Annotated in this window: 116 protein-coding genes, 3 tRNA genes, 1 rRNA gene and 1 riboswitch; of the genes, 32 read left to right on the top strand and 88 right to left on the bottom strand. The window is 52.4% G+C overall.

All coding sequences use genetic code 11. From position 1 onward, the window contains the following. Nucleotides 1–67 precede the first annotated feature (67 nt). The 34 genes from P9H32_RS13505 to rpsL form a co-directional block, all read right to left on the bottom strand. Complete coding sequence (locus P9H32_RS13505) at nt 68–688, bottom strand: exonuclease domain-containing protein (RefSeq protein ID WP_322609433.1); 621 nt, start codon at nt 686–688, stop codon at nt 68–70. Nucleotides 689–825: 137 nt separating this feature from the next. Continuing rightward, nucleotides 826–2,022 (bottom strand): acetate/propionate family kinase, encoded by a 1,197-nt coding sequence (locus P9H32_RS13500; RefSeq protein ID WP_322609432.1) that lies wholly within the window; start codon nt 2,020–2,022, stop codon nt 826–828. 18 nt (nt 2,023–2,040) lie between these two features. Beyond that, complete coding sequence (gene pta, locus P9H32_RS13495; protein ID WP_322609431.1) at nt 2,041–3,042, bottom strand: phosphate acetyltransferase; 1,002 nt, start codon at nt 3,040–3,042, stop codon at nt 2,041–2,043. 292 nt (nt 3,043–3,334) lie between these two features. Beyond that, nucleotides 3,335–3,760, bottom strand: coding sequence for a 50S ribosomal protein L17 (rplQ, locus tag P9H32_RS13490; RefSeq protein ID WP_322609430.1), 426 nt, complete (start codon nt 3,758–3,760; stop codon nt 3,335–3,337). 27 nt (nt 3,761–3,787) lie between these two features. Next, nucleotides 3,788–4,792: a DNA-directed RNA polymerase subunit alpha gene (locus tag P9H32_RS13485; RefSeq protein ID WP_322609429.1), complete on the bottom strand. Its 1,005-nt coding sequence runs from the start codon at nt 4,790–4,792 to the stop codon at nt 3,788–3,790. 113 nt (nt 4,793–4,905) lie between these two features. After that, entirely contained in the window at nt 4,906–5,433 is a 528-nt protein-coding gene (gene rpsK / locus P9H32_RS13480; RefSeq protein WP_348534489.1) for a 30S ribosomal protein S11, read from the bottom strand. A gap of 25 nt (nt 5,434–5,458) precedes the next feature. After that, nucleotides 5,459–5,860 (bottom strand): 30S ribosomal protein S13, encoded by a 402-nt coding sequence (gene rpsM, locus P9H32_RS13475; protein WP_322609428.1) that lies wholly within the window; start codon nt 5,858–5,860, stop codon nt 5,459–5,461. Nucleotides 5,861–5,879: 19 nt separating this feature from the next. Continuing rightward, the gene (gene rpmJ, locus P9H32_RS13470) at nt 5,880–5,993 is read right to left on the bottom strand and encodes a 50S ribosomal protein L36 (RefSeq protein ID WP_130595687.1); all 114 of its coding nucleotides are present in this window, start codon (nt 5,991–5,993) and stop codon (nt 5,880–5,882) included. A gap of 1 nt (nt 5,994) precedes the next feature. Continuing rightward, nucleotides 5,995–6,213, bottom strand: coding sequence for a hypothetical protein (locus P9H32_RS13465; RefSeq protein ID WP_322609427.1), 219 nt, complete (start codon nt 6,211–6,213; stop codon nt 5,995–5,997). Continuing rightward, on the bottom strand, nt 6,213–6,980 hold the full coding sequence (map, locus tag P9H32_RS13460) for a type I methionyl aminopeptidase (protein ID WP_322609426.1): 768 nt from the start codon (nt 6,978–6,980) through the stop codon (nt 6,213–6,215). Before map ends, P9H32_RS13465 begins: the two co-directional genes overlap by 1 nt. Then, on the bottom strand, nt 6,977–7,630 hold the full coding sequence (locus P9H32_RS13455; protein WP_322609425.1) for an adenylate kinase: 654 nt from the start codon (nt 7,628–7,630) through the stop codon (nt 6,977–6,979). The genes map and P9H32_RS13455 overlap by 4 nt, the downstream gene beginning before the upstream one ends. Beyond that, nucleotides 7,627–8,970, bottom strand: a complete 1,344-nt coding sequence (gene secY, locus P9H32_RS13450; protein WP_322609424.1) for a preprotein translocase subunit SecY — start codon at nt 8,968–8,970, stop codon at nt 7,627–7,629. Before secY ends, P9H32_RS13455 begins: the two co-directional genes overlap by 4 nt. A 21-nt stretch (nt 8,971–8,991) precedes the next feature. Then, nucleotides 8,992–9,432, bottom strand: a complete 441-nt coding sequence (gene rplO, locus P9H32_RS13445) for a 50S ribosomal protein L15 (protein ID WP_322609423.1) — start codon at nt 9,430–9,432, stop codon at nt 8,992–8,994. Nucleotides 9,433–9,452: 20 nt separating this feature from the next. Further along, a complete protein-coding gene (gene rpsE, locus P9H32_RS13440) occupies nt 9,453–10,004 on the bottom strand; it encodes a 30S ribosomal protein S5 (RefSeq protein ID WP_322609422.1) in 552 nt (183 codons plus the stop codon). 10 nt (nt 10,005–10,014) lie between these two features. Further along, nucleotides 10,015–10,350 carry a 50S ribosomal protein L18 gene (gene rplR, locus P9H32_RS13435; RefSeq protein WP_322609421.1) on the bottom strand — a complete coding sequence of 112 codons (336 nt, stop codon included), beginning with the start codon at nt 10,348–10,350 and terminating at the stop codon, nt 10,015–10,017. Next, complete coding sequence (gene rplF, locus P9H32_RS13430) at nt 10,350–10,892, bottom strand: 50S ribosomal protein L6 (RefSeq protein WP_322609420.1); 543 nt, start codon at nt 10,890–10,892, stop codon at nt 10,350–10,352. Before rplF ends, rplR begins: the two co-directional genes overlap by 1 nt. A gap of 12 nt (nt 10,893–10,904) precedes the next feature. Beyond that, the gene (rpsH, locus tag P9H32_RS13425; RefSeq protein ID WP_322609419.1) at nt 10,905–11,303 is read right to left on the bottom strand and encodes a 30S ribosomal protein S8; all 399 of its coding nucleotides are present in this window, start codon (nt 11,301–11,303) and stop codon (nt 10,905–10,907) included. A 14-nt stretch (nt 11,304–11,317) separates the two neighbouring features. Further along, the gene (gene rplE / locus P9H32_RS13420; RefSeq protein ID WP_322609418.1) at nt 11,318–11,866 is read right to left on the bottom strand and encodes a 50S ribosomal protein L5; all 549 of its coding nucleotides are present in this window, start codon (nt 11,864–11,866) and stop codon (nt 11,318–11,320) included. Nucleotides 11,867–11,909: 43 nt separating this feature from the next. Continuing rightward, the gene (rplX, locus tag P9H32_RS13415; protein ID WP_348534488.1) at nt 11,910–12,137 is read right to left on the bottom strand and encodes a 50S ribosomal protein L24; all 228 of its coding nucleotides are present in this window, start codon (nt 12,135–12,137) and stop codon (nt 11,910–11,912) included. 19 nt (nt 12,138–12,156) lie between these two features. After that, nucleotides 12,157–12,522, bottom strand: a complete 366-nt coding sequence (gene rplN / locus P9H32_RS13410; RefSeq protein ID WP_322609417.1) for a 50S ribosomal protein L14 — start codon at nt 12,520–12,522, stop codon at nt 12,157–12,159. 14 nt (nt 12,523–12,536) lie between these two features. Continuing rightward, the gene (gene rpsQ, locus P9H32_RS13405) at nt 12,537–12,803 is read right to left on the bottom strand and encodes a 30S ribosomal protein S17 (protein ID WP_322609416.1); all 267 of its coding nucleotides are present in this window, start codon (nt 12,801–12,803) and stop codon (nt 12,537–12,539) included. A gap of 5 nt (nt 12,804–12,808) precedes the next feature. Further along, a complete protein-coding gene (gene rpmC / locus P9H32_RS13400; protein WP_130595701.1) occupies nt 12,809–13,003 on the bottom strand; it encodes a 50S ribosomal protein L29 in 195 nt (64 codons plus the stop codon). A gap of 15 nt (nt 13,004–13,018) precedes the next feature. Further along, nucleotides 13,019–13,438 (bottom strand): 50S ribosomal protein L16, encoded by a 420-nt coding sequence (gene rplP / locus P9H32_RS13395; protein ID WP_322609415.1) that lies wholly within the window; start codon nt 13,436–13,438, stop codon nt 13,019–13,021. An 11-nt stretch (nt 13,439–13,449) separates the two neighbouring features. Then, a complete protein-coding gene (gene rpsC, locus P9H32_RS13390) occupies nt 13,450–14,082 on the bottom strand; it encodes a 30S ribosomal protein S3 (RefSeq protein ID WP_322609414.1) in 633 nt (210 codons plus the stop codon). An 11-nt stretch (nt 14,083–14,093) separates the two neighbouring features. Next, the gene (gene rplV / locus P9H32_RS13385; protein WP_130595704.1) at nt 14,094–14,435 is read right to left on the bottom strand and encodes a 50S ribosomal protein L22; all 342 of its coding nucleotides are present in this window, start codon (nt 14,433–14,435) and stop codon (nt 14,094–14,096) included. Between the two features lie 98 nt (nt 14,436–14,533). Continuing rightward, nucleotides 14,534–14,803 (bottom strand): 30S ribosomal protein S19, encoded by a 270-nt coding sequence (gene rpsS / locus P9H32_RS13380; protein WP_322609413.1) that lies wholly within the window; start codon nt 14,801–14,803, stop codon nt 14,534–14,536. Then, nucleotides 14,803–15,630, bottom strand: a complete 828-nt coding sequence (rplB, locus tag P9H32_RS13375; RefSeq protein WP_322609412.1) for a 50S ribosomal protein L2 — start codon at nt 15,628–15,630, stop codon at nt 14,803–14,805. Before rplB ends, rpsS begins: the two co-directional genes overlap by 1 nt. Nucleotides 15,631–15,645: 15 nt before the next feature. Continuing rightward, a complete protein-coding gene (rplW, locus tag P9H32_RS13370; RefSeq protein ID WP_322609411.1) occupies nt 15,646–15,930 on the bottom strand; it encodes a 50S ribosomal protein L23 in 285 nt (94 codons plus the stop codon). Between the two features lie 11 nt (nt 15,931–15,941). Continuing rightward, nucleotides 15,942–16,565 carry a 50S ribosomal protein L4 gene (gene rplD / locus P9H32_RS13365; RefSeq protein WP_322609410.1) on the bottom strand — a complete coding sequence of 208 codons (624 nt, stop codon included), beginning with the start codon at nt 16,563–16,565 and terminating at the stop codon, nt 15,942–15,944. Between the two features lie 12 nt (nt 16,566–16,577). Next, on the bottom strand, nt 16,578–17,204 hold the full coding sequence (gene rplC, locus P9H32_RS13360) for a 50S ribosomal protein L3 (RefSeq protein ID WP_322609409.1): 627 nt from the start codon (nt 17,202–17,204) through the stop codon (nt 16,578–16,580). A gap of 13 nt (nt 17,205–17,217) precedes the next feature. Beyond that, nucleotides 17,218–17,526 (bottom strand): 30S ribosomal protein S10, encoded by a 309-nt coding sequence (gene rpsJ / locus P9H32_RS13355; RefSeq protein ID WP_130595710.1) that lies wholly within the window; start codon nt 17,524–17,526, stop codon nt 17,218–17,220. Between the two features lie 13 nt (nt 17,527–17,539). Beyond that, complete coding sequence (gene fusA, locus P9H32_RS13350; RefSeq protein ID WP_322609408.1) at nt 17,540–19,672, bottom strand: elongation factor G; 2,133 nt, start codon at nt 19,670–19,672, stop codon at nt 17,540–17,542. Nucleotides 19,673–19,817: 145 nt separating this feature from the next. After that, nucleotides 19,818–20,291, bottom strand: coding sequence for a 30S ribosomal protein S7 (gene rpsG / locus P9H32_RS13345; protein ID WP_322609407.1), 474 nt, complete (start codon nt 20,289–20,291; stop codon nt 19,818–19,820). A 13-nt stretch (nt 20,292–20,304) separates the two neighbouring features. Continuing rightward, nucleotides 20,305–20,679 (bottom strand): 30S ribosomal protein S12, encoded by a 375-nt coding sequence (gene rpsL, locus P9H32_RS13340; protein ID WP_322609406.1) that lies wholly within the window; start codon nt 20,677–20,679, stop codon nt 20,305–20,307. 641 nt (nt 20,680–21,320) lie between these two features. Here rpsL and P9H32_RS13335 point away from each other — a divergent pair. Then, nucleotides 21,321–21,524: a cold-shock protein gene (locus P9H32_RS13335; protein ID WP_322609405.1), complete on the top strand. Its 204-nt coding sequence runs from the start codon at nt 21,321–21,323 to the stop codon at nt 21,522–21,524. A 72-nt stretch (nt 21,525–21,596) separates the two neighbouring features. On the opposite strand, the gene P9H32_RS13330 is transcribed toward P9H32_RS13335, so the two are convergent. The 14 genes from P9H32_RS13330 to P9H32_RS13265 all read right to left on the bottom strand — a co-directional run bounded on the left by P9H32_RS13330 (nt 21,597) and on the right by P9H32_RS13265 (nt 36,800). Further along, nucleotides 21,597–23,033, bottom strand: a complete 1,437-nt coding sequence (locus P9H32_RS13330) for a nitronate monooxygenase (protein ID WP_322609404.1) — start codon at nt 23,031–23,033, stop codon at nt 21,597–21,599. Nucleotides 23,034–23,097: 64 nt separating this feature from the next. Beyond that, entirely contained in the window at nt 23,098–23,775 is a 678-nt protein-coding gene (locus P9H32_RS13325) for a methylated-DNA--[protein]-cysteine S-methyltransferase (RefSeq protein WP_322609403.1), read from the bottom strand. 315 nt (nt 23,776–24,090) lie between these two features. Beyond that, the gene (gene rpoC, locus P9H32_RS13320; RefSeq protein ID WP_322609402.1) at nt 24,091–28,266 is read right to left on the bottom strand and encodes a DNA-directed RNA polymerase subunit beta'; all 4,176 of its coding nucleotides are present in this window, start codon (nt 28,264–28,266) and stop codon (nt 24,091–24,093) included. Between the two features lie 47 nt (nt 28,267–28,313). Beyond that, complete coding sequence (rpoB, locus tag P9H32_RS13315; protein WP_322609401.1) at nt 28,314–32,081, bottom strand: DNA-directed RNA polymerase subunit beta; 3,768 nt, start codon at nt 32,079–32,081, stop codon at nt 28,314–28,316. A 120-nt stretch (nt 32,082–32,201) separates the two neighbouring features. Further along, the gene (gene rplL / locus P9H32_RS13310; RefSeq protein ID WP_322610330.1) at nt 32,202–32,573 is read right to left on the bottom strand and encodes a 50S ribosomal protein L7/L12; all 372 of its coding nucleotides are present in this window, start codon (nt 32,571–32,573) and stop codon (nt 32,202–32,204) included. A gap of 86 nt (nt 32,574–32,659) precedes the next feature. Beyond that, complete coding sequence (gene rplJ / locus P9H32_RS13305) at nt 32,660–33,190, bottom strand: 50S ribosomal protein L10 (protein ID WP_322609400.1); 531 nt, start codon at nt 33,188–33,190, stop codon at nt 32,660–32,662. A 19-nt stretch (nt 33,191–33,209) separates the two neighbouring features. After that, nucleotides 33,210–33,902, bottom strand: a complete 693-nt coding sequence (gene rplA / locus P9H32_RS13300; protein WP_322609399.1) for a 50S ribosomal protein L1 — start codon at nt 33,900–33,902, stop codon at nt 33,210–33,212. Further along, a complete protein-coding gene (rplK, locus tag P9H32_RS13295; protein WP_322609398.1) occupies nt 33,902–34,327 on the bottom strand; it encodes a 50S ribosomal protein L11 in 426 nt (141 codons plus the stop codon). Before rplK ends, rplA begins: the two co-directional genes overlap by 1 nt. 20 nt (nt 34,328–34,347) lie before the next feature. After that, on the bottom strand, nt 34,348–34,902 hold the full coding sequence (nusG, locus tag P9H32_RS13290; RefSeq protein WP_322609397.1) for a transcription termination/antitermination protein NusG: 555 nt from the start codon (nt 34,900–34,902) through the stop codon (nt 34,348–34,350). Between the two features lie 22 nt (nt 34,903–34,924). Then, the gene (gene secE / locus P9H32_RS13285) at nt 34,925–35,128 is read right to left on the bottom strand and encodes a preprotein translocase subunit SecE (protein ID WP_322609396.1); all 204 of its coding nucleotides are present in this window, start codon (nt 35,126–35,128) and stop codon (nt 34,925–34,927) included. A gap of 25 nt (nt 35,129–35,153) precedes the next feature. Next, a tRNA-Trp gene (locus tag P9H32_RS13280) sits at nt 35,154–35,229 on the bottom strand. A 17-nt stretch (nt 35,230–35,246) separates the two neighbouring features. Continuing rightward, the gene (gene rpmG / locus P9H32_RS13275; protein WP_322609395.1) at nt 35,247–35,399 is read right to left on the bottom strand and encodes a 50S ribosomal protein L33; all 153 of its coding nucleotides are present in this window, start codon (nt 35,397–35,399) and stop codon (nt 35,247–35,249) included. Between the two features lie 72 nt (nt 35,400–35,471). Next, on the bottom strand, nt 35,472–36,671 hold the full coding sequence (gene tuf / locus P9H32_RS13270) for an elongation factor Tu (protein WP_322609394.1): 1,200 nt from the start codon (nt 36,669–36,671) through the stop codon (nt 35,472–35,474). A 53-nt stretch (nt 36,672–36,724) separates the two neighbouring features. After that, nucleotides 36,725–36,800, bottom strand: a tRNA-Thr gene (locus P9H32_RS13265). Nucleotides 36,801–37,187: 387 nt separating this feature from the next. On the opposite strand from P9H32_RS13265, the gene P9H32_RS13260 reads away from it, so the two are divergent. Next, on the top strand, nt 37,188–38,915 hold the full coding sequence (locus P9H32_RS13260; protein WP_322609393.1) for a GspE/PulE family protein: 1,728 nt from the start codon (nt 37,188–37,190) through the stop codon (nt 38,913–38,915). A 9-nt stretch (nt 38,916–38,924) separates the two neighbouring features. On the opposite strand, the gene P9H32_RS13255 is transcribed toward P9H32_RS13260, so the two are convergent. Beyond that, nucleotides 38,925–39,641: a hypothetical protein gene (locus tag P9H32_RS13255; RefSeq protein WP_322609392.1), complete on the bottom strand. Its 717-nt coding sequence runs from the start codon at nt 39,639–39,641 to the stop codon at nt 38,925–38,927. A 136-nt stretch (nt 39,642–39,777) separates the two neighbouring features. Between P9H32_RS13255 and P9H32_RS13250 the strand changes: the two genes are divergently transcribed. After that, a complete protein-coding gene (locus tag P9H32_RS13250; protein ID WP_322609391.1) occupies nt 39,778–40,686 on the top strand; it encodes an SDR family NAD(P)-dependent oxidoreductase in 909 nt (302 codons plus the stop codon). Here P9H32_RS13250 and P9H32_RS13245 read toward each other — a convergent pair. After that, nucleotides 40,643–41,935 carry a hypothetical protein gene (locus tag P9H32_RS13245; protein ID WP_322609390.1) on the bottom strand — a complete coding sequence of 431 codons (1,293 nt, stop codon included), beginning with the start codon at nt 41,933–41,935 and terminating at the stop codon, nt 40,643–40,645. The two genes, P9H32_RS13250 and P9H32_RS13245, sit on opposite strands and share 44 nt — an antisense overlap. Before the next feature lie 102 nt (nt 41,936–42,037). Here P9H32_RS13245 and dinB point away from each other — a divergent pair, with 102 nt between their 5' ends. From dinB to P9H32_RS13225, 4 genes are all read left to right on the top strand, one after another. Beyond that, nucleotides 42,038–43,231 carry a DNA polymerase IV gene (dinB, locus tag P9H32_RS13240; RefSeq protein ID WP_322609389.1) on the top strand — a complete coding sequence of 398 codons (1,194 nt, stop codon included), beginning with the start codon at nt 42,038–42,040 and terminating at the stop codon, nt 43,229–43,231. Between the two features lie 304 nt (nt 43,232–43,535). After that, on the top strand, nt 43,536–47,237 hold the full coding sequence (gene metH, locus P9H32_RS13235; protein WP_322609388.1) for a methionine synthase: 3,702 nt from the start codon (nt 43,536–43,538) through the stop codon (nt 47,235–47,237). 38 nt (nt 47,238–47,275) lie between these two features. Further along, nucleotides 47,276–49,105 (top strand): bifunctional homocysteine S-methyltransferase/methylenetetrahydrofolate reductase, encoded by a 1,830-nt coding sequence (locus P9H32_RS13230; RefSeq protein ID WP_322609387.1) that lies wholly within the window; start codon nt 47,276–47,278, stop codon nt 49,103–49,105. 100 nt (nt 49,106–49,205) lie between these two features. After that, entirely contained in the window at nt 49,206–49,625 is a 420-nt protein-coding gene (locus P9H32_RS13225; RefSeq protein ID WP_322609386.1) for a group II truncated hemoglobin, read from the top strand. Here the strand turns inward: P9H32_RS13225 and P9H32_RS13220 are convergent. Together P9H32_RS13220 and gltX are read right to left on the bottom strand one after the other, a co-directional pair. Further along, nucleotides 49,622–51,070 (bottom strand): ATP-binding protein, encoded by a 1,449-nt coding sequence (locus P9H32_RS13220; RefSeq protein WP_322609385.1) that lies wholly within the window; start codon nt 51,068–51,070, stop codon nt 49,622–49,624. The two genes, P9H32_RS13225 and P9H32_RS13220, sit on opposite strands and share 4 nt — an antisense overlap. Before the next feature lie 44 nt (nt 51,071–51,114). Beyond that, nucleotides 51,115–52,422, bottom strand: a complete 1,308-nt coding sequence (gltX, locus tag P9H32_RS13215) for a glutamate--tRNA ligase (RefSeq protein WP_322609384.1) — start codon at nt 52,420–52,422, stop codon at nt 51,115–51,117. 116 nt (nt 52,423–52,538) lie between these two features. On the opposite strand from gltX, the gene hpt reads away from it, so the two are divergent. From hpt to P9H32_RS13180, 7 genes are all read left to right on the top strand, one after another. After that, complete coding sequence (hpt, locus tag P9H32_RS13210) at nt 52,539–53,078, top strand: hypoxanthine phosphoribosyltransferase (RefSeq protein WP_322609383.1); 540 nt, start codon at nt 52,539–52,541, stop codon at nt 53,076–53,078. Nucleotides 53,079–53,135: 57 nt separating this feature from the next. Then, entirely contained in the window at nt 53,136–53,915 is a 780-nt protein-coding gene (locus P9H32_RS13205) for a 3-keto-disaccharide hydrolase (RefSeq protein ID WP_322609382.1), read from the top strand. A 231-nt stretch (nt 53,916–54,146) separates the two neighbouring features. Then, nucleotides 54,147–56,483, top strand: a complete 2,337-nt coding sequence (locus P9H32_RS13200) for a DUF1549 domain-containing protein (protein ID WP_322609381.1) — start codon at nt 54,147–54,149, stop codon at nt 56,481–56,483. A 12-nt stretch (nt 56,484–56,495) separates the two neighbouring features. Next, a complete protein-coding gene (locus P9H32_RS13195) occupies nt 56,496–57,764 on the top strand; it encodes a DUF1501 domain-containing protein (RefSeq protein ID WP_322609380.1) in 1,269 nt (422 codons plus the stop codon). Between the two features lie 70 nt (nt 57,765–57,834). Then, nucleotides 57,835–58,923, top strand: coding sequence for a lactonase family protein (locus tag P9H32_RS13190; protein ID WP_322609379.1), 1,089 nt, complete (start codon nt 57,835–57,837; stop codon nt 58,921–58,923). Between the two features lie 120 nt (nt 58,924–59,043). Further along, nucleotides 59,044–62,160 carry a UvrD-helicase domain-containing protein gene (locus P9H32_RS13185; RefSeq protein WP_322609378.1) on the top strand — a complete coding sequence of 1,039 codons (3,117 nt, stop codon included), beginning with the start codon at nt 59,044–59,046 and terminating at the stop codon, nt 62,158–62,160. 48 nt (nt 62,161–62,208) lie between these two features. After that, nucleotides 62,209–62,949, top strand: coding sequence for a polyprenol monophosphomannose synthase (locus tag P9H32_RS13180; protein WP_322609377.1), 741 nt, complete (start codon nt 62,209–62,211; stop codon nt 62,947–62,949). A 343-nt stretch (nt 62,950–63,292) separates the two neighbouring features. Here P9H32_RS13180 and rsmA read toward each other — a convergent pair whose 3' ends face one another. From rsmA to P9H32_RS13110, 14 genes are all read right to left on the bottom strand, one after another. Further along, complete coding sequence (gene rsmA / locus P9H32_RS13175; protein ID WP_322609376.1) at nt 63,293–64,123, bottom strand: 16S rRNA (adenine(1518)-N(6)/adenine(1519)-N(6))-dimethyltransferase RsmA; 831 nt, start codon at nt 64,121–64,123, stop codon at nt 63,293–63,295. Nucleotide 64,124: 1 nt separating this feature from the next. Continuing rightward, nucleotides 64,125–65,075: a 4-hydroxythreonine-4-phosphate dehydrogenase PdxA gene (pdxA, locus tag P9H32_RS13170; RefSeq protein ID WP_322609375.1), complete on the bottom strand. Its 951-nt coding sequence runs from the start codon at nt 65,073–65,075 to the stop codon at nt 64,125–64,127. 97 nt (nt 65,076–65,172) lie between these two features. Continuing rightward, a complete protein-coding gene (locus tag P9H32_RS13165; protein ID WP_322609374.1) occupies nt 65,173–66,162 on the bottom strand; it encodes a DUF4340 domain-containing protein in 990 nt (329 codons plus the stop codon). 10 nt (nt 66,163–66,172) lie between these two features. Then, nucleotides 66,173–68,005 (bottom strand): Gldg family protein, encoded by a 1,833-nt coding sequence (locus tag P9H32_RS13160; protein ID WP_322609373.1) that lies wholly within the window; start codon nt 68,003–68,005, stop codon nt 66,173–66,175. Between the two features lie 17 nt (nt 68,006–68,022). After that, the gene (locus tag P9H32_RS13155) at nt 68,023–68,769 is read right to left on the bottom strand and encodes an ABC transporter permease (RefSeq protein ID WP_322609372.1); all 747 of its coding nucleotides are present in this window, start codon (nt 68,767–68,769) and stop codon (nt 68,023–68,025) included. Beyond that, complete coding sequence (locus P9H32_RS13150; RefSeq protein ID WP_322609371.1) at nt 68,769–69,707, bottom strand: ABC transporter ATP-binding protein; 939 nt, start codon at nt 69,705–69,707, stop codon at nt 68,769–68,771. The genes P9H32_RS13155 and P9H32_RS13150 overlap by 1 nt, the downstream gene beginning before the upstream one ends. Before the next feature lie 207 nt (nt 69,708–69,914). Next, nucleotides 69,915–70,397: an Hsp20/alpha crystallin family protein gene (locus tag P9H32_RS13145; protein WP_322609370.1), complete on the bottom strand. Its 483-nt coding sequence runs from the start codon at nt 70,395–70,397 to the stop codon at nt 69,915–69,917. Nucleotides 70,398–70,421: 24 nt separating this feature from the next. Further along, entirely contained in the window at nt 70,422–70,805 is a 384-nt protein-coding gene (locus P9H32_RS13140; RefSeq protein WP_322609369.1) for an Hsp20/alpha crystallin family protein, read from the bottom strand. 14 nt (nt 70,806–70,819) lie between these two features. After that, nucleotides 70,820–71,254 carry an Hsp20/alpha crystallin family protein gene (locus P9H32_RS13135; RefSeq protein ID WP_322609368.1) on the bottom strand — a complete coding sequence of 145 codons (435 nt, stop codon included), beginning with the start codon at nt 71,252–71,254 and terminating at the stop codon, nt 70,820–70,822. A gap of 251 nt (nt 71,255–71,505) precedes the next feature. Then, on the bottom strand, nt 71,506–73,542 hold the full coding sequence (locus tag P9H32_RS13130) for a glutamine synthetase III family protein (protein WP_322609367.1): 2,037 nt from the start codon (nt 73,540–73,542) through the stop codon (nt 71,506–71,508). A 289-nt stretch (nt 73,543–73,831) separates the two neighbouring features. After that, nucleotides 73,832–74,866, bottom strand: coding sequence for a UDP-3-O-(3-hydroxymyristoyl)glucosamine N-acyltransferase (gene lpxD / locus P9H32_RS13125; protein ID WP_322609366.1), 1,035 nt, complete (start codon nt 74,864–74,866; stop codon nt 73,832–73,834). A gap of 1 nt (nt 74,867) precedes the next feature. Next, on the bottom strand, nt 74,868–75,485 hold the full coding sequence (locus P9H32_RS13120) for an OmpH/Skp family outer membrane protein (protein ID WP_322609365.1): 618 nt from the start codon (nt 75,483–75,485) through the stop codon (nt 74,868–74,870). A 770-nt stretch (nt 75,486–76,255) separates the two neighbouring features. Next, entirely contained in the window at nt 76,256–77,356 is a 1,101-nt protein-coding gene (gene ychF, locus P9H32_RS13115; RefSeq protein ID WP_322609364.1) for a redox-regulated ATPase YchF, read from the bottom strand. 75 nt (nt 77,357–77,431) lie between these two features. Then, nucleotides 77,432–78,241: an enoyl-ACP reductase FabI gene (locus tag P9H32_RS13110; protein ID WP_322609363.1), complete on the bottom strand. Its 810-nt coding sequence runs from the start codon at nt 78,239–78,241 to the stop codon at nt 77,432–77,434. Between the two features lie 151 nt (nt 78,242–78,392). Between P9H32_RS13110 and P9H32_RS13105 the strand changes: the two genes are divergently transcribed. Next, nucleotides 78,393–80,000, top strand: a complete 1,608-nt coding sequence (locus P9H32_RS13105) for a malectin (protein WP_322609362.1) — start codon at nt 78,393–78,395, stop codon at nt 79,998–80,000. On the opposite strand, the gene thiC is transcribed toward P9H32_RS13105, so the two are convergent. Next, complete coding sequence (gene thiC, locus P9H32_RS13100; protein ID WP_322609361.1) at nt 79,997–81,910, bottom strand: phosphomethylpyrimidine synthase ThiC; 1,914 nt, start codon at nt 81,908–81,910, stop codon at nt 79,997–79,999. The genes P9H32_RS13105 and thiC overlap by 4 nt on opposite strands. 49 nt (nt 81,911–81,959) lie before the next feature. Continuing rightward, a riboswitch (TPP riboswitch) is annotated at nt 81,960–82,060 on the bottom strand. Between the two features lie 140 nt (nt 82,061–82,200). On the opposite strand from thiC, the gene bioB reads away from it, so the two are divergent. Further along, nucleotides 82,201–83,202: a biotin synthase BioB gene (bioB, locus tag P9H32_RS13095; protein ID WP_322609360.1), complete on the top strand. Its 1,002-nt coding sequence runs from the start codon at nt 82,201–82,203 to the stop codon at nt 83,200–83,202. A gap of 52 nt (nt 83,203–83,254) precedes the next feature. Continuing rightward, on the top strand, nt 83,255–84,235 hold the full coding sequence (locus P9H32_RS13090) for a tRNA dihydrouridine synthase (protein ID WP_322609359.1): 981 nt from the start codon (nt 83,255–83,257) through the stop codon (nt 84,233–84,235). 197 nt (nt 84,236–84,432) lie between these two features. Here P9H32_RS13090 and P9H32_RS13085 read toward each other — a convergent pair whose 3' ends face one another. After that, nucleotides 84,433–85,206 carry a hypothetical protein gene (locus tag P9H32_RS13085; RefSeq protein ID WP_322609358.1) on the bottom strand — a complete coding sequence of 258 codons (774 nt, stop codon included), beginning with the start codon at nt 85,204–85,206 and terminating at the stop codon, nt 84,433–84,435. 92 nt (nt 85,207–85,298) lie between these two features. Between P9H32_RS13085 and thiE the strand changes: the two genes are divergently transcribed. The 4 genes from thiE (at nt 85,299) to P9H32_RS13065 (ending at nt 87,611) form a co-directional block, all read left to right on the top strand. Next, nucleotides 85,299–85,925: a thiamine phosphate synthase gene (gene thiE, locus P9H32_RS13080; protein WP_322609357.1), complete on the top strand. Its 627-nt coding sequence runs from the start codon at nt 85,299–85,301 to the stop codon at nt 85,923–85,925. Between the two features lie 48 nt (nt 85,926–85,973). Then, nucleotides 85,974–86,058 (top strand) — tRNA-Leu (locus tag P9H32_RS13075). A gap of 16 nt (nt 86,059–86,074) precedes the next feature. Then, the gene (locus P9H32_RS13070) at nt 86,075–86,407 is read left to right on the top strand and encodes a hypothetical protein (RefSeq protein ID WP_322609356.1); all 333 of its coding nucleotides are present in this window, start codon (nt 86,075–86,077) and stop codon (nt 86,405–86,407) included. A gap of 55 nt (nt 86,408–86,462) precedes the next feature. After that, on the top strand, nt 86,463–87,611 hold the full coding sequence (locus P9H32_RS13065) for a 4-phosphoerythronate dehydrogenase (RefSeq protein WP_322609355.1): 1,149 nt from the start codon (nt 86,463–86,465) through the stop codon (nt 87,609–87,611). On the opposite strand, the gene P9H32_RS13060 is transcribed toward P9H32_RS13065, so the two are convergent. The 5 genes from P9H32_RS13060 to P9H32_RS13040 all read right to left on the bottom strand — a co-directional run bounded on the left by P9H32_RS13060 (nt 87,608) and on the right by P9H32_RS13040 (nt 93,497). Then, nucleotides 87,608–87,952 carry an SET domain-containing protein gene (locus tag P9H32_RS13060; RefSeq protein ID WP_322609354.1) on the bottom strand — a complete coding sequence of 115 codons (345 nt, stop codon included), beginning with the start codon at nt 87,950–87,952 and terminating at the stop codon, nt 87,608–87,610. The two genes, P9H32_RS13065 and P9H32_RS13060, sit on opposite strands and share 4 nt — an antisense overlap. Next, nucleotides 87,936–89,276, bottom strand: coding sequence for an ATP-binding cassette domain-containing protein (locus P9H32_RS13055; protein WP_322609353.1), 1,341 nt, complete (start codon nt 89,274–89,276; stop codon nt 87,936–87,938). The genes P9H32_RS13060 and P9H32_RS13055 overlap by 17 nt, the downstream gene beginning before the upstream one ends. Next, a complete protein-coding gene (gene uvrA, locus P9H32_RS13050; protein WP_322609352.1) occupies nt 89,273–92,089 on the bottom strand; it encodes an excinuclease ABC subunit UvrA in 2,817 nt (938 codons plus the stop codon). The genes P9H32_RS13055 and uvrA overlap by 4 nt, the downstream gene beginning before the upstream one ends. An 89-nt stretch (nt 92,090–92,178) precedes the next feature. Further along, the gene (locus tag P9H32_RS13045) at nt 92,179–92,439 is read right to left on the bottom strand and encodes a hypothetical protein (RefSeq protein ID WP_322609351.1); all 261 of its coding nucleotides are present in this window, start codon (nt 92,437–92,439) and stop codon (nt 92,179–92,181) included. A gap of 8 nt (nt 92,440–92,447) precedes the next feature. Then, nucleotides 92,448–93,497: a tRNA dihydrouridine synthase gene (locus P9H32_RS13040; protein ID WP_322609350.1), complete on the bottom strand. Its 1,050-nt coding sequence runs from the start codon at nt 93,495–93,497 to the stop codon at nt 92,448–92,450. Nucleotides 93,498–93,608: 111 nt separating this feature from the next. On the opposite strand from P9H32_RS13040, the gene P9H32_RS13035 reads away from it, so the two are divergent. The 4 genes from P9H32_RS13035 to P9H32_RS13020 are packed head-to-tail and all read left to right on the top strand — an operon-like array spanning nt 93,609 to nt 96,130. Then, nucleotides 93,609–94,271 carry a hypothetical protein gene (locus tag P9H32_RS13035; RefSeq protein ID WP_322609349.1) on the top strand — a complete coding sequence of 221 codons (663 nt, stop codon included), beginning with the start codon at nt 93,609–93,611 and terminating at the stop codon, nt 94,269–94,271. 3 nt (nt 94,272–94,274) lie between these two features. Further along, nucleotides 94,275–94,835 carry a LemA family protein gene (locus tag P9H32_RS13030; protein ID WP_322609348.1) on the top strand — a complete coding sequence of 187 codons (561 nt, stop codon included), beginning with the start codon at nt 94,275–94,277 and terminating at the stop codon, nt 94,833–94,835. 13 nt (nt 94,836–94,848) lie between these two features. Next, on the top strand, nt 94,849–95,574 hold the full coding sequence (locus P9H32_RS13025; protein ID WP_322609347.1) for an LOG family protein: 726 nt from the start codon (nt 94,849–94,851) through the stop codon (nt 95,572–95,574). 16 nt (nt 95,575–95,590) lie between these two features. Beyond that, a complete protein-coding gene (locus tag P9H32_RS13020) occupies nt 95,591–96,130 on the top strand; it encodes a putative quinol monooxygenase (RefSeq protein ID WP_322609346.1) in 540 nt (179 codons plus the stop codon). Nucleotides 96,131–96,323: 193 nt separating this feature from the next. Here P9H32_RS13020 and P9H32_RS13015 read toward each other — a convergent pair whose 3' ends face one another. The 3 genes from P9H32_RS13015 to P9H32_RS13005 are packed head-to-tail and all read right to left on the bottom strand — an operon-like array spanning nt 96,324 to nt 100,009. Continuing rightward, nucleotides 96,324–97,925, bottom strand: a complete 1,602-nt coding sequence (locus P9H32_RS13015) for an oligosaccharide flippase family protein (protein ID WP_322609345.1) — start codon at nt 97,923–97,925, stop codon at nt 96,324–96,326. Nucleotides 97,926–97,940: 15 nt separating this feature from the next. Next, complete coding sequence (locus tag P9H32_RS13010) at nt 97,941–99,059, bottom strand: M48 family metallopeptidase (protein WP_322609344.1); 1,119 nt, start codon at nt 99,057–99,059, stop codon at nt 97,941–97,943. A 2-nt stretch (nt 99,060–99,061) separates the two neighbouring features. Next, nucleotides 99,062–100,009, bottom strand: a complete 948-nt coding sequence (locus tag P9H32_RS13005; protein ID WP_322609343.1) for a ParB/RepB/Spo0J family partition protein — start codon at nt 100,007–100,009, stop codon at nt 99,062–99,064. A gap of 207 nt (nt 100,010–100,216) precedes the next feature. Here P9H32_RS13005 and P9H32_RS13000 point away from each other — a divergent pair, with 207 nt between their 5' ends. From P9H32_RS13000 to P9H32_RS12990, 3 genes are all read left to right on the top strand, one after another. Next, nucleotides 100,217–101,098: a Dyp-type peroxidase gene (locus tag P9H32_RS13000; RefSeq protein ID WP_322609342.1), complete on the top strand. Its 882-nt coding sequence runs from the start codon at nt 100,217–100,219 to the stop codon at nt 101,096–101,098. A 69-nt stretch (nt 101,099–101,167) separates the two neighbouring features. Continuing rightward, nucleotides 101,168–101,626 (top strand): hypothetical protein, encoded by a 459-nt coding sequence (locus P9H32_RS12995; protein ID WP_322609341.1) that lies wholly within the window; start codon nt 101,168–101,170, stop codon nt 101,624–101,626. A gap of 7 nt (nt 101,627–101,633) precedes the next feature. Next, the gene (locus P9H32_RS12990) at nt 101,634–101,921 is read left to right on the top strand and encodes a glutaredoxin domain-containing protein (RefSeq protein ID WP_322609340.1); all 288 of its coding nucleotides are present in this window, start codon (nt 101,634–101,636) and stop codon (nt 101,919–101,921) included. On the opposite strand, the gene P9H32_RS12985 is transcribed toward P9H32_RS12990, so the two are convergent. From P9H32_RS12985 to accB, 8 genes are all read right to left on the bottom strand, one after another. Continuing rightward, nucleotides 101,904–102,410: an O-acetyl-ADP-ribose deacetylase gene (locus tag P9H32_RS12985; protein ID WP_322609339.1), complete on the bottom strand. Its 507-nt coding sequence runs from the start codon at nt 102,408–102,410 to the stop codon at nt 101,904–101,906. The genes P9H32_RS12990 and P9H32_RS12985 overlap by 18 nt on opposite strands. A gap of 191 nt (nt 102,411–102,601) precedes the next feature. After that, nucleotides 102,602–102,937, bottom strand: a complete 336-nt coding sequence (locus tag P9H32_RS12980; RefSeq protein ID WP_322609338.1) for a phenylpyruvate tautomerase MIF-related protein — start codon at nt 102,935–102,937, stop codon at nt 102,602–102,604. Between the two features lie 10 nt (nt 102,938–102,947). Beyond that, nucleotides 102,948–103,700, bottom strand: a complete 753-nt coding sequence (locus P9H32_RS12975) for a hypothetical protein (RefSeq protein WP_322609337.1) — start codon at nt 103,698–103,700, stop codon at nt 102,948–102,950. An 8-nt stretch (nt 103,701–103,708) separates the two neighbouring features. Further along, complete coding sequence (locus P9H32_RS12970; protein WP_322609336.1) at nt 103,709–104,275, bottom strand: D-sedoheptulose-7-phosphate isomerase; 567 nt, start codon at nt 104,273–104,275, stop codon at nt 103,709–103,711. A gap of 11 nt (nt 104,276–104,286) precedes the next feature. Beyond that, nucleotides 104,287–104,832 carry an alkaline shock response membrane anchor protein AmaP gene (amaP, locus tag P9H32_RS12965; RefSeq protein ID WP_322609335.1) on the bottom strand — a complete coding sequence of 182 codons (546 nt, stop codon included), beginning with the start codon at nt 104,830–104,832 and terminating at the stop codon, nt 104,287–104,289. 4 nt (nt 104,833–104,836) lie between these two features. Then, nucleotides 104,837–105,265 (bottom strand): Asp23/Gls24 family envelope stress response protein, encoded by a 429-nt coding sequence (locus tag P9H32_RS12960; RefSeq protein ID WP_322609334.1) that lies wholly within the window; start codon nt 105,263–105,265, stop codon nt 104,837–104,839. 19 nt (nt 105,266–105,284) lie between these two features. After that, the gene (gene accC, locus P9H32_RS12955) at nt 105,285–106,646 is read right to left on the bottom strand and encodes an acetyl-CoA carboxylase biotin carboxylase subunit (protein WP_322609333.1); all 1,362 of its coding nucleotides are present in this window, start codon (nt 106,644–106,646) and stop codon (nt 105,285–105,287) included. 10 nt (nt 106,647–106,656) lie between these two features. Beyond that, nucleotides 106,657–107,106 carry an acetyl-CoA carboxylase biotin carboxyl carrier protein gene (gene accB / locus P9H32_RS12950; protein WP_322609332.1) on the bottom strand — a complete coding sequence of 150 codons (450 nt, stop codon included), beginning with the start codon at nt 107,104–107,106 and terminating at the stop codon, nt 106,657–106,659. 188 nt (nt 107,107–107,294) lie between these two features. Between accB and P9H32_RS12945 the strand changes: the two genes are divergently transcribed. The 4 genes from P9H32_RS12945 to P9H32_RS12930 all read left to right on the top strand — a co-directional run bounded on the left by P9H32_RS12945 (nt 107,295) and on the right by P9H32_RS12930 (nt 110,747). After that, nucleotides 107,295–108,242 carry a hydroxypyruvate isomerase family protein gene (locus tag P9H32_RS12945; RefSeq protein WP_322609331.1) on the top strand — a complete coding sequence of 316 codons (948 nt, stop codon included), beginning with the start codon at nt 107,295–107,297 and terminating at the stop codon, nt 108,240–108,242. A 14-nt stretch (nt 108,243–108,256) separates the two neighbouring features. Beyond that, nucleotides 108,257–109,588, top strand: coding sequence for a Gfo/Idh/MocA family oxidoreductase (locus tag P9H32_RS12940; RefSeq protein WP_322609330.1), 1,332 nt, complete (start codon nt 108,257–108,259; stop codon nt 109,586–109,588). Continuing rightward, nucleotides 109,581–110,303 carry a 3-keto-disaccharide hydrolase gene (locus tag P9H32_RS12935; protein WP_322609329.1) on the top strand — a complete coding sequence of 241 codons (723 nt, stop codon included), beginning with the start codon at nt 109,581–109,583 and terminating at the stop codon, nt 110,301–110,303. The genes P9H32_RS12940 and P9H32_RS12935 overlap by 8 nt, the downstream gene beginning before the upstream one ends. A gap of 84 nt (nt 110,304–110,387) precedes the next feature. After that, nucleotides 110,388–110,747: a thermonuclease family protein gene (locus P9H32_RS12930; protein WP_322609328.1), complete on the top strand. Its 360-nt coding sequence runs from the start codon at nt 110,388–110,390 to the stop codon at nt 110,745–110,747. 122 nt (nt 110,748–110,869) lie between these two features. On the opposite strand, the gene purB is transcribed toward P9H32_RS12930, so the two are convergent. The 4 genes from purB to rrf all read right to left on the bottom strand — a co-directional run bounded on the left by purB (nt 110,870) and on the right by rrf (nt 114,332). Further along, nucleotides 110,870–112,225 (bottom strand): adenylosuccinate lyase, encoded by a 1,356-nt coding sequence (gene purB / locus P9H32_RS12925; RefSeq protein WP_322609327.1) that lies wholly within the window; start codon nt 112,223–112,225, stop codon nt 110,870–110,872. A gap of 610 nt (nt 112,226–112,835) precedes the next feature. Then, entirely contained in the window at nt 112,836–113,429 is a 594-nt protein-coding gene (locus P9H32_RS12920) for an XTP/dITP diphosphatase (protein WP_322609326.1), read from the bottom strand. Between the two features lie 20 nt (nt 113,430–113,449). Beyond that, on the bottom strand, nt 113,450–114,079 hold the full coding sequence (locus tag P9H32_RS12915; RefSeq protein WP_322609325.1) for an SHD1 domain-containing protein: 630 nt from the start codon (nt 114,077–114,079) through the stop codon (nt 113,450–113,452). Between the two features lie 138 nt (nt 114,080–114,217). Next, nucleotides 114,218–114,332 (bottom strand): 5S ribosomal RNA (gene rrf, locus P9H32_RS12910). Nucleotides 114,333–114,351 lie beyond the last annotated feature (19 nt).

Raw genomic sequence — 114,351 nt, 5'->3', positions numbered from 1 at the left:
TGGACAAACAGATTCAACCGTCAACAGGGACCGTCACTGCGCACAGCACAGGATTTGGAGCAGCAGTTTAATGAGCAAACAGGTTTGCGCGGTAATACGCCAGCTCGGCAATAGAGGCCTTAATATCGAACAATGCGTCGTGCGCATTGGCCGTATTAATTCCGCCCGCCGGAAAATATTGATCCAGCAATGCCACGCTGTCCTTATCGAACGCCGCCCCGCCACGGATATCAGTCCACTGGATTTTAAGGGTCGAAACGTCCAGCAGACGATAGTGCAGACGACTTCCAAACTCTGGAAGAAACCGCCGCATCAGCACCCAGTCGTTATGCACACTGTTGCCCGCCAGCACCGGACGGCCGGAGATCGCTTCATACGGAGTTCCGGCATACTGGTCCAACATGGAAGCAAGCTGGCGGTCGGCCTCCTCAAGTGTAACCGCTTCTGCAGAACGGCACTGTTTAACCAACCCCGGAAGATTCTCCTCAACCCATTCGCTGACCGATTCCCCGTCGGGCAATTTAATGCAAAGGTTCAGATCAGCAGATTCAGGATGCAGGCGGTTCAACTCTGTATCGGTAACAATGGCCGCCACCTGCAGAAGGCGTGCGGATTCAAGATTCAGCGAGGTAAACTCGGCATCGAACCAGACATAGGCGGACGTTTTCTTCACTACATTTTCAGACATACAGATCTCCGGGAAACGGACATACACATAAGCACAGTTCTCCACGGTTTGAAAACCAACTGAAAAGAAAAAAGGATGACCTCTTCAGTCATCCCCTTTCATCAGCCCATGCTGACCGGGCAGTATTACACTTCGGCTTACGTAATCAGATTATACGTATCCAGCGCAATCACCAGCTCTTCATTCGTATGAATTTTAAGCGCAGTGACTTTCGAAGCTTCCGTCGTCAGCACCGTCTCATTTGCGTTGTTTTTAGCGGCATCGACTTCCACACCGAGAAAGGTGAAATTCTCCAGAATTTTTTCGCGCAACATGGCATTATTTTCGCCGACACCTGCAGTAAAGACAATGCAGTCCACCCCATTCATCGCCGCCGCATAGGAACCGATATATTTCTGAATACTGTAACAGAACATTTCAATCGCCAGCGCGCAATCTGCATCGCCTTCCTGAGCGCCCTGAACATTATCCCGCATATCACTTCTTCCGGAAATAGCCAGCAGCCCCCCCTGCTTATTCATCATGGTGCTGACCTGAGCCGGCTTCAGCTCCTGCGATTCCATAATATGTAACGGAACATACGGATCCAGCGTTCCCGAACGGGTACCCATAATGATGCCGTCAAGGGGTGTGAACCCCATCGAAGTATCCACCGAAACTCCATCCAGAAAAGCCGCCAGCGAACCGCCGTTGCCCAGATGACAGGTAATGATTTTCAGATCTTTCAGATCCTTGCCCAGCTGCTCAGCAGCCTTCTGCGCCACATAGCCATGAGACGTGCCGTGAAAACCATATTTACGAATTTTATATTCCTTATACTGAGCGCGCGGCAAAGCATACAAGTAAGCCTTTTTCGGCATCGACTGATGAACCGCCGTATCGAATACCGCAACCTGTGGCATATCCGGAAGCAATGAAGCCATCGCCTTGATCCCCATAAGATTCGGAGGATTGTGCAACGGGGCCAGCATGGAGTTACGTTCAATGGCCTTGATCACATCCCGATCAATGACCACTGAGCCGGTAAAATCTTCTCCGCCGTGCACGACGCGATGGCCGACACCGCCTAATTCCTCAAGGCCCGACAACACGCCGGCTTCAGCATCCGTCAGTTTTTTCAGAATGGCATCAATGGCCACTTTATGATCGGTCAGATCTATAAAGAATTTTTCCTTCGGCTCATCAGCTTTCGCATAAGCCAGCGTCGAACCGTCAATGCCAATACGATCCGCCTGACCTTCGCACAGAGCATGGAACTGACCGGCCGCATCGCCGGTATCATAGAGTTTAAACTTAATCGACGAGGAGCCTGAATTGATAACGAGAATCTTCATGCGTTCTTTTCCTGTAAATTAGCTATCTGCCTGTAGCGATGTAATGGCTGCAACACCCACAATATCCTCAACGGAACAGCCGCGAGAGAGATCGTTCACCGGTTTATTCAAGCCCTGAAGCAATGGACCGAACGCTTCCGCTCCGGCCATACGCTCAACGATTTTATACGAAATATTACCCGCATTCAGATCTGGAAAAATCAACACACGCGCCTCGCCCCCGAGCGGACTTTCCGGCGCTTTTTTCGCCGCCACCGCCGGAACAATAGCAGCATCAAGCTGCAACTCGCCATCGATCACAATCCCTTTATCAGGACATTCATCAATCACCCGCTGTTTTGCGAGTTTTGTGGCCTCCTGAACCTTTTCAACCAACGGACTTTTGGCCGAACCGTAGGTGGAATAGGAAAGCATGGCCGTCATCGGCGGAATATCAAACTGAATCGCCGAATGCGCACTCTGCACCGCAATCTGCGAAAGCTGATCCGCATCAGGATCCTCAACCAGCCCGCAATCGGAAAAGACATACGGAACCCCGTTCACACATTCAAGGAAGAAGCTTGAAACGGTCCCGCCTTTCCTCGCTGATTTTATAACCTGCAAGGCCGGACGAACGGTATCGGCCGTTGAGTGTGCCGCACCAGAAACCATCCCATCCGCATCACCGGCCTGCATAATCATCGTGCCGAAATACGTAACCTGCTTCACCGTTTCCAGCGCCTGCTCCGGCGTAATCCCCTTGGCCTTGCGCATTTCATAAAAAGCATCGGCATATTCCTGAAGCCGATCCGATGTCTCCGGGTCAATTACCGTGATCCCATCTAGATTCCAGCCTTTGGAAGCGAAACGCTCCTGTATCGCAGCAATCTCTCCAAGCAGGGTAACCGCCGCGATTCCCTCCTGATTGATGATGTGAGCCGCCTCGCAGACCCGTTCATCGCTGCCCTCCGGCAAAACAATATTTTTTTTCTTTAGTTTAGCAGCATCAATAAGTTGCTGAATAAATACGCTTCTGGCCATTGTACTCTATTCCCCGTCTGATTAAGTTTATGCATCCCCGATTTTTCAAAAAATCCAAGCAAAGCTATCAGTTGGGATTTTTCAAGCAACCCAATTTTACAGCTTTCGCACCTATTTTGCCTTATTCAACCGCCTCCACTTTCTTAAGACGGTAACTTTGTACCGTATTCCGATTTTTAAAGAGCTCGCAGAATCAAATACCAACCTTTAAAAGAGCCCTCCCTATACAAGAAAAAACCCCGCAACCTGAATTAGAGGCAACGGGGTTTTTGCAGCAAGCACCAAGACTGATTTACTCAGCAGCGGCCACTTCCTTTTCTTCGTCAGCAGGTACAGCATCAGCCGCTGGAGCTGCCGTTACCACGGCATCCACCCACTCGAGCAAAACCATTTCCGAGCTATCTGAAATCCGACGTCCCAGTTTAATGATGCGGGTATACCCACCGTTACGGCTTTCGAAGGTCGGTGCAACCGAATCGAAAAGCTCTTTAACCGCTGCTTCGTTTTTCAGAATTGCAATGGCCTGACGGCGTGCCGCCAGCGTGCCCTTCTTGCCCAGGGTTACCATTTTTTCTGCCAGGCTGCGGGCAGCTTTGGCTTTCGGCGCAGTGGTTTTAATACGCTTGTTGTCGATGAGCGCGCAGACCTGATTAGCGAGCAGCTCATTACGATGCGCGCTGGTGCGACCCAGTTTTACAGTTTTTTTACGATGTCTCATTGTTCCAACCTCTGGATAGTTTACAAATTAGTCTTCAGAGAACACACCCTTAAGCAGGTCTGCATCGAAGGTCATTCCCAGCGACAGGCCCATTTCCTGGATCTTCGCCTTGATTTCATTCAGCGATTTCTTACCGAAGTTTCGGTATTTCAGCATTTCAGCTTCGGTCTTCTGCGCAAGCTCCCCGACAGTGGTGATGTTGGCATTATTCAGACAGTTGGCTGCACGTACACTGAGTTCGATTTCGTTGACACTGATATTCAGTTTCTTACGGAGCTCTTCCTTCTCCATATCGATCTGTTTTTCGCTTTCTTCGAACTCGATCAGATCCTTATCGTAAGACACGAATACATCGAGGTGGTGGCGAAGAATCGCGGCGGACATAGTCAAAGCATCGTCCGGCGTAACCCGTCCGTCTGTCCAGATTTCGATTACGAGTTTGTCGTAGTCCGTACGACGGCCCACACGAGTGTTTTCCGTTTCGTATTTTACACGGCGAACCGGAGAGAAAAGACAATCAATCGGAATCACGCCGATTTCCTGATTCTCTTTTTTGTTCAGTTCTGCAGGACAGTAACCCCGGCCGATACGAACTTCCATTTCGGCCTCAAAGACGCCGTCCTCCTGAAGAGTGCAGATTACGAAATCAGGATTCAGTACTTCGATCATTTCCGGAGTCTGGATATCTCCGGCTTTAACTTCACCCGGACCTTCGACCTTGATTTTCACAACCTGAGTGTCGCGGGAATAGCTTTTGAAAAGAAGCTGTTTGATGTTCAGTACAATGTCAGTGACATCCTCAGTCACCCCTTCAAGACTGCAGAATTCATGCGGCGCACCCTTGATTTTAACCGAGGAAACTGCTGCACCTTCCAATGAAGACAGCAAAACACGACGCAGTGAGTTACCCATGGTACGGCCATAGCCGCCTTCAAACGGTTCTGCGTAAAATTTACCGTAGTTTTCTGTGGAAGCGGCGTCGTCTTTGACAACCTGCTTCGGCATTTCGAATCGACCGAGACGAGTAGGCATAATATTTAATCTCCCAGATCCGGGCATTAACCGAATCATATGGTGTTAGTTTATACTGTGGGTTACAAGCACAATGCTTCCGACGACCGGAAGCATTGCAAAACAGAGTCTGACTAAACGCGACGGCGCTTAGGCGGACGACAGCCATTATGCGGAATTGCCGTGGTGTCCTTAATGCAGGTTACAGAGAGACCTGCTGACGCCAGAGCGCGCACTGCTGATTCACGCCCGGCTCCCGGACCCTGAACACGCACTTCCACCTCAGACATTCCGTGGCTGATCGCGTTACGTGCGGCATCCTGAGCAACCGTGGTTGCAGCAAATGCTGTAGACTTACGTGAACCCTTAAAGTTACAACGGCCGGCACTCGACCACGAAACCACATTGCCGCGCATGTCCGTAATAGAAACGATCGTGTTATTAAAGGTCGTTTTCACAAAAGCGATCCCAACCGGGACGTTCTTTGAACCTTTTTTACGCTTGATCGGCTCAATGACTTCATCGGCCAGCAAATCTGCTGCAGTAGGCAAACGCGATTTTTTCTCTTCAACCTCAGCTTCTGCCGGTGCTGCAGGCTTTTCTTCCGAAACCGGTGCTGCTGCTACCGCTTCTTTTACTTCTTCAACTTTTTCTTCTGCCATGGGAATAATCCTTCTTTACGCCGCTTTATTTCGCAGCTTTAGCGGCGGAACGGGCTTCTTTACCACGAACAACACCAACGGTACGCTTCGCGCCCTTACGGGTACGGGCGTTGGTTTTGGTACGCTGACCACGAACCGGAAGACCGGCGCGATGACGACGACCGCGATACGAACCTACCGAAATAAGACGACGAATATTCGCCGAAATTTCGCGACGGAGGTCGCCTTCAATGCGGTAGTCGCTCTGAAGCACAGCAACAAGACGCTGGATGTCTTCATCCTTCAAATCATCAGCTTTCATGTTGCGATCCAGCTTAGCCTTCTCGCAGATTTCAACTGCGGTGGTCGGGCCGATGCCGTAAATATAACGAAGCGAGAATTCCAGCTTCTTCCTACCGGGGATGTCTATACCGAGTACACGTGGCATGTCTTAAACTCCTGATTCCTTATCCTTGGCGCTGTTTGTGGCGCGGGTTCGTGCAGATGATGCGAACGACGCCCTTGCGGCGGATCACTTTGCACTGTTCACACATTCTTTTTACTGAAGCTCGTACTTTCATTTTATTGCTCCTCGTCGATCACAAGACGCCCTTTGCTCATATCGAAGGGCGACATCTCAACCGTAACTGTTGCACCGACTTGCGGATGCCCTTTATCAAAATCGTCACGCCTCAAAAAAGCGACTAGACGATGTCCATTTCTTAGTTCTGCGTCAAAAGCGTGTTTGTCTATCACGGAGACAATACGCGCCTCAAGCAAATTTGTTTCTTTTTTATCCATTACAGATCCGCATAGTGCGTATCCGGTACGGTCAAAATCTCAGCTCTTTCCTTGCCCACCGCAATCGAGTGCTCGAAATGAGCCGAAGGTTTCCGGTCTTTTGTAACAACCGTCCAACCGTCATTAAGCGTTTTCGTTTGGTGAACCCCCAGATTAATCATCGGCTCAATAGCAAAGGTCATACCGGCCTTCAGCACCGGACCTCGCCCGGGAGGGCCATAGTTTGGAATCTGCGGATCCTCATGCATTTCACGACCTATACCGTGTCCTACAAAATCGCGCACAACCGAAAATCCTGCCTCTTCAGCTACCACCTGACAGGCATTGGAGATGTCTCCAAGCCGGTTACCTTCGACCGCCTTGGAAATACTGGCTTCCAAACATTCTTTTGTCACATCCAGCAAACGCTGAACTTCAGGATCGATTTCTCCGGCCGGAACCGTTATCGCGGTATCCCCGACAAAACCTCCATACACCAGACCGAAATCTATGCTAACAATATCACCGTCGCGTATCACACGCTTTCCGGGAATGCCGTGAACAACCTCTTCGTTTACCGATGAGCAAATGTGTCCTGAAAATCCATGATACCCGTAGAAGGCACAACGTCCTTCCTGTTTGCGGGCAAGCTCCGCAGCATAATCATCCAGTTCTTTAGTCGTGACCCCCGGAGCTACTTTGGAAGCGACTTGATGCAAAATAGTTCCGGTCTTACGTGCTACTACACGCATGGCCGCTAATTCTTGCTGATTTTTAATCTTTATCATGTCGCTACACCAACCAGGCGCTCATTTACATCATTTCTCACGGCCTCTATGCTCTGGTTCGCATCAATATGCTCAACCAGGCTTTTCGCCTCATAATAGCTGATCAGCGGAGCCGTTTGCTGTTCATAAACCTTCAAACGGTTTCTCACCGTCTCTTCGCGATCGTCCGCACGCTGCACGAGTTTACACCCTTCAACATCACACCGATCACCATGCGATGGCGGATTAAATGCTATATGATAGACCGCTCCGCATTTATCGCAGGTACGCCGTCCCGAAAGCCGCTTGATAATTACATCATCGGGACAATCCAGCAGCACGACACTTTCAAGCGTACCCTCTAACTCACTCAGCAGCTTATCCAGACTCTTTGCCTGCGGTAACGTCCGGGGAAAACCGTCAAATAGAAATTTCTGCGTCCCGTCCGCCTTTTCCAGCAGATTTCGAATCATCCCCACCACAACATCGTCAGGAACAAACCGTCCCTGTTCCATCAACTTTTCGGCTTGGATACCGAGAACAGTCCTCCGGGCAATCTGCTCCCGAAGTAACTGCCCTGTTGAAATGTGTTTGTATCCTTGGCCTACCAGTACTTCCGCGACAGTTCCTTTGCCCGCTCCAGGCGGTCCTAGCAAAATTACTGCATTCATCGTCCGCTTCGCATTTTACCTTTTTTAAGGAAGCCGTCGTAATGGCGCATCAAAAGATGCGATTCAATCTGACGCATGGTATCGAGCATGACCCCGACTATAATCAGCAAACTGGTTCCCCCGAAGAACGATGCCACAATCCACGGAACCTTAAAAGAGGACGTAAGAATGCTAGGCAGAATCGAAACTACAGTCAGGAAGACGGCTCCCGCAAGCGTCAGACGAGTCATGGTGCGATCTAGATAATCCGCGGTCGGCGTTCCGGGGCGAATCCCAGGAATATAGCCCCCGCGTTTTTTCAGATCGTCCGCAATCTGAACCGGGTTAAACTGTGTAGCTACCCAGAAGTAGGAGAAAAACAGAATCATCAGACCGAACACGATCATGTAGCTGGCCGACGTCATCGTGAAGCTGGAAGCAAACTTCTTTGCCCACTCATACGGAAGATATCCTGCGACAGACGGGAAAATCTGAAGGATTGCCGACGCAAAGATAATCGGCATCACCCCGGAGTAGTTCACTCGCAGAGGCAGATGCGATGTTCCACCGTTCATCATTTTGCGACCCACCATACGCTTCGCAAATTGAACCGGCACTTTCTGCTGCGCCTGAGTAACCGCAACAACACCGAGAATTACTGCAAAAATGAGAATAATCATCAGAGCAACATGAAAAAACCCGATTTCAGCGACCCCGTCAACCGGAGTCAGTTTATCTATCAGGGTTTTAACTGCCATTGGCATTGCACTGATGATATTGACAGTAATGATAACCGAAATACCGTTGCCGATACCCCGATCCGTCATCTGTTCACCGATCCACATTAAAAGCAGCGAACCCGTTACCAAGCTGAGCGCGGTTAGCAAGATAAAGCCGAAGCCCGGAATGCGGACCACTTCAGCCGGCAGGCCGAAATAGCCGCCGGACTCAAGGGCCACACCCATGGCAATACCCTGTACCGCACAGATTATTACTGTGAGATATCGTGTATACTGAGTAATTTTTTGACGGCCTACATCGCCTTCTCTTGCCAGTTTTTCAAGGTGCGGAATGACCGCAGTCATGAGCTGGATTATGATGGACGCACTGATATAGGGCATAATACCCAGTGTTCCTACCGAACACTGCAGGAGCGCGCCCCCGCTGAACAGGTTCATGATCCCGAACAGACCGCCTTCCGCTCCGCCCTGCGCTTCAATAAACTGGCGAATCGCCAAGGCATCGACACCCGGGAGCGGAACGGCTGCAAGCAGCCGACAAATAAAGATCAGTCCGAGCGTAAACAGAATACGCTGTCTGAGCTCTGGAATCTTGAATGTGTTTGCAAACGCGGAAAGCATGGCAATGTGGCCTTTCTTTAATTAGACAACTTCGCAGTTTCCACCGGCGGCTTCGATTTTTTCCTTAGCCGAGGCGGAGAAAGCATTAACTTTAACAGTCAGTTTCTTTTCTACGTTTCCGTTGCCCAGAATCTTTACACCATCAAAGCGACCGTTAACCAATCCACGCTCCTGAAGAAGCTCGATGGTTACTTCCGTACCGTCCTCAAATGCATTCAGAGCATCGAGATTGACCGGAAGGATCACTTTACGATTGATGTTATTGAATCCGCGAATAGGAAGCTTACGATAGTAAGGCATCTGACCGCCTTCAAACAGCGGCTTGTGGGTTGCACCCGCACGGGACATCTGCCCCTTATGACCGCGACCGGCTGTCTTGCCTTTTCCCGAAGCACGTCCGCGACCCACGCGGATCTTTCGATGTTTGGAACCTTCTGCAGGTTTCAGTGAATGTAAATCCATGACTTTATCCCCTACCTTTATCAGCCTTTGCGAAGCGCGAGTGCTTCCTGCTTAGAGCGCAGGGAGTCCAGCGCCTTCAGCGTGGCCTTGGTTACATTGAGGTGGTTGTTGGAACCGAGCGATTTTGCCAGTACGTCGCGAACTCCGGCGAGTTCAAGCACTGCACGACAAGGACCGCCCGCAATGATACCGGTACCTTCAGAGGCCGGACGAATCAGAACCTGAGCTCCGCTGTATTTACCAAGCGCATCATGAGGCAGTGTGGTACCACGCATCGTGACGGTTTGCAGGTTCCGCTTTGCAGCATCACCGGCTTTACGAATGGCTTCCGCGACCTCAGCTGCCTTCCCGAGACCATAACCAACACGGCCCTTGCGGTCTCCCACAACTACCAGCGCACCAAAGCTGAAACGACGTCCGCCCTTCACCACCTTGGAGTTACGGCTGATATGCACTACCCGTTCCTCGAATTCCGGCTTTTCGCGGACTTCTTTCCTGTCATCACGTTTTCCGCGGCGACCACGTCCGCCACTGTCACGGCGTCCTCTACGTTCTTTACGTTCTTCTGCCATTGGGAATCTCCTAGAATTTCAGGCCAGCTTCGCGAGCGCTGTCTGCCAATGTTTTAAGATTATTGCCGAAAGCGAATCCGCCACGGTCGAACACTACAGCCTCAATGCCTTTTCCTTTTGCGGCTTCTGCGGCTTTGGCACCCAGTTCTTTGGCTGCCTCGGCGTTTTTACCGTTGATGGACACTCCGGCCAGAGTCAGACGCGCATCATCATCGATGAACTGTACTTCCATACGCTTATTCGAGCGATAAAAAGCCATGCGCGGACGGTCTGCCGTACCCGCAATTTTATTGCGGACACGGAAATGACGGCGTTTTCTGAGTTCTTTTTTTGTTTTAATAGCCATTATGCAACCGCCTTACCTTCTTTACGGCGAACCTGCTCATCAGAGTAGCGTACACCCTTGCCTTTATACGGCTCAACCGGCGAGTAGTCGCGGATGCGTGCTGCAACCTGACCTACCAGCTGCTTGTCAATACCTTCAATTGAAAGACCTGTCCCCTGTCCATTGACTTCAACTTTGATGCCTTCCGGAATCGTGTAATCAATATCATGAGAATAGCCCAGCGACAGTACAATCTGATTGGCGCCCTTCATGACGGCCTTATAACCGACCCCATCAATGAGAAGCTCTTTTTTGTAACCCTGGCTTACTCCGACGATCATGTTGTTAATCAGACTCCGAACCGTGCCGTACATAGCTTTACCGAATTTAGACTCATCGGTGCGGGAAACCACAACGCTGTCTTCTTCTATGCTGACCGATACGCAGGCTGGAGCCATGTAGGATGTTTCTCCCTTTGCTCCTTTAACACTCACGGTCCTGTCGTTTACTTCGACGGTGACGCCGCCGGGAATTGATACGGGTTGTTTACCTATACGTGACATAATAAAATCTCCCTACCAGACGTAGCAGAGGACTTCGCCCCCGATTTTCTTTTCACGCGCATCGTTATCGGTCATCACACCGGACGACGTGCTGAGAATCGCTATGCCGATTCCACCCAGAACGCGCGGAACCTCTTCGGCATTTACATACTTGCGGCAGCTCGGCTTGCTGATACGGCGAAGCCCCTGAATGACCGGCTCGCGCTCGATCGTGTATTTAAGGAAAACATTGAGAACCGGTTTTCCGCTCTCATTTTCCATCGTGTAGTCCTTAATGAACCCCTCAGCTTTCAGAATGCGTGCAATTTCACTCTTCATTTTAGAGTGCGGCATTGCCACCTGCATTTTTTCAGCCATGTTCGCGTTGCGAATACGGGTCAACATATCGGCGATTGGATCTGTAAGTACCATTTGTCTAACCTCTCTTACTCGTTGCCCGTTTTGAACGGCATGCCCATCAGGCTCAGCAGTTCTTTGGCTTCGCTGTCTTCCGTGGCGGAAGTGACGAAAGTGATATCCATACCATGCGTGTGCTTGACCTTGTCCGGATCAATTTCCGGAAAAACAGTCTGCTCCTGCAGGCCCATGGAATAGTTTCCGGAGCCGTCGAACGAGTTAGCCGGAATCCCGCGGAAGTCGCGGATACGCGGCAACGTCACATTTACGAGACGGTCCATGAATTCATACATCCGATTACCACGCAGGGTTACCCGCGCTCCGATCGGCACGCCTTCACGCAACTTGAAGTTTGATACTGATTTCTTGGCCTTTGTAATTACGGCCTTCTGACCGGTAATCTTACCGAGATCATCGGCCAGATTGGTCAGCGTATCGCGGTCATAGTTCAGCGATACACAGAGGTTCAGTACAATCTTCTTGAGTGCGGGAACCTGCATTTTGCTCGAGTAGCCCTGCGTTTCCATCAACTTAGGTGCTACTGCATCTTTATATTTTGTTTTCAGTGTTGGGGTCATTTCACCCTTCCTCCAAAATTACGGTTCCAATGCTTGGAACGAGTTAAGCGGAAACCTTGACGTTGGAAATCGCGATCGGGGCTTCCCGTTCCACAATCCCGCCCTGCGGGTTTTCCTCGCTCTGCCGCATAGCTTTTTTAACCAGGTTAACTCCTTCAACGAGAACACGACCGGCTTCCGGCGCAACCTCCAGGACTTTACCTTCCTTACCTTTATCATCTCCGGCAATCACTTTTACGTTATCGCCTTTTTTGATTTTGGCCTTACTCATTATAAACTCCTCCCGGCGATTACAGTACTTCCGGAGCGAGCGATACAACTTTCATAAAGTCGTTATCACGAAGCTCGCGGGCTACCGGCCCGAAGATACGGGTACCGCGCGGGTTTTTGTTATCATCAATAATCACAGCCGCATTTCCATCAAAACGAAGACAGGAACCATCCGCACGACGAATTGTGCTTTTCGTACGCACAACAACCGCTTTACAGAGATCGCCTTTCTTCATGTTGCCATTCGGCAGCGCTTCTTTAACGCTAACGCGGATCACATCGCCCACACGGGCGACCTTACTTTTTGTGCCAAGCACACGGATGCACATTACAGAACGTGCACCTGAATTGTCGGCAACTGTTAAACGTGTATTCTCTTGAATCATCGTTCGGCCCTACCTTATTTAGCGGCTACAGAAACAACTTCCACCAGACGCCAGCGTTTCAGCTTGCTCAGCGGGCGGGTTTCCATCACACGCACAACATCACCGATTCCGGCTTTGTTTTCTTCGTCGTGTACGTGAATCTTTTTAGACACCCGTATTTCCTTTTCATAAAGGGGGTGACGGACACGCCGTTCGATCAGAACCACAACGGTTTTGTCGCCGGACTTACTGACAACGCGACCTTCGCGTTTCTTACGCAGATTTCTTTCATTGGATTCCATGGCCGTTACCCTTCAACTTTCTTCTGATTCTGAATGGTCTTGATACGGGCAACCGTACGACGCAACTCTTTCATGCGTGCCGGATTCTCCAACTGTCCGGAAACCTGTTGCAGCTTCAAATTGAACTGCTCTTTCTTGATTTCCTCCAGCTGAGCATCCAGCTCCGCAACCGTCATTTCTTTAATTTCGTTTACCTTCATGGTCTGCCCCATCCTTTAATCGTGAGCATGCCGCTGAACAAAACGCGCCCGAACCGGCAGTTTAGTGGCTGCAAGTCGCAGACACTCTTTTGCCAGGGATTCCGGAACACCGTCCAGTTCGAAAAGCATGGTACCCGGTTTGATGACAGCAACCCACTGGTCAACGCCACCTTTACCTTTACCCATGCGGACTTCCAACGGCTTCTTGGTAATTGGTTTATCGGGAAAAATGCGGATCCACAGTTTACCCTTACGTTTCATGGCACGCGTTGCGGCAACACGGCATGCTTCAATCTGCGTGGCCGAAATCCAGCCGCGTTCGAGCGACTGAAGACCATACTCGCCGTAAGCAAGCGCGTTCCCCTTCTGTGCAAGGCCCCGGCGTGATCCACGCTGGACTTTGCGATATTTTACTCTCTTTGGCATCAAAGGCATGATTCAATCTCCTAGGCTTTCTTTTCGGATTCCTTGCAGATCCAGACCTTAATGCCGATGATACCGGCAACGGTGTTGGCTTCTGCAACGCCGTAGTCGATATTGGCGCGCAGGGTATGCAGCGGAATCTTACCTTCTTTATAGCTTTCAGAACGGGCGATTTCCGCACCGTTCAGACGACCGCCTGCCAGGATTTTGATGCCGAGGGCACCATTATCCATCGCCATCTGAATCGCACGTTTCATGGCGCGACGATGAGAAACCCGGCGTTCCAGCTGCATAGCAACATTGGCGGCAACCAGCGTGGCATCGAGATCCGGCTTCTTGACTTCCGCGATTTCCACATACACCTCTTTTTTGGTGAGTTTGGAAAGCACTTCACGAAGTTTGTCAATATCTTCACCTTTACGGCCGATAACCAGACCCGGACGAGCGGTTTTGATGGTTACTCGAATACGATTAGCATAACGCTCAACATAGATATCCGAAACGGCCGCATCTTTAAGTCGTGCTGCGACGAGTTTGCGGATTTCCACATCTTCTTTGAGCATGGTACCGAAATCACGCTTGTCGGCATACCAGCGCGAACGCCAGTCTTTCGTCAGCGCGAGCCGGAGTCCGATTGGATTTACTTTCTGTCCCAAAACAAGTCTCCTTATGACTTAGCGTTGTCGCTCAGAATGATGGTTACGTGGCTCGTCTTCTTCTGAATCGGACTGGCCATGCCACGGGCACGCGGACGATAACGCTTCATCATCGGTCCGCCATCCACGATAGCGTTTTTAACATACAGGCTGTCAGCGGAGAGACCTTCATTATTTTCGGCATTAGCAATAGCCGATTTAAGAGTCTTACCGATCTGAACAGCTGCCTTACGGGCATTGAATTCAGTAATCCGCAATGCATCGGCAACGGAGAGACCTTTGATCTCGTTCGCCAGGTCGCGCGCTTTTGTAGGCGACATGCGGATATATTTAGTTGTTGCTGAAACTTCCATGTGTTTTCAACCTCAATTTTCCACGGGGGATAAAGGGCGGACAGTCTAGGGATTTCGCAATCCGAATCCAGCAGATTCGGTTGAAAAATCCCACTAGACTATTTTTCCGTCGCCATACCGTGAGTTCTGAAGGCTCGGGTAGGAGAAAACTCTCCCAGTTTGTGCCCGACCATATTCTCCGTAACAAACACCGGAACGAATACTTTACCGTTGTGGACGTTGAAGGTGTGCCCCACCATTTCAGGAACGATAACCGAAGCACGAGCCCACGTCTTGATGGGCTGTTTACGACCGGCATCTTCCATTTTGCGGACCTTCTTAATCAGCTTAAGATCAACATATGGACCTTTTTTCAGTGAACGACTCATTATTTCTTCCTCCGCTCAACAACATACTTGTTGGTCTGTTTATGCTTATCGCGGGTACGTTTACCCTTAGCCAGCAGACCCCACGGGGACTTCGGATGTCCACCACCGGAGGTACGGCCTTCACCACCACCCATCGGATGATCAACCGGGTTCATGGCAACACCACGTACGGTAGGCCGAATACCCAGCCAGCGTTTGCGGCCCGCTTTACCCATCACAATATTATCATGCTCCACATTACCCACCCGACCGACTGTCGCATAGCAGGTGGTGCGGATCATACGGATTTCACCGGAAGGCATCTTCACATTGGCCCAATCGTCCTCACGGGACATCAGCTGAGCTGAAGTTCCCGCTGAACGCACCAGCTGACCACCCTTTCCAGCGACCAGTTCAATATTATGAACTGCCATACCAACCGGGATTTTACCCAGCGGAAGTGCGTTGCCTACAGTAGGTTCGGCTTCAGGACCGGACATCACGGTTGAACCGACTTCGAGTTTCGCCGGGGCAATGATGTAACGTTTTTCACCATCGGCATAATGCAACAAGGCAATACGCGCGGAACGGTTCGGATCGTACTCGATTCCCGCAACAATTGCCGGCACGCCGAACTTGTCACGTTTAAAATCGATTACACGGTAGCGGCGCTTATGACCACCTCCACGGTGACGCACCGAAATACGTCCCGCACTGTTACGGCCGGATTTCTGCTTTTTCGCTTTAATCAATGAGCGCTCAGGGCTGCTCTTCGTGATCTCTGCGAAATCGGACAACACCATATGCCGGCGGCTCGGTGTGTACGGTTTGTGTGCTTTTAAAGGCATTGCGACAAACTCCTATTAGACCAGGTTAATGCTGTCGTCAGCATGCAATGTTACTACAGCACGTTTCGATGCTGCAGTGGTTCCATAGCGAGCTGTACGAAGGCGCTTCTTCTTGCCTTTTCGGCGCATCGTATTGACGGCCATAACACGGACATTGAAGAGCTCTTCAACAGCTCGTTTGATTTCTACTTTATTAGCGTCCATGGCGACACTGAACATATATTTGTTCTGTTCCTCCGAGAGGATCATGCCCTTTTCGCTTAACAAAACTTTTTTAATGATATCGGCTGAATTCTTCATCGATAATCTCCTTATCCGATACGCTCGAGGAGCGCTTCCATACCGGCTTTTGTTACGATCACGTTCTTGTAACGGAGAATCTGGTAGATATTGACCAGCTTAGCAGTCGTCACTTCAACATTCTGAATATTTCGGGACGCCAGCAGAAGATTTTCACCCGCCTCGTCAACAATGAAAAGTCCGCCACGGTCAAGACCGAGGTTTTTCACCACAGCCGAAAACTCTTTCGTCTTCGGTGCGGAAAGCGTCAGCTCTTCAATCACAGTGATATCGCCCTGCTGGACTTTGGCACTGAATGCCCGGGCAAATGCCAAACGAGCGGTACTTTTGTTGACTTTTTTATTGTAGCTGCGCGGCTTCGGTCCATGCGCAACATAACCGCCACGCCAGACGTTGGACTGCTTGTAACCGGCACGTGCGCGGCCAAGACCCTTCTGTTTCCACGGCTTCTTACCGGAACCGTGAACTTCGGATTTGCATTTGGTCGATGCGGTGCCGGCACGTTGCGCTGCATTGTATGCAACAACGGATTCATGCACCGCGTGATCGCCCTTATCGAGAACGAGGAGATTATCCGCAACATCGAAATCACCGACGCTGTCTCCCTTAATATTTTTTACAGGTACTTTGCTCATGATAATCCCCGCTTACTTTTTCTTGAGGGCTTCTTTGATCGTAACGATTCCGCCTTTAGCGCCCGGTACAGATCCTTTTACCAGAATCAGGTTTTCTTCAGGACGAACCTGAACAACCTTCAAATTCTGCGTGGTGACGCGCTTATCGCCCATCTGACCAGGCATCTTCTTACCCTTGAAGACGCGAGCCGGAAATTCACACATACCGATCGAACCGGTACGACGAATCCATCCGCCACCGTGCGATGCACGACCGCCGCCGAAATCGTAACGCTTTACAACGCCCTGAAAACCACGTCCCTTGCCGGTGGCAATTACATCGACGTAATTAACCCCTTCAAATGCCGCAGCGGTAACTTCGTCACCCACATTCACTTCCGCCTCTTCCACGCGGAATTCACGCAGTACGCTCTTCGGTGCAACACCCGCCTTTTTCAAGTGACCAAGAGCGGGCTTATTCATGCGCTGCTCCTTCTGATCGCCATAGCCGAGCTGTACCGCTTTATAGCCATCCTTATCTTCATCTTTCAGCTGAGTCACAACACATGGACCCGCTTCGATAACGGTAACCGGAACAGCAACACCATCTTCAGTGTAGATGGAGGTCATGCCCAGTTTCTTACCAATCAAACCTTTCATGATTGAAACCTCCTTAGATCTTAATGGTGATATCCACACCGGCCGGAAGATTGAGCTTCTTCAGCTCATCCACGGTTTTGATGGTGGGATCAATGATGTCGAGCAGACGCTTGTGCGTGCGGATCTCGAACTGTTCCATCGACTTCTTGTTCACGTGCGGACTTTTGTTCACAGTGAACCGTTCGATACGGGTCGGCAGCGGAATAGGACCCGCAACGCGGGCGCCTGTGCGGCGTGCCGTTTCGACAATTTCAGTGGCGGAAACATCGAGGACGCGATGGTCGAACGACTTCAGCCGAATTCTGATTCTCTGGTTTGTCATTATTTTCTCTCTTCTAACGGTTAAGGATAGCGTCTGTCATATGCGACGGAACCGGATCAAACGCTTGCGGCTCCATCGAATAGCTCGCTCTACCCTTTGTTAAGGAACGCAGACTTGTTGCGTATCCGAAAACTTCGGCAAGCGGAACATCCGCCTGCACGACCTGCAGATCATTGGAAGCCTTGATTTCGCGGATTCGTCCGCGACGGCTATTGAGGTCACCCATAACATCGCCCAGGTGCTCCTCAGGGGATTCTATCTCCAGCAGCATAATCGGCTCCAAAAGAACCGGACCCGCCTGAACGACCGCTTCACGAAGCGCCATTACCGCCGCTGAACGGAAAGCCATTTCAGAAGAATCCATATCGTGGGCCTGCCCGCCGATCACCGTAACTGCGGTATCGATGATAGCGTAGTTTCCGAGGACACCGGTGAGCAGCGCATCGGCGATACCCTCTTCGATACCTTTTCGGTATTCATCGGGAATAATTTTACCGGAAACATCAAATTGAATAATATTGCCTGCACCGGCGCCATTCGGCTCAACGGCCAAAGTCAGTGCAGCAAAGTGGTTTTCATCACCAATCGTTCGCTCAAAAGTGAACGAACCCTCGCCTTTAGCAGAAACAGATTCGCGGTAAGCCACCATGGGCTTTCCGGCATTAGCCTGCACTTTATATTCACGCAGAATCCGGTCCCGGATAATTTCCAAATGAAGCTCGCCCATACCTTCGATAATGGTCTGACCGGTTTCATCGTGAATCGACGTACGGAAAGTCGGATCTTCCTCCGCGAGATCTTTAAGTGCATCCACCAAAGCATCCTTATCGGCCGTGGACTTAGGCTCAATGGCCATAGAAATCACAGGCTCCGGAAACTCGATATTTTCCAGAACAATCGGATCATTTTCGGCACAGACCGTATCACCTGTAGTGAAAAGCTTTTGCCCAACCATGCCGCCGATCTCTCCGGCATACAGCACGTCGATATCCTCGCGGTGATTCGCATGCAGACGCAGGAGCCGGCCGATACGCTCGCGCTTTTTGGTGCGCGGATTGTAAATATTCTGTCCTTTTTTCAACTGGCCGGCATAAACACGGACAAAGGCCAGCTTTCCGACAAATTTATCGGTAGCCATTTTAAAGACAAGACCCGTCAACGGCTCAAAGTCGGACGCCTCGCGGGACAGCTCTTTTTCCGACTTCGGATTCACCCCTTCAACAGCCGGAATATCCAACGGAGAAGGAAGCAGGGAAACCACAGCATCAAGCAGAGGCTGCACCCCTTTATTTTTCAGCGATGAACCGACCAGCACAGGAACGATGTCATTGGCAATAGTGGCCCGTCGCAGAGCGGCAATCAATGCGCTCTCAGAAACCCCTGCATCATCCATATAGGCCTCAAGCAGCTCTTCATCGACTTCAGCCACCTTTTCGATCAGCTCAGCCCGATATGCTTCAGCATCGGCAGCCATATCAGCTGGAATATCCACATATTCCACCTTCGAACCCATATCATCTTCGGAAAAATGCATAGCCTTCATGGAGATGAGATCAATCAGACCTTTAAACGTTTCCGCTGCACCGATCGGAAGCTGAATAGCCACAGCAGGCGCTTTCAGCTTTTGCTGCATCTGATCGACAACATTATAGAAGTCAGCACCCATGCGATCCATTTTGTTAACAAAAGCGAGACGCGGAACGCTGTATTTATTAGCCTGACGCCAGACTGTTTCAGATTGAGGCTGAACCCCCCCGACAGCACACAAAACGCCCACTGCGCCATCAAGGACGCGAAGTGAGCGCTCCACTTCCACAGTAAAATCAACGTGGCCGGGGGTGTCGATAATATTGATTTGATGATCCTGCCAGAAACAGGTCGTGGCCGCGGAAGTAATCGTAATACCGCGCTCCTGCTCCTGGATCATCCAGTCCATCGTGGCAGTACCGTCATGAACTTCACCGATTTTATGAACTTTTCCCGAGTAATACAGAATTCGCTCGGAGGTCGTTGTCTTACCCGCATCAATATGGGCAATGATACCGATGTTGCGTACAGATGCGAGCGGGTGCGCACGTCCCTCGGCTTCCCGACGGGAATCCGAACCGTTTGCATCTTTTCTTTTATCTTTACTCACAACAGTCATTTTTTCTTTCAACAACCGGAAGCTTCCACCCAGTGGAAGCTTCCTTTCAATCGGCGACCCTCCCCCTGGGAAGGTTTCCTATGTCTCATCTTCGTACAGCAAAACCGTATACGCTGTATTCAGATTTCAGTAATCTTCAAGCAGATTACCAACGATAGTGGGCGAAGGCTTTGTTTGCCTGAGCCATTTTGTGCGTGTCATCACGCTTCTTGATGGCCGCACCCTGGCCCTTGTAGGCATCAATCACTTCATTCGCCAGGGCTTTCTGCATCGGAACACCTTTCCGATTGCCCGCAAAAGCGATCAACCAGCGTGTAGCCAATGCAATCTGACGCTTGGGCTTGACTTCCAGCGGAACCTGATAGGTTGCCCCACCAACACGGCGGGATTTAACTTCAAGTCGCGGAGAGACGTTTTCAATCGCAGTAGTAAATACAACTACCGGATCCTCGTCTTTCAACTGCCCCCGAATATCTTCGAGTGCTCCATATACAATTTTCGCCGCAACAGACTTTTTACCACGTTCCATAACGCAGTTGATCATGTATGCAACCAGCTGGTTATTGTACCGCGGATCCGGAATCAACTCTCGTTTTTCAGCTCTATGTCTTCTAGCCATAGTTCAAATATCCTTATGCTTTCGGGCGCTTCGCACCATATTTCGAACGGCCGCGCTTACGTCCATCAACTCCGAGACAGTCGAGCGCTCCGCGAACGATGTGATAACGAACACCCGGAAGGTCTTTCACACGACCGCCGCGAACCAATACCATGCTATGTTCCTGCAGGTTATGGCCTTCACCGCCGATATAGGCGTTGACCTCACGACCGTTAGTCAGACGTACACGGGCAACTTTACGAAGAGCCGAGTTCGGCTTCTTAGGCGTCTGGGTTTTAACCAACAAACACACCCCGCGTCGCTGCGGGCATGTTGCCAGCGCGGGCGACTTGCTTTTCTTTTTCTGCAGCGCACGCGGCTTTCTTACCAATTGATTAATAGTCGGCATACTTGCTTTCCTTATTAATTAGAATACACATTTAACAATTTGTGACTGAAACCGGGGCTCAGCACCTCCTGCTAAAACTGCGTCTTCCGTAAATCAAAATACCTTACCGTGTAGCAGAGCCCGATTGGACAGCTGCTCATTCAGTCCGGCATAACCTAAAAAAGACAGACGGAGGACAGTAGAGATCTACATCCACCACCGCAAGCGAAACTCAAAACTTTTTCGCCTGTATTTTCTCTAGGATTTCCAACCATTGAAAACCCCTGTAATCACGAACTGCCCCTCACTTATCTGCAGAACAAACCTGCTTCCACATTTCAGATCGAAACCTAATCCGGATCGGCCAACCGATTGCCGGTGCATCCGTGATCCCCTTATGCGTACTCACAAGCCACCAGCCACTTCAGAAATGAGGAAAATGCAAACGTAACTGTAGATAAAGCAGATACTGAAAACACCTTCCCGCAACCCATAAATTCACGCGAAAGGATGGGCAACATAGAGAATCAGCAGATAAAATCCAGCGTAAAATTCCTTTTTTTTGCCCCGCGTCATTTTTCCCTGCAAATAAAATTACGATTTCCTTCGCTATTCCCTCCGGAACAGGGTAGACACACAGCTCATTCAATTAAGGACATACAATGAATACAGGTACAGTTAAATGGTTCGACGCCGAAAAAGGCTTTGGTTTCATCACTCCAGACGGCGGCGGACAAGACATGTTCGTGCATCATTCGGAAATTCAGGTATCCGGATACGCCTCCCTCGATGAAGGCCAGCAAGTTTCTTTCGAAATTGGCGAAGGCCGCAAGGGTCCGTGCGCGACGAACGTTACCCCCATGTAAGACCAGGGCTTTTATAGCTTTAAAGAAGGCGTCCATACGGACGCCTTTTTCGTACCCGGAACCCGTGAATAATTACGAGACATCCAGAATAGTACGAATCACATCCGCCGCAGAAAAATCAACCGAACCGTTTTTACAGAAGCGGCCGATATTGATCAGATCGTCTCCCATAGTAATGAGAGGCTTTTCTGTTGAACCATCCGGAAGACGCTGTGGCAAGCCGATATCTGCAGCCAGCGCATTACAAAGACATTTACGCCCAACGGTATCCTCAACCTTCCCACCCTTGGCCACATAAGCCTTTACCGGCTCAGCGGGACAGCGGTAACCAATACGACCATCTGCCTTTCGATAGGGCGAACGAAGAAATCCGATATCACAAATACGGCGTCGTTTTTCATATACTTCAGGATCGGACAGACTGCCTTTCACATCCGCCACCTTGAACGGAAAACCGGTGGGAGAAGCAACCGGATCCGTGAAGACATGCGACGTGCCATCCAGAGCTCCTCGAACCAATTCCCGGCGCGTTTCGGGCATTAGACCGGACTCGACACACAACCCGAAGGCGGTACCCACCTGCACCCCGGCCGCACCCTGACTCAGCGCATCCTTCAAGCCTTCAGCCGACCCTCGGCAACCTGCCAGCCAGAACGGAACACTCAGATCACGAAACTTCGCCAACTTGGCATCATCACGCAAACCATAGACCGGCTCGCCCGAATCACTCAGCGGCCCCTTGCCGCGCGGCGGAGCATTATGCCCCCCCGCCAGATTTCCTTCGACAATAAATCCCTCTATACTTCCATTCGCTTTTTTCATCAGGATGGAAGCCAACGACTCCGTCGAAACAATGGGATAAAAATCAGGACGCTGAAGCATACCCGGCTTAACACCTCCATCCGCCAGAGAACTGGGATCAAACGAGACCGGAAGAATTTCGACCCGACCAGCCTCTCCGGCTACCGCCACAGGATACTCAACCGAACGGTGCATGGCCAGATCATCCAGAACCCCGGGAACCGTGAGCGGAATACCAGCACCCATAATCACCACAGAGACCCCCGCCAGCATAGCCCCGTAAATGGACGACAGATGCGGAAGCTGAATCTTCTCCAGATAATTAACCCCGACCGGCTTGCTGTGCCCCTCTTTCGCAAGGAAAACTTCCACAAAGTTACCGACCACACAGAGCTCTGCCGCCATTTGAGAGCCCTCCACCGTATGCATTGGAATCGCTTTATACGGAACCCCCGCCTTCAACCCCCCATCGACAAAGTAGGCATCCATAATCCTCTGAACCACCTGCTGAAAAGGGAAGTGTTCCAACGCACGGCGAACCTCTCCGCCCGGATCTCCATCCTGCAAAGAACGGGCCAGGACTGCATCCAATGCAGTTCCCGAAACGACACCCAGCTGACCGAGTTGCGACACGGCACGGGCCAAACGCCAGTCCGATATTCCAAAGCCCATTCCGCCCTGTATAATTTGCGGTAATTTCTCAAACATAGGTAAATCACTGTACAATATTGACAGATATTCAACGACACTAATCCACAATAATCACCCAGAGTCAACAGAGCCGGGAGGCCTCCTGAATAAGAATAGCCCGCTTACGCTCCACACCCCAGGCATAGCCGCCGATCCCGCCATTTTCACGTATAACCCGATGGCACGGAATAAGATACCCCACTGAATTCCGACCCACCGCCGAACCTACCGCCCGTATAGCTTTCGGCTTATCAATCCGGGCCGCCAACTTTTTGTAACTGACCAAACAGCCTGCCGGAATCTGAAGCAGCGTCCGCCAGACCTGTATCTGAAATTCAGTCCCCCGAACAAAGAGCCTTAAAGGTGGAGCAGTTCCGCAGGAAACATTCGTATTCATAAAGATACTGTCCGCCCACTTCCCGGCCCTGGAATCATCCCTGATCAATGCCGCATTGGGCCACTCCTCTTCCAAATGCTTCCAGCCGATAGAAGCATCCAACGACTGAGAGAATGAAAGATGGCAGATTCCTCGTGGGGCTTCCGCAATCAGGCATTCCCCAAAAGGAGAAGCGGCCATCCCCGCACGAATCGTCCACCCGGAACCTCCAGCCTTTATTTCACCCGGCGATGCAGCCTCCAGCTCAACACAAGGCTTAAGCGCCTGCTCCAGCTCCGGAAGCCCCGTCTCCAGAGCGGAATCAAGCACTCGATGACCCGCGCGCAACCGAGCGCGTGCCTCCTCAAGAGTCATGCACTTCATAAAATCCTCCGGAGTCAATCCTGCCCAGCGTGACAGGAGTCTGCGGAAACGGGACGGAGTTAAGTTGACCACACCCGCCAGCATTACAAGGTCCGGCGATTCAATCCGGTGCTCCTCGATATAACGGATTACCTCTGCTATACAGCTGTAGTCATTCATAGATCAAATATGGCACAGCCGCCTCTCGCCGCCCATCTGAAATTTGCGATCACAGCTCGTGATCATTGGCTTTCTCATGAGCCGCAACCTCAGCTCTAAAATAAAAAAAGCGCCCCATACGGGACGCTTTTACCAAGAATCGAACAAACCATGCGTTTAAGCATTTTCTTCAGTCGTTTCCTGCACAAAGGCTAACGGATCTCCGCCCAGCGCATCTTCGACTGAGATTTCTTCGCCAAGTTTGACCGGCTTGATATCGCGGTACATCGGGAAACCGGTACCCGCTGGAATCAAGCGACCCATGATCACATTTTCCTTGAAACCACGCAGTCCATCGACCATGCCGAGGGTTGCAGCCTTAGTCAGTACGCGGGTGGTATCCTGGAACGACGCCGCTGAAATAAAGGACTCGGTTTCGAGCGCAGCTTTGGTGATACCCAGCAACACTGGAGATGCTTCCGCCGGACGCCGTCCTTCGGCAACCGCCTTCTGGTTGACTTCCTGGAAGGTCTGCTTTTCAACCTGTTCACCCCAGAGGAACTCTGTATCGCCCGGGTCGGTAATCTTGACCTTGCGCAACATCTGGCGAACGATCACTTCGATATGCTTATCGTTGATTTCCACACCCTGCAGGCGATACACGGCCTGTACTTCGTTCACAAGGTATTCCTGCAGGTCCTGAGGCCCGCAAACCTCCAGCAGTTCCTGCGGAACAATCGGACCTTCAGTCAGCTGCTGCCCCTTGTGCACAAAGTCACCCGGGAACACAATTACGTGCTTGTTCATCGGGATCAGGTGCTCTTCTTCAGCGCCAGTCACGGCGTCACGAACAATCAGCTTACGCTTACCCTTGGCGATTCCACCCAACTCTACAATACCTTCAATCTTTGCGATTTCAGCGGCTTCTTTCGGCGTACGGGCTTCCACCAGCTCAGCCACACGCGGCAGACCACCGGTAATATCTTTGGTACGTACGGTTTTACGAGGCGTACGGGCCAGTGTGTAACCGGCAGCAATGTCGTCCCCTTCTTTAATCATCACCTGTGCACCGGCCGGAATGGAGTAGTGACCAACACTTCCGTCGTTGCTGATAATCAAAATTTCCGGATGCAGGTCTTCTTTATGCTCCATGACGGTCAACCCTTCAACGCCGGTTGCTTCATCCACAGTCTTCTGAACGGTTACCCCTTCAATGAAGTCCTGGAATTCAAGCTTACCATTGTGCTCGGAAAGAATCGGAACCGAGTACGGGTCCCATTCTACAAAGACGTCTCCGGCTTCTACCCGGGCTCCATCATCAATGGATACCTGCGCGCCGATTACCATGGCATAGCGCTCAAGCTCACGGCCCTCATCATCCACAATTAGAATGTTGCCGTTTTTATTCAGCACAATATTCTGCTCTTCGACTTTTACCGAACGAATATTTTCATAGCGAACGGTACCACCCGATTTTGCAGTGACTTTCGGCTGTTTAAATACGGACGATGCAGTACCACCGATATGGAAGGTACGCATAGTCAGCTGCGTACCCGGCTCACCAATGGACTGAGCGGCAATAATTCCTACCGGCTGTCCAAGCTGAGCCACCTTGCCGGTTGCCAGATTTTTACCGTAGCATTTGGCGCAGACCCCACGACGTGACTCACAGGTCAGCACAGAGCGGATCACAACCTGATCAACGCCGGCGCTTTCCACCTTGCGGGCCGAATATTTATCAATCAGCTCACCCGCGGCAACAATAACCTCCAGTGTGTGCGGATTACAGATATCTTCCGCAGCAGTACGTCCGATTATACGTGTGGCCAGCGACACGAGCTCATCATCGCCTTCGGTGATGGCTGCAACCTCAATACCATTTAACGTATGACAGTCTTCCTCGGTAATGATGATATCATGCGATACGTCAACCAACTTACGGGTCAGATAACCTGAGTCCGCCGTTTTAAGCGCCGTATCGGCCAGACCCTTACGAGCACCGTGCGTGGAAATGAAGTATTCGAGAACCGACAATCCCTCGCGGAAGTTTGAAAGAATCGGCCGTTCAATAATTTCACCGGAAGGCTTGGCCATCAGGCCGCGCATACCGGCCAGCTGACGAATCTGCTGACGGGAACCACGGGCCCCGGAATCCACCATCACGTAAACCGGATTGAGCTCTTCTTTTGATCTCGCATTTTTAGGATCATCATTTTCTTCCAGAACCTCGAACAGCTTGTTGGTCAGCTTATCATTCGTATCCGTCCAGATATCAATGATCATGTTGTAGCGCTCACCCTCGGTGATCAGCCCCTTACGGTGCTTCGCCTCAACCTCTTCAATCTCTTTTCGAGCGGCAGCAACCATCGGCGCTTTATCCTGCGGAATGATCATATCGGTCAAACCGATAGACATTCCCGAGCGGGTCGCCTGTTCGTAACCCAGGTTTTTCAACGCGTCAAGTACGCCAACCGTAACGTTATGACCCGAAATTTCATAACAGGCTTCAATCAACTGCCCCACAACTTTTTTGGTGGCCGTTTTATTCACAAAACCGAGCTCATCAGGCCAGACTTCGTTAAAAAATACACGCCCAACCGTAGTGGTGATCACAGAACGTTCCATGTCTCCATGACGCGTCTCACGCTGATAGTCCGGATTACGGAAACGGATACGATTGTGCAGGTGCACCACACCTTCATCATAAGCTGTGTGCACTTCCATGATATCGTTCATCATCCGCAACTGCTCATCGACCTTTTCACCGTGCTTGCGCTTCATCATGTAGGTCTGGGATTCCGAAGTCAGGAAATAGCAACCCAGCGCAATATCCTGCGTCGGCGTCGTTACCGGCTTACCGGACGACGGCGAGAAGATGTTGTTGGACGCCAGCATGAGGCTCTTGGATTCAACCTGCGCCTCCACAGAAAGCGGCACATGTACCGCCATCTGGTCACCGTCAAAGTCGGCGTTGTAAGCCGTACAGACCAACGGATGCAACTGAATGGCCTCTCCTTCAATAAGGATCGGTTCGAACGACTGAATAGAAAGCCTATGGAGGGTCGGCGCGCGGTTAAGCATTACGGTATGCCCACGGGTCACTTCATCAAGGATATCCCAAACCTCATCCACCTCGCGCTCGATCATTTTCTTCGCGCTGCGCACGGTATGCACCACACCGCGCTCTTTCAGACGGCGGATAATAAACGGCTCGAACAGCACAAGAGCCATTTTCTTCGGCAAACCGCACTGGTTCAGTTTCAGAGTCGGTCCCACAACAATTACGGAACGTCCGGAATAGTCGACACGTTTACCGAGCAGATTCTGACGGAAACGGCCCTGTTTACCTTTCAACATATCCGAGAGCGATTTCAGCGGGCGGTTACCCGGACCGGTCACGGCACGACCATGACGGCCGTTATCGAACAGCGCGTCCACCGACTGCTGCAACATCCGTTTTTCGTTACGGATGATCACTTCCGGCGTTTTAAGGGCCAGCAACGTACGCAGGCGGTTGTTCCGATTGATCACACGCCGATACAGGTCATTTAGGTCTGAAGTAGCAAAACGACCGCCTTCCAGAGGAACAAGCGGGCGCAGGTCCGGCGGAATTACCGGTAGCACTTCCATTACCATCCATTCCGGACGGGATCCGGATTTTATGAACCCTTCCATGACCTTCATCTGGTTAACCAGTTTTTTACGGGTCTGCTTGGAGCGGGTATTCATCATCGCTTCTTCAAGTTCCTGAAGCATCTTGACCGGATCGATTTTAGTCAGCAGTTCGCGCACACCTTCAGCACCGATTTTAGCAACGAAGCTGTCCATGCCGTAGTTATCCATGGCTTCTCGGTATTCCTCTTCCGAGAGAAGCTGCTTTTCCTTGAGCGGCGTTTCGCCCGGGTCAACCACGATATAGTTATCGTAGTAGAGCACGCGCTCGAGGTTACGCATGGTCATGTCCAGAATCAGACCCATACGCGACGGCGTCGCTTTGAAGAACCAGATATGCGAAGCCGGCACGGCCAGCTCGATGTGCGCCATGCGTTCACGGCGCACTCGCGACAAAGTCACTTCAACACCACAACGGTCACAGATGACCCCTTTGTGTTTGATGCGCTTGTATTTGCCGCACGAACACTCCCAGTCCTTGGTCGGACCGAAAATGCGCTCACAGAACAGGCCGCCCTTTTCAGGCTTGAAGGTCCGGTAGTTAATCGTTTCCGGATTCTTGACTTCACCGTGACTCCACGAGCGGATCGCTTCCGGAGAAGCGAGCGTGATATTCGCGTAATCACTTTGTTCCTGTTGCTTGATACCGAAGATGTCGGCAACATTGCTTGAATTTTCCACGAGGTATTCCTCCTGCAGTATAATGTGTTGGTATCTACGTTACGTGACTAGGCCGACAGGATGGGTTCGCCATCCTCGTTCTTCACCTGGAAGTTCAGCCCGAGGCCCTGCAGTTCCTTAATGAGTACGTTGAACGATTCCGGACGACCGGAGTCGAGGACGTTTTCGCCCTTCACAATCGCTTCGTACATCCGGGTACGTCCGGCAATGTCGTCGGATTTCACCGTCAGGATTTCCTGCAGTGCATGCGCCGCGCCGTAGGCCTCGAGAGCCCACACTTCCATTTCCCCGAAACGCTGCCCGCCGTACTGCGCTTTACCACCGAGAGGCTGCTGCGTTACGAGTGAGTACGGACCAACCGCACGGGCGTGGATCTTTTCGCTGACCAGATGGTGCAGTTTAAGCATATACATTACACCGACCACTACACGCTGTGCCATACGGTCACCTGTACGACCGTCGAACAGTTCAGTTTTACCGTCTTCTGAAAGGCCGGCTTCACCGAGCATTTTAAATACCTGTTCCTCGGAAATACCGTCAAAAATCGGAGTCGCAGCATGCATTCCGAGATGCTTACACGCCCAGCCAAGGTGAGTTTCCAAAACCTGACCGACGTTCATGCGCGAAGGTACCCCCAGCGGATTAAGTACAATATCCACCGGAGTTCCATCCGGAAGGAACGGCATGTCTTCTTCGGCAACAATCCGGGAAATAACCCCTTTATTACCATGGCGACCGGCCATCTTATCCCCTACGGACAGTTTCTTCTTCTCAGCAACATAAACCTTAACGGACTTCACGATACCCGCGTCAACTTCTTCGCCACTACCGGCGCGATCCATCGAGCGATCCTTGTCCTGCTTGGCTTCAACGAATTTATTACGATATTCATCGATAATACCCATAATCTTGATGCGGATCGGGGACGGATCGATTTCAACAAACTCGTAGTTCGCAGCCAGCTTACGCAGCAGCGTCTTTGTGATTTTACGGTTAGCCGGAATAATGACATCCCCCGAGCTGGAGTTCATCACATCAAGCGGAATCTTTTCACCAAGCAGAATATTGGAAAGCGCTTCGGTCAGGTCTTCGGTCAACTGCGCAACCACATCTTCGTGACGCTCAGCGATTTCCCTTTCTAGCTTTTTGACATCCGTCTGCTTGCCTTTATCAGGTGTAACACCCATGGCGTTGTTCTTGGACGAAACTTTCACGTCCATCACAATACCGTGCGTTCCTGAAGGCGCTTTAAGCGAAGTATCGCGTACATCTGCCGCTTTTTCACCGAAAATGGCACGCAACAAACGCTCTTCCGGAGCCAATTCTGTTTCACTCTTCGGTGTAATTTTACCGACTAGGATATCGCCGGGTTTCACCTCTGCACCGACCTGAATAATCCCGTCATGTGAGAGATTTTTCAGAGCTTCTTCACCTACATTCGGAATATCGCGCGTAATTTCTTCAGGGCCAAGTTTCGTATCGCGGGCTCCACATTCGAACTCTTCGATATGAATAGAGGTGTACACATCTTCACGTACCAGCTTCTGGTTGATCAGAATAGCATCCTCAAAGTTGTAACCCGACCATGGCATGAACGCGACAACCACATTCTTACCCAGGGCCAGTTCGCCCTCATCCGTACCCGATCCATCAGCCAGCACATCGCCGGCCTTGATTTTCTGACCTAACCTGACGACAGGCCGCTGGTTCAAACATGTTCCGGCGTTGGATCGCATGAATTTACGCAGTCTGTAATCCTGGAAATCATTACCGGTTTTTTTCACCGGCATTTTTCCATCCTTGGAAACGACAATACGGTCTGCCGAGGCATACGCCACTTTACCGTCTTCTTTTGCAATCACCAGAACACGGGAGTCGCGGGCCAGACGGCCTTCAATACCGGATCCGACAAACGGCCGGTCCGACTTCATCAGCGGAACAGCCTGACGTTGCATGTTCGAACCCATCAGCGCCCGGTTGGCATCGTCGTGCTCGAGGAAGGGGATCAACCCCGCAGCAATGGAGACCACCTGTTTCGGCGAAACGTCCATATACTCTACTTTTTCCGGCGGCACTTCAATAAAATCGCCACGTACACGAACCATCACGCGATCATTGACAAAACAGTTCTTTTCATCAAGCGGTGCATTGGCCTGCGCAATAACGTAACGCTCTTCTTCGTCAGCCGTCAACCAGTCGATGGTCTTGCTGACTTTGCCTTTGGCGCACTTCAGGTATGGCGTAACAATGAAGCCGTACTCATTCACCTTAGCAAAAGTCGAGAGCGACGAAATCAGACCGATGTTCGGCCCTTCAGGCGTTTCAATCGGGCAGATACGGCCGTAGTGCGAACTGTGTACGTCTCGAACCTCGAAACCGGCTCGATCACGATTCAAGCCGCCCGGGCCGAGCGCGGACAGACGACGCTTATGCGTCAATTCAGAAAGCGGATTCGTCTGATCCATAAACTGCGAAAGCTGGGAACGACCGAAAAAGTCCTTGATTACCGCGGAAAGCGCCTTCGGGTTGATCAGTTTCTGGGAAGACAGCCGGTCAACGGTGGTATCAAAAATGGTCATACGTTCTTTGACCAAACGCTGAATACGCGCCAAACCTACGCGGCACTGTCCTTCGAGCAGCTCACCGACGGTACGAATACGACGGGATCCAAGATGGTCAATATCGTCGAGCGTACCCTCTCCCATTCGAACCATGAGCAGATAGCGTAGAGCTTCTACTACATCTTCTGTTTCGAGGGTCAGCGAGGTGCTGTCGATGCCCAGCTTTTGCTGGATCTTATAACGCCCTACCCGCGACAGACTGAATCGCGCCTCATCAAAGAAAAGGCGTTTAATCATCTGACGGGCTGAGGCTGTGGTCGGCGGATCGCCTGGACGCAGCTTCTGGTAGAGGTCTTTCAGAGCTTCATCCACAGTACGAGTAGTGTCAGCCTGAACAGACTTCAGAAAGAGTCCCTGGTCCCAGGAAACATCCACAACAGAAACTTTTTTATACCCTGCCAGCTTCATACGCTGAATCATGTCAACGGTCAGCTGGTCATAACGGCGGCCGATGACCGACTCAGAGTCTGCATCTACGATGTCATCAGAAAGAACGAGGTTTTCGAGATCCTCTTCTTTATACGTTTTTTTGGAGAGAGAGAATTCTGCGAACTTGTAATAAAGTCCCAGGATTTCCTCGTCTTTTTCATAACCGAGCGCACGCAGGAAGGTAGATGCGAGAAACTTGCGGCGGCGACGCTTGCGGTCGAGATAAATATAGATCAGGTCGCTGGTGTCAAACTGAGCTTCGATCCAGGAACCGTGATCCGGAATAATTCTGAACGAATGCAGGATAGAACCATTGGCGTGCTGGGACTGTTCAAAACAGATCCCCGGCGAACGATGCAACTGGGAAACAATAACGCGCTCAGCGCCGTTAATGACGAAGCTTCCGCTGTCTGTCATGAGTGGTATTTCACCCATGAACAATGTGTCTTCACGCAGGTCTTCACCTTCACGCAGTTTAAACGTTACGTACAAAGGTGCCGAAAAGGTCTCGCCTTCTCGGATAGATTCCAAATGTTCAAGTTTCGGCTTTTTGATTTCGTAACTAACGAAATCGAGAGCGATCTGTCCATCGTAACTTTCAATAGGAAATGCCTCGCCGAGCACGGACTGCAATCCCATTTTTTTTCGACGGGAAGGAGAAACGTCCTGCTGCAGGAAGTCCCGATAGGAGTTAAGTTGGATTTCAATTAAGTCTGGCGCATCAAGCGCGTCTGTGAGTACTCCGAAGTTTTTTCTCTCAGCCATTCCGCACCTTCAAGGGTTGTTGTTGGATAACGCATGTTCCCCTTTGGTTCTCAAAGGGGAACAATACACATGCCGCACAAAGGCGGCACAATCTGTCAAAGATCAAGAAAACAAGGGGTTTTACTTGAGCTCGATAGATGCTCCAACACCCTCGAGTTTTTCTTTCATGGATTCAGCGTCCTCTTTGGAAACGCCGGCTTTGATGCTGCTCGGAGCACCGTCTACCAGTTCTTTTGCTTCTTTCAGACCCAGACCGGTAATACCGCGGAGCTCTTTGATGACCTGAATTTTTGATCCGCCTGCAGCGGTAAGAACAACTTCGAATTCAGTCTGCTCAGCGGCACCGCCGCCTTCTTCGTCACCTGCCGGTGCAGCAACTGCTACGGCGGCCGGAGCGGCAGCTGTAACCCCCAGACGATCTTCGAGCGCTTTAACGAGCTGAGAAAGTTCCAGAACAGAAATGGTTTCAACCCAGTCAACAAACTCGGCCATTTTACCTTCGAGTACTACTTCATCTTTTACTTCTTCGGACATTTGATACCTCCTATGAACTGCTATCTAATTCAAATTAAATGTTGTTATGCTTCTTGTTCTTTTTTTTCTTTTACTGCGCTCAGCACGTAAACCAGTGTAGAAACCTTCTGGTCCATCACACCGACCAACTGACTGCAAGGTGCCTGCAGAGTGCCGAGCAACTGTGCACGCAGGACATCCTTGGAAGGAAGTTTTGCAAGTGCTACAACGTCATTGGCAGTTACCGCTTTGCCTTCTACGAATCCACCGGTTACCACCGGCTTTTCATTCTTCGCAGTAAATTTCTTAATCACCTTGGCCACTTCAACCACATCGCCATCACCATGAATCATGGCGGTCTGCCCCTGGAGGAGCTCGGCAATATCTGCATCAACCGCACGGCTGAGCATGGTTTTCTTTACAACATTGAAGGAGGCACCGCGTTCACGCAGCGAGTCCTTTAATGCAGTGGTGGTGGGCATGTCCATGCCGGTATAGTCGGCAATGATCATGTAGAGTGCACCTGCAACGCGCTGATCAAGCTCAGCCGCTTCCGACACTTTTTCCGGCCGTACGCCTTTTTCTTCAGGTTTCATTTAAATCCCTTACCCTTCCCTATGCGGAGATTTCCTTCAGGGCGATCCGAAGACCCGGTCCCATTGTGGAAGAAATCGTAACACGTTTAATGTAGGTGCCTTTCGCGCTGGCCGGTCTTGCTCCGTTGATCGCATCAACGATGGCCTGGGCGTTTTCCAGCAGTGCGTTTTTTTCAAAAGAACGCTTACCGAAAGGAACAGCGATGTTCCCGTTACGATCCATACGAAACTCGACACGACCTGCCTTAAGCTGATTTACAGCCGCAGCAGTGTCATCGGTGACGGTTCCTGTTTTCGGATTCGGCATCAGACCGCGGGGACCCAGCACACGGGCCACTTTACGGACTTCTTTCATGGCGTCCGGCGTGGCAACAGCGGCATCAAAATCCGTCCAGCCGTCCTGTACTTTTTTAATCAGGTCTTCAAAACCCACTTCCAAGGCACCCGCTTCGCGGGCAGCTTCAGCAGCATCGCCGGTTGCGAAAACAATGATCCGGACATCTTTACCCGTTCCGTGCGGCAACGCAACAGTGGAACGGATCGCCTGATCCGATTTGGACGGGTCAACACCCATACGGAAAGCGAATTCCAATGTTTCATCAAACTTAGCGGTCGGGTTCTCCTGCAGGAAAGCAATAGCACCATCCATGGTGTAATCGTCCTTCAGTACCTTCTCCGAAACAGCACTGTATTTTTTTCCGTGAATAGCCATTATCCTTCCACCTCGATTCCCATGCTGCGCGCAGTACCTTCAATAATACGGACGGCGGCGTCGATGTCGCTGGCGTTGAGATCGTCTTTTTTGGTCTCAACAATTTCCTCGATCTGAGCGCGGGTTACCTTACCAACTTTGTCGCGGTTAGGAACTCCGGAACCTTTAGCCAGGCCGGCTGCTTTCTTCAGAAGAACCGCGGCCGGGGGGCTTTTGGTTTCAAACGAAAAGCTGCGATCGTTATATACGGTGATGACCACCGGAATAACCATTCCAGCTTTATCCTGCGTTGCGGCATTATAAGCCTTGCAGAATTCCATAATATTAACGCCGTGCTGACCCAGGGCGGGACCTACCGGCGGTGCAGGGTTTGCTCCCCCTGCCGGGATCTGCAATTTAATATACCCTGTGATTTCCTTAGCCATAACTATCCTCAATAAATTTTCTATTCGGCCGAACGCTCAACCTGCCAGTATTCCAACTCAACCGGCGCTTCGCGACCGAAGACAGAAACAAGCACTTTCAAGACACCGCGTTCTGGATCGACTTCATCGATAATACCGCTGGAACTGGTAAACGGTCCGTCGGTAACTTTCACGGTTTCGCCCGGTTCGAACATCACCTTCGGCGCAACGACTTCCTTTTTCTCTTCGATCTGATTGACGATGGCACTAACTTCATCATCACTCATCGCCGGCGGTCTTTCTCCGCCGAGGAACCCGATTACACCTGGGGTGTTCTGAATAAACGTCCAGGCTTCCGCATTAACCGACCTATCCTCGTTGTACAAACTGATATTAATCAGCAGGTACCCCGGGAAAAACTTACGGTTAACCGTTGTCTTTCTGCCTTGTTTAACTTCCGAGACCTTTTCAGAGGGGATCAGAACCTCTCCGATAAGATCTTCCATCTCCTCCTGCTGCACGCGGCTGGCAATGTTCTTCTGAACTTTCAGCTCGTGACCGGAAAGGGCATGTAGGATGAACCACTGTTTTGGCATGATTTCGTATCCCCGAATAAACTTAATGGATGATGAACTGTAAAAAGTTCATATTAACCAGATCACAAAGGCCGACAAATGCGCCGAGAATGATGACTGATACAATCACCACGATAGACTGACCGATCAGTTCTTTCTTAGTAGGCCATGTGCACTTAAGCAACTCGACCTTAACCTCTTCGAGAAATGTCCGCAGACTGCCTACACCTTCGTTTAGTTTACTCATTTTATGCTTTCCAGTTTCAAGATAGTGGCAGGACGGAAGGGACTCGAACCCCTAACAGCCGGTTTTGGAAACCGGTGCTCTACCAATTGAACTACCGTCCTGTCGTCAAATTGATCAACTATTTGGTTTCGCGGTGAAGTGTATGTGTACGACAGCGTGTACAGTATTTTTTTACTTCACGACGCTGTGTTTCCAGCTTCTTATTGCGTGTACCGGTGTAGTTGCGCTCTTTGCACTCGGTGCAGGCCAGAGTAATAATATCTCTTGGCATGTGATTTTATCCTGTTAGATGATAAACCGGCTACGGGCGGTTAACCCCGCCCGTCCCGGTTAATTACCGATGTTATTCAACGATTTCAATAACACGTCCGGCACCAACGGTGCGGCCGCCTTCGCGAATTGCGAAGCGCATGTGCTGTTCCATCGCGATCGGGGTGATGAGCTCAACATTCATTGTCACGTTGTCGCCAGGCATTACCATTTCAACACCTTCCGGCAACTGGATATCGCCGGTAACGTCCGTTGTACGGAAGTAGAACTGCGGGCGGTAACCTTTAAAGAACGGCGTATGACGACCGCCTTCTTCTTTGGACAGAACGTATACTTCGCCCTTGAATTTGGTGTGCGGGTTAATTGTACCCGGCTTAGCCAGAACCTGACCGCGCTGCACATCTTCTTTTTTGGTGCCGCGCAACAGAATACCCACGTTGTCGCCAGCCTGACCTTCATCGAGGATCTTGCGGAACATTTCAACGCCGGTGCAGGTCGTTTTTGCAGTATCTTTAATGCCGACAATTTCGATTTCGTCGCCGGTATGAATAGAACCACGCTCAACACGTCCGGTAACAACCGTACCACGACCTTCGATGGAGAATACGTCTTCGATCGGCATCAGGAAGTCCTGCTCGGTCAAACGTTCCGGCTCCGGAATCCATGCATCAAGTGCATCCATGAGTTCCTGAATACAATCAGCTTCCGGACCTTCCGGATTATTGATAGCACCCAGTGCAGAACCACGGATAATCGGGGAATCTTCTTCGAAATCATATTTCGCGAGGAGTTCCTGAATTTCCATCTCAACGAGCTCGATCAGCTCTTCGTCGTCAACCAGGTCGCACTTGTTGAGGAAAACAACAATTTTCGGAACACCAACCTGGCGGGCCAGAAGGATGTGCTCACGAGTCTGCGGCATCGGACCGGACGGAGCTTCAACCACCAGAATCGCGCCATCCATCTGCGCAGCACCGGTAATCATGTTTTTAACGTAGTCAGCATGGCCCGGGCAGTCAACGTGGGCGTAGTGACGGTTATCGGATTCGTACTCAACATGCGAAGTCGCGATGGTCAGAATCTTTGTCGAGTCACGGCGACCCTGGGATTCCGATGCTTTAGCAACGCTGTCGTACGCAATATACTCAGCCAGACCTTTAGCAGCCTGTACACAGGTGATTGCAGCGGTCGTGGTCGTTTTACCATGGTCAACGTGACCAATCGTGCCCACATTCACGTGGGGCTTTGTCCGTTCGAACTTATCCTTAGCCATTTTGTTTACCTCCTGATATCTCTCAGTTATTCACACTTTACAAATCGAATAAATGGAGCCCATGAGCAGATTTGAACTGCTGACCTCATCCTTACCAAGGATGCGCTCTACCAACTGAGCTACATGGGCCTGTTTATCCAAATAAAAAAACCATACAAACAAACCCCTTGCACACCGGTAAATAAATGCGCTCGAAAGCCTGTTCCCTCAAAATCGTCCCACCTGCCGCCCGAAGGGGGATTTGGCAAATAAGACGGCGCAATATATAGAACCCCGTGACATAGTCAACCCCGAAGCCCAAAAAACTTTAGTAATTTCAGCAGCAACCGCATCAGCCCTGCAAATACAGATGAATCAGCGACCGCCGACATCCTTTACACTGCCCACAAAAAGGAAGCTCAATCCGGCTTCATTTTTAATAAACAATAATCACCCCACCCTCCAGCTCCGAATTCAGCGAGCAGCCAACCGGAAATATTAAACTGTTGCTTTTTCCAAACCTCGGATGGCACATTCATGAGCGTGATGCTTACGAAATCTCTCAGAATATACGACTTTCTCGCAGCCACCGGGCTCATCGACGAAAAAAAACTTCAGGACCTCCTGAATGAGGCCCGCGCCAACGGGGCGCCTGTATGTCGTTTTATCATCGACAACGCCGAAATCAAGGAAGAGGAACTTCTGACAAAACTGGCGAAGGCCATGCAACTGCCCTTTCAGCGCCTGAAGGAAATCGAAATAGATAACGACATTCTCGAAAAATTGCCCACAAAAGCTATTTTTCAATACAACATCATACCGCTCAAAGAAGAAGACGGCTATCTAAAGGTTGCTACAAGCGATCCCTTCACCCCCGGACTGGTTGATGCACTCCGTCTGGCAGCTGAAAGCCGGATCCGACTGTCACTCAGCCCATCCGAGGACATTGAAACCGCCGCCAAGAAATTCTACGGCGTTGGCGCAGAAACCCTCGATCGTATGATGGAAAGCGGCGGGCTGGACCTGGACGATGAAGAAGATCTTCTAAAACAGGACCTCAGCGAACTCGACCAGGAGGCCTCAGTAGTTAAATTTGTGAACCAGATTATCTGGGAAGCCTATAAGGATCGGGCCACAGACATTCACATCGAACCCATGGAAATGGACCTGCGCATTCGCTACCGCATTGACGGCGTCCTGCATGAAACACCGATGCCCCCGCAGCTGAAACGCTTTCAATCCTCGGTCATCTCCCGCATCAAAGTAATGTCTAATATGGACATTGCCGAAAAACGTCTTCCGCAGGACGGCCGGATCAGCGTCCGCATTAAAGGAGCAGAAATTGATGTCCGCGTCTCGACCATGCCTACAGTTTACGGCGAATCCGTCAGCCTCCGTCTGCTGATGCGAGGCGGCGGCCTTGTAACCATGGCCGACCTGGGACTGAATAACCACGATTCCGACATTCTCAAAAAAATGATCACCCGCCCTCACGGCATTCTCCTGGTCACCGGGCCGACAGGGTCGGGCAAGTCCACCTCCCTCTATGCCTGGCTCCACACAATCAATTCCGTCGACAAACGAATCATGTCAGCCGAAGACCCGATTGAATACGAAATGGCCGGCGTCAACCAGGTACAGATGCGCCCGGAAATCGGACTGACCTTCGCCAACACCCTCCGCACCTTCCTGCGTCAGGACCCGGACGTGATTATGGTCGGGGAGATCCGCGACAAAGAAACCGCCGAAATTGCGATCCGTGCAGCGCTGACCGGCCATCTGGTTTTCAGCACCATTCACACGAACGATTCCGCAAGCACCGTTACCCGCCTGCTCGACATGGGCATTGAACCTTTCCTGGTCGCGTCTTCCGTAGAAGGCATTGTCGCCCAGCGCCTTGTACGCGGTCTATGCAACAACTGCAAACAGCCCAAAGAATACGACAAAGAATTTCTCGAGGAACACAGCTTCCCGATTGAGCGCCTCGCCAATGAAGGGCCGATTTATGAAGCTGTCGGTTGCGATGAATGCCGGGGCAGCGGCTATAAAGGACGAACAGGGATTTTTGAAATTCTGCACGTCACCGATGAAATCCGACCGCTCATCATTGCCCACGCATCAGCCGCCGAGATCAAAAACAGAGCGCTCGACCAAGGCGGCATGAAAACCCTGCGCGAAGACGGCTGGGACAAAGTGCTCGCCGGCATCACCACAATTGACGAAATCCTGCGCGTCTCCGAAGATGAAGAATTCGAAGACGCTTAATCCGGAGACTCACGGTCCCGGAGCTGCCGGACCGCTCGGCGGAAGAATCCCCTCCTCCACCAACTGATCATCCATCTCCTGAGTCAGCGGAATCGGAAGAGGCGGCATGCCCTGACGAATAACCTCCATCTGGTACTGGCGCAAATTTTCACGCACCTCTTCTCGCTTTGCAGCCTGCTCTTCAGGGGTCAACTCAGGCTCAGCCGGTTTTGTCGGCTGCTCCGGACGACGAAACCCGCTGCCGAATTTGCGCCGTTGCGCAACCGGCCCGGCTTTTTTAGCCGGCGTGGCCGCTGCCGCCTGTGTCAATTCAAAGGTAACCGGCTTCCCATTCATCTCAAGAGTCGCACTGCTTCTCAACACATCAATAGCCGTCAGCTTCATGCCCTGAAAACTCTCATTCAGCCGCAGCATAATACTGCGGGGATCCCCGGGCTTTGCCCCTTTATTTTCGAATCCCGCACGCAACTCGCCATTATCAGCTTCCAGCAGATAACAAAGACGTATCTTCTTTTCCATCTCCCTGGCCAGCTTAGCCGCCTCGGCGGCATCTTTCTTACTTTGCGCCTCTTCCCGCGCCAGATCCGCAGCAATCCCCGAATCCTCACCAAAAGGCGAGCGATCCACAATCACATCGTAACGCTCCCGCTTATACTCCTCGGCATCAGCAAAAACAGCCGCCGACACGGCCGCCATCAAAATCATCTGTATCAGTCTTCCAGCCATTGGAAATTCCTTCATTGAATACATAAAACAATGGGCGCTGACCCGCGGTTCGTCAAGCCCGCTTCCAATCCTTGAAAAACAACGTTCCCGGCCCAGGAACATTGCCGCCGCCATCGGATTCTTCTACCCTCCTTCAATGCCCGCAAAAACCATTATACTCACCGGAGCCAACTCCGAGATCGGCAAAGCAGCCGCAAAACATCTCGCCAATGCCGGCCACGTCGTAATTCTCGCCTGCCGCAGTCGGGAAAAAGCCGAGCAGGTCCGGCATGAAATAGGAAAAAACACAATCGCAGCCGAACTCGATCTGGCCTCCCGGCGCAGCATCCATGAATTCACCGACTGGGCCCACCGCGAACTCAACCGGATCGACGGCCTGATCAACAATGCCGCGGACTTCAACCTTTCCGAAACCGAACGCGAACTGACCTCCGACGGCTTTGAACGCATCTGGTTCACCAATCATCTCGCACCGGTCCTGCTGACAGACCGCCTGATGGATTACATCATCGCCAGTCCTCAGGGACGAATTATCAATATTTCCTCCAAAGGTTTACTCGCCCGCCCCTTCCAGACCGTGGACACGGAAGATCCCACGTTTGGAAACCGCCATTTCACTCCGGCAGCAGCCTACTATCAATCCAAAATGGCCCAAAGCATCTATACCGTCTGGCTGGCGCAGCAGCTTACCGGAACCATGGCCACCGCCAACTGCATCCGCGTCACCAATGTAAAAATCGACATCAACCGCTTTCCGGATCTGCCGCAGGGACTGAAAAACCTCTACACCTTAAAAGCACTGTTTTCCATTACCCCCGAAAAAATGGCGGAAACCTATGCAGCAGCCGTGCTCGATCCCGGATTCAGAAACATCTCCGGCGCCCTCATCAGCCATTCAGGAAAACAGGTACCGTTCCCGGCCTACGCAAAAGACCCGCTCTGCATTGAGCGGGTCATGAGTCTCACATACCGGCAACTGGGCATCGCGCCCGCCGTTACCTTTACCGGCGCTGACGACCAATCGGCACCGACAGGGTTCCGTTGAAGAATTCAATCAAATGGCCGCGTTCAACCAGCCAGCTGATCGGCTTCAGAGCATCCTTGGCCTCGGCCGATTTCGGATCGAGCGAAGGATGAAGCACTTCCAGCAGCTGCTCTCGTGTTGATCCGGGATTTTCCTTCAGAAACATCAGCACCTCGGCAATATTCGGCACCGTGTCCTGCGGCTTAATCGGATGCGGTTTAATATGCGTTACAAAGTTGATTTTTCCGGCTTTAAACAAATGCAGATGCATATGCCGGAATGCGGCCCGCATCGAAAAAGACATCGTCAGCGGAAACCGGCTCTCTTTACTCCAGACCCGCTTGATTGCAAACGTAATATCCCGGTCATCCAGCTCCCGCGCAATTACAGAAGGCACAATGGCACGGTGCGTTTTCTCGATCATGGAAGGCAGCTGTTTTTTAAACTCAATTTCAGCTTTTTTCAAATCCACCGGTTCCGCTTCAGGATCAGACTTCAACCGATAAACCGTCTGCTTCCGGCTCTCATCTTTCCATTGCTCCACAAGCTCTTCATCTTTCACAATTTCAATAAAACGCTTGTAGTCCTCCAACGGCATATTCGAAAAGCGTGCCGCATGCACTTCCGCCACCTTGTCATTATAACTGTGATGATTCGGCGGCCCCAGGAGAATTCCGGTTTTTGTACAACGCGCAACCCCAGGAAAACTTCCCGAAGGCGGATCGACCTCGATCTCCTCTTTTTCATATCGGTCTTCCAGATGGCTCGATAGAATATGCTGCTCAATCAGCTCTTGCGATGCCGCCACCGCCTTGCACGCTTTACACTGGTAGAGATGAAAATCAGGCGCCTCTTTGTTCACTTCAATTTTAACCAGATAACCTTCAGCATCATGAATCAGCAGACTGGCCAGGTCCATCAGCGGATAGGCACGGCGCGAATGGTGAATTTGACGGACCAGCGAGGCCAGCCGCTTTTGCTCCGGCAGAAATGAAACGCTGATCGGCAACTCTTTAACCGGCTCGCGCGACTCCCGTCTCGGTCGATCATCGCGCGGACGATCATCCCGGCGCGGTCGTTTAGAGCGGTCACGGTCATCCCGGTTCCCCTCCCGGCGGGGCCGGCCTTCGCGCCTCGGGCGCTCATCAAAATCCTTTCTGGAATAATGATTTTCTCCCGGCGGCTTCCTGGCCCACTGCGGAACAAAGTTCAGATCCAAAATCACGTCGCGGGCATCCCGCACTTCCTGGGAATGTGTTTTATCTTCCATGGCCATAACCGTGTGTTTTAATAAGTGAATTGCAAATCAGTCTAAATGATATTCGCTCTATGAAAAGCATTAACCCAATGTAGATTTCCAGCCTTTGGAAGAATGAAACAAAATCCCCAGACCTTTCTGCACGTCGACATGGATGCCTTTTTCGCCTCCGTGGAACAACGCGACCATCCGGAACTCCGCGGCAAACCCGTTGTTGTCGGGGCGGCGGCCGACCAGCGCGGCGTTGTGGCAGCCGCGTCTTACGAAGCGCGCAAATACGGCATACACTCCGCCATGCCCTCCCGCATCGCAAAACAAAAATGCCCGCATGCAGTTTTCGTTTCGAACAACATGGCCAATTACAAAGCTGTTTCGCGCGAAATCATGCGCATCTTCGAATCATATACCCCTCACGTCATGCCCCTTTCCATTGATGAAGCCTTTCTCGATGTCACCGGTGCCCGGCACCTCTTCGGCGATGGAAAAACCATGGCCGAAAAAATCCGTAACCACATCAGGGAACAGACACAGCTGACCGCATCCGTGGGCGTTGCACCGAATATGTTTCTCGCCAAGCTCGCCTCCGATATGAATAAACCGGACGGCCTCACCGTCGTTCCGTTCAATCAGGAAGCCATCGAGAAAATGCTCGCCCCCATGCCCATCGGCCGTATGTGGGGCGTAGGTAAAGTGACACAGAAAAAGCTGCTCTCCCTTGGCATCTCCACCATCGGCGATCTCCAAAACTTCGACTTCCAACGTCTGGAAAAGGTCCTCGGCCCAAAATCCGCCTATGGCTTCTCCCGCCTGTGCCGCGGAATTGACGACCGGAAAATCGGCACCGGGGCCGATGAAAAAAGCATTTCCAACGAAACCACCTTCCGACATGACATCACCGATCGGGAACAGATCGAAGCAACGTACAAACGCCTGATCGATAAAGTTGCTGCACGACTCCGCAAAGCCGGTTTTTATGCGACCACCGTTCACCTGCGTTTACGATGGAGCGACTTCACCACCATCACCCGCCAGACCAAAATCGCCATTCCGGCCAACGACGACATCACCCTGCGGGAAGTCGGTATGGAACTGCTCAACGAACACCTCCGCCACCGTCCCGTCCGGCTGATCGGCTTCGGCACCAGCGGACTCACCGAATCCGACAAACCCCGGACCCTCCAGATGAATCTGTTCGATTCCCCCGACACCGCACGCCACGAAAAACGAAACCGCCTCAGCCGGGCCGCCGATGCCATCAGAGAAAAGTACGGCATCAGCAGTCTGCGCCGCGGGTCAGACTTAGACTGAATTTTACATTTAAAACCTTTTTTGTCCATTATGCCCCCATCCACACGTTTCATGTGCAGAGACTTTTATGGTTTCTTCTTCCTATGGGCGCCGCAGGATATACCCCTCTTCCTGCGGCGCCCTCTCTTTTTATCATTCAAAGGCATCCCCGGACCGATCCCCTCAAACTCATCCCGAAAAATCTTCCCCCTTTCAAAAATACGGTTTAAAAACGCGCCTTTTAATTGCATTACGCTTTTATATTGCAATATCCGGATAAACGGATATACACCCTTCCAATCTTTGGAATTCGAGGTTTTCTGTTATGAAAAAAATTAAATACACATCCGATGCCGCCAACCGCTTTGCCGCCCTGCTGAAAGACCAGCACCTAATGCTCGACGGCGCCATGGGCACCATGATTCAGCAACACAAGCTCGAAGAAACCGATTTCCGCGGCGAACAGTTTGCCGACCACCCTTCCGACCTGAAGGGCAACAACGACCTGCTGGTACTCAGCAAACCACAGATCATTGAAGATATTCATGTAGAATTCATCGAAGCCGGTGCGGACATCATCGAAACCAACACCTTCAGCTCCACCACAATTTCCCAGGCCGACTATGGACTTGAACCGCTCGTTCGGGAGTTGAATATCGCCGCCGCCCGCATCGCACGAAATGCGGTAAACCGCGTACTTGAAAACAATCCGGAACGTACGCTGTTTGTGGCCGGATCCATTGGCCCCACCAATCGGACCGCCTCCATTTCCCCGGACGTCAATGATCCCGGATATCGTGCGGTCTCTTTCGATGACCTGGTCGAGGCCTACGCGGAACAGACCGAAGCCCTGATCGAAGGCGGGGTGGATCTCCTGCTGGTTGAAACCATCTTCGACACGCTTAACGCTAAAGCCGCCCTCTTTGCCATTGAGGAGGTCTTTGAAAAAACCGGCACCCGGCTTCCGGTGATGATCTCGGTAACCATCACTGACAGATCAGGCCGCACCCTTTCCGGTCAGACTCCGGAAGCATTCTGGTATTCCATCGAACACGCCAATCCGGTTTCGGTCGGCCTTAACTGCGCATTAGGTGCTGAAGATATGCGCCCCTATCTCGAAGAGCTTTCCAATGTGGCCCACTGCTACATCAGCATTTATGCCAACGCCGGACTGCCGAATGCATTCGGGGGCTATGATGACACGCCCGAAGACATGGCCCGGGTTTATGACGACTTTGCCAAACACGGTCTTGCCAATATCTGGGGCGGATGCTGCGGCACCACGCCCGCCCACATTCAGGGACTTGCCGCTGCCGTAAAAAAATATCCGCCGCGTATTCCTCCGGCACGGTCTAGCACACCGCGCTTCAGCGGACTTGAACCGCTGCGCATCACCCCCGAAATGAATCTGGTGATGGTCGGCGAGCGTTCCAACATTACCGGCTCGCCGAAATTTGCACGCCTGATTCGCGAAGGTAATCTCGATGAAGCCCTTCAGATTGCCCTTCAGCAGGTGGAAGCCGGGGCCAATCTGATTGATATCAACATGGATGAAGGCCTCATCGATTCCGTCGATATGATGGTTAAATTTCTGAATCTGGTCGCATCCGAACCGGACATCTGCCGCGTTCCGATCATGATCGACTCTTCAAAATGGGAGGTCATCGAAGCCGGCCTGAAATGCATTCAGGGCAAAGGCATCGTCAACTCAATCAGTATGAAGGAAGGCGAAGACCAGTTCCGCGAACATGCACGGAAAATTCAGCGCTACGGTGCCGGTATGGTGGTTATGGCCTTCGACGAAAAAGGCCAGGCCGACACCACCGAACGGCGGATCGAAATCTGCACCAGAGCTTATCGGATCCTTGTGGACGAAATCGGCATCGACCCGACCGACATTATTTTTGATCCCAACGTCTTCCCGGTCGGCACCGGCATGGAAGAACACCGCATCAACGCTGTTTCGTTCTTTGAAGCCACCAAAGTCATTCGCCAAACGCTTCCCGGCGTCTCCGTCAGCGGCGGCATCAGTAATGTCTCGTTTTCATTCCGCGGCAACAACCGGGTTCGCGAAGCCATTCACGCCGCCTTCCTCTACCATGGCACGGAAGCCGGTCTGAATATGGGAATTGTCAACCCGGGCATGCTCGAAGTTTACGACGAGGTTCCGAAAGAACTGATGACTCTCGTCGAGGATGTGGTGCTCAACCGCAATGAAGAAGCCACCGAAAAACTGATCGACTATGCCGAAAAGATTAAAGCCGAAGGTAGCGGTGCAAAAAAAGAAGTCGAAACCCAGGCCTGGCGCGAAGCCAGCGTGGAAGAACGGCTCAAACACGCCCTGGTGAAAGGCATCGTCGAATATGTTGTAGACGATGTGGAAGAAGCCCGGCAGAAATACGATCGGCCGCTTCACGTGATCGAAGGTCCGCTGATGGCCGGCATGGATGTGGTCGGCGACCTGTTCGGATCCGGAAAAATGTTCCTTCCGCAGGTGGTAAAATCCGCCCGGGTCATGAAAAAAGGCGTGGCTCACCTCCTGCCTTATATGGAGGAGGAAAAAGAAGAAGGAGAAGCTTCCTCGGCCGGAAAAATCCTGCTCGCTACGGTAAAAGGCGACGTGCATGACATCGGAAAGAACATCGTCGGCGTCGTACTCGCCTGCAACAATTTCGAAGTAAAAGACATCGGCGTTATGGTGCCGTGGGAAACCATTCTGAAAGAAGCCCGTGAATGGGGAGCAGATATCATTGGCCTTTCCGGTCTAATTACCCCGTCGCTCGATGAAATGGTGCACGTCGCCAAAGAGATGGAACGCGAAGGCCTGAAAACACCGCTGCTGATCGGCGGAGCCACCACCAGTAAAAAACACACCGCGGTCAAAATTGCGCCCGAATTCAGCGGACTCTCCATGCATGTGCTCGATGCCTCGCGCGCCGTCACCGTGGTACAGTCCATCCTCAGTGGCGATGAAAAATTCCAGAAAGCGGTGAAGTTTGAATACAACGCCATCAAAGAGCAGCACGAAGCCTCGCAGGAAGTCCGCGAGTTCCGAAGCCTGGAAAATGCACGCGCACGCGCCCTGCCCTTCGACTGGAAAGGCTACGTGCCGCCCACCCCGGAATTTATCGGCACTCGCGAGGTCAACATCACGATAAAAGAACTGGCCGAATGGATCGATTGGACTCCGTTTTTCTGGACCTGGGAACTGGAAGGGAAATACCCGACCATTCTTGAAAAACCCGGCGAACCCGGAGCTCGCGCTCGCGAGGTTTTCGACGATGCCCAGGCCATGCTGAAGCAGATTATTGAAGAGGACTGGTTCACCCCGAAAGGTGTGCACGCCTTCTTCCCGGCCGCGCGCGTCGGCGACAGCATTGAAGTCTATGCCGATGAATCACGTACCGAAAAAATTAATACCCTGCATTTTCTACGGCAGCAGATGATCAAAAAGGATGAAACGCCGAACCGCAGTCTGTGCGATTTCATTGCGCCGAAGGATTCCAGCTGTGCTGACTACATTGGCGCATTCTCCGTCACGGCCGGCCCCGAAGCCGTCGTGAAAGCCGAAGAATTTAAAGCCGATCACGACGACTATAACGCCATTATGGTTCAGGCGCTCTCCGACCGGCTTGCCGAAGCGTTTGCAGAATACCTGCATAAACAGACGCGCGATGCCTGGGGCTACGGAAAAGCAGAAACCTGCACAATCGAGCAGATGATCAAAGAGAAATATCAGGGCATCCGCCCGGCGGCCGGGTATCCGGCCTGCCCGGACCACACCGAAAAGAAAACCATTTTCCAACTTCTGGAGACAACGAAACGGACCGGGATTGAACTGACAGAGTCCATGGCAATGACGCCGCCGAGCTCGGTGTCCGGCCTCTACTTCTCGCATCCGGAATCCCGCTATTTCCCGCTCGGCCGAATCAACAAAGACCAAGTTGCCGACTATGCCGAACGTAAAGGCTGGGATATGAAAACCGCCGAAAAATGGCTGGCCCCCAGCCTCGGATACAATTACTGAAGCTGATTCCCCATCGTGGAATAATAGGAATGACAGATATGAAAAACATTCTTGAACGTTTGACAGAACATCCCCTCATCTTCGACGGGGCGATGGGAACGATGATTTATTCGAAGGGCGTATTCATCAACACGTGCTACGAACATCTGTGTGTCACCAACCCGAAACTGATTGCCGGAATACATCAGGAATATGCCGACGCCGGCGCAGACGTTATTGAAACCAACACGTTCGGGGCCAACCGTCTCAAACTGACCGGCCACGGTCTGGCCGACCAGCTCGAAGCCATCAACCGTGCCGCGGTCCGGCTCGCACGCAATGCGGCCGGACCAGATGCGCTGGTTGCCGGATCAGTCGGACCGATCCTCAAATCCGCTTCCGTCTTTCTGGAATCCAAAGCCGGTGAACTGGCGGAAATTTTCCGGGAACAGATTGCTGTACTGGCCGATGAAGGCGTCGATTTCTTTCTTTTCGAAACGTTCTCGCATGTGCAGGAAGCCCAGCTTGCCGCCAAAGTGGCAAAGGAATTCGGGCGACCGGTCTTCGTTTCCATGACAGCCGGGAAAGAAGGCAAAACCGTAAAAGGACGCCCCATCGAACAGATTATCCAAACCCTGGAAAATGACTCCAATGTCGACGGCGTCGGCCTCAACTGCGGCGTCGGACCGGCGGCGGCCTACAGCAACGCTGAACGCGCCCTGCCCCATACCACAAAACCGCTAGTGGTCATGGCCAATGCCGGCCTTCCGCAGGAAGTTGACGGCCGTATGATCTATATGGCTTCCCCGGAATATTTCACCGAATACGCTAAACGCATGATCCAGCTCGGCGTCCGCGGCGTCGGCGGATGCTGCGGTACAACCCCGGCCGACATCGCCACAATGGCCAAAAGCATTAAATCGATGACCGGGGTCAAACAGCACATCGCGATTGCCCGGCACGACGATCACGAAGCGCCGGAAGTGGAGGTCATTCCTGCGGCGGAAAAATGCGGATTCGGCGCCAAACTGGCCCGCGGCGAAAAAGTGACCAGTGTGGAAATCACACCGCCGCGCTCCATCGATCTCAAGCCGATGCTCGCCCAGTGCCGAACGTGCAAAGAGGCCGGAATTGACGCCATCAACATTCCTGACGGTCCGCGGGCATCAGCCCGCATTTCCCCCATGGTTGCTGCGCTGGCAGTCGAGCGCGAAGTCGGCATTGAAACGGTGCTGCACTACTGCTGCCGCGATCGCAACCTGATCGGCATGCAATCCGATCTGCTCGGTGGCTATGCCGGCGGCCTGCGCAACTATCTCATCATTACCGGAGACCCGCCGAAACTCGGCGATTACCCCGACTCAACCGCGGTTTTTGATGTTGATGCGGTCGGTCTGACGCAGGTCGTGAACAACCTGAATCATGGCATCGATGTCGGCGGAAACATCATTAATCCTCCCACAGGTATTCTGATCGGTGTCGGCGCCAATCCCTGCGCCGTGGAACCGGAACGCGAGTTGCAGCATTATCTCAACAAAATCAATGCCGGTGCGGAATATGCCATCACCCAGCCGATTTTTGATCCCGAGGCCCTGCTGCGCTTCATGGATGCCGCGGAAGAAAAAGGCGGCAGTATTCCGGTCGTCGCCGGTGTCTGGCCGCTGGTCTCCCTGCGTAATGCGGAATTCCTGGCGAATGAAGTGCCGGGGGTGGAAATTCCGGATGCCATTCTCGAACGCATGAGCCATGCAAAAACCAAGGAAGACGGCCGCGCTCTGGGCATCGAAATTGCCCGCGAAATCTGTGAAGCCATTTCCGACCGCGTCGCCGGCTATCAGGTCAGCGCCCCGTTTGGCATCGTCGACCTTGCGCTGAAGGTGCTTGCATAGCACGGGGCCCGCGCACGGTCCGGTTAAATAATTCATCCAAGGGCTGGAAATATTTCCGCCTCGGCCGTATATAGTACCGTTTTAGTGAGGTTTAAAATTTATGACACAGGATTTGGAAAAACTTTTCACCTATTACCGCGAAGGCGACAACCAGTTCAAAATCGCCGGCGGCGTGGAAGGTTGCTATAAACTCGCCAACGATTTTTATGATATTATGGAAACGCTTCCGGAAGCCCGGAAGATTCTTTTCATGCATCCGAACGATCTGAGCGAATCACGCGACAAGCTCGCCTGTTTTCTGTCCGGCTATATGAACGGCCCGGAGCTTTTTGAAGAAAAATACGGTCCCGTTGCACTCGGTGCCGCGCACGCGCATTTACCGATTTCCGGAAAAGAAAAAGACATGTGGCTGCTCTGCATGGAAAAAGCGCTCGAAAAACAGGATTGGCCGGAAGAATTCAAGGCCTTTATGCTGATGCGGCTCAATACGCCCGCATCGCGTATCCAGAACCGGCCTTAGTTTTCCAATGTCTGGAAAATAATACCGGAAAGATCGGCAACATTAATCGGCTTCGTGATATAGCCGTCCATGCCGGATTCCAGACAGCGTTCGCGATCACCGCAGAGGGCATGGGCCGTCATGGCAATAATCGGCATCCGCGGCAGGTTATTCTCTTTTTCCAATGACCGGATCACCTGCGTGGTTTCCAACCCGTCCATTTTCGGCATCTGAACATCCATCAGAATCAGGTCATAAGAATGGCTTTTGACCCGCTCAATGGCCTCTTCCCCATCGCCGACCGCTTCGGCATGAACCCCCATCTTCACCAGTGTGCGTACCGCCACCGTTTGATTTACACGATTATCCTCCACCACCAGAATGCGCAGTTCACTATCCATTTCACGAATGCGACTGCGGGCCATGACCATGACATCCTGGGTATCGGAGGGCTCTTCTTTAACGGGGCGTTGTGCGGTATCGACAAAGTCAAATACGCCCTGCCCATGGATTTTCTGCAAGTTTACAGGAATTTCAAACCAGAAAAGCGATCCCTGCCCGGGAACACTGCTCACACCGATTTCACCGCCCATAATTTCGACCAGTTGCTTGCAGATGGTCAGGCCCAGTCCGGTACCTCCATATTTCCGCGAAGTGGAGCTGTCCTGCTGCTGAAAAGCTTCGAATACATACCGCAGTTTTTCCTCTTCAATCCCGATTCCGGTATCCTGCACCTCGAACCGGAGATGGATGTGGTCCGCATGATTATTGGCCATCCTCACAAACAGTGATACCTCACCTTCATCGGTAAACTTAATCGCGTTCCCGATCAGGTTTGTAAGAATCTGCCGCAACCGGGCCACATCACCGCACAGTTTTTCGGGAGCGCCCGGTTCCACCTGTACACACAGACCGATACCCTTTTTCTCGGCCTGCACGGTCAACATAGCCTTCAGATCCCCCAAAACTTCCTTCAGGTTAAAATCGCGGATTTCCACCGCCATATGCCCCGCTTCAATTTTGGAAAAATCAAGAATGTCATTTACAATGGAAAGCAGGGCTTTACCGCTTCGGTGAACCGTTGAGGCCAGCTCCTGCTGGTCCTCATTCAGATTGGAGTCGAGCAGCAGATTGGTCACGCCGATGATACCGTTCATCGGCGTGCGGATCTCATGACTCATATTCGCCAGAAACTGACTTTTGGCCACGCTGGCCGCCTGAGCATCAATAGCCAGTTTGTTTGCCCGGGAAATCGATTTCTGGAGTTGCGCGTTGGCTTCCTGCAGTTTTTCCCGAGCCTCCTCTGTATCCTCGTTCATACTGACCAGGATCGCAATATCCGCATCCCGTTTGCTGACATCCTTAGCCTCTTTCAGCAAACGCTGAAGAGAACGGTTCTGAACCACCAGAATGGTGATCACCGTCACAGCAGCAAGTAACAGAAAAACTAAGAAAATCAGGTCCATATATCTCAATCACGGAAGATCCCTGCGCCCTCCGTTGCGGGATCCTATGTCAAAAACCGTTCGATGGTTCGATCCATGCGTTCAATAACCCGTTCACGCCCAAGTACGGCCAGCAGCGGAAAAAGATCCGGCCCCGACTGTACCCCCGACACTGCCAGACGCGTCGGTGCCATTACAGCTCCGAAACCCAGCCCGGACTCTTCAACAAAATCGTGAAGTGCTTTATCGGTGGATGCCTCATCAAAAACATCCAGCGACTGGAAAATTTCCTTCACCCGGCTGAGGGTGTCCGCAACCCCCTCTTTCTGCAGTTTTTTGCGCACGCCTTTTTCATCATATTCAAAATCTTCGGTGAAAAAGTATCCCGTCATAGGTACAATTTCTATGATGTTTTTGACACGGTCGCGAATCAGCGCAATGACCGACTTCACATAGTCGGGATCGGCCTCCACCCCGGCTTTATTCAATTCGGCAAACGCCAGCGTTTCAAATTCGGCATCGGAAAGTTTCTGCAGATATTCCCCGTTCATCCAGCCCAGCTTTTTCATATCAAACTGCGCCGGCGATGATTGGCAGCGCTCCAGCGTGAAAGCCTCAACTATTTCTTCACGCGTCATCACTTCCCGGTCATCGCCCGGCGACCAGCCGAGCAGCGCAAGATAGTTGAACAGCGCATCGGCCGTGTAGCCGTTTTCCCGGAAATCACCCACAAAGGCATCGCCGTCACGCTTGGAATACGGTTTACCCTGCCGGTTAACAATCATGGGAAGGTGCGCAAAATGGGGTACGTCTGCGCCAAGCGCTTCGTAGAGCGCAATGTGACGAAATGTGTTTTCCACGTGGTCATCCCCGCGGATCACATGCGTGATCCCCTGCTCAATATCATCGAGCACGTTGGCCAGATGGAACACCGGGGTTCCGTTGGAGCGGACAATCACAAAGTCCTGCATGTTCTCGGCCTTCTTGGTCATCTTGCCTTTAATGCCATCCACAAATGTTACATTCGTCCCCGGCATTTTAAAGATAACGCACTCACCCTGTCCCGTTCCGCCTTTATCCTCTTTATAAGCCAATCCCTTTTCGAGCAGCCGCTCTGCGGCCGCGAGATGCGCCTGCTGACGGGTGGTCTGGTAAAGGGGTTCACCGTCGATATCAAATCCAAGCCAGTCCATGGCATCCAGCATGGCCTGAATCGCCTCCGGTGTAGAGCGTTCAATATCTGTATCCTCCACCCGCAGAACAAACTCGCCGCCGTTATGACGCGCAAAAAGCCAGTTATAAATCGCGACCCGGATATTTCCGATATGAACTTTCCCGGTCGGGCTCGGGGCAAAACGTGTACGAACTTTCATTACATCACTCCAGCAGTTCCACCGGAAAACAAAACCTTTAATCCGATTTATTCTGTTATCCGGTCAAAAAATTAATCACATTACTTTTTTTGAATTTTGAACCGCGGAGACTACCCATGAGAGAGCACGATGTAAAAGAAATCCTTATCGATAAAAAAGCCATCGCCGAGCGCGTGGATGCACTGGTGGATGAAATTGTCGCGGCGGGGCAACCCGACCGCCTGGTCGTAATCGGCATTCTCAAAGGCAGTTTTATGTTTTTTGCCGACCTCATGCGCAGCTTCTATCGCCACAACGCCCACCCGCACATCGATTTCATGACCCTCTCCAGCTACGGTGCCGGAACCGTCTCTTCCGGCACGGTTGAAATCATTCACGATATCCGCGAAAATTTAACCGATGCCACCGTCCTGCTTGTTGATGATATTCTCGACTCCGGCCGCACCCTCGCGTTCACCAAAAAACTCATGCTCGAACGCGGCGCAAAATCGGTGTACTCCTGCGTACTGCTCGACAAAATAACCAACCGTGCGGTCGAATTCGAAGCCGATTATGCCGGCTTTCAGATCGACGATCTCTTCGTCGTCGGCTACGGGCTGGATTACGACAATAAATACCGGGAACTTCCTCACATCGCCCGCGTAAACTTCCACTGATCACCCGAACAGATTCTTTAATCACTCGACGCCTAAAGCCGGGCAGGAACTCTCATTATGAAACGATATCTATACACCGTACTTGCCGCCGTGGCACTGACCGCAAGCACCTTCGCTAACGACGAGGGGTTTATTTCTTTATTCAACGGAAAGACTCTGGAGGGATGGACAGCTGCCCGCTCCTCCGGTCCCGGCGACTGGGGGGCTTTTTCCGTGAACGAAGAAGAACAGGCCATCCACACCTATGCCGGCCGGGAAGCCGGTTCCAAACAGGAAAATGACTGCCTCAACACAGAAAAGGAATACAGCCGCTATATTCTCAAACTGGAATACAAATGGGTCGGCAACCGCTATGCCCCGCGAACCGACTGGGACCGGGATGCCGGACTGCTTTTCCATGTCCACGGCGATCTGAAAAAAGTATGGCCCCTTTCCATTGAAATGCAGATCGGCGAAACCCCCGGCGACGCCACACAAAAACATCGATTTCATGCCGGCGATCTGTTTGTACTGGGTAAAAATCTCCGAGCCACAACAACGAAAACCGGAAAATTTTATGACCCGGAAGGCAACCCCGAAGAAGGACGCGGTGTACGGACCCGGCTCGGCACCGAAAAGCCCCTGGGGGAATGGAATGAAATGGAAATCCGAGTCTATGGCGCCGAGAAAGCCGTCTTCATCCTGAATGGTGAAAAGGTGCTCGTTCTCACGGATATCAAACAGAAGACCGACGACGGATCATACATTCCCCTCGAAAAAGGCCATATCGGTCTTCAGGCGGAATGGGCGGAACTGCTCTACCGAAATATTCGGATCAAAGAACTGCCCGCCGAATAATCATAATTTCTTCTCAACCCTCACCACAGAGCCCGGCCGTACGTCGGGCTTTTTTGTGCCCTGACAACCGGACCCATTCCGGCCGGTTTCAGATCACTCCCGCGCCCGCTCACCTTCCCCTATAATTATGATAATATTTTAAGCTTATCCTCGCATTTTTTGTGTTTTTATTTATACTGCAACGCGTAGTAAAGATCCGGAACAGATAGAGACCAAACCATGAGAACCCACTTGTTTATCAGAATAGCGGCCATGATATCCCTGACCCAGTCGATAACCGCTCTCGCAGTCATCGACTTCGAGCACGATGTCCTGCCCATTATTCAGGAAAAATGCTTCCGTTGCCACAGCGCACGTATTGCCGCGCCGGAGGGCGGTGTGCTGCTCGACAGCGCCGACGCCATCAAAGCCGGCGGAGACTACGGCTCAATCGTAGAAAAAATGCAGCCGGAAAAAAGCGTCCTTTTTCAGCGTATGACCCTGCCGGAAGGCCGACCCGGCATCATGCCGCCAACCGGAAAAGGTGACCCCGCCACCCCGGAACAGCTCGCCGTAATCAGACAATGGATCAAGGAAGGCGCGCGCTTTGGAAACTGGGAAGGTATCCCGGAACATGAAAAAAACAAGCCGCCCAAAGCCGTCGGCAATACCCGACTCTCCCTTCAGAAATACGGCACGGAAGAAGGCCTGCGGCTTGATCTCACCCCGGAACCGAAACACCCGGTGAAGATGTCCAATAAACTGGTGCGCGCAAAAGCGCGCGAAATCGATCGCCTTATCAAGCTGCACCGGAAGGCCAATACAGTTCCAAAGCCCCAACCGGCAACAGACCGCATCTTTGTCCGTCGGGCCTACCTCGGCATTGTCGGCCGCATTCCGACGCACGATGAAGCCGTCAGTTTTCTGGCATCCAGAGATCCGGGGAAACGCACCGAACTCATCGATCATCTCTTCAGCACGGAAGGATATGTGAGTCATTGGTTTCATTTCTGGGCGGATCTGCTCAAAGTGCAGACCACACGCTTTCCTTCATCGGTCTACTATGGCGAATGGATGAAAGATGCACTGCGCAGCAATATGCCCTACGACCAGTTTGCTTATAAACTCATCACAGCCACCGGAATGCCCTATCAGAACGGAGCCACCGGCTGGGCCGCGAGCGATGCCAATATGGCCCCCGACCACATGGCCAATAACATGCAGGCCTTTCTCGGCATGCAGCTTCAGTGCGCCCAGTGCCACGACCATCCCTACGACAAATGGAATCAGTATGAATTCCAGAGCCTTACCTCCTATTTCGGCGGCATGCGCTGGAACGGAGTGGCGAACAAACACTTCCTCAACCAGATCGAAAAAAGCGGAATATCCATCTCGGTCAAACAGGAAAAATATTTCGGCAACAATATGGCATACCGCTACCGCGAGGCCGTCTGGGAACCGGTTTTCAACCGCTGGAACCGCCTGCCGAAGGACTATCAGTATGCCGATGCCAAACCGCGTGAACCGGTTCCCCCGCAGGTCATTTTCGGGCATCAACCCGAAATCATCGACAGCCCGCGTGAAGCCTTCGGGCGTTGGGTGACTTCTGAAGAAAATCAATGGTTCACCGTAGCCGTTGCCAACCGGCTCTGGAAAAAAGTCATGGGCGTCGGACTCATCGAACCCGTTGACCATATCAAATACGACACCCAGGCACAGATCCCGGCATTGATGACCTACCTCGAAAAAATCATGAAAGAGGCTGACTACAACCTGAAGGATTTTCTGCGCATTCTATACAACACGCGGACCTGGCAGATGGAGACCCTCTCCGCCGACCTTCCTGAAAACTTGGCTGAATATCACTATGAAGGCCGACCGCTGATGCGTATGAGCGGCGAACAGATGTGGGACTCGCTCGTCACACTCGCCATTGTCGATCCCGACGAACGCAAGGGCCATGGATCCCGCTATACCGCACCGGAATACAGAACATACGCGGACAAGCTTTATTTCACCCCCATCGAAGAACTTGTGGCCTACTATACCGATGATGTAATCGATGCCGAAAAAGCCGCTCGGAAACAGGCGGAAAAAGAGGCCTATAAACTGTTTAACTCAAAATCAAAACGCAAAGCCGGACGCTACGGGGCCAACTTCAACACCTGGAGTTTTGACCACATGACCGATCCGCGCTGGCACGGGCTCGACCGCGGACTCGTGCGCGCCTCCGAACTGGCCTCTCCGGCACCGGCCTACCATTTTGTCCGGCAGTTCGGACAATCGGACCGTAAAATTATCGGCACCGGCCGCACCGACCCCAACGTCACGCAGGTGCTCAATATGCTCAACGGCCCCATACACTACATTCTCGATAACGACCGCTCCGTGCTGTCGAAAAAAATCGCCGGGCAGGAAACGCAGGAAGAAAAACTCAACGTCATCTTCCGCAGTGTACTCACCCGCAACCCGACTCCCGAAGATCTTGAAATTGCCACCGCAGTGCTCTCAGCCAATAAAGGACGCACCGGCAACCGCATGATCCTCTGGGCCCTGCTGAACACCCGCGAATTTATGTATATCCAATAGTCGGAGAAAACCATGAACAATCCATTCTATAAAGCCGGCGAACTGGGCCGCCGAAGTTTCATGAGCCGTATAGCCAAATCCGCACTCGGTGTCGGAGTCGGAGCACACTTCATCAACCCCGCACTGGCCGCGGCCCTGCCCAACACCGATAAAAAACTGATTTTCCTCTACATGGCCGGCGGCATGAGCCACCTCGACACGTTCGATCCCCACCCCGGCACAAAAGAAGGCGGGCCCGTAAAAGCCATCGGAACAAATGTGGACGGCATACAAATAAGCGAGTTTTTTCCCCACACCGCAAAACAGATGGATAAACTCACCGTTATCCGCTCTATGTATTCGACGCAGGGCGCACACCAGCAGGGCAACTATCTCATGCACACCGGCTATGACCCGCGCGGCAGCATTGTTCATCCAACCCTTGGAAGCTGGTCCATGCTTCATCAGGGAAAAATAAACCCCGCCCTGCCCGGAAATATTGTCATCGCACCCGGCTCCGACTATCCCTATGCCGGATTTCTGCCCCCGGAACTCGGGGCCGTGCCCATCGGCGACGCCGGCAAAGGCCTCCAGTACAGCAAGCGGCCGGGCTGGGTTAATGAACAGCAATATCATGATCAGCTCGAACTCGCCAACGTCTTCGACAGCCGCTTCCGCGAAAAGTACAGCCAACGCTCCATCACCGCCTACCAGAAATTCTACGACGAAGCCGTCACCCTGATGGAAAGTGAAGACCTCGCCGCATTCGACATCCATCAGGAAACAGCCGCGACCAAGGTGAAATACGGTGAAAAATCAAAATTCGGACAGGGCTGCCTTTTGGCACGACGCCTCATTGAAAGCGGCGTACGCTGTGTGGAAGTAACCAAAGGCGGCTGGGATACCCATGCCGAAATGCCGGAGGAAAAAGCACGCGATCTCGACCGCGCACTCGCCGCACTTATGCAGGATCTTTCCGACCGCGGACTGCTCGAATCCACCATCGTAGTCGTTGCCACAGAGTTTGGCCGCAATCCGGAACTCAAACCGGAATCCCTCGGCCGCGACCACTGGGCCAAAGCCTTCAGCACCGTAATCGGCGGCGGCGGAATCAAAACCGGACAGATCATCGGCGCCACCGACCGCGGCCACGAAGTCGCCGCCGACAAAGTCACGATTCCCGATCTGCATGCCACCATCGGCACCGCGATGGGCATGCCCATCAAAAAAGTGGTCATGTCCGATTCCGGCCGCCCCTTTAATGTCGGCTACAAAGGCGCCCCGGTTCCGGGCCTCATTTAAAAAGTTCCAGGGTTTGGAAACCCGCGGCCGTTTCACTACCATGTCCCTTCAACTGATCGGGAGTTTTTATATGAAAGCCGTATTGCTGTCTCTGGCCGTCGCATCACTTCTTTCCGGATGCGCCACCGCGAAAATCGAACGCGTTTACATCGGAACCGGAAAAGACGGCGGAATATACTTCACCGACCTCGACACCGAAACCGGTCAACTCTCACCGCCGGTCAAAGCCGCCGATACCCGGGGCGCCGGTTTCATAACCGTTTCCCCCGACAACCGCCTTCTCTACGCCACCGGCGTCGCCTCCTTTAAAATCAGCGACAACGGAACCCTTACTCCGATCAGCGAACAGCAGACCGGCGAAAAAGGCTCCTGTCACGTCAGCACCGACCGAACCGGACAAATGCTGATGACCGCCTACTACGGCTCCGGAAGCGTCGCCTCCTTTAAAATTTCCGACGGAACCCTTTCAGAAGCCATCTCCATTCACCGGCACACCGGCTCCGGCAAACACCCCCAGCGACAGAAAAAAGCCTTCGGTCATTCGGTCTACCCGAACCCTGAAAACACCCACGCCTATGTCGCCGACCTCGGCATTGACAAAATCATGATCTACAGCATGAATCCCGAAGAAGGCTCCCTCGCCCCCGCCGGCGAAGCCGTCGTACCCGGCGGTGCCATGGGACCGCGGCATATGAAATTTTCGGCCGATGGAAAAAGGCTGTATGTTCTCAATGAACTCGACCTCAGTCTCTCCGTTTTCCAGTGCTTGGAAAACGGCCGGCTCAACTTCCTCAGCACCACCCCCATGCTGCCTGAAAACGCAGATAAAAATGACCTCACCGCCGCCGAGATCCGTATCCATCCCAACGGCAAGCTGATCTACACCTCCCTCCGCGACCGCTCCGCCCAACGTCGCGATGCCCTCATCACCTTCCGCATCACCGCCACCGGGGCAGAGCGAATAAAAACCACACCTGCGCAAGTGTGGTTCCCGCGAAATTTCAACATCGATTCCTCCGGTCAATGGCTCATCGTCGGCGGCCAGCTCTCCAAAGATATTGTCATCTTCAGCATCGATCCGAAAACCGCCGATCTGACCTTTACCGACACACGGGTTGCGCTGGAGAGTGAACCCATCTGCTTTGAATTCATCCATTAAGCCGCTCGTAAATCACGTCTCCACCGATCTTCGACCTGCATCTAAAGGGCTCTATCGCGCCAGCAAAGATTTTTCTTTCCGGCTTCTGCCGACTTTCAAAGGACTTTATAGTTTCTCCTTATGAACATCGTTTACAATGCTTCTGCCGGAACCGGGAAAACCTATCAGGTGACCGGCCTCTATGAAAAACTGGTGCTTGAGGAGGATATTGATCCGCGTAAAATTCTCCTGATGACATTTACCGAGAACGCCGCAGCCGAACTGCGGATGCGCGTGGCGCATCGGTTCCAGAAAGCCCGGCGAACAGCAGAGCTGGACGACGACTTTGACACCGCGGAACGGGCCATCACCGCACTCAATCACCTGCCTTCAGCGCCCATCGGAACGATTCACTCCTTCTGCACCAAACTGCTGCGCGAACATGCGCTCGATGCAGGGCTATCACCCGCGTTTAGCGTACTGCAGGGCGATGAACACAAAGAACTGCTGAACCGGATCTGCCGGGAAGAACTGCTTCAAAAACTCGAAACAGACCCGGATTTCCGCGATTTCTGCTCGGGCATGCACATCATCGGAACCGGCGGATTCGGCTCCAGCATCACCGAAAGTATTCCGAAGCTTTTCGAGGCCGCCGATTCCGCCGGCATCACCCTCGACCACGCCGTCAACCTGCTCCCCTCCCCGCAGCCCCTCCCCTCGCTGGCCGATTTTTCATCGATTCTGGAACGGATGAAAGAGCTGCCGAAACTCACCGCCAAAGCACAACCCGTTTTCCAGGCCCTGGAAACGCTGATTCCGACCGTTGGGAATCCGGAAGAACTGATTGAACAACTGTGCGGCCTCAGCCTTGGCAAATTCGGAGCGGGCAAAGGACAGAAACCGATATCGGATGATTTCTTTGAACTGCTCGAAAACGGCATCAACACCCTCGGCTATACCCGCCGGTTTCCGGCAGCCAAAGCATATGCAGAATATGCCCAGACCGTTTACCGGAAGTTCAAACAGGCAAAACACGAAATGGATGCCGTCGATTTCGCCGACCAGCTGCACATGGCGGCAACGCTGTTGAAATCCGGAAAAGCAAAGCCCGAATTCCGCTATGTAATCGTCGACGAAGTGCAGGACACCTCCCGGATTCAGTGCGAACTTATTCAATCCCTTTGGAACGAAGAAACCTATCTGGTGATCTGCGGGGATAAAAAGCAAAGCATCTACACCTGGCGGGGGGCTGATCCACAGGTAATGCCCGACCTTGAAAAGGCCATTCTTTCACGCAAAAACCATGCGCTCGAAAATCTGCAGATCAGCTACCGATCCAAAGCACCGATTATCGACTGTGTAAATGCCCTTTTCAGTACAGTCTATGCTTCCGAGGACTATGCGGAGGGTGATCAGCTGAAAACCAACGATGCATTTAAGACCGCCGGAGAAAAACCCTGCGTTGAATTCCTGCACTATGACGGGGACGATGAAGCACCCCGTTCCGATAAAACGGCACAGGAAATGGAAGCTGTCGCCCATCGGATTCAGCTGCTGGTCAGCGGTTCCAATGACTGGAAACCGAATTTCCGCTATTCAGACGGATTCCAGCCATCGGAAAACCACAACACCTATCGCTATTCCGATATCCTTATTCTGTTGCGCCGCACCACCAATCAGTCGGCGCTTGAACAGGCTCTGCAGCATGCCGGCATTCCCTACACGCTCGGCGGAAAAGGACGCGGTCTGTTCAGCCGGCAGGAAACTAAAGACGTATCTCTCTTTCTCACCGCCATCACCAATCCCGACGACGCGCTTTCGCTCATCGGTTTTCTCCGCTCGCCCTGGATCGGACTTTCCGACGAACAGATTGCCCGGCTGGCCTGGAATAAAGACGGATTTTCAATCGATGAACTTAAAGCTTCGTACGATGAGGAAACGGATGTCATCGACCGCTACGCCGCATTGACCGGAACCCATCTCACCTCAGAACTCGTACGTATGCTGATTGAAGAAACCGGCTACGATGCCCTGCTGGCGGGTCTGCCGCGCGGCGAACAGCGGCTGGCCAACCTGCGTAAAATACTCGACTGGCTTCGCGAAACAGAACGCGGTGCCCGGACTACGCCGGCCATGGTCGCCCGCAAGCTGGCCGAAATGATCGCCGAACCGCCGCAGGTTCCTGAAGCCGCCCTGCTGGATCCTGCACAGAACGCCGTAACCATTATGACCGTGCATGGCTCCAAAGGGCTGACTAAACGTGTAGTAATGATTCCTGACTGCAGCTTTTCCGATAACGGCGACAAAGGCTTCATCCGCATCCATGAAAATGCCCTGGAGCTTCGGCTGACGAATCCCGATAAAACCAAGGCCGAATCGCCGGGTTTTGCCAAAGCCAGCGCCGCAGCCAAAGCCGTCCGCCAGCACGAAGACAAAAATCTGTTTTATGTGGCCATGACCCGCGCGCGCGATCTGGTCATAACCTCCGCCACCGTCGGCCGGAGTCCCGCCGGCTGGCTGAAATATCTGGACCCCATGATCGGCAATCAAATTCCCGCCATTGCCTACACCGAACTGGCGGAAGCCGTTGGCCGGACTCCGATCAGCCCCGGCAACATTCCCACTGAAGCCGAGCTGCAGGCCGCCTTGGATCAGCTTCCCGCTGCTCCCGAAAAACCGAACCTTGAGCGCATCCCCGCCACCCGCTATGCCAAAGAGCGCGATGAACTGGAAAATGATGAAATCTATAGCCCCTCTCCCCCGTTCCCCCTCTCCCCTCTGACAGGAAAAGATGCCGCCGCCCTGGGATCTCTCGGCCACGCGGTCCTCGAACATCTGGCACTGAATACCTGGCAGGGCGATGTCTCTGAATGGCTGGAAAAACTGAAAAATGATTTCGGCGTATCCAAAACCGACGCCGCCGACCTTGCCGAACGAATTGAAGAGGTGCGCCGGCAGATGATTTCGGCAACAGAGGGTATGAAACGGCTTCGCCCGGAATTGCCGTTCGTGCTGCATCATGACGGCAAACTGATTGACGGTACGATTGACCTGCTTTGCGAAACACACACCGGTTATGCTGTTTTTGACTATAAATTCACCAACGCACCGGATGAACACATCAAGGACACGTATCGGGGGCAGATGAAACTCTACGCTCTCGCAGCAGACCGATTTTATCCTGAAGCGACCGGCACATCTATTCACCTGGTGGTGGTTTCCGGCACAGGAACCCGTCTGATTCCCCTCGAAATTTAACCGGCATGCTCTTGATGTTATAAGGGTATTCAGCCTACATTTTGCAACATGAATGATATAGACACGCTGGTTATCATCCCGACCTACAACGAAAAAGAGAATATCAACAAAATCGCGACGGCGGTAGTGGATGCTTCTCCGCATGTGCACATTCTTTTTGTTGACGATAATTCCCCGGACGGAACGGGCGATATGGCCGATGCGCTCACCCGGCGAAGTGACCGTATTCACGTGCTCCACCGCACCTCCAAGGATGGTCTCGGACGGGCCTATATCGCCGGGTTCCGATGGGCACTGGAGCGTGACTATAAATTTGTGATGGAGATGGACTGCGATTTTTCACACGATCCGGCAGCTATTCCCAGCTTTCGCGATAAGATTCTCGCCGGTCACGATCTCGTCATCGGCTCCCGCTACTGCGGCGGTATCCGTGTCCTCAACTGGCCGATGTCCCGTCTGCTGCTCAGTCGCGGCGCCGCGGTGTATGTGCACCTCATCACCGGCATGCCGGTTTCCGACCCGACCGGCGGGTTTAAATGTTTTCGCCGCGAAGTCCTTGAATCCTACGACTTTGACCAGGTCAAAGCCAACGGCTACGGCTTCCAGATTGAAATGACACACAAGGCCTGGATGAAGGGCTTCCGCATCGGCGAAGTTCCTATTGTTTTTGAAGACCGTCAGGAAGGCACCTCTAAAATGAGCGGAAATATTATCTACGAAGCTCTATGGGTGGTCTGGACCCTCGCCATCCGCAACGGCTTCCGCCGGAAGCCGAAGGGGAAGAAATAGTTTCGTGGATCGAGAGGTCATTGGATTAACCATTGTCGGAATTTATACCTTCCTGCTCATGGTGTATTCAACCTGCGTCATCGTATCAGTTAAAAAATTCCTGCGACGCCATGGCGATCGGTCGTTCAAGATCCCCTGCAGACTTTCCTTTTTTGACCTCATCGAAGGATACAGACTCGTTCGCCTGACCGGCGAACGTCCGTACTTCGTCATGGGCGCACCCATCGCAGCGGGTGCCTTCGTCATTGCAATTTGCCTCTTCGCGGTTTGCGAAAAATATTTTTTCTGACGAACGAACAGAAACACGTGGATTCCCGGCCAGAAGGCGAATGACTCTGACAACTTATTTGAGCAAACACGCCAGTTCGGCCCAGCGTTCGATCTCAATTTTTTCCGGACGTTCCGTGTGTTCGATGCCCGCATCGAAGAGAAGGTCGTCGACCGGGGATACACCCAGCTTTTTAAGGATGGTCCCCACCTGCTTACGGCGTTGAGAGAAACAGTGTTTCACCAGCTTTTTAAAAGTGGGATAAACGTCGCTTCCAACCATTGGAACTTCGCGGCGCTGCATTTTTACGACGGCCGACCACACCTTCGGCGGCGGAAGAAAACAGGTCGGACTGATTTTTTTCACCAACGTGTTTTCATAAAACACTCCGGTCAGCACCGACAAGACCCCGTAATGTTTATCCCCCGCCGGCGCGCACAGACGGTCCGCCACCTCTTTCTGGATCGTGAGCGACATCCGCTCCGGCCGGTGTTCACACTCGGCAATATCGACCATTAACCGGCTCGCCACGGAATACGGCAAATTGGCGGCCACCTTGGTGATGCCATCGGCAAAAAGCAGATCCATATCCACGTCCAGTGCATCGGATTCGATCAACGTGAAATCCGTAAACCGCGTCTTCAGATAATTCGCCATCACCGGATCTTTTTCGATGCACGTAACCCCCGCCGATTTCGGAATAATCCGCTCCGTCAACGCTCCGAGACCGGGACCGATTTCGAGCACTTTTTCCGAAGGCTGGATATCCGCCGTATTGGCGATGATGTCCAGAATGTTGGCATCGATCAGATAGTTCTGGCCCAGCCCCTTGTTCGGCCGGTGCCCCAGACTTTCCAGCAACGCCCGCACATCCTTCGGACTTGTTAATCTAAATTCTTCAGACATTTTATTTCCAGGGGTTGGAATTGGAGGCCATTTCGATGGCGAGTTTAATGGCGTTTTTCATGCTCTTCGGCGAAGCCTCATTTTTCCCGGCAATGCCGAAAGCGGTGCCGTGATCGGGCGAGGTACGGATAATCGGCAGACCGAGCGTCACATTAATCCCCTCGTCAAAACCCATCATCTTCAGCGGAGCCAGCCCCTGATCATGGTACATGGCCACAACCGCATCATAATCACCGCGCCGCGCTTCATGAAAAATCGTATCGGCCGGAACCGCATCCGAAACAGCATATCCCTTTTTTCGCACCTGCCGAATCGCCGGATTAATGATTTCAATCTCTTCCCGCCCAATCACCCCGCCGTCGCCCGCATGCGGGTTCAATCCGCACACGCCGATTTTTCCATTTTCAATCCCGAACAGTTTCAGCGCTTCCCCCGTCAGCTGAATGTGCTCAACGATGGTTTCCTTATTCAGTGCCGCCGGCACTTTTGAAATGGGAAGGTGACGCGTCACCAACATCACCCGCAGTCCGCCGCCCATCAGCATCATGCCGAAATTTTCTGTATGCGTGAGCTCGGCGAGATATTCCGTATGCCCGGGAATCATGATCCCGGCTTTATGCATGCCTTCTTTGCAGATCGGCGCCGTAACCATGGCATCCAGCTCACCGGACAGACAGCCCTCCACCGCTTTACGAATCGCCTCTTCGGCCATCAGTGCAGCTTTCTTCCCGATTTTTCCGGGCACCCATTTCGGCTCGGTTTCCACGGATTGGAAAACGATTTTCTTTGAGACCGGAAGATTCATGACCCGGGCCTGTTCGCGCACGATTTTTTCCGACCCCAGGAACACAAATTCAACATCCTTAGGCCAGCGTCCTCGCGCCACAGCCTTCAATGCAACTTCGGGCCCGATTCCATTTACATCGCCGATAGTAATTCCGATTCGTTTCATAAGCGGTGGGTTCTATCACAACCACACCGGCGAGAAAAGATAAAGCCCCCGGCCAAAGCCGGGGGCGATGAGGAGGAGGTAATGAGCAGACAGCAGATCACTGCTCGTTGTTTTCATCCTCTCCCGCTTCCGGCTTTTCTTTTTCCTCAACCAGTTTTTCGCGGGGGATGATGAAATCGTCTACATCGTAACTGCGTACGATATAAGTCCAGTTCGTAAGGGCTTCCGGAACATCACCGGACAGCCGCACATAACGTCCGTCATCGGCTTCACCGCCCACCTGAACGGTATAGGTTTTATTGGTGGTTGAAGCGGTGTAGACCACAGCATTGGTGAACCCGAGTTCCGCATCCGACAGCGCGGGATCGGCCACGGTGGTGCAGTTCAGGTACTGCAGTGCCCGGCGCAGTTTGTCGGCTTCCGAGGACTGGAACTCTTCGGTTTCTTCGTCGAGATCCGCCAGTTTCCAGGTATTGCTGACACTGTACAGCTCCACATCGCCAACCTGTACCGATACAATATCCGACGAAGAAATATTCACCAGTTCAGTATCAATCCACTCCTCGGATTCTGCAGCAAACGGCCGGAAATCATAATCGACCAGATAGATATTTTCCGATCCGCTCTTCCGCAGAAAATGCTGGTTGGCCCAGCCCGCCGAGCGGGCCCCTTCCCGCCGGGCTCCAATCTCCAGCGTAAGCTCTGCAGACCCCTGATTTTTCAGCGTGATACGTTTGGCCTCATCCAAACCGTATTCTGCCGCATCGACGTTGGCCGAACGCACCGGTTCGCCCATATGGACTTCGGCCATATCCTGCAATGCATCGGCCAGCTTACCGAAATCGGCCGGATAATCGAACAGCGAGGTCACCACCCATTTTCCGTCCTTCTTTTCCAGCATCGCATTTGCTTCGTCATCCGCGATTTCAACGCTCTCAATTTCGTTAAGTTCCAGGCCCTGCAGCAGAGTCGCTCCCTCCTTCGAGGTCTGCGGGCTGCGTTTTTTTCCACCGCTGTTCTGCAATGCGGCAATACCTGCCAGCACGACCAATGCTATTCCCATTCCAATCAGTTTTTTTGAATTCATACCGTTTTCCTTAACGTGTTTTCTTCATCCAAAGACCGCGGCCGATTCCGAATGCCGCAACCAGCAGCGGAATCCCCAGAATGTTGAAGGCCTTCAGGCGCACTCCGAGCATTTCAATATCGCGCCGCAGACTCTTGCGCACTTCTTTGAGCGACTGCTGGGTTTCAAAAACCTCTTTACGAAATTTCTTCACTTCCGCTTCCTGCTCCGGTGTCAGGAACATCTGCTGGCCGTCATCCCGCGACTGCTGGAGTTGCGACAACTTGGCCTGCGTGGCCTGCAGCTGCGCATTAAGCCGTTCTTCTTCAGCCTGCCATTTAAAGGCGGCCTGTTTCTCCAGTTCAATTACCCGGTCGAACGGGCGATCAAATGCATTCCGGCTGCGCAGACCGATCAGTGCCTCGCTGCCGCAGAGCTGCTCCACCATATTCACAGCAAAGGTCAGATTGTCGTTCCGTGGCTGAACAATAGTCTGTCCCATAAAGTTCACGCTGTCGGTGGCGATACGGTCAGCCAGCATGTCGACATCGGAAACCAGAATCACGACGCCGGGGTCCTCCGATTCCTTCAGCCCTTCCTCCCGATCAGGGAAAGCGGTTTTGAACGTACCGGAAACCCGGAGCGCAAGCGGAACCCGTTTTTTGAGCGCCGGAATATCAATATCGCCCGTGCGGGCCGCCATGGTTCCGGTGGTATACCCGTCATCCGCGGTGAAAACCAGCTCGGCAACCTCAACACCGTTACTGGCCGCAACCTCGAAAGCCCCGGCAAACGGAAGCATCAGATCATTGAGCGAACCCGTTGCAATATCTTCGCGGTTGATATTCTGCTCGCGAAGCGAGAGCCAGGTGGCATTACGCTGAGCACGACCGCCGCCGGCATTGAGCAGACTGGCCGCGGCTTCATCTGCCGCCAGCTGGCCGGGCGTCATCTCAATCCCCCAGGCCGACGTCAGGGCATTGAGGTCCGACTCCGTTTGCGGAGGCGGCATCCCCATCTGCATCATCTGGGGATTCGCTGTTTCCTGCGCGGTAATGCACATGGCATCGGTAAAGGCCAGTAATCTTCCGCCGCGCAGTACAAGCTGATCGAGGGCATAGAGCGTATCCTCTGAAATATCCGCCGGATGAATCAGCACCAGCGTATCAATATCTTCTGCAATATTGGTGGCGGTCATATCAACCTGCTCCACGTCATACTGCCGCTCAATTTCAGAAACGACAGCCCAGGAACGTCCGCCGCCCTGTTGCATCATCATCGGATTCATGGCGGACGAACCATTCACCGGCAACGCGCTCATGATCCCCACTTTGGCTGATCTTTCAGACGAAACTTCAGAAACCATACGGGTCAGCAGATATTCCAGCCGCGGTTCCGCACTTTGCGACAACACCGGAATGACAGCCTCGCGATTACCGGATACCGCAACAACCCCGAAATAAAGTCCGCCGTCGAGACCGAACATATCCACGGTCTGTGATTGCAGCCCGTAACGCTGTGCCCATTCCTCTTCGTCGGAATCGGGTTTCGGATCAAATTCCTCCACCACAAGATATCCGCCGGAACGCGATTCATATTCGCTGAGCAGATCCCGCACACGCGAAGCAAAATTTTTCAGCGGAACCGGAAGACGGTCGTTACTTTTGGAAAAATAGAATTTAAGCGTCACATCGCGGTTCAGATCGCTCAACAGCTGCTTCGTTCCATCCGACAGCGTATAGAGTTTATCCTCGGTGACATCGGCCCGAATCCGCACCGGTTTCAACACCGCGTTAAAGGCAACAAGTATGCCCAGCAAAAGAAATATCCCCGCCAGGCCGGTCATTTTTTTCATATGATTCATATCAAAATTCCTTCCTGTTAACGGCCGACCTTGCTTTTCAGCACCACCTGGGTGGTGAAGAGCATAAAGATCATCACCGATGCAAAATAAATCAGATCGCGTAGATCAATCACCCCGCGCTGAAGCGTTTCGTAGTGTGTCATAAAACTGAACGATGCCACGCCGTCCACCATCCAGGTCGGAGCCCAGCGCGACAGCAGATCGGTCACCGGCGGGTACCCGGCCAGAATCAGGAAAAGACCGATCACCACAGCCAGAATAAAACTGATCACCTGATTCCGGGTCAGGGCGGATGTAAAAATTCCGGCGGCCACATAAGCACCGGCCAGCAGACCGCTTCCGATATACCCCGAAACGATGGTTCCACCGTCGGGTGATCCGAGATAAGCCGCCGTCATCGGCACCGGAAAAGTGAGCAGCAGCGCCAGCAGCATAAAAAGCCACGCCGCCAGAAACTTGCCGAGCAGAGCCTGCAGCGGCGTCACGGAAACTGTAAACAGCAGTTCAATCGTTCCCGAGCGCCGCTCCTCGGCCCAAAGCCGCATCGCCACAGCGGGCACCAGAATCATGTAAAGCCACGGGTGCCATTGAAAAAATCCATTCAGGTCGGCCTGCCCGGCCTCATAAAACTGCGCCAGCGAAAAAGTGAAAAATCCCGCCAGCATCAGAAAAATGATGATAAAAACATAAGCCACCGGTGAATCAAAATAGGCCCGCCATTCGCGTTTGGCCACCGCCAGAATATGAGAAGCCGCTTCGTTCATCAGGCCACCTCCTTTTTCTTCGTATCTTCAGTCGTGGTGATCTGACGGAAAACATCATCCAGCCGTCCTTCATCCACCTTGATATCCGAAACCGACCATTTATGCTGCTGAGCAGCGCCGAGAATATCCGGAGCAATAGATTTTCCACCCTTTGGAAACGCCACGATTTTTCCATCATCAAGGGTTTCCACCTTTCCGACATTCGGAAGTTTTTCAAGCGCATCAACAATCCCCTTTCCTTCGGCGGAAAGAGTGACCGCATTGTATTTAGCACTGCGGGTTTTCAGCTCGGCCGGCGTATCGTCTGCAACCACTTTCCCGCCACTGATAATGATGGCCCGCGTGCAGATGGCTTCGACTTCTTCCAGCACATGGGTCGAGAGCATCACGACCCGCTCGGAGGCCATGTCTTTGATCATATCACGCACAACCTGTTTCTGGTTGGGATCCAACCCCTCGGTCGGCTCATCAAGCAGAAGAAGGTCCGGATCGTGCAGCAGCGTCTGCGCGAGACAGGTGCGCTGGCGGTACCCTTTGGACAGGGTATCGATGGTCTGGTTCCGCACCGGACCGAGAAAACAGCGTTCAATAGAGCGGTCGACGCGGCTATCGCGCTCTTTACCGCTGAACCCGCGCACTTCCGCAAGAAAACGGAGGAATCCGGATACCGTCATATCCTCATAGAGCGGCGTGGTTTCCGGCATGTAGCCGATACTTTTCTGAGCCGCAACAGGATTTTCGGCCACGTTGATGCCTTTCACTTCAACCGTTCCGGATGTCGGCGGAAGAAACCCCGCCACCATGCGGATCGTCGTCGTTTTTCCGGCGCCGTTGGGGCCGAGAAAACCCAGCACCGTTCCTGTTCCGACCTCAAAAGAAACGCCGTCAACTGCCCGGCGTATCCCGAAGTCCCTGACCAAATCGACCGCTTTGATCATTACTTTGTCTCTCCTATGTTTAACTTATAATTACCCTTTCGTCGGCGGAGCATTTGATACCTCGCCTTTCCATTCTTCCAAGAGCTGGAAAATAAAATCAGACTCACGAAGACTGAACGCGTTGAATTTTTTCCGCTGAAAATTGATACGTCCGGCCCGTATAAAAGTCCGGACAGGGGCAACTGATCACCCCTGCCCGTCCCGCCCTTAATCCACGGTCACCGGTATGCGTTTCTGAGTCAGTTCAGACTGATCGTTTTTGGGCAATTTCAACGTCAGCAAACCACGCTTAAACCGGGCGGTTGCACGATCACTGTCTACCGATACCGGCAAACGGATCGAACGACTGACACCACCGTAGTTAACCTCTGAGATATGATAATCCCGTTTGCGCTGTTCGCGCTGCTCTCTCCTCACCGCACGGATCATCAGCACATCTTCATCGAGCGATACATAAATATCTTTACGGCTCATTCCCGGAAGTTCCGCATGAACGATGACATGCCGATCCGTTTCCGAAAGCTCAACACCGAAATCGCGTTCCATGAAATCACCCACCTCACTCAATCTGCCATGGTAGGTATTCATGAGGTTGTCGATTTCACGCGAGAGACGGGCAAACGGATCATAATCCCACTCATGCGAACTTTGTATTGACCGTTTTCTGAAGGGCATCAATGCGTGTTTCATAGCCTTGAATCCTCCTGCTGACTCCTATGTTGTAATTTCAATTTTACGGGGTTTTGCCTTTTCCACCTTAGGGAGTTCAAGGTTGAGTACCCCGTTGCGCAAATGCGCTTTGATTTGATCCCGGTCGATAAGCTGCGGGACAGTGAACTTCCTCCGGAATGTTCCGGTGTCGTATTCCCCGATAATCAGATCCATTCCTTCGAGATTAACCGGGTGTTGCGGCGCAGAAACCGTAAGTTCCGTGCTATCCAGCCGAATATCGACTTCTTCCTGAGTCACACCGGGCACATCGAAACGGATAATGACGGCATCGTCCGTTTCATAAATATCCGATGCCGGCAGATATTCCCGCTCCTGCCGGGCCACGCGATCTTTTTTCTGAATAGTTTTTTCTTTGGAATCTTTCATCACGGTCACCTCCCTCAGGATGCTTTAATTTCAATACGTTTCGGCTTACTGGCTTCATGCCGCGGCATATAAACGCAAAGCACTCCATTTTCATATTTTGCCGAAACCCGGTCGTTTTCAACGCTGTACGGCAGACGTACTGTGCGGACAAAATGGCCCGTATCGCGTTCACAGCGATGACATACCGCATCATCCGCCGGCTTGTCGGCTTTGCGTTCACCCTTAATTGTCAGCTGATTATCAACCACACTGATATCAATTTCGTCCGGATTCAGTCCGGGAAGTTCTGCGGTCACAACCACCTGATCTTCATTACCCCACACATTCAGTGCCGGGAAGCGGGACATGGCATCCCCTCTGTCAACACCGTCAAACAGACGGTTCATTTCCCGTTGGAGGGAACGGAGCTCATCAAACGGGCTCCATGCTCTGGGATCATTCCAATACATTTTGCACTCCTTTCGTTTGCTGTTTTCCGCTCCACGTATCACGAGGGAGCGATGCTTACACCTCTTCCCTAATCAAAAACTATGCCATTTGAGAAACTGTGAAATTCATTAAAAATCGGCGCAATACTCCCCCGACCCTGTGAAAAAAAGTACCATTCCCATTGCCCGCCTGTGTCAATTTTTCACACCGCAGAATACGAAAAAAGGCCCCCGGATTTCCCGGAGGCCTTTCATCGATATGTTCGAAGAGATTAGACTTCGAGCAGCTCGTCATAGCTCGGCAGCGGCCAAAGCTCTGCCGGAACAATGGCTTCGAGCGCATCGATCGTTTCACGAAGTGCACCCATGGCTTCGATCTGCGCAGCCGGACCTTCAGCCGCTTCCAGTGCTTTCACACCGGCAACCGCTTTTTCGGTCAGCGAAGACATTTCATCCGTCAGGCCAGCCACCGCCGGAACGGAGGCATATTCGTTGATCGCCATAACCGCCGCCGGAATCAGCAGGGTTTTAGCAATGTCCGCAGCGGTTGCCGCTTCGATCTCAATCAGAGTGTCATAGTTCTCTGCATAAATGTTGTAGCGGGACTCAAGCTCTTCATTGCTCAGTACATTATACTTGGCAAACAGATCTTTGGCTTTCTGCGTCTGCAACACCGGCAGAGCATCCGCGGTGGTCACCAGATTCGGCAAACCGCGCTCTTCAGTGGCTTCCTTGATCCACTCATCGGTGTAACCGTCGCCATTATAAAGAATGCGTTTGTGCTCTTTGATCACACCAGCCAGCACTTTCTGCAGTACCGCATTGAATTCACCGCCTTTTTCAAGACCGGCTTCAATTTCCGTGCAGATGTAGTCGAATGCTTCAGCAACAATCGTGTTGAGCACAACGTTCGCTCCGGCCGGGCTCTGATTGGAGCCCACCGCACGGAACTCGAAGCGGTTACCCACAAATGCAAACGGGGAGGTACGGTTACGATCGGTGTTTCCGCGGGGAAGTTTCGGCAGCATATCGACGCCGAGTTCAATATGTCCTCCATCCTTGGATTCTTTAGCACCGCCGGCTTCGATCTGTTCGATAATATCCGTCAGCTGGTCGCCCAGGAATACAGAAACAACCGCCGGAGGAGCTTCGTTGGCTCCCAGACGGTGATCATTTCCGGCCGATGCAACCGATACGCGAAGTAGATCCGCATGCGTATCAACCGCTTTCAGCAACGCCACAACGATGGTCATGAACTTGGCATTTTCGTGCGGATTGTCTCCCGGAGACAGCCAGTTCTTTCCGTCCGGACCGGCAAGGGCCCAGTTATTGTGTTTACCGGAACCGTTCACACCTGCAAACGGTTTTTCGTGCAACAGACATTCGAAGCCGTGCTTCTCAGCGGTGACCTTCAGTGTTTCCATGGTAATCATATTACGGTCCACGGAAACATTAAGTGTTTCGAAAACCGGAGCAATCTCGAACTGCGCCGGGCACACCTCGTTATGGCGGGTTTTCGCCAAAACACCGGATTCCCAAAGCGCTTTATCGAGGTCCGCCATAAAGGCCGCAACGCGGTGTTTGATGGCACCGAAATAGTGGTCGTCGAGCTGCTGGTGTTTGGATGCCGGCTTACCGAAGAGCGTACGGCCGGTACGGATCAGGTCCGGACGCTGGGCGTAAAGATCGGCATCGATCAGAAAATATTCCTGCTCGGAACCGAGGGTCGCTTTGGCCATGGCGTCGCCGCAGTCGATACCAAAGAGCTTGCCGAGACGTACGGTTTGTTCGGACAGAACTTTCATCGAACGCAGCAACGGGGTCTTTTTGTCGAGCGCTTCACCGTTATAGCCGCAGAATACAGTCGGGATGGTCAGCGTCGTGGCACCGCAGGAATCATATTTAATGAACGCCGGGCTGGAGGGATCCCAGCCGGTGTAACCACGGGCTTCGAAGGTTGCACGCAGGCCGCCGGACGGGAAAGAAGAGGCATCGGGCTCGCCCTGAATAAGTTCATCTCCGCTGAATTGAGTAACCACACCGCCTTTGAAGTCAGGAAAAATGAACGAATCATGTTTTTCGGCTGTAGAGCCGGTCAGCGGCTGGAACCAATGTGTGTAGTGGGTCGCCCCCTTTTCCATCGCCCATTCCTTCATGGCTTCGGCCACTTCATCCGCAATGGATGGATCCAGTGCGGTGCCGGAATCGATCGTTTTTTTCAGCGATTCAAAGGTCGGCTCCGAAAGTCGGGCTTCCATTACAGGCAGACCGAATACCAGATCACCGAATGCTTCGATATTATTACTCATTTTTTCTCCTTAATAATTAAATCACCGTCGGCAACCGACGGTAATGCACCCTACTTTAAAGAAATCCAGCTTTCCAAGCCGAGGAATAACCGGCTCTGATAAAATCAGATGTTTCTAAAATATTTGCCTGCGTTTGAGCATGTAGTGTACCAAACCCCTGCAGCACACCCATCCTCCTCGGAAACAATATGTTACATAACATTCCGATATGATCCGAAAAAAATTTAAACACATATTTGTAGCCATCTTTGAAACATAACTACATATTTGGCAAGTCCTGCGCCCACATCTAAACGGTTTTGGCGGCGGAAAGCTTAGCCACTTCGGCTTCGAGCTTTTTCACTTTTTCCTTCAGTTTCGGAAGCGTCACCGTGCCCGCTATCACCTTTTTCGCCTGCAGGTGATTCATGGCAGGCGAACCGATCACAAAATCTTTGGCAGGAACATCACGCATCACCCCCGATTGGGCTCCGACAATGGCACCATCGCCCACTTCAAGGTGCCCCGCCAGCCCGGCCTGTCCGGCGAGAATCACCTTCGACCCGATAATGGAACTTCCGGAAACACCGACCTGACCGCACATTACCGAATGCTCGCCGACCACCACGTTATGGGCAATCTGAACAAGATTATCGATTTTCGTGCCCTTTCCGATCCGGGTTTTTCCAAAACGCGCCCGGTCGATCGTCACATTCGCCCCGATCTCGACATCGTCCTCGATCACCACTTTTCCAATCTGAGGAATTTTAGTGCGCGACCCATCTTCCTGCACGGCATAGCCGAATCCGTCTGAACCAATCACTGTGCCGTTATGAACGATCACGTTGTTTCCTATCTCTGTAAATTCACGCGTGGAAACCTGCGGATAAAAATGACAGTTGCTGCCAATCACCGTTTTATACCCAATAAAACACTGTGGTTCGATGACCGTACCGTCACCAACCACTACGCCATCATCAATGACCACATGCGCTCCGATTGAAACACCCTCTCCCAGTTTTGCACCCTCCGCAACGACGGCGGTCGGATGTACAGCCGGCGGGGACAGCGGGACGGGTTCGTAGAAAAACTCCGCAACCTGAGCAAACGCCTGATCCGAATTCTCCACACGTATCAACGCACATTTTCCCGCGCGATCCCAATCCTGCGGAACAATGACGGCAGAAGCATGGGTCCCGGCAACCTGAGCCGCATATTTCGGATTCGCCAGAAAACTGATATCGCCCCGCGCAGCCTCTCGCAAACCGGCCACGGCAGTAATCTCCAGATCTCCATTCCCTTCGAGCACTCCGCCCACACGCTCAGCAATATCTGAAAGCTTCATTTTATTCCCCCACCTTAGGCTCAGCGGAAAAGGCAGCCCGTTCACTTTTCGTAGGCTCCCGGCCTTCGTTCAGAACCGCCAGCAAATCGGCTGTAATATCAACCTTCGGGCTTGTGTAAAGAATCATCTCCGTACCGATCCGGCTCTGCGCAGAGCGATCTATCACAGCGGTGTAACCCTTAGCTTTGGCGTGCTGAATGAGCACCTCATGAATCTCATCGAACAGCTTTTTGGTCATCCGCGTATTCTGCTGCTCCATCTGCTCCCTGCGCAGTTTTTCGAAATCAGTCATATCCTGCTCCTTGCGCTGCAGCTCAACCAGCTTTTCCTCCAGCTGATCCCGTTTATTCTGTCGCACATCCTCCGGCAAGGTCTTATCGCGCGAATCAGCACGCAACACATCAATCTCTTCTTTAAGCACCTTGACCTCGTCCTCGATTTCATCGCGCTCCAGTTTAATGTCATCGGCCTGCTGCCGCATCTGGTCCTGCGCCAACTGTGTTTTATAGAACTGTCTGAATACCTCCTGCAGATCTACAAAAGCAATTTCGTCCGCAGCACGGGCACTGCCGAGCAACAGAAACAGAGTGAGAAAAAACAGAGAAAACAGCTTATTCATGGAATTATCCTTTCGGTAAAAAACAGGAAAAAACTCTAACCAACCCGAAACCGCCTTACAATCTATTCGTTGACCTTTCCAAAGTCAGAAATCACTACTGAGTGATGAATCAGCGCAACCATTCGATAAAAAAAACTCGAATCGGAGTAAAATCCAGCTCATCGCCCTCAAAAAAAGCAATTTTTCCAAGCTATTATTACTCCTTGTATCAGAGCAGATAATGCTGGTTCAGCCGGAAATTTTGGCCATTACAAAAAAAATATTCTGGCCAACCCCCGAATTTCGTGATCAATTGACGCCGTTCTCAGCGAATGAGAACCATAATTTATTTAAAAATGGGTATCTTGTTGGGTTCCCGTTTTTCGGCGGCAGGTTTCCCTCCTCTTTTCCTTCCGCCGTTTTTTTTACCTTTTTTTCGAGCCCCTGAAAAAAAGTGAGTCCTTTTTTGAACCCTTTTAGAAAAACGGGTCTAACACACCGTAACAACTCCCTGAAAAACGGGTTCCCGGTTGGGTTCTCTGTTTTTAGCGGCGCAAGGTTTCCCTCCTCTTTTCCTTGCGTCGCTTTTTTTATGCGCCATTCCGCTGAACATTTTTCCGTAATCGAATCAGCAACTCCCGGAGATGTATGCCCCCCACGTCAACAGCGCGGTTAACCGCTTCCGGCCGGTTCGGCCGCACCTCTTTCGGCGCCACAACACCAACAGCAATCGGAGCACAAAAAAAGCCCGCTCCCCAAAAAGAACGGGCATTTTACTAATCCGGGAAAAATCAGACGTTAAACAGAAATTCGATCACGTCGCCATCCTGCACCACATACTCTTTTCCTTCCGTGCGCAGCAATCCCGCATCACGACAGGCCGCCTCGCCGCCCTTCTCAATGAAATCATCATACGAAATCACCTGCGCCCGAATAAACCCGCGCTCGAAATCGGTATGAATCACCCCGGCCGCTTTCGGTGCGGTATCGCCGCGATGGATGGTCCAGGCGCGCGTCTCTTTCGGACCCTGCGTCAGATAGCTGATCAGTCCGAGCGTGTGGTAGCCGGTATGAATGATCTGATCGAGTCCGCTCTCCTTGACGCCGAATTCGGCAAGAAATTCATCGCGCTCCTCATCCGACATGCCGTTGAGCTCCTCCTCCATTTTCGCACAGATTCTAACCACATCCGCATCGCGCTCGGCCGCATAGGCTTTCACCGCCTTGACGTAGTCGTTGTCCTCCATCAGGCCGTCTTCATCCACGTTGCAGCAGTAAATCACCTTTTTATCCGTCAGGAACTGAGACTCCTTAAACACCGCTTTGGCCGCATCTGATTCTTTATCTTCAAATGTGTAGGCCATTTTGCCTTCGCCCAGATGTGCCAGCAAACCCTCGAAAACCGGAAGCGTCGCCGCAATCGCCTTATCCCCGCGCGCCGCTTTCACCACGCGGTTATGCCGATTTTCCATCATCTGGAAATCGGCAATGATCAGCTCGGCCTCGATAATTTCAATATCGCGCACCGGATCGATCGAGCCGTCGACGTGCACCACATTGGGATCATCAAAACAGCGGACCACCTGCAGAATCGCATCAGTTTCCCGGATATTGGTCAGGAATTTATTGCCCAGCCCCTCGCCCTGACTGGCCCCTTTCACCAGCCCGGCAATATCCACAAAATCAACCGTGGCCGGCAGGATCTTCTGCGATCCCGCAATATCCGCCAGCTTCTGCAGCCGCGGATCCGGCACCGGAACAACCGCTTTGTTCGGTTCAATGGTGCAGAACGGATAGTTCGCACTCTCCGCATTCTGCTCGCGCGTCAGCGCATTAAAAATGGTCGACTTTCCAACGTTTGGAAGCCCAACAATTCCGACACTCAGTCCCATGGTCTTTCTCCTGACATGTGAAACGTGAGCCGTGAAATCCATCACGCCTCACGTTTTCACGCACTTCTGCAAAGCTTACTTTGCCGGTTTTTCAAAATCCATCAGTACGCCGCCCATAAAGTTGGCGCCGCCGTCTACAAAGATGGTCTGTCCTGTAATCTTCTTGGAATATTTACCCAGCATGAAGACGCAGGCATTGGCCACTTCCACCTTATCCTCCACCGTATCCCACGGCAGCGGGCTGATTTCATCCCAGGTGTTCGAGAGATGATCAAAATAAGGAATCGAAGACGCCGCTTTCGTGGTCAGCGGACCGGCCGAAACAGCATTCACACGGATATAATCCTTACCCATGTTACGCGCAAGCGCACGAACCAGCGCTTCCAGAGCCGCCTTATTGACACCCATCCAGTTGTAGTACGGGAACGGGCGTGAACCTTCAAACGACAGCGTAACAATGGAGCCGCCCTCTTTCATTTTCGGAGCGGCAAAATGAGCCACCGTCGCCAGCGAAGCCGCGGAAATATGAAACCCCTGCAACACGTCCTGCGTCGCATCCGTATACATTTCTTCAGCACCGAGACAGGTTTTCGGGTTGGCATAGCCGATCGAGTGCAGCACGCCGGAGATTTCGCCGACTTCTTCAAACAGCGCTTCCACCTCAGAATCAATCGTCACGTCGCAATATTTGAAATCCATTGCATCTTTTTCTTCCTGCGTCAGGTCTTTGCAGCCCCGGTCGAAAAAGATCTTTTTCATGCGCTCATTCTGAGCCGTCCAAATCACTTCGCCACCCAGCTCTTCAATCAGTTTCCCCGTTGCATATGCGATGGAATCGGTATTCAGAATGCCCATCACCACATATTTGCTTCCTGGCTCAATCATAGTCTCTACACTCCTTTTCGTTAAAAGCGGCCAATAACCTATGTGATTTCACCCCGACATGGCAATCCATGAAACATCCCGAGTTCGGTAGGTATAAATTCCTGACAGCGGAAAACTTGAAACAATTATCTCGATGCGGTAATGCTGGAGCATGACATATAGAACTCTATCACTCCTATTTGCATTCATTTGTTCAGCAACGGCTTCTGAAAACATAGCTTATATCCACGGCGACATTGCCAAGGACGGAACAACCCCGTCGGGCGGGGCCGCGCCCTACGATCAGATGCTGCTGACCGATGCCGGCAACACAGGCTGCTCACAATTCAAGGCCCTGGTCGAAGCTCAGGGCTACACCATTTCCCAGCACTACGATGCCGAAACCGACCTCGACGCCGACTTCCTTGAACCGTTCGATGTCATCATCTTCGGCCTTCACCAGAAAATCTGGTCCGCCGATGAAAAAGCCGCCCTCGACACCTGGATCCGTGACGGCGGCGGCATCCTGATGTACAGCGATTCCGCGGCCGGAGGAAAATATAACGTTGTAGGCATAACCAATCCCACCGGCCAGAATGCAGTGAACAACATCCTCTCTCATTACGGAATGGAAGTGACCGTCGACCAGGGCGGCGGCGTCCGCGCCTACTTCCCGGACGCCGGCTCCTCCAACCCGATCATCTGGGACCAGCCCGTTTTCGAAGGCGAAGGCGTTTCCCCGATTGCGGTCGATCCCGCATCGGATGCACAGATATTGATTCCGCTCAGCGACAGCAACAAACAGTCCGGCGGGAATATAAATCCGGGAACCGGCGGCATCAGCATCGCCAACCCACAATGGGCGGTCATTGCTCTGAACCAGATCGGCAACGGAAATGTGATCGCCATTTTCGACCGCCAGCCCCTCTGGAACAACGGCCCCGGCTCCGACATCAACAAAGCGGACAACAAAGAGGTGCTGCGCCGCATCGTCCGCTACCTCGCCCGCGACTACGGTAATTCCAGCGACTGGATCAACCTCATCTCCACCAATTCACTTGAACTGACCTACCGCCAATGGAACAACGGAACCGGAATCCCCGGCTTCGACTACCACGCCAAAAACACACGGATCACCATCGAACACACCACCGCCCTCTCCAACGAGACATGGTCCGTGCAATCAAACTGGGTCGAACACCTTTCTTCAACCCCCGAATCTTCAGAAACCGAACGTACCTCCGTGCGGATTCTTCCAGACCCTGAAAACCTGAACCGCTTCGCCCGGGTGGTTATTAAACCAGCCACAAATTCACCGCCCGCCGCAACCAACTCAGCCGCAATAGCGATCAATTGCGGAAGCAGCAGCCCCTTCACCGGAACCGATGGAACCCAATATCAGGCCGACGTTTATTTTGCGGGCGGTCATACCGATAATGCGCCGGGCACCGCGGTTGCAAACACCGACAACGACGCCCTGTACAACGAAGCGCGCTCGAATTTTACCGCCTACAATATTCCGCTGGCCAACGGCAGCTATACCGTCACTCTTAAATTTGCGGAAACCTGGGCAACTACTCCGAATCAGCGTGTTTTTGATATCGCAATCGAAGGAAACCCGGTGATCAACAACCTCGACCTCTTCGCCGCCGCCCCCGGAAAATGGGTCGCATACGACCTCGAATTTCCGGTAACGGTGAACGACGGACAGCTCAACCTGACCGCATCAGCAAGCATCAATAATGTCCTGCTGAATGCGATCATGATTGTGCCGGACTAGGTATAAATTTCGGCGTCCTGCTCCGCGAATTCCTGCGATTTTTCCTGCATGCCTTTTTCAATGGCCTCCTCTTCGGACAGCCCCTGTTCTGCGGCATACTGGCGGACATCTTCCGAAATCCGCATGGAGCAGAACTTCGGCCCGCACATGGAACAGAAGTGTGCCGTTTTCGCCTCTTCGCCCGGCAGCGTCGAATCGTGGAACGACCGCGCCGTCACCGGATCAAGCGCCAGATTAAACTGATCTTCCCAGCGGAATTCAAACCGCGCCTTACTCAGTGCATTATCGCGCACCTGCGCGCCGGGGAACCCTTTCGCCAGATCCGCCGCATGCGCCGCAATTTTGTAGGTAATCACGCCGGCTTTCACATCCTCTTTATTCGGCAAACCGAGGTGTTCCTTCGGCGTCACGTAACAAAGCATCGCGCAACCGTACCAGCCGATGTTCGCCGCACCGATTCCGCTGGTGATATGATCATAGCCCGGTGCCACGTCGGTCGTCAGCGGGCCGAGGGTGTAAAACGGCGCTTCGTGACACGCTTCCAGCTCCCACTCCATATTTTCCTTCACCCCGTGCAGCGGCACATGGCCCGGACCTTCAATCATTACCTGAACATCATATTCCCACGCAATCTTCGTCAGCTCGCCCAGCGTTTCCAGTTCGCCGAGCTGTGCTTCATCATTGGCATCGGCAATCGCGCCCGGACGCATGCCGTCGCCCAGCGACAGCGACACGTCGTACTGCCTGCAGATTTCGCAGATCTCGCGGAAGCGTTCGTAAAGGAAACTTTCCTTATGATGCGAGACGCACCACTTTGCCATAATCGATCCGCCGCGGCTCACAATACCGCAGACCCGCTGGGCCGTCATCGGCACATAACGCAGACGGACACCGGCATGGATCGTAAAGTAGTCGACGCCCTGCTGCGCCTGCTCAATCAGCGTATCGCGGAACAGTTCCCACGTCAGATCCTCCGGACGTTCCCCCACTTTCTGCAGGGCTTGGTAAATCGGTACCGTGCCGACCGGAACCGGGCAGTTACGCAGGTTCCACTCGCGGGTGTCATGAATATTTTCGCCGGTCGAAAGGTCCATAATCGTGTCCGCGCCCCAAAGCGTCGACCACTGCACCTTTTCCACCTCTTCGCCGATGCTCGAGGTCACCGCCGAGTTGCCGATATTCGCATTGATCTTCACCAGAAAGTTGCGGCCGATAATCATCGGCTCCGCTTCCGGATGGTTGATATTCGCCGGAATAATCGCCCGTCCCGCCGCCACTTCATCACGCACAAATTCAGGCGTAACAAAATCAGGAATGTTGGCTCCGAACGACTGCCCCGGATGCTGATGATTTGCCGAACGCATGCCGGCGGTCTGCGCCTGGGTCAGGAGGCCGGTCTCATGTTCGGATTTCATATAGACCGAGTTGAATGCCGCCTGCCGGCCGAGATTTTCGCGGATGGCAATATATTCCATCTCCGGTGTAATGATGCCCTTTCTCGCATAATGCATCTGCGAAACATTGGCGCCCTCTTTGGCAACGCGCGCCATTTTTTCCAGAGATTGGAACGGCATACGGTTGGTGTCGCCGCCCTGCCCGTCATCCCCCGGCTGAAACCCGCGCGCCTCGGTTTTGACGGTATCGCCGCGCTCTTCGATCCACGCTTCGCGCAGTTTCGGCAGCCCTTTTTCAAGATCGAGCGTGTAGTTCGGATCGGTCATCGGACCGCTGGTGTCGTAGACCAGAACCGGCGCATTTTCCTCCACCGTACCGTCGGCTTTTTTGGTGTCGGTCAGCTTGATTTCCCGCATCGGCACCTGGATATCCGGACGGCTGCCGGAGATGTAGACCTTGCGTGAATTGGGGTAGTTGTTTCCGTAGTCGTCGTATGTGTACTTTTCCTGAATCATGGCTCGCTCCTTATCTGATTTCTTCCAACGTCTGGAAAACGCGGAGCGGCAAGCAAAAGATTCGCTTCCCTACGCCGGCATTATCCGTACAGGTTCCAAGGGTTATTCTCAGCCCGCCTCCTCTTAAACCGGGCACCCCTAGCGATACATCGCGACAAAACCTACTCTTCGCGCAAACAGAGTCAAATTATAATACTGACTATATTGATCACATTTCACGCTTTGCACAGTTTACAAGCTCCGTTTGCGTGATAATATGCGCGCTCTTAACCCCCTTTTGGAGAGAACAAATGGATTGGAAAGCAATTGGCGACCGCGTACTGAACGGCGGAAAAATAACCAAAGAAGAAGCACTCGCTGTTTTGGAATCCTCTAACGATGAACTGTTGGAGATCGCCCAGGCCGCATTCAGAATCCGAAAAAAACACTTCGGAAAAACCGTATCAATCCACCTGCTGCAGAATGTAAAAAGCGGCATCTGCCCGGAAGACTGCACCTTCTGCTCGCAGTCCTCAAAATATAAAAACGACGTCGAGCGCTACAGCATGCAGACCGTCGAAACCATCGTGGAAGGCGCCCAGGCCGCAGTCGACCGCAACGCCAAGCGCTACTGCATGGTCGCCAGCTCCCGCGCCCCGAGCCCGAAAGAACTCGAAGTCGTCTGCGAAGCCACCCGGCAGATTAAACAGAAATATCCAAATCTCGAAATCTGCTCTTCCCTCGGCCTGCTGACCGAAGAAAAAGCCAAACAACTGAAAGAGGCGGGCGTCAACCGTTTCAACCACAACCTCGAAACCTCCGAAAACTTTTTTCCGGAAGTGGTTACCACCCATGATTTCGAAGAACGCATCCACACGGCCAAAACCGCTAAAAAAGTCGGCCTCGATCTCTGCTGCGGCGGGCTCTACGGCATGGGCGAAAGCCTGCAGGATCGCGTCGACCTCGCTTTTGCGCTGGCCGATCTCGACGTTGATTCCGTACCGGTCAACTTTCTTGATCCGCGCCCGGGCACCCCGTTCTCCGGAAAACCCAATCCGCTGACCCCGAACGACTGCATCCGCGCGCTCTGCATGATGCGCTTCGTCTGCCCGACCGCGGAAATCCGCGCGGCAGGCGGGCGCGAAAAAACGCTGCGCGGTCTGCAGTCTCTCGCTCTTTATCCCGCCAACTCCATCTTCACCGCCGGCTATCTCACTACCGGCGGCGCAGAATATGAACAGGACAAACAAATGATTGAAGACGCCGGGTTCGAAATCGAAATCCAGGGTGCCAAAGAACCGGCATTAGCCTGAAACCGGAACGTTGAAACCTGAAGCTCTTTCAGGTTTCAAATTTAAAATTTCAATGAGCTTCTGGAATTCCATAGATCGACCCATCATTGCGCTTGCGCCGATGGAAGACGTCACCGACACCGTCCTGCGCGAACTGCTGCTCGATGTGGCGGACCCGTCAGCCATTCACGTGGTAATGACGGAGTTTGTTTCAACCGATGGACTGGTCCATCCGAAAGCACGTAAGCGCGTCATCCACCGCCTGCGCGTTACGGACGAAGAGCGCAAACTGCTGGAAGAAAAGAACGTCAAAATCGTGGCGCAGATCTGGGGCAATACACCGGAACACTACCAGACCGTCATCAAAGAGATTGCCGACGAAATGGAATTCGACGGTATTGACATCAACATGGGATGCCCGGTGCCCAAAGTGGTCCGCCGCGGTAGCTGCTCCGGCATGATCGGCAATCCCGCGCTGGCCAAGGAAATCATCCAGGCCTGCAAAGAAGCCTCCGATCTTCCCGTTTCCGTAAAAACCCGCATCGGCCTGAAAACCGTCCAGACCGAAGAGTGGATCAGCCACGTCCTCGAAACCGAGCCCGCGGCACTGACTATTCACGGCCGCACCCAGAAACAAATGTCCGACGGACTGGCCGACTGGTCCGAAATCGCCAAAGCCGTAACGCTTCGCGATGAGCGCGGCCTGAATCTTCCAATCCTTGGAAACGGCGATGTTCAATCCCTGGAAGAAGCGCGGAATAAATGCAAAAGGTTCAGCCTCGACGGAGCGATGATCGGCCGAGGCATTTTCAATAACCCCTGGCTCTTCATGGAAGAACAGCGCGAGCGTACCAAAGAGGAAAAACTCGAGATGCTCTGGAAACACACGGAACTGTTCGACCGCGTCTGGCAGGGCTCAAAAAACTTCCACATCCTGCGCCGCTACTATTCCATCTACTCTAAAGGTTTCAACGGCGCCGCCGAACTTCGCGCCAACCTCATGCGCACCGAAAGTATTGATGATGTAAAGACATTGCTCAATCGTATCACCTGATCATCAGACCGATTAAATTCAAACTTCTCATGGACCACGGGCTTGGTCATCCGGAATATTTTCACCTCGGTGGACGCGGTTGCTTCAGCGTTTCATCCTTCAGCATTCATTGATGAATGATTCCACTTTTTGGTGCAGAACTGCTCATTCCCTGCTCATCGTTTTTTTATTCCAGGTGCACCGATCCGATGTTGCGTTTATTCTTTCCAGGTGAACTTTCCCTGTATACCTGAAGGTTCATAGATGTCGCGTATAACCGGCTCGCCATCCGCTCCGGTCATGGAGACCCGAATCCAGACACCATGAATATCGCCCTGTTCTTTAATCGGATCGCCTCCGGCATACAGATAGTCCCCAGACCACTCTTTTTCATGAATAACGACCGGTTTTGTCGTCAAGACGGCCTTACCGTTTGCCTTCAAGGCAGGAACATCCATCGCTCCGGAAACCACTTTTTGATTCATAACGGCCTCACTCCGTTTTGTCCCCGATCCGCTCGCCACACTCTGCTCGTAAAAAATGCAGTATTTAAGGGTTATCCCTTCAAGCGAAGTGGCATTTCTATTTTCCAGCAACAGCTCATAATTGAATTTTTCAAATTTCTCGACACTAATAACTTCCGTTTCAACACTTCCATCACTGTAACGAATCTGACCCTCTTCCTCATTTTTCCACTTCTCGATCTGCTTCTTTTTTCCACTGACCTTGAAAGAAGAGGGACTGCGGAATCCGGAAAGCTCCGCCCAGTTTTTAATAAAGGCCTGGTCGGCCTCCACAAATAAAGCGGGTTTCACCTTCTTCACCTTTCCGTTTTCCAATCGCAATTCAACCAATCCAAGCCTTCCGTTAAAATCAACAATTTCGGCCTTTATAGATCGTCCGTCCGGCAAATTAAATTCATGCAGTTCCGCTTTTGTCACCACACACAAAGAAAAAACAACGAATGCAATTAAACACGCTTTAAACCCCATAACAACCTCACCCTAATAAACAGGAAACAACTGCTTCCAAGCTTTCACAATTAAATATATCAAACCAAAGATACTTACCCTATATTTTGAAGATGAACAACAGTTTTGGACTCTATCTTATTCTCACCGACCCGGTCGCGGGCTATGAAGCCTGCACCGAAGCCGCTGTGGCCGAAAACATACGATATCTCCAGTTGCGTATGAAAAACGCGGCACGAAGCGACATGGTCGACATGGGCAAACGGCTCAAATCAATCACTTCCGGAACGGCCACCCGCCTCATCATCAACGACGATCTTGAAAGCGCCATGGACTGCGATGCCGACGGTATCCACCTGGGACAGAACGATCTTAACCTGACCGAGGCGCGCAAACGCTGGGCAAAAAAAGGCAAAATCTTCGGCCTTTCGACCCACAGCAGAAATCAGGCTTTTCAGGCATTGGAACAAAAACCCGACTACATCGGCATCGGCCCCGTCTTCCCCACCTCAACCAAATCCGATACCGCTCCGGTCGTCGGCATCACCGAAGCGGGACGAATTGCCGCCGAAGTCCCGCTTACGGCAGCAGTGATCGGCGGCATTCATTCCGGCAATCTGGATATTGTCCTGCAGGCAGGGGCCACAAACTATTGCGTCGTCAGTGCTGTCAATTCGTCAACGAATCCACGCAGCGCGATTCGGGAACTTCAGACCATCTGGAAAAACCGAATAAATTGACTTGAGCACGCACCGCAGTGCCCACTATCTTCTCAACACTTTTTTCATGGACGAGTGGTGAAATTGGTAGACACGCGGGATTTAGGTTCCCGTGCCCAACAGCGTGAGGGTTCGAGTCCCTCCTCGTCCACCATTTTTCAGGTAACAACATGCAACAAGGAAAAGTTCCACATTTTACTATGCGCCCGCACCCCGCCGTGATTACGGCATTTTTTCTGGTGCTGCTGATCGGACCCCTCACCGCGATGTCCTTTTTTTCGCAAGAGGACGGAACCGGCATCTGGAAACAGCGCGGCATACTGACTTTCATCATCACCGGAATTCTCTGTCTGTTTCTGGTTATTCTGGCCACAGCAAAATTCTGGCACACCCATCTCTGGAAGAAAAACTCCACCCACGCACGGCACCACAACCACACAAAGCACCACCCCGCCATGCGCGAAAAGCAATTCCGCGAACAACAGCAAAGCCAGAAAATCTGATTTTTTCCAGAGATTGGAACTTGTGCATATTTCTTGATCGGCAGAGAATCCCCATATGAAAATTATATGTGCAGAAACTGTACTCCTGGGAGACCGTGCATTTTCCCATGCCGGCGAAACCGTGGTGATCCCCGACCGGGAAATCTGCCGCAACGATCTGCTCGATGCCGATGCACTCATCATCCGTTCAAAAACCAAAGCCACGGAAGAACTGCTGCGCGAAACTCCGGTTAAATTTGTCGGCACCGCTACGGCCGGCACCGATCACCTCGACAGTGACTGGTTGCAACGGAACGGTATTTACTGGTGTGCCTCCCCGGGCTGCAACGCCAACTCCGTTTCAGAGTATCTGGTCGCCGGTCTGCTAACGCTCGGGCACCGCCATGGCTTCAGCCTCGAAAATAAAACCATCGGCGTCATCGGCTGCGGCAACGTCGGAAGCCGCGTCGTCAAAAAATGCCACGCCCTCGGCATGAATGTCCTGCGCAACGATCCGCCGCTGGCCGCCGTTTCAGCCGATCCCGACTTCCAACCTCTGGAAAACCTGCTCGCCGAATCCGATATTGTCACCCTTCACGTCCCGCTGGTGAAACACAAACCCTGGCCGACCGAGCGCATGGCCGACTGGCTCTTTTTTGAGCAAATGAAACCCGGAGCCGTTTTCATCAACGCCGCCCGCGGCAGTGTCTGCGATTACGACGCCCTGCTCGATGCCAAAAGCAGCGGAGCCGTTGCGCAGACCATCATCGATGTCTGGTCGCCGGAGCCCGCCTTCCGAACCGATGTACTTAAACTGGCCGACCTCGCCTCGCCCCACATTGCCGGCCATTCCTACGAAGGAAAACTCAACGGCACCGTTGCCTGCTATAACGAACTCTGCAACTTTTTCGAACTTCGGAAAACGTGGGATATTTCCGCTTCACTTCCGACACCGGAGGTCCCGGAAATTGAAATCGACTGCGCCGGCCGCAACGACGAAGAAATCCTGCTCGATATCATTCGCCGCGTATACAATATCGAAGAGGACGATCGGTTGATCCGCGAGGCCGCCGTTCACTGTGAAATCGACCGCGCGCGCAGATTTGACCAACTTAGAAAAAACTACCGCATACGCCGCGAATTCCATAATACGGAACTCAGGCTGCATAATGCATCCAGTGACCTAACCCGAAAATGCAAAGCGCTCGGTTTTAAAACGACCTAATCTTCATCCACGATCGACGCGAGCCATTCCTCGAAAATTTCACCGTAGTGAAACGTGATCTCTTCCCCGGGAAGGATATCGCGCAATGCATAAAGTTCATCCCCGTCAAACTCGGCATTCGGCTCCTGAGAGTGATTCAGAAATTTCAGATCCGACGTTCCATCAATTCCATATTCTTTTCCATCCTCATCCGTAACCCACAGCACATAGGTGTCGTCCTCACCGGTTTCATCGCCATGATAGGTGCCGATTTTCACCCCCGCCTTGATCTTTTTTTTCGCATAGACCCCGCGTCCGTGAATCGGACTCTCTTTCACTTCAACTTTATGCATATTCGGCATAATTATTCCCCATCTTCAGTTGCCGTTTAATACACGGAATTCTATCCGTGGCATGGTGTGAAACATACAGCAACGTTGTACCGCTGTTTTCACCAATCGAATTAATCAGATTCAAAACGGTCCGCCGGTTCACTTCATCCAGACCCTGACACGGCTCATCCAGAATCAACAGTTCCGGCCGCTTGATCATGGCCCGCGCAATCAGAACCATCCGCTGTTCCCCATACGAAAGCCGCCGCAACGGCTGCTCCATTTTATGTCCCAGATGCAGCAGATTGATCCACTCCTTTGCGCACCGTATTTCATGCGGCGACGGGCTGCGATAAACTCCGATCGAGTCATGAAGCCCCGAGATCACCACATTCAGAATCGACGTCGCCACCCGGTAATTCACCTGCACCGCCGACGACACATGGCCGATATATTTTTTTATATCCCACACGCTCTCCCCCGAACCCCGCCGGGTTCCGAACACCGTAATATCATTGGCATACAGCTGAGGCAAATCTCCGCTCACCATATCCAGCAGCGTCGTTTTCCCGCAACCGTTCGGGCCGTAAATCTGCCAGTGTTCACCGCGCTCCACCCGCCAGTTCAATCCCTCGAAAACCGGACGCCCCCCATAGGCCACCCGTGCATTTTTCACCTCGATTAAAGGGGACCCCGATTCAAGAATCAGTCGTGCCCGCTCCGGCGGCTCCGGCAGCACTGCCGGAAGCTCATGCATTCTGAAAAAACGCTCCAGCTCCTCCCCGGCCTCCACCCGGCCCACCAGCCCCGACTCATCAATCAGAAAGATATTTTGAACCGCATCACAAATTTCATCCACCCGATTCAGCAACAGCACCAGCTGCAGCCCCTCGGTTGCCAGCTGGTTCAGTACCGAAGTCAGTTCCTGTTGTGACCCCGCGTCCAGCCCGTCGAACGGTTCATCCAGAATCAGGCGCTTCGGCTTTTCCGCCAGCGCCCGCACCAGCTGTGCCTTACGAAACTCCCCGGTCGAAAGAAAACGAAGGCCCCGCCCGAGAATCGACTCCATGCCCAGCTGCTTAAAGCGCCGCTCGATTTCCGGCGTAATCGCCCCGCCCTCGGAAACAAACTGCCGCACCGAACGCCCCGGGTCCGGACAATTCATAAAATCCGAATCATCGTTCCGGCGCTCCTCCTCGATCACCTCAAGATGCTGCTCCAGCGACACCAGCGAACACAAAACGTCCGACCTCTGGAAAAGCTCAACCGCAAGCAGACTCTTGCCCGATCCATTCGTTCCGAGAATCGCGCAGGATGATCCCGATGAAAGAAATGAACTAATGGTTTCGATCAAAGCAACTCCTTCAGATACTGACCGGTAAAGGATCCTTCACATTTTGCAATCTTTTCCGGCGGACCGGAAACAACAACCTTTCCACCGTTCACTCCGCCGCCCGGGCCCATATCCACGATATAGTCCGCCCGCTTGATCATATCGAGGTTATGCTCAATCACGATGACCGTATTGCCTTCATCACGCAGACGCTCGAGCACCTCCAACAGCTTGTGCACATCCGCAAAATGCAGACCGGTCGTCGGCTCATCGAGAATATACACCGTCTGCCCCGTCGACCGTTTGCTCAGCTCCGTCGAAAGCTTTACCCGCTGCGCCTCACCGCCCGAAAGGGTCGTCGCCGGCTGCCCCAGCTTCAAATAACCAAGCCCCACATCGCACAGCGTTTTCATCTTCCGCTGAATCTTCGGCACCGCCTCAAAAAAGTCCAGCGCCTCGCTGATCGTCATATCCAGCACATCGGCAATACTCTTGCCTTTATAATGAACTTCCAGCGTCTCCTTATTGTACCGCTTTTCATTACACTGCTCACACGGCACATACACATCCGGCAGAAAATGCATCTCAATCTTCAGGATACCGTCGCCCTTGCAGCGTTCGCAGCGACCGCCCTTCACATTAAAACTGAAACGCCCCGGTTTATAACCGCGCATCTTCGATGCCGGCAGCGTCGCAAACAGATCGCGAATATCCGTAAAGGCCCCGGTGTAAGTCGCGGGATTCGACCGCGGTGTTCGGCCGATCGGCGACTGATCGATCACAATCATTTTATCCACCAGCTCCAGCCCTTTTACCTCTTTATGCTTACCCGGTGTATCCTTCGATCCGTTGAAATGCCGCGCCAGCGCGCGCTTCAGCGTGTAGTCGGTCAGCGTACTTTTTCCGCTGCCCGAAACTCCGGTCACACAGGTAAAAAGCCCCAACGGGAACTTGGCATTCACCTTTTTCAGGTTATTCGCCTCCGCCCCCTTCAGCTCGATCCAGCCTTTGTACGGCTTCGTCCGCTTTTCCGGAATCTCCACCTTCAGCTCTTCGCGAAGATATTTCGCCGTCAGCGTATCCGCCTTCATCAGCTTATCAGTCCGCCCCGCAAAGACCACCTCACCGCCATGCCGTCCCGCCGCCGGACCCATATCGACTACAAAATCCGCCGTGCGAATCGTCTGCTCATCGTGCTCCACCACGATCACCGTATTGCCCAGATCCCGCAGCCCCTGCAACGTCTGAATCAACCGGTCATTATCCTTCTGATGCAGCCCGATACTCGGTTCGTCCAGCACATAAACCACACCCACCAGCCCCGCACCGATCTGCGTGGCCAGCCGAATACGCTGCGCCTCGCCGCCCGAAAGCGTTCCGCTCTCGCGGTCAAGGTTGAGATAGTCCAGCCCCACGTTCACCATAAAACTGAGCCGTGCCCGAATCTCCTTCAGGATTTCCCTGGTAATCAGCTCTTCCTGCTTCGTCAGTTCCAACGATTGGAAAAACCGCTGCGAATCAATCACCGAGTCCGATATAATCTCCCGGATATTCCGCCCGTTCATTCGACAGGCCAACACCGCCGGCCGCAGCCGGGCACCGTTGCAGTCGGGACAGATGCATCGGGTCATGTAGCCGCGCAGCCAGTGGCTCATCGCTTCGCTTTCATTATTCTCCACCCGGTCCATCAGCATATTGAAGACCCCCGGGAACGGTTTGGAGATCAGGCGGCGGCGCATATAATATTCAATCGGCTCATCGCCCGTGCCGTGTAGAATCTGCTGCTGCACCTTTTTCGGCAATTCATTAAACGGCGTCGCGGGATCAATCCCGTTTTTGGCCGCCACCGCCTGCAGCAGTTTTTTATGATAAACAATCATCCGCCGCCCGCCGTAGCGCCACGGATGAACGCATGATTCCACCGCCATCGTTTTATCCGGAATCACCTGGTCTTCATCGAACACCATCTGCGTACCCAGACCGTGGCACGTCGGACAGGCTCCATACGGACTGTTAAACGAAAAATGCCGCGCCTCCAATTTGTCGAAACTGATACCGCAATCAAGGCAGGCATTGTGCTCCGAGAACATTTTCTCTTCCCAGCTGCCATCCTCTTTGGCAATCAAAACCGTCACCAGCCCGTCCGCCTCGCCCAGCGCCAACTCCACCGAATCCGTCATGCGGCTGCGGATATCATCCTTAATCGCCAAGCGATCCACCACCGCTTCAATCGTATGCTTGAACGTTTTCTTCAGCTTCGGGACTTTTTCAATTTCATAGGTTTCGCCATCCACACGCGCCCGTACGAAACCCTGCTTGCGCATCGTTTCATAAACCTCAACATGCTCGCCTTTTCGGCCCCGCACATACGGCGCAAGAATCATCAGTTTGGTTTTGGCCGGCAGCTGCATCAGCTGCTCAACAATCTCCTCCGCGCTCTGACTCGTCACCGGTTTTCCGCATTTGTAGCAATGCGGTTTTCCGATGCTTGCAAACAACAGGCGCAGATAGTCATAAATCTCCGTCGTCGTGGCCACGATCGACCGCGGGTTCGATCCGGCCGTACGCTGCTCAATCGAAACTGCCGGCGACAGCCCTTCAATATAATCCACATCCGGCTTCTGCATCTGGCCGAGAAACTGACGCGCGTAGGCCGAAAGGCTCTCCACATATTTGCGCTGCCCCTCTGCATAGATTGTGTCAAACGCCAGCGACGATTTTCCCGATCCGCTCAGCCCCGTCACCACCGTCAGTTCATCACGCGGAATTTTAACATGCACATCCTTCAGGTTGTGCTCCCGCGCGCCCGCCACATTGATCCACTGTTTCGCCATAGTTTTTTCCTTCAATACCTACCAAGCTTCCCGCTTCGTAAGCATCACATTATTCAACCTGCACAACGAAGCAAGATGCTCCGTCCCGCTCAGAGATCCTTTTTCCCGCGGTAAGTAAACAGGTCTTCCCATTCATAACTTTCCGGGGCACTGTAAATATTCAGCGTATCGAGAATCTTCTGCTGCATATGCATCGTCAGCCGACGCCCTTTCCGGCCCTTCTGAATCTGCTTATGATTAATAAATCCCGGCGGCGCAATCGCAACCAGATCATTATTCTTAATGCCCTTTTCGGTCATCACCGCATCCAGCGGCTGGGTCCCGACATTCATTTCCAGTTCTTCACTCATTCTTATCCTTAACGTGCCTCGCACGATTGATTCTTTTCAACCAGTCTATCGATTTCTTCCATGATTGCCCCGACGGTCATAAGGCGCGCAAGTTTCATAAGCAACTGTTTCTTCCCAAACAGCCCTTTCACATAATAGGGAATATGGGTGCGAAACTGAATACACGCGGCCTCTTCGGCGGTATACCGCTTCGCCCGCGCGGAGATTTCCTGTTTTTTCTCATTCAATTCCACCAGCCGGCGCAGGTGTTCGGCCATCATTTCCCGCTTTTCCTGAAGCCCGATGGAAGCAGGCCGCACCGTATCGCACGCATCCGTCCCTCCCCGCCGAATCGAATCAAAGATCCACGGATTCCCAATCGCACCGCGCCCGATCATCACGCCGTCCACGCCGGAGATCCTCACCATCCGTTCCGCATCTTCCAACGATTGGACGCCGCCGTTTCCAAGGATTGGAATGTTCAGCAGCTGCTTCATTTCGCCCAGCTTTTCATAATCCGGATCTCCGCCGTGAAAATTTTTGGCCAGCCGCGCGTGCACCGCAATCATATCCGCGCCGCTTTCCTCCACCGTGTGGGCAATATCCAGGTGGTCGGCCGTATCCTGATTAAATCCGATCCGCGTCTTAACCGACAGCGGCAGCGAAACCGCCTTCCGAACCCTGGAAATCATTTTTCCAAGGGTTGGAAGATCTTTCAGCAACGCCGCTCCCGCCCCACGCGAAACCACCTTTTTCACCGGACAGCCGCAATTCAGATCAATCCAGTCAAACTGCCCCGTCTGCTCGACATATTTTGCCGCCTCGGCCATCGCCTCCGGATCGCGCCCGAAAATATGCCCGGCAATCGGATGTTCGCCGCCTGCGGTTTTCAGCGCGGCAAACGTATTCTGCGAATCGCGCCGAATGCCCTCGGCGCTCGTCAGCTCCGTGTAAACCGCACCGGCGCCCTGCTCCAGACAGAGCGTGCGCATCGCCGCATCGGTGTAGCCCGCCATCGGGGCGAGCAGCACCGGAAAGTCGACCGTAACAGAACCAAACTGGAGGGGTTTTAAATCCATGGATGTGGGAATATTTCCCACCCGCCTTTATTTGTAAACTGTGAACGAAATTATAATCGGAATCCGCCCCGCAAACCGCTTAAATGAATGTAATTTTTCAGGAGAAGTTTTATGGGCGGAGCCATCATTGCTGTAATCTGTATTATCGGGGCGGTTATCTGGGGGATTTGGGCGGGAAAAAAGCGCCGCGACGACATGACCCTGCTGGCCGAGGAGCTCGGGCTGGATTTCCGGCATGAACGGAATTATCAACTGGCCGACCGCTACAGCTTTCTTGATAAGCTGCGTCAGGGCTCCAACCGCTATGCCTACAATATGCTGGCCGGAAACTACCGCGATCACGACATCGCGGCGTTTGACTACCACTATGAGACACATTCCACCGATTCCGATGGAAAACGCAAAACCCACCACCATCACTTTTCGTTCTTCATCCTTACACTGCCGAAGTTTTTTCCGGAACTGACCATTGCCAAAGAGGGCCTCTTTTCAAAAATCGCCCAGGCCGTGGGCTATGACGATATCGACTTTGAAAGCCATGAGTTTTCAAAATCGTTTGTTGTCCGCTGCAAAGATAAAAAATTTGCCTACGATTTCTGTAACGCGCGCATGATGGAATTCCTGCTGAATCATCGGGATATCAATATTGAGCTCGATCAGAACCAGCTGGCTGTCGGCTATAACACGAAACTGAAGGTTGAGGAGATCCGCCCCCACCTGGATCGCCTGATTGAAATCCGGAAGCTGATGCCGAACTATCTCTTCGAGGACTGACCCGTGCTGGTGCTGATTCCTTTTCTCCTTATTTCCCTGATTCCGGTCATCTGGGCCATTGCCACCTACAACACGCTGGTGGCGCTGCGGAATCATATTTCCGAATCCTGGAGCGATGTGGACACCGAACTGCAGCGGCGCTATGAACTGATTCCCAACCTCGTGGAAACTGTAAAAGGGTATGCCCGCCACGAGCAGGAAACCCTCGAACAGGTCATCACGCTTCGCAATCAGTGCCATGCCGACCACGGAAGTATCGACCATCAGGCCGGCACTGAAAAACAACTGGTGGCCGGCGTCCAGCGCCTGATGGCCATTGCCGAGGATTATCCGGACCTGAAGGCGGACCGTAATTTTTTACAGTTGCAGCAGGAACTGGTGAATACCGAAGACCGCATTCAGGCCGCGCGCCGCTTCTACAACGGGAATGTCCGCGACTACCGGAATAAATGCGAAGCTTTTCCCAGCAGCCTGATCGCCAACGGCTTCGACTTTAAACCCCGCGATTTTTTCAATGTCAATCCCGCCGTCCGCGAAGCCCCTGCGGTTAAACTGAAAACATGAATCCGGAGAATCAATGATTGCACCACCTAAAGCTTATGAAAACATCTCCTTCCTGAACTCGCCCTATTGCCGCCCCGTACGGCTGCAGCTCGAATACCTGCATCCGGAAGTGACGATGCAGGAGCAGGGCGTCAAATCCACCATCGTCCTGTTCGGCAGCGCACGAATCCCCTCTCCGGAAACGGCCGATGAATGTAAAAACCAGAATCTCGCCGGGCTGGTTTCCTACTACGAAGAAGCGAGGAAACTTTCACACCTCATCAGCACCACCTCCCAAAACAATCATGATTGCGAATATGTCATCGTAACCGGTGGCGGCGGCGGAATCATGGAGGCGGGAAATCGCGGTGCCGATGAAGCCAACTGCAAATCAATCTCGCTGAATATCCAGTTGCCGTTCGAGCAGGAAGCAAATCCTTATGTGACCCCCGAACTGAACTTTGAGTTCCACTATTTCCACATGCGAAAAATGCATTTCCTGCAGCGCGCAAAAGCAGTGGTGATTTTTCCGGGCGGCTTCGGCACCTTTGATGAACTGTTTGAAGCACTCACCCTGATCCAGACCAAAAAAATCGACCGCATGCCGGTGATCCTCTTTGATTCCAAACATTGGAAAAAACTGGTGAACTGGGAATATCTCGCCGCGTGCGGCCTGATCAGCCCAGAAGACCTTGAAATCATTACCTTCTGCGACAAAGCGGAAGAGGCCTGGAATGTCATCACAACGTTCTACGAATAACTGATAGGAGATGAACATGAAAAACGCAATCGCCCTGTTCACAGCACTGACCGCCATCAGCCTGCTTTCCGGCTGTAACATCACCCGTTTTTCAACCACGCAGCAGCATGCGGTGGGCCGGGAACTGCTCGATCTGCATGAAGCGCATACGAAAAAGATTATCAGCGATGCGGAATATGCCCGGCTCAAAAGCCGGCTGCTGGCATCCAGTCACGACACGAAACTGCAACAGGAAGGAAATAACAAAACCATGGTTCATGTGATTGCATTCATCAAAGTCAAACCGGAGCACCGGGAAGAATTCACCCGAATCTTCAAGGCCAACATCCCGAATGTACTGGCGGAAGACGGGTGCATACAATACACCCTGACTGCCGATACCGACAGCGGCATCGACATTCAGACCAAAGATCCGAATATCCTGACAGTCATCGAAAAATGGTCTTCCAGAGAGGCATTGCAGGCGCATCTTGCCTCTCCGCACATGAAGCAATACGGAAGCGACACCGAAGGAATGACCGAAGGACTCGATCTGCGGGTGCTTGAAGACGCCTAAAGGATCCGCTGCCGAAACCGCTCCGGATTCCGGGGCGGTTTTATACCACTTGCTGAAACATACTGACCACCCGCTCCGCTGGAGGACTCGGAGAACACAGAGTCCTTCCTCCGTGTTCCTCTGGGTCCTCCGTGGTGAAACTTTGGAGATTCTGGACTACGAGGTTTATACCGAGCATTAATCAAACAGGGTATTATTTTACCAGAAACTGAAGCACCGTATTTAAACGCGGAATATCCAGAGCCTGAAAATCTTCAATATCCTCCCTGCGGACCAGCCGCAGGCGACGGATACACAGCACAAAAATCAGCACATAAATGATGCCGATGAGAAACAACTGGCCGATGTTCAGCCACTGATTTTCCATCCACAGGAAAAGCTCAATTTTATCGGTCAATAGGTGCAGCAACCACGCCAGCAGCATCAGAACGAGGGTTATACGAAAGAAAAAAGCGGCCGGGAAATAGACGCCTCCAAGCACGCGACGGATCACCATTGTACGGAACGGAATGGTGCAGATAAAAGTCCCCGCAACCGCACTGATTCCGCCCCAGACCCCCATTCGAAGCTTCACAATCAGCAGCCAGTCCAGAAACAGATTCACCACAATCTGCAGGATGAGCATGGGCACCATATGCAGGACTTTCTCTTTTGCTTTAATGGCGGCAGAGAGCGGCATGGAAAACAGCGGCATCAGTAAAACAATGCAGAATATCGCGGCCAAAGCCCCGGCCTCGTTCATTTCGCCTTTATATAGAATCCGATAGGCATCCGGCGCAAAAAAAGCCCCCAGAATACCGACCGGAAGCGCCAGCAGCATCAGTATTTTATAATAAGAGCTGATCAGCCGGCCCAGGCAACTCCGATCCCGCACATAAGCCTCCGCGAACGCTGACGTAAAAATCGGAAGCAAGGCGAGAGGAAGAAACGTAATAACGGTATACGGGAGTGTGTAACCGAGATCATAAACACCGGCCAGGGTGGCCCCGCCGATCGCAGCAATAAAAAACACCTCGGAATATTTAAACATTACCATGCGCAGAATCGTGCTGAGCATAACCGTCCCGGAGAAGGCCAGTGTGCGTCGTTTTCCAATGCCGGTTTCATCGGCACTCCACGGCAGACTGTGAATATGGCGGTACAGCAGTACCGCGCCGAACGAATAGAACGAAGTGATGGAAAGCATCTGCACAAAAAAGACGGCCCCCACCTCCGGCCGGTACTTCAGCCAGACATAAAGCAGCACCAGCCAGACGACACCATGTATCATGGACAGAATCGCCACAATGCGGGTTTTAAAAAGTGAGGTAAATACCGTGCCTACAAAATCCTTCAGCAACAGCAGGACTGCAAATCCGCAGGCCAGCATCAGATAAAAATCAAAATGCTCAATATGCTCTGCCAGAAAAAGACGCTGCAGCGGCGTGCGCAATAAAATCAGAACTGTGGCAACAAGCACCACCGCCGTAAACTGAAGAACCGCCGATTTCCAAAGCAGATGCTGCAGACCTCGCTTATTCCGGCGGGCGGCCAGCTCCGGGATATAGCGCATCAGCGCCGCACCCAGCCCAAGGCTGCACAACACGACCATATACTGAGAAATATTGGTCATCAGGCTGTAGACCCCATATTTCTCTTTGCCCAGCCCGTTCACCGTGAGCATGCTGATCCCGAAATAGACAAAAAACAGCACCAGCTTGCCGATAATCATCCACGGAACGCTACCGACGGCTTCCCGCGAAAAGAATCCTGATTCTCCGGGATTTTTCCGCGCACTCTGGGCGTCACTATGCATATTTCATGGCAGGGGTCAGCCGTTGCGGGCTCGATCAATACGCCGTACCATCGAGGGATGACTGTGCAGCAGAAATTCGATCCAGGCCGCAGGCTCTTTGTTGGAAAGATTCTGATCGGCCAGTTTTTCAAGGGCGGAAACCAACGGATCGGCAGAACCCATCGTCGCCACCGCATAGGCATCTGCCGCGAATTCCCTCCGGCGCGAATGCATATTGGAAAACGGCATCGAAATGAGAGAGAAAACGAAAAGACAGAAAATAAACACCGGTGCAGCCGCTATATCATAAATTGCACCCAGATTCAGCAGCCCGGTCAGTTGGATCAGACAAAAATTCGCCACAAAAAATCCCAGCAAAGCCAGCACAGAAGCGGTAGCCATAAGACGCCAGGTATCCTTGTTTTTATAGTGTCCGACTTCGTGGGCAAGAATGGCCAGAATCTCCTCCTTTGAATAGCCGCTCAGCAACGTATCACCGAGAATAATGCGCTTGGTTCTCCCGAATCCGGCAAATGCGGCATTAGCCGTGGTGGTCTTTTCTTCCAGTCCCCATTTAAAGACTCCGACCACTTTAATCCCCGCCTCATCCATCATCTTCCGGACCGCATCCGTCAGCTCTCCTTCTTCCAGCGGCTCAAACTTATGAAACAACGGCATAATCAAAACCGGAGCTAGCGTAGAGATAACCACTGAAAAAAGAATATAGAACACCGCGGCAGCCAGCCACCACCATTCGGGAATCCACCGCAGCAACCCATAGATAACCGAAAACAGCACTGAGGCCAGCAGAATATCAATGAACAGCGACTTCACAAAATCGCCCAGCCACTCACCGAACGTCTCGTTCGACAATTCATAATGATGCTCCAGCACATAGCCGCTGTAGTACGTTAACGGCAGCATAAATGCCGAAAAGCCAAAAACCGCAACGGCGGTATATACCGCATTCGTCACAAACCACAGGCCGGCACCGAACCGGGCCTCCAGCCCGGCTGCAAGGGCCGCTGATGCCCCTGTGAACTGAAAGACCGCCAACAGGGCAATCAGCACGATAATTTCAATAACAAAAAGACGGTTATGGACGGCATCATATTCTTTCGCCATCGCTTCGCGGTTATTTTCTTTTTCAGACATGATTAAAGGTCGCTCGCATAGCCGATGACGGTGAGCAGACGGTCGAGTTCATCGTTATCATGATAGTCAATTTCCAGCGACCCTCTCACTTTTTTTCCGTTCGCCAGCGTTTTTGAAGGCGAAATCCGAATACTTGTTCCCAGATACTGATGCAACTCATCCGTGAGCGTCTGCAGATAATCGGCGGGCAGATCTGATTTTTCCGCCCGCGGTTTTTTCGGAGGCATGGTCAGCTTCTTCACCAGCTTTTCCAGAGCCCGCACAGACAGGCCGTCCTTGATCGCTTTGCGGGCCAGAATCGCCTGATCTTTCTCTGTCTCGAGCGACAGCAACACCTTTGCATGCCCTACCGAAAGCAATCCTTCCGCCACATACTTCCGGATAGAGTCCGGCAGCTCCAGCAGGCGCAGTGCGTTGGCGACGGAAGCCCTCGCCTTCCCGACCTGCCGTGCAACCTGATCCTGTGTCATATTGAATTTTTTCTGCAGCAGCGCATACCCCTCGGCCTCTTCAATCGGGTTCAGATCTTCGCGCTGCAGGTTTTCAATCAGAGCAATTTCAAGTGCTTTTTCATCGGATGCTTCAATCACAATCACCGGCACACGCTTAAGCATGGCCGCCTGGGACGCACGCAACCGCCGTTCACCGGCAATCAGTTCAAACTTGGTTCCCACCTCACGCACCAGCAACGGCTGCAGCACCCCATGAACCTTAATGGACTCCACCAACTCTGTGAGTGCATCCGCCTCGAACACGCTCCGGGGCTGCCACGGACTGGCCACCACTTTCGAAACCGGAACTTCGCGTACGCCGGAGGCTTCGCCCTCAGCGGTTTTTGTCGGTGCGGCTTTAACCGGCGCTTTTTTAGCCACAGCCTTTCTTTTGGCTGTGGTGCCATCCTTTATGAGTACATCGAGCCCTCGTCCGAGCGCTGCTTTTTTCCCCGCCATAGATCTTCCTCTCAAATTGCCTGAAAGCTTCGAATATTCCCTGCAAAACGGGCAAAAATAAAGGCTAATCGTCGCCCAATCGCATCCGCACACCCACCACAGGAATCTGCATCCGCTCTGCCGAAACCACCTTATTTTCCACTATTTTCCGCCCGTTGCTTTTATTGGAGCATATACAATGCCCCGCCATTCAACAGGAAAAGAACGATGACACATTACCAGACCGGAATTATAGACGACCTTCCCGCCCATGGACGCTACCTGACCTTCGAACGCATTCCCGGAACCTCTCCGGCCGAAGCCCTCCTGCGCCTCAAAACCATCGCCGACGGAACCGATCTGGTGGTCGGCGTGGGCCGCTCACTGGCCATGGAGCTGAATGCCGACCTTCCAAACCTTGGAACTTTTCCGGCGCTTCCCGATGCGCGCATCGAAGTTCCCTCCACACCCGCAGCTCTCTGGTGCTGGTTGCGCGGGGCGGAACGCGGCGCTCTAATCAACCGAAGCCGAGACCTTAAAGGACTGCTTTCGGACGCCTTTGAATGCATTCACACGATCGATGCGTTCAAACACGGCTCCGGCCGTGATCTCACCGACTATGAAGACGGCACAGAAAATCCCGCAGGGCAAGCGGCACAGGACGCCGCCTTTCTGCAAGGTGCCGGTCCCGGCCTCGACGGATCAAGCTGCGCCGCCGTGCAGACCTGGGTACACAACCTTAACCGCTTTAAAGCCCTTTCCCCGAACGAGCAGGACCGCACCATCGGCCGGCGGCTGAGCGATAACGAAGAGCTCGCCGATGCTCCACCATCGGCACACACCAAACGAACCGAAAAGGAAAGCTTCACCCCGGAAGCATTCATGATGCGACGCTCCATGCCCTGGGCCGACTCTTCGGCCGAAGGACTCAACTTCGTGGCCTTCGGCCGCGATTTCCGCTCCTTCGAAGTGCAGCTGGCCCGCATGGTCGGCATCGAGGACGGCATCACCGATGCCCTCTTCAATTTTTCCCGGCCGGTAACCGGCAACTATTTCTGGTGTCCGCCGATCCTTCAAGGCCAGCTCGATCTCCGGGCCCTGAACCTGTAGCAACGTAATCTTGCCGCGCTTCCGAACTTTGGATAGCGTTCTGTTTTTAAAATCAAGGAGGATGCACACATGAAAAAACTCTTACTGCTTTGTACTGCTCTGATCGCCGCGGGGTGCGCGCTCGCTGATACCAGCCTTTCGGCCTATGGAACCTACTGGGAGGCAGATTCATCCGGTCAAGGAGCCGGGCTGCGCCTGAAAAAAACTTTTCTAGGTTTCGGAGCCGTTGAAGCGCGCGGCGGTTATGTAAACTTCGACGACATTGAAACAGACATGATTCCCCTCGATGCCTCCATTAATGTCCGCCTCCCCTTCATGATTTCGCCCTATGCCGGTGTGGGGGCCGGATATTATTTTATGGATTCCGATGCCGGCGGAATGGACGATACTTCCGGCGTATTTGCCCAGATCGGTGTGGAAGCCACCTTCCTCTGGATCGGAGCGCTTGCCGAGGTGCGGTATTATGACCTTGAGGAAAATTATTTTGACGGACCGTCCTATAATATCGGTCTGCTGCTGAAATGGTAAAACCATCATGAATGTTGACATCTACTACGCCAAAGTCTGCGGTCTCTGCACCGAAGCCATCGATTTCCTGCACAAACGCGGGATTACCTTCACCGCCTATGCCATCGAATACGACGCCGATGCCGATGAATTTGTGGACTCGGACAATACCCGGGAAATGTACCGCCGCTGCGGCGGACCCGTTGACTTTGTTCCCCAGATCTTCATCGGGGACCGGCATATTGCCGGATGGCGAAAACTGGAACCGATGATCGAGTCCGGAGAAATCGATAAGATCCTACCCGAAGGTGGCTAGAATCCGCTGATACCGCTCCAAATCCTCGTCGGAAAAACAGACGCAGTAAACCTGCCTCACACGGCTCCCCTCGCCCAGCGCCCGAAAAATTTCACACAGAGCAATTCCGCAGGCCCGTTCAAACGGAAAATTGTAAACGCCGGTGCTGATACATGGAAAGGCCAGCGAATTAATACGGTGTTCCTCAGCCAGCTGAAAGCATGTACGGTAGCAGCAAGCTAACAGTTCATCCTCCCCCTCACAACCGCCATGCCACACCGGACCCACCGCATGAATTACAAATCGCGAGGGCAGATCATAGCCGTCGGTCAGCTTGGCTGAACCGGTCGGGCAGCCCCCGACCATGGCGCACTCGGCCTTCAGCCGCGGGCCTGCCGCACGATGAATCGCCCCGTCAACTCCGCCGCCGCCCAGCAATGTCGGATTTGCCGCATTCACAATGGCATCCACCTTTAATGCGGTGATATCGCCTTTGATGATCTCTACCATGATGATTAATATAGTGCTTTACACCGCAGAGGTTTTCAAACGGAAAGTGGCAGAGCATTCATCGACAGCAACAACATTCTGCGGCACTCACAGTGCCTCCAGACACAGAACATCCAGACTCAGGAAAAAAGTAAGTTCTGCGGATAAGGCGAAGGGCGGGCCCGACCTACATGGCACGGCCCACTCCTTCGTTATCCGAATGTTGATCCGTTCCAGCCCCAGTGGTCCCTTTCGAGCGACTGAAAATTGATATAAATCCGCTCCGGCGGAATGCCCAATTGCTTATGAAGCAGTTCACACAGGTCTTCGCTGATCGCCCGGTTCACCGTCGCGTTTAGTCCGCCAAGACTTTTGACCTCTGCAAATGCGGCATCGCCTTCAACCCCGGACATCATAACAGTCGTCTTTTCAGCAACAACCATGATGTATTGCTCCGGCTTACCCATGCCGTCGGCGATCAGGCCGGACAGCTCAGGCAGAAGCTCCGCAGGAATTTCCTTTGTACATTTCAGATTAAGCATCGGCATATCAGCCTCCTTATTTCAATGCGGACGGAATCTCAATGGTATAACCGGAGGCGGTGTGCCTGCGAAGCACCTTCAGATGAGGTTCAATGATCTCAAGCGCCGCGTCGTATTGCACACTGCTGAGCGTTTCCAGCCAGGCATCGATATCGATGCAAAGCCATTCCGAACTTTGCCCGTTTATTTTTGTAAAACGGATGATTTTCGGATACGCCTCGGGACAGGCCGCCTTCAGATCACGCATCATACGGTAGGATCTCGCATAGGGATTTTTTCTGGACCGGTTAAAATGCCGCCCCCAGTCTCCCCAAGGTTTATTGAATTCCGTGCAGATTTCCTCCGAAAATACCGTGGCAAATCCCTCTATATACCAGTCCTTGATCCGGGCATTGATGAAATGACCGCACTCGTGCGTCAACAGGGGGTAGTAGTTTTTCCCGTCGGCATCCACACCAATGTATACCACAAATTCCCCGTTATCCGGATTGATGCACTGCGTCAGCGAAAAATCTTCAGCAATACGGTAGCGACGGGCCGTTTCATTTTTTCTGGAACGCCGGAAAATCACATCCTTCACCGGTATATCGGGTTTTCCGTATTGCTCTTCCAGGCTATCCAGACATTGGAAAAAAAAGGCTTCCGCTTCAGGATCACCGAGGGGCTGATATGCGGCATGAATCGGGCCATCCGGCACACCGTTGATCATCGTGGAGCAACCGCTGATCAGCACTGCAATCCATACCGCTATGGCGAAAAACCAACGCATCGCCGAACTCAGCTTTCCATCAATTCTTCCACACGCTCGCAAATCAGGTGCATCATGAGTTCATGCCCTTCCTGAATGCGCGGGGTATGTGACGAACAGGAAATTAGAAGTGCGTAATCAGACAACGGAAAAATTTTCCCGCCGCTTCCTCCGAGAAAACCAACGGTTTTAATGCCCAGCTCTTTCGCTGCCTCAAAGGCTTTCAGTACATTTCCTGAATTCCCGGAGGTTGAAAAACCCACCAGAATATCACCGGAACGCCCCAGCCCCTCCACCTGTTTCGAGTAGATCTCTTCATAGGAAAAATCGTTGCTGATCGACGTCATGACCGATGCATCGGTATTCAGCGCAAGACCGGCGTAGGGCCTCCGGTTCATAAGAAACCGATTCACCAGTTCGCCGGCAAAATGTTGAGCATCGGCTGAACTTCCGCCATTTCCGCACGCCATTACCTTTCCTCCGGCTTTAAGACAATCTGCCATCAAAACCGCAATATCCTCCACAACAGGGATCAGTTCCCGAAAAACCTGATCCGAAACTGCACGGGACTCCGCCTGAATTTTTGCAACATCCATAAAAATATCCTCTACCCCTCAACCGGCGGCGTATCGGCGGTTTTCCGCGTAGGCTCTCCGACAATTTCAGCCACTTTCACCGTGATATTACCGATACCGTCGATGCCGAGCGATTCGCGCACACGCTCGCGGACGCGTTGCTGCAGCTCTTGTGTAAGTTCGGGGATCTTTGTACCGGAGAGCACTTTTACACGGATGACTATATCCACGCCGCCTTTATTATGATTCAACCGGCTGTCAATACTTTTGACCGAACCGAACTCTTTGCCGACGCGTTCAATAAAGTCCTTGATCGCCTTAGTGCTGATCCCAACGCAGCCGCCATCGGATTGGAAGTCGATGAATTTTTCCTTTTTCCCGACGAAACGCGCCACCCAGCCGAGAATCACAGCCGCAATCATTACACCTCCCAGCATCAGACTGCCGAACGGCGTGGCCATCATGTCCCCGATTTTAATACCGAGGTCACGGTTAAAGGTATTGCCGTAGATCAGTGCACCACCGAGAATCAGCAGCACGGCGTTAGTAAGTATACTGCCTATTCCGGTGCGTTTCATCGCGCTATTCCTCGAGAGCTTTTTTTTCGGTACGACTGTTTCGAATGCCCTGAACCACCACATTAACGGCATAGACCTCTTTTCCGGTCATTTCCTCAATGCTCTTTTTAACGGCGGCCTGCAGCTGCAGGCAGATCTCCGGGATATTCACTCCGAACTCGAGAACCACAGTCAGATTAACCGTCAGTAAATCCCGCTCTTCCTCGACCCGAATCCCTTTATCCTTGGCCTTCTTTCCGATGATACCCGCAATGCCGTCGGCCAGCGAGCCCTGCAACTCAACCACGCCGGGCACTTCTTTTGCAGTCTCGTGCGCAATAATGGCAAAAACGTTGGGATTGATACTGATCCGACCGTATTCAGAACCGGACATTTCAGGTGCCACAGTCAACTCCTGCATATCCATTACCGCATTGCCTGTAGCATTTTCCATTGTCAGCTGTCCCCGCAGTCTATGCGTTCAAAAACACCTCATGCATGAATTTTTCAAGATAGGCTGTGTTATAGGTCCCGTCAATAAAGGCCTTATCTGCCATCAGTGCTTCCCCCAGCGGAACCGAAGTGTGGGGACCGCTGATGGTGAACTCCTCCAGCGCGCGGCGCATACGCATGATGGCCTCTTCCCGATCTTTTCCGTGAACAATGATTTTTCCGATCATACTGTCGTAATAAGGGGAAATGTTATACCCGGAATAGACGTGCGAATCGATGCGTATACCGGGGCCACCCGGAAAATGAACCGCTTCAACCGGGCCCGGAGCCGGTGTGAAGTTGTTATACGGATCCTCTGCATTCACCCGATACTCGATCGCATGCCCCGTAATCCTCAGTTCATCCTGTGTGAATGAAAGCGGCTCTCCGGCAGCAACCCGGATCTGTTCTTTCATCAGATCAATGCCCGAAACCTCTTCGGAAACCGTATGCTCCACCTGAATCCGGGTGTTCATTTCCATGAAATAGAATTTTTTCTCAATTTCGTCATAGAGGAATTCAAGTGTGCCCGCACTGTTATACCCGACGGCTTTACCGGCTTTAACCGCAGCATCACCGAGGGCCTTACGCTCTTCGTCGCTCAGCGTCGGACACGGTGCCTCTTCGACCAGTTTCTGATGACGACGCTGAATTGAACAATCGCGCTCACCGACATGGCAGACATTACCGTGTTTGTCGCCGATGATCTGCACCTCCACATGGCGGGCCGATTCGATGTATTTTTCCATGAACAGATCTGGGTTCCCGAATGACGCTTCGCCTTCTGCCGAAGCCGCCATGAATCCCTGCACCAGAGAGACATCGTTACGTGCCACACGCATTCCCTTGCCGCCACCACCGGCAACAGCTTTGAGCAAAACCGGATAGCCCATTTCCTGCGCCAGAGCGAGCGCATCATCAGAAGTCTTTAAAATCCCGTCAGACCCCGGCGTAATCGGAACCCCGGCCGCCTTCATCGTGTCGCGGGCAATAGCTTTGTCGCCCATCTGGCTGATACATTCAGCAGAGGGGCCGATAAAGGTGATATTGCAGTTGGCACAGATTTCAGCAAAATGAGCATTTTCCGCAAGAAAACCATAACCGGGATGAATGGCATCCACATCAGCCACCTCAGCTGCACTGATGATATTGGTGATTTTCAGATAACTGTCGGTTGCCGCTGCGGGCCCGATACAGATGGCTTCATCGGCCATCTGAACATGGAGCGAATCGACATCCGCCTCGGAATAAACCGCAACAGATTCAATGCCCAGTTCTTTGCATGCACGGATAATGCGCAGAGCAATTTCACCACGGTTGGCTATGAGTACCTTTTTAAACATGGGCAGCCCCTTATTTCGGTTCTACAAGGAAAAGCGGCTGGCCATACTGCACCGGTGCTGCGTCATCAACGAGGATTTTCCGGATGGTCCCCTTCACTTCGGCTTTGATTTCATTCATCACCTTCATGGCCTCAACAATGCAGACCACCGTATCTTCAGTAACTTCCGTGCCGATTTCGGCGAAGTTATCCGCATCCGGGGCCGGTTTACGGTAGAATGTTCCAACAATTGGAGACGGAATTTCAATCAGCCCCTCATTTTCATCAGCAGGAGCAGCAGCAACAGGAGCAGCAGCAACAGGAGCAGCAGCAACAGGAGCAGCAGCCGGTGCGGCATAAACCACCGTCTCTTCGCCGCCGCGCTTCATCGCCAGTTCAAAATCATCGTCCTTCATCTTGAACTCGGTCAGCTCGTTCGCCTTCATCAGTTCAACGATGCGCTTAATATCCTTGATTTCCATAGTCAGCCTCTCCGGTTATAAAATTGTGCAATCTCCGGAAACTAAACTAAATTTCAGCGCTAATGCCCAGCTCTAATCCAAAACTAGTGAACCTCAAAAAATATAGAACAGCCCTGTCCATTACGCCCGGAAAACCGCGTCTATTCTTAACATAGCACGCCACACTTAAGGCAACAGGGAGATCGAATATGAACAGAAGAACATTCGGAACCGTGGCGGCAGCCGGCACAGCTGGCCTCAGTGCTTTTGCGAACCAGGCAACCTCCGCCGCCGCTCCTCCTTTCAAACTCAACTATGCTCCGGGCTTCCGCCACTTTGTTCACAGCGCCGGAAAAGACCCCCTCGATCAAATCCAATTCATGTACGACCATGGCTTCCGTGCCATCGAAGATAACGGCATGATGAAAAAGCCGCCCCAACTGCAACAGAAAATCGGCGACAGACTTTCAGCTCTGGGCATGACCATGGGTGTCTTTGTCACCGGTTTCGGAATGAACAGCCAGATGCTCACTTCCAACATTGTAGGCGATAAATACCGGGGGAAAGGCATCTCGCCGAATAAAAAATCTGTTCAGGCTGAACTGAAAAAAATGTGCGAACAGTCGATCGAAACCGCCAAACGCGTGAATGCCCGCTGGACCACTATTGTTCTGGGAGCCCACAATCCGAACCTCAACTATGAATACCAGTTTGCCAACGTCGTCGAAAATCTGAAATTCTGCGCCGAACTGATGGAGCCGCATGGGCTGATTATGGTTATGGAACCGCTGAACTACATGAATCACCCCGGGGTCTTTCTAAAGACCGTGGCTCAAGCCTATACCATAGCAAAGGCGGTGGGCAGCCCATCGTGCAAGATTCTCAGCGATCTCTATCACGAACAGATCCAAAACGGAAATCTGATCAACAATATCGACCGAGCCTGGGACGAAATCGCCTACTTTCAGGTCGCTGACGTGCCAGGCCGGAAAGAACCGACTACCGGCGAAATAAACTATAAAAATATTTTCCGGCACCTTCACCAAAAGGGCTACAAAGGCCTCATCGGAATGGAACACGGCATCAGCCGGTCCGGCATTGAAGGCGAACAGCGCCTGATTCAGACCTACCGGGAAGTCGACAGCTTTAAGATTTAAAACGGAGAAACAGCATGATAACTCACAGCAGAAGAAGAACCTTTCTCAGCTCCTCTATCGCAACAGGTGCCGGCCTGACCATTCTCCCTTCCGGCACGCTCGCCGGCAAAGGTCCCGGCGAAAAACTCAACATCGCGCTGATCGGCGCCTACGGGCGCGGAAAACAACATTATCACGATCTCAGAACTCAGAATATTGTGGCCATCTGCGATGTCCACAGCGAATGCATGAAATTTGCCGCCAAGGAATTTCCCAAAGCCAAGCAGTATACCGACTGGCGCAAATGTCTGGAGCAGAAAGATCTTGAAGCTGTCGTGATCTGCACACCCGATCATCACCATGCCTTCATATCAATATGGGCTATGAACCGCGGACTCCATGTTTACTGCGAAAAACCGCTGGGCGACTGCGTAGCGGAAGCCCGTGCCGTACGCGAAGTGTACTTGAAAAACAAAAAAAAGCTGGCCACGCAACACGGCACACAGCGTCATGCCAACCCCAACTTTGACCGTGTTGCGGAAATGATCAAAGGCGGTGCGATCGGCGAGCTCAAAGACGTGCACACCTGGGGCAACCGCACCCACAACAAAACCGCCTACCTCCCGGCCGACGGCAAACCTCCGGCAGGCATTAACTGGAACCAGTGGATCGGCCCCGTTCAGTGGCACCCCTACAATCCGGGCTATTTTGACCTGCGCCCCGGACGCGGCTGCCTCAGCTGGAATATGTACGATGATTTCGGAAGCTGGCAAGTCGGCGACATGGGCAGTCACACCGTCGACCTCGCCTGGAACGCTATCGATGCCGAAAGCCCCATCAAAGCCAAAGCGTTCGGTGATTCGCCGAGCCCATACGTCTGCCCCTCCAAACTGACCGCCATTTTCACTCTTCCCGCAAATAACTGGCGCGATGAAATTCGCCTGGCCTGGTACCAGGGCGGCCCTCGCCCGAAATCTCCAAACAATGCCCTGGATCTCAACAAAATCAGCCACGGCGCTCTTTTTAAAGGAACCAAGGGCGTCCTGATCGCCGACTTCAATAACCGCATTCTGCTTCCCCTCGGTAAAGACACCGATATGACCTACTACACCCCGCCTCACAAAGCCCGCGCCCCGATTGGCGGATTTATGCAACAGTGGTTTAATGCCTGCAAAGGCGATCTTAAAACCGACTGCAACTTTGATTACGCAGGAAAAATGATCGAAACGCTAATGCTTGGACTGGCGGCTCACAAAGCCGGAAAAGAACTTAAATATGATGCCAAAAGCGGCCGCGTGACCAACGACGAAAAGGCCAACGAATACCTCTCCAAAAAATACCGCGAAGGCTGGGTGCTCAATGGTTAAGCAATGGTGGGCAGCCCTCATTGCCGCATCATCGGTTCTTGCCGGCGGCGAATGGCAGAACTGCTTCAACGGAAAAAATCTGAACGGATGGACGGTCAAAGTAACCGGCTTTGAAACCGGACAGAATCCGGGAAACCTTTTCCGCGTTGAGAACGGACTGCTTACGGTCTCTTACAGCGACTTTCCGAATAACAGCTTTAAGGACGAATTCGGCCACATCTTCATCAACCGCCCTTTCACAAACTATCACTTCAAATGCGAATACCGCTTCTTAGGTGATCAATTCCCCGGCGGACCGAAATGGGCCCATACCAACAGCGGGGTCATGCTGTCCGGGCAGGCCCCGGAAACGATGGAGAAAGAACAGAAATTCCCGACCTCCCTCGAATTCCAATTCCTGGCCCAAAACGAATCCGGAACACGCACAACCGGTTCCATCTGCACACCGGGGACATACGTAGATGTAAATGGAAAAACCATCAAACAACACGTTATAAAAAGCCGCGGTACAGCGTTGCCTGCAGGCGAATGGGTTCAGGCTGAAGCCATCTTCAAAAACGGAAAAGTCAGTCACATCATTAACGGAAAAACCGTCATTGAATACAGCAACCCGAAATTTGACGATGGAACTCCCCTCACCTATGGCTGGATTTCACTCCAGGCCGAAAGCCACCCTATACAGTTTCGTAATATTCAGATCAAAGAACTCGATTGAGTGGCGCATATCGGCAAAACCCGCCGCCGGATTTTACAGGAACAGGACATTTCCAAGATCTGGAAGTCCTGCTATATTCACTGCATGAAAACTGCAGATTGGCTCTTCCACTATAAAGCTTTGGTCACCGCGGTCTATGATGGCGACACGATAACTGTCGACATTGATCTCGGCCTGAAAATCGCCGTCAGAGGAGAAAAAATCCGACTGCATCGCATCAATGCCCCCGAGGTTCGCGGTGCTGAAAAAGAAGCCGGAAAAGTATCGCGCGACTTTCTGCGTTCCAGAATTCTCGGAAAAGAAATACTCATCGAAACGATCAAGGACAAAAAGGGCAAATACGGCCGCTATCTCGCGGAAATCTGGCTTGAGGAAAACAGCTCGTATATCAACATCAACGATGAGCTGGTTGAAACCGGCCATGCCGAATACAAAGACTACTGATCTACAACAATGACTCCGCTCCAACCGGCAGATTCCGGCTAAGCGGAAACATCCATCTGCAACACAGGATGCAAAAAAAGCGGCCCTAAGACCGCTTTTTCATATTCGCCCTAAAGAATATACTACAGCATTTCAGCAATTTTTTCAGCCATGCCCACATACGAGGCCGGCGTCATCTCAAGCAGACGCTGCTTGTCCGCTTCATCGAGTTCCAGACTCTGAACAAATTCACGAATCGTCTGTTCGGTGATTCCATCTTTGCCCCGGGTCAAATCTTTGAGCTTTTCATACGGTTTTTCAATCCCGGCTTTACGCATGACCGTCTGCACCGGCTCGGCCAGTACTTCCCATGCACTATCAAGATCAGACGCAAGCACATCCTCGCGCAATTTAAGCTTACCGAAACCTTTAAGCGTTGAGAGATAAGCAATCATGGAGTATCCGAAACCGACCCCCATATTGCGCAGTACCGTGGAATCGGTAAGATCGCGCTGAAGGCGCGAAACCGGAAGCTTAGCCGAAAGATGCCCGAAGACCGCATTCGCGATTCCCAGATTACCTTCCGAATTCTCGAAATCAATTGGATTAACCTTATGTGGCATGGTGGAGGAACCGACCTCCCCTTTTACGGTTTTCTGTCCGAAATAGCCCATGGAAATATAGGTCCAGATATCACGGTCAATATCGATGAGAATCGTATTGAACCGGCTGATGGCATCAAAAATTTCGGCCATATAATCGTGCGGCTCAATCTGAGTGGTAAACAGATTCTGTTTAAGCCCGAGCTGATCTTCAATGACGCCCCGCGCCAGCGCCGGCCAATCAACGTCCGGATAAGCCGACAAATGAGCATTAAAGTTTCCAACGGCACCATTCAGCTTTCCAAGAATCTCAACCGATTCCGTTTTATGCTTCTGCATAGCCAAACGGTCTGCAAAAACCGCCAGCTCTTTTCCGATCGTCGTCGGCGAAGCCGTCTGACCATGTGTGCGAGCCAACATAGAGACACTTTTCCAATCATTGGAAAACGTTTTCAACGCATCAATCATTGCCTGCTGATGCGGCAGAATAGTCGCGATCCCATCTTTCAGCATCAAAGCATGCGATAAATTGTTGATATCTTCCGAGGTGCATGCAAAGTGCAGAAATTCTGAAAGTTCTTCCAGCGAGGTTCCGGCAATTTTTTGCTTCAGGTAATACTCAACCGCCTTCACATCATGATTGGTCGTGCGCTCAATCTCCTTAACCTTTTCCGCTTCCTGCGGTGTAAAATCTTCGACAATACCTATGAGCAACGTCTTTTCCTCGTCGCTCAGGCCTCGGCACTCCGGAATCCCGGCCTCGGCACACAGGGCCATAAGCCAGAGCACTTCAACACGCACACGGTTGCGTACCAGCGCATATTCAGAAAAACATTCGGTCAGCTCAGCAACCTTCGATGCATAGCGCCCGTCAATCGGGCTGATGGCAGTAATCATTTATCTTCTCCTAAATCTGTTCCGAAAAGCGGGAATATAGACACCCCGCACTCGTTGAGCAAAATAAAAGCCGCCCCGATATTACGGAGCAGCCTTTCCAGAACCTAAAATGGCAGACGTTGGAACTTAGAATCCGCGGAAAAACCGCTTGCGCGGTAGCGACCTTTCATCCTCACGGCCGGAATGGCGACGCGCTTCCTCCTCATTCTGTACCGGAGAAAATCGGTCATCAAAGACCCTTCCTTTTTCCGAAACCAGTATAGCCGCCGCATGCTGTTTTAAAATCCAGCTTACTCCATTTCTTGGCAATCACATCGTCGAGCATCGCTCGTTTGTATTGCTTTTCCGGCCCGGATTTTCCAATATTTTTAATGGTCTCCTTCTATAATCCGATGAACCTCGCAACCGTCGAGTTCGATATCTCAGAGAACAAACTGCGCCATCCACTTGGTCTACCACGAGTTCACGATGAAAAGTAGTGCGAGCTGGTTGCCATGATTTTTCTTCCGGTCCCTGGAAGCCTAGAAGGATGAGACAACCAGCCGCTTTTTCCACTCAAGACGCTATTCCCTAAAAAGGCGGAAAACGACCGGTTCAGTGAAATATTGCCTTAGACGGAGGCAAGCCTGCCCCTCCACTTTTTATACGCTGCTTTCAGCGCATTCGCCCGATGAGAAATACAGTTTTTTACAGAGGCATCCAGTTCAGCAAAGGTTTCTTCATAGCCATCAGGTACGAAAAGCGGATCATATCCAAATCCATTGGAACCCCGCCCCTGATCAATAATATGTCCCTCGCATTTCCCCGCTACCGTTTCAGTATTCCCCTCCGGATCAGAAAGTGCAATCACGGTTCGAAAACGCGCATTTCGGTCGTCCTTGCCCTCAAGCTCACAGAGAAGCTTGGTGTTATTCTTTTCATAGGAACACGGCTCACCTGCATAACGGGCCGACCATACCCCCGGGGCGCCGCCCAAAGCATCAACTTCTAACCCCGAGTCATCCGCCAATGTCCAACACCCCGTTGCCACAGCCAACTCTCGAGCCTTTTTGCAGGCATTACCCTCGAAAGTATCGGCATCTTCTACAACATCAGGAATTTCGGGAAAATCAAATGCCGAAAGAACTTCCAAACCCCTGAAATCAAATATTGTTTTTATCTCTTCCAGCTTGTGCGCATTGCGGGTTGCAATGACCAGTTTCATAATTAGCTCCTGCCTCTTGTTCATCGCCTTCTTGGTCGCGCAATTTTGGTTGCACGTTCCAAAAACGAATCTCGATTTGATTGTACCGCCACAGGATTACCGAACCGGTCCCACACCACAAGCACATACCCTGCATATACGCGGCCTGATTTTGCTGAGCTTTTTGCCAGGGGCACAGCTGAAGATTCGAACTCGACAACCACTCCATGCTTTTCCGGAAGAACAAAAGAATACTCTGTCGATGCCCCCGCTTTTGAAAAAGCCCCGGTTCTCATCTCTTCGGCCAGAACAACAAGCACTGCGGTTAGCTCCCCTTTATAAATGCGTGTATTTGCTTTTTTGATAGATGCCCGGCAGATAATAGATTCCGAATTGCCGGAGGTACTGCTGTTCGATGTTTTAGAAACATCCAAACTCAGCTTCGGAGGTATTATTTCCTCCAGATAAGACAAATCATTTTCAGAAAGCTGCTCCGGATTGTATTCCGTCTTTGTACCAGACTGATTCTGAACGACCACCTTGCCGGCATTCATGGTTACAAATTCACCCTCCCAAATACGGCCAGACCGATCCTCCCAAATACGAAACTCTGCGAAACTCGAAAATTCTGCAAATATACCCATCATCAGCACAACATATATACTCTTCATCTTTTCTCCGTTATCCAGGCTCCCACGGCTTATACATTAAACCTCATTCTACGAAATTAAGCCCTGGTCCAAAGTCAGGATATCTTATTGACACAAAAAAACCCTGAAACAATTAAGTTTCAGGGTTTGAAAAATAAAAACCGGCTGCGTGCTACTCTCCCAGGGTCTACCCCCTAGTACCATCGCCGCTGAGGCCCTTCACTTCTGTGTTCGGAATGGGAACAGGTGTTTCCTCCTCGCTATGGCAACCGGAAAATCTTCTAAAATCTACA

Origin of the sequence: Pontiella agarivorans (genome assembly GCF_034531395.1) — a bacterium.
GTDB classification, from domain to species: domain Bacteria; phylum Verrucomicrobiota; class Kiritimatiellia; order Kiritimatiellales; family Pontiellaceae; genus Pontiella; species Pontiella agarivorans.
The sequence above is the reverse complement of the archived record's forward strand: the minus strand, read 5'-3'. Positions and strand labels throughout refer to the sequence as shown.

Excerpts from the sequence above, each read along its gene's own strand:
- P9H32_RS13505 (WP_322609433.1), bottom strand. The coding sequence starts at position 688 with ATGTCTGAAAATGTAGTGAAGAAAACGTCCGCCTATGTCTGGTTCGAT.
- P9H32_RS13500 (WP_322609432.1), bottom strand. The coding sequence starts at position 2,022 with ATGAAGATTCTCGTTATCAATTCAGGCTCCTCGTCGATTAAGTTTAAA.
- pta (WP_322609431.1), bottom strand. The coding sequence starts at position 3,042 with ATGGCCAGAAGCGTATTTATTCAGCAACTTATTGATGCTGCTAAACTA.
- rplQ (WP_322609430.1), bottom strand. The coding sequence starts at position 3,760 with ATGAGACATCGTAAAAAAACTGTAAAACTGGGTCGCACCAGCGCGCAT.
- P9H32_RS13485 (WP_322609429.1), bottom strand. The coding sequence starts at position 4,792 with ATGCCTACTCGTCTCGGTCGATTCGAAATGCCGAAGCAGGTTGTCAAA.
- rpsK (WP_348534489.1), bottom strand. The coding sequence starts at position 5,433 with ATGGCAGAAGAAAAAGTTGAAGAAGTAAAAGAAGCGGTAGCAGCAGCA.
- rpsM (WP_322609428.1), bottom strand. The coding sequence starts at position 5,860 with ATGCCACGTGTACTCGGTATAGACATCCCCGGTAGGAAGAAGCTGGAA.
- rpmJ (WP_130595687.1), bottom strand. The coding sequence starts at position 5,993 with ATGAAAGTACGAGCTTCAGTAAAAAGAATGTGTGAACAGTGCAAAGTG.
- P9H32_RS13465 (WP_322609427.1), bottom strand. The coding sequence starts at position 6,213 with ATGGATAAAAAAGAAACAAATTTGCTTGAGGCGCGTATTGTCTCCGTG.
- map (WP_322609426.1), bottom strand. The coding sequence starts at position 6,980 with ATGATAAAGATTAAAAATCAGCAAGAATTAGCGGCCATGCGTGTAGTA.
- P9H32_RS13455 (WP_322609425.1), bottom strand. The coding sequence starts at position 7,630 with ATGAATGCAGTAATTTTGCTAGGACCGCCTGGAGCGGGCAAAGGAACT.
- secY (WP_322609424.1), bottom strand. The coding sequence starts at position 8,970 with ATGCTTTCCGCGTTTGCAAACACATTCAAGATTCCAGAGCTCAGACAG.
- rplO (WP_322609423.1), bottom strand. The coding sequence starts at position 9,432 with ATGGATTTACATTCACTGAAACCTGCAGAAGGTTCCAAACATCGAAAG.
- rpsE (WP_322609422.1), bottom strand. The coding sequence starts at position 10,004 with ATGGCAGAAGAACGTAAAGAACGTAGAGGACGCCGTGACAGTGGCGGA.
- rplR (WP_322609421.1), bottom strand. The coding sequence starts at position 10,350 with ATGGCTATTAAAACAAAAAAAGAACTCAGAAAACGCCGTCATTTCCGT.
- rplF (WP_322609420.1), bottom strand. The coding sequence starts at position 10,892 with ATGTCACGTATAGGTAAACAACCCGTATCAATTCCCGGCGGCGTCACC.
- rpsH (WP_322609419.1), bottom strand. The coding sequence starts at position 11,303 with ATGGTACTTACAGATCCAATCGCCGATATGTTGACCCGTATTCGCAAC.
- rplE (WP_322609418.1), bottom strand. The coding sequence starts at position 11,866 with ATGACCCCAACACTGAAAACAAAATATAAAGATGCAGTAGCACCTAAG.
- rplX (WP_348534488.1), bottom strand. The coding sequence starts at position 12,137 with ATGAGTAAGGCCAAAATCAAAAAAGGCGATAACGTAAAAGTGATTGCC.
- rplN (WP_322609417.1), bottom strand. The coding sequence starts at position 12,522 with ATGATTCAAGAGAATACACGTTTAACAGTTGCCGACAATTCAGGTGCA.
- rpsQ (WP_322609416.1), bottom strand. The coding sequence starts at position 12,803 with ATGGAATCCAATGAAAGAAATCTGCGTAAGAAACGCGAAGGTCGCGTT.
- rpmC (WP_130595701.1), bottom strand. The coding sequence starts at position 13,003 with ATGAAGGTAAACGAAATTAAAGAAATGACGGTTGCGGAGCTGGATGCT.
- rplP (WP_322609415.1), bottom strand. The coding sequence starts at position 13,438 with ATGCCTTTGATGCCAAAGAGAGTAAAATATCGCAAAGTCCAGCGTGGA.
- rplV (WP_130595704.1), bottom strand. The coding sequence starts at position 14,435 with ATGGAAGTTTCAGCAACAACTAAATATATCCGCATGTCGCCTACAAAA.
- rpsS (WP_322609413.1), bottom strand. The coding sequence starts at position 14,803 with ATGAGTCGTTCACTGAAAAAAGGTCCATATGTTGATCTTAAGCTGATT.
- rplB (WP_322609412.1), bottom strand. The coding sequence starts at position 15,630 with ATGCCTTTAAAAGCACACAAACCGTACACACCGAGCCGCCGGCATATG.
- rplW (WP_322609411.1), bottom strand. The coding sequence starts at position 15,930 with ATGAAGAATTCAGCCGATATCATTAAAAAAGTTTTGTTAAGCGAAAAG.
- rplD (WP_322609410.1), bottom strand. The coding sequence starts at position 16,565 with ATGAGCAAAGTACCTGTAAAAAATATTAAGGGAGACAGCGTCGGTGAT.
- rplC (WP_322609409.1), bottom strand. The coding sequence starts at position 17,204 with ATGAAAGGTTTGATTGGTAAGAAACTGGGCATGACCTCCATCTACACT.
- rpsJ (WP_130595710.1), bottom strand. The coding sequence starts at position 17,526 with ATGACAAACCAGAGAATCAGAATTCGGCTGAAGTCGTTCGACCATCGC.
- fusA (WP_322609408.1), bottom strand. The coding sequence starts at position 19,672 with ATGACTGTTGTGAGTAAAGATAAAAGAAAAGATGCAAACGGTTCGGAT.
- rpsG (WP_322609407.1), bottom strand. The coding sequence starts at position 20,291 with ATGGCTAGAAGACATAGAGCTGAAAAACGAGAGTTGATTCCGGATCCG.
- rpsL (WP_322609406.1), bottom strand. The coding sequence starts at position 20,679 with ATGCCGACTATTAATCAATTGGTAAGAAAGCCGCGTGCGCTGCAGAAA.
- P9H32_RS13335 (WP_322609405.1), top strand. The coding sequence starts at position 21,321 with ATGAATACAGGTACAGTTAAATGGTTCGACGCCGAAAAAGGCTTTGGT.
- P9H32_RS13330 (WP_322609404.1), bottom strand. The coding sequence starts at position 23,033 with ATGTTTGAGAAATTACCGCAAATTATACAGGGCGGAATGGGCTTTGGA.
- P9H32_RS13325 (WP_322609403.1), bottom strand. The coding sequence starts at position 23,775 with ATGAAGTGCATGACTCTTGAGGAGGCACGCGCTCGGTTGCGCGCGGGT.
- rpoB (WP_322609401.1), bottom strand. The coding sequence starts at position 32,081 with ATGGCTGAGAGAAAAAACTTCGGAGTACTCACAGACGCGCTTGATGCG.
- rplL (WP_322610330.1), bottom strand. The coding sequence starts at position 32,573 with ATGGCCGAGTTTGTTGACTGGGTTGAAACCATTTCTGTTCTGGAACTT.
- rplJ (WP_322609400.1), bottom strand. The coding sequence starts at position 33,190 with ATGAAACCTGAAGAAAAAGGCGTACGGCCGGAAAAAGTGTCGGAAGCG.
- rplA (WP_322609399.1), bottom strand. The coding sequence starts at position 33,902 with ATGGCTATTCACGGAAAAAAATACAGTGCTGTTTCGGAGAAGGTACTG.
- rplK (WP_322609398.1), bottom strand. The coding sequence starts at position 34,327 with ATGGCTAAGGAAATCACAGGGTATATTAAATTGCAGATCCCGGCAGGG.
- nusG (WP_322609397.1), bottom strand. The coding sequence starts at position 34,902 with ATGCCAAAACAGTGGTTCATCCTACATGCCCTTTCCGGTCACGAGCTG.
- secE (WP_322609396.1), bottom strand. The coding sequence starts at position 35,128 with ATGAGTAAACTAAACGAAGGTGTAGGCAGTCTGCGGACATTTCTCGAA.
- rpmG (WP_322609395.1), bottom strand. The coding sequence starts at position 35,399 with ATGCCAAGAGATATTATTACTCTGGCCTGCACCGAGTGCAAAGAGCGC.
- tuf (WP_322609394.1), bottom strand. The coding sequence starts at position 36,671 with ATGGCTAAGGATAAGTTCGAACGGACAAAGCCCCACGTGAATGTGGGC.
- P9H32_RS13260 (WP_322609393.1), top strand. The coding sequence starts at position 37,188 with ATGAGCGTGATGCTTACGAAATCTCTCAGAATATACGACTTTCTCGCA.
- P9H32_RS13255 (WP_322609392.1), bottom strand. The coding sequence starts at position 39,641 with ATGGCTGGAAGACTGATACAGATGATTTTGATGGCGGCCGTGTCGGCG.
- P9H32_RS13250 (WP_322609391.1), top strand. The coding sequence starts at position 39,778 with ATGCCCGCAAAAACCATTATACTCACCGGAGCCAACTCCGAGATCGGC.
- P9H32_RS13245 (WP_322609390.1), bottom strand. The coding sequence starts at position 41,935 with ATGGAAGATAAAACACATTCCCAGGAAGTGCGGGATGCCCGCGACGTG.
- dinB (WP_322609389.1), top strand. The coding sequence starts at position 42,038 with ATGAAACAAAATCCCCAGACCTTTCTGCACGTCGACATGGATGCCTTT.
- metH (WP_322609388.1), top strand. The coding sequence starts at position 43,536 with ATGAAAAAAATTAAATACACATCCGATGCCGCCAACCGCTTTGCCGCC.
- P9H32_RS13230 (WP_322609387.1), top strand. The coding sequence starts at position 47,276 with ATGAAAAACATTCTTGAACGTTTGACAGAACATCCCCTCATCTTCGAC.
- P9H32_RS13225 (WP_322609386.1), top strand. The coding sequence starts at position 49,206 with ATGACACAGGATTTGGAAAAACTTTTCACCTATTACCGCGAAGGCGAC.
- P9H32_RS13220 (WP_322609385.1), bottom strand. The coding sequence starts at position 51,070 with ATGGACCTGATTTTCTTAGTTTTTCTGTTACTTGCTGCTGTGACGGTG.
- gltX (WP_322609384.1), bottom strand. The coding sequence starts at position 52,422 with ATGAAAGTTCGTACACGTTTTGCCCCGAGCCCGACCGGGAAAGTTCAT.
- hpt (WP_322609383.1), top strand. The coding sequence starts at position 52,539 with ATGAGAGAGCACGATGTAAAAGAAATCCTTATCGATAAAAAAGCCATC.
- P9H32_RS13205 (WP_322609382.1), top strand. The coding sequence starts at position 53,136 with ATGAAACGATATCTATACACCGTACTTGCCGCCGTGGCACTGACCGCA.
- P9H32_RS13195 (WP_322609380.1), top strand. The coding sequence starts at position 56,496 with ATGAACAATCCATTCTATAAAGCCGGCGAACTGGGCCGCCGAAGTTTC.
- P9H32_RS13190 (WP_322609379.1), top strand. The coding sequence starts at position 57,835 with ATGAAAGCCGTATTGCTGTCTCTGGCCGTCGCATCACTTCTTTCCGGA.
- P9H32_RS13185 (WP_322609378.1), top strand. The coding sequence starts at position 59,044 with ATGAACATCGTTTACAATGCTTCTGCCGGAACCGGGAAAACCTATCAG.
- P9H32_RS13180 (WP_322609377.1), top strand. The coding sequence starts at position 62,209 with ATGAATGATATAGACACGCTGGTTATCATCCCGACCTACAACGAAAAA.
- rsmA (WP_322609376.1), bottom strand. The coding sequence starts at position 64,123 with ATGTCTGAAGAATTTAGATTAACAAGTCCGAAGGATGTGCGGGCGTTG.
- pdxA (WP_322609375.1), bottom strand. The coding sequence starts at position 65,075 with ATGAAACGAATCGGAATTACTATCGGCGATGTAAATGGAATCGGGCCC.
- P9H32_RS13165 (WP_322609374.1), bottom strand. The coding sequence starts at position 66,162 with ATGAATTCAAAAAAACTGATTGGAATGGGAATAGCATTGGTCGTGCTG.
- P9H32_RS13160 (WP_322609373.1), bottom strand. The coding sequence starts at position 68,005 with ATGAATCATATGAAAAAAATGACCGGCCTGGCGGGGATATTTCTTTTG.
- P9H32_RS13155 (WP_322609372.1), bottom strand. The coding sequence starts at position 68,769 with ATGAACGAAGCGGCTTCTCATATTCTGGCGGTGGCCAAACGCGAATGG.
- P9H32_RS13150 (WP_322609371.1), bottom strand. The coding sequence starts at position 69,707 with ATGATCAAAGCGGTCGATTTGGTCAGGGACTTCGGGATACGCCGGGCA.
- P9H32_RS13145 (WP_322609370.1), bottom strand. The coding sequence starts at position 70,397 with ATGAAACACGCATTGATGCCCTTCAGAAAACGGTCAATACAAAGTTCG.
- P9H32_RS13140 (WP_322609369.1), bottom strand. The coding sequence starts at position 70,805 with ATGAAAGATTCCAAAGAAAAAACTATTCAGAAAAAAGATCGCGTGGCC.
- P9H32_RS13135 (WP_322609368.1), bottom strand. The coding sequence starts at position 71,254 with ATGTATTGGAATGATCCCAGAGCATGGAGCCCGTTTGATGAGCTCCGT.
- P9H32_RS13130 (WP_322609367.1), bottom strand. The coding sequence starts at position 73,542 with ATGAGTAATAATATCGAAGCATTCGGTGATCTGGTATTCGGTCTGCCT.
- lpxD (WP_322609366.1), bottom strand. The coding sequence starts at position 74,866 with ATGAAGCTTTCAGATATTGCTGAGCGTGTGGGCGGAGTGCTCGAAGGG.
- P9H32_RS13120 (WP_322609365.1), bottom strand. The coding sequence starts at position 75,485 with ATGAATAAGCTGTTTTCTCTGTTTTTTCTCACTCTGTTTCTGTTGCTC.
- ychF (WP_322609364.1), bottom strand. The coding sequence starts at position 77,356 with ATGGGACTGAGTGTCGGAATTGTTGGGCTTCCAAACGTTGGAAAGTCG.
- P9H32_RS13110 (WP_322609363.1), bottom strand. The coding sequence starts at position 78,241 with ATGATTGAGCCAGGAAGCAAATATGTGGTGATGGGCATTCTGAATACC.
- P9H32_RS13105 (WP_322609362.1), top strand. The coding sequence starts at position 78,393 with ATGACATATAGAACTCTATCACTCCTATTTGCATTCATTTGTTCAGCA.
- thiC (WP_322609361.1), bottom strand. The coding sequence starts at position 81,910 with ATGATTCAGGAAAAGTACACATACGACGACTACGGAAACAACTACCCC.
- bioB (WP_322609360.1), top strand. The coding sequence starts at position 82,201 with ATGGATTGGAAAGCAATTGGCGACCGCGTACTGAACGGCGGAAAAATA.
- P9H32_RS13090 (WP_322609359.1), top strand. The coding sequence starts at position 83,255 with ATGAGCTTCTGGAATTCCATAGATCGACCCATCATTGCGCTTGCGCCG.
- P9H32_RS13085 (WP_322609358.1), bottom strand. The coding sequence starts at position 85,206 with ATGGGGTTTAAAGCGTGTTTAATTGCATTCGTTGTTTTTTCTTTGTGT.
- thiE (WP_322609357.1), top strand. The coding sequence starts at position 85,299 with ATGAACAACAGTTTTGGACTCTATCTTATTCTCACCGACCCGGTCGCG.
- P9H32_RS13070 (WP_322609356.1), top strand. The coding sequence starts at position 86,075 with ATGCAACAAGGAAAAGTTCCACATTTTACTATGCGCCCGCACCCCGCC.
- P9H32_RS13065 (WP_322609355.1), top strand. The coding sequence starts at position 86,463 with ATGAAAATTATATGTGCAGAAACTGTACTCCTGGGAGACCGTGCATTT.
- P9H32_RS13060 (WP_322609354.1), bottom strand. The coding sequence starts at position 87,952 with ATGCCGAATATGCATAAAGTTGAAGTGAAAGAGAGTCCGATTCACGGA.
- uvrA (WP_322609352.1), bottom strand. The coding sequence starts at position 92,089 with ATGGCGAAACAGTGGATCAATGTGGCGGGCGCGCGGGAGCACAACCTG.
- P9H32_RS13045 (WP_322609351.1), bottom strand. The coding sequence starts at position 92,439 with ATGAGTGAAGAACTGGAAATGAATGTCGGGACCCAGCCGCTGGATGCG.
- P9H32_RS13040 (WP_322609350.1), bottom strand. The coding sequence starts at position 93,497 with ATGGATTTAAAACCCCTCCAGTTTGGTTCTGTTACGGTCGACTTTCCG.
- P9H32_RS13035 (WP_322609349.1), top strand. The coding sequence starts at position 93,609 with ATGGGCGGAGCCATCATTGCTGTAATCTGTATTATCGGGGCGGTTATC.
- P9H32_RS13025 (WP_322609347.1), top strand. The coding sequence starts at position 94,849 with ATGATTGCACCACCTAAAGCTTATGAAAACATCTCCTTCCTGAACTCG.
- P9H32_RS13020 (WP_322609346.1), top strand. The coding sequence starts at position 95,591 with ATGAAAAACGCAATCGCCCTGTTCACAGCACTGACCGCCATCAGCCTG.
- P9H32_RS13015 (WP_322609345.1), bottom strand. The coding sequence starts at position 97,925 with ATGCATAGTGACGCCCAGAGTGCGCGGAAAAATCCCGGAGAATCAGGA.
- P9H32_RS13010 (WP_322609344.1), bottom strand. The coding sequence starts at position 99,059 with ATGTCTGAAAAAGAAAATAACCGCGAAGCGATGGCGAAAGAATATGAT.
- P9H32_RS13005 (WP_322609343.1), bottom strand. The coding sequence starts at position 100,009 with ATGGCGGGGAAAAAAGCAGCGCTCGGACGAGGGCTCGATGTACTCATA.
- P9H32_RS13000 (WP_322609342.1), top strand. The coding sequence starts at position 100,217 with ATGACACATTACCAGACCGGAATTATAGACGACCTTCCCGCCCATGGA.
- P9H32_RS12995 (WP_322609341.1), top strand. The coding sequence starts at position 101,168 with ATGAAAAAACTCTTACTGCTTTGTACTGCTCTGATCGCCGCGGGGTGC.
- P9H32_RS12990 (WP_322609340.1), top strand. The coding sequence starts at position 101,634 with ATGAATGTTGACATCTACTACGCCAAAGTCTGCGGTCTCTGCACCGAA.
- P9H32_RS12985 (WP_322609339.1), bottom strand. The coding sequence starts at position 102,410 with ATGGTAGAGATCATCAAAGGCGATATCACCGCATTAAAGGTGGATGCC.
- P9H32_RS12980 (WP_322609338.1), bottom strand. The coding sequence starts at position 102,937 with ATGCCGATGCTTAATCTGAAATGTACAAAGGAAATTCCTGCGGAGCTT.
- P9H32_RS12975 (WP_322609337.1), bottom strand. The coding sequence starts at position 103,700 with ATGCGTTGGTTTTTCGCCATAGCGGTATGGATTGCAGTGCTGATCAGC.
- P9H32_RS12970 (WP_322609336.1), bottom strand. The coding sequence starts at position 104,275 with ATGGATGTTGCAAAAATTCAGGCGGAGTCCCGTGCAGTTTCGGATCAG.
- amaP (WP_322609335.1), bottom strand. The coding sequence starts at position 104,832 with ATGAAACGCACCGGAATAGGCAGTATACTTACTAACGCCGTGCTGCTG.
- P9H32_RS12960 (WP_322609334.1), bottom strand. The coding sequence starts at position 105,265 with ATGGAAAATGCTACAGGCAATGCGGTAATGGATATGCAGGAGTTGACT.
- accC (WP_322609333.1), bottom strand. The coding sequence starts at position 106,646 with ATGTTTAAAAAGGTACTCATAGCCAACCGTGGTGAAATTGCTCTGCGC.
- accB (WP_322609332.1), bottom strand. The coding sequence starts at position 107,106 with ATGGAAATCAAGGATATTAAGCGCATCGTTGAACTGATGAAGGCGAAC.
- P9H32_RS12945 (WP_322609331.1), top strand. The coding sequence starts at position 107,295 with ATGAACAGAAGAACATTCGGAACCGTGGCGGCAGCCGGCACAGCTGGC.
- P9H32_RS12940 (WP_322609330.1), top strand. The coding sequence starts at position 108,257 with ATGATAACTCACAGCAGAAGAAGAACCTTTCTCAGCTCCTCTATCGCA.
- P9H32_RS12935 (WP_322609329.1), top strand. The coding sequence starts at position 109,581 with ATGGTTAAGCAATGGTGGGCAGCCCTCATTGCCGCATCATCGGTTCTT.
- P9H32_RS12930 (WP_322609328.1), top strand. The coding sequence starts at position 110,388 with ATGAAAACTGCAGATTGGCTCTTCCACTATAAAGCTTTGGTCACCGCG.
- purB (WP_322609327.1), bottom strand. The coding sequence starts at position 112,225 with ATGATTACTGCCATCAGCCCGATTGACGGGCGCTATGCATCGAAGGTT.
- P9H32_RS12920 (WP_322609326.1), bottom strand. The coding sequence starts at position 113,429 with ATGAAACTGGTCATTGCAACCCGCAATGCGCACAAGCTGGAAGAGATA.
- P9H32_RS12915 (WP_322609325.1), bottom strand. The coding sequence starts at position 114,079 with ATGAAGAGTATATATGTTGTGCTGATGATGGGTATATTTGCAGAATTT.